The 111206-nt window shown below is 66.3% G+C and carries 107 protein-coding genes (2 of these 107 only partly in view); 40 read left to right on the forward strand and 67 right to left on the reverse strand.

Features of this window, described 5'->3' with window-relative positions; genetic code table 11:
- A protein-coding gene (locus tag HV766_RS14315; protein ID WP_175181386.1) for a GMC family oxidoreductase crosses the window boundary here: on the reverse strand, positions 1-263 show its start. The gene continues 1342 nt to the left of window position 1, outside the view; 263 of the gene's 1605 nt are visible here — the first part of the coding sequence; it begins with the start codon at positions 261-263; the stop codon falls past the left edge of the window.
- 206 nt (positions 264-469) lie between these two features.
- Between HV766_RS14315 and HV766_RS14320 the strand changes: the two genes are divergently transcribed.
- The 3 genes from HV766_RS14320 to nirD all read left to right on the forward strand — a co-directional run bounded on the left by HV766_RS14320 (position 470) and on the right by nirD (position 4575).
- Positions 470-1357 carry a LysR family transcriptional regulator gene (locus HV766_RS14320; RefSeq protein WP_054456237.1) on the forward strand — a complete coding sequence of 296 codons (888 nt, stop codon included), beginning with the start codon at positions 470-472 and terminating at the stop codon, positions 1355-1357.
- A 318-nt stretch (positions 1358-1675) separates the two neighbouring features.
- Positions 1676-4225 carry a nitrite reductase large subunit NirB gene (gene nirB / locus HV766_RS14325; RefSeq protein WP_175181387.1) on the forward strand — a complete coding sequence of 850 codons (2550 nt, stop codon included), beginning with the start codon at positions 1676-1678 and terminating at the stop codon, positions 4223-4225.
- Positions 4225-4575, forward strand: coding sequence for a nitrite reductase small subunit NirD (nirD, locus tag HV766_RS14330; protein ID WP_175162237.1), 351 nt, complete (start codon positions 4225-4227; stop codon positions 4573-4575). The genes nirB and nirD overlap by 1 nt, the downstream gene beginning before the upstream one ends.
- 17 nt (positions 4576-4592) lie before the next feature.
- On the opposite strand, the gene HV766_RS14335 is transcribed toward nirD, so the two are convergent.
- Complete coding sequence (locus tag HV766_RS14335; protein WP_175181388.1) at positions 4593-6644, reverse strand: transcriptional regulator; 2052 nt, start codon at positions 6642-6644, stop codon at positions 4593-4595.
- A gap of 125 nt (positions 6645-6769) precedes the next feature.
- On the opposite strand from HV766_RS14335, the gene HV766_RS14340 reads away from it, so the two are divergent.
- Positions 6770-7618 carry a class I SAM-dependent methyltransferase gene (locus HV766_RS14340; protein ID WP_054456233.1) on the forward strand — a complete coding sequence of 283 codons (849 nt, stop codon included), beginning with the start codon at positions 6770-6772 and terminating at the stop codon, positions 7616-7618.
- Between the two features lie 219 nt (positions 7619-7837).
- Here the strand turns inward: HV766_RS14340 and HV766_RS14345 are convergent, their stop codons facing one another.
- From HV766_RS14345 to HV766_RS14375, 7 genes are all read right to left on the reverse strand, one after another.
- Positions 7838-8698 carry a D-amino-acid transaminase gene (locus tag HV766_RS14345; protein WP_175181389.1) on the reverse strand — a complete coding sequence of 287 codons (861 nt, stop codon included), beginning with the start codon at positions 8696-8698 and terminating at the stop codon, positions 7838-7840.
- A 24-nt stretch (positions 8699-8722) separates the two neighbouring features.
- The gene (locus tag HV766_RS14350) at positions 8723-9451 is read right to left on the reverse strand and encodes an amino acid ABC transporter ATP-binding protein (RefSeq protein WP_054456231.1); all 729 of its coding nucleotides are present in this window, start codon (positions 9449-9451) and stop codon (positions 8723-8725) included.
- A gap of 27 nt (positions 9452-9478) precedes the next feature.
- Positions 9479-10162 carry an amino acid ABC transporter permease gene (locus HV766_RS14355; protein ID WP_175181390.1) on the reverse strand — a complete coding sequence of 228 codons (684 nt, stop codon included), beginning with the start codon at positions 10160-10162 and terminating at the stop codon, positions 9479-9481.
- On the reverse strand, positions 10159-10914 hold the full coding sequence (locus HV766_RS14360; RefSeq protein WP_175181391.1) for an amino acid ABC transporter permease: 756 nt from the start codon (positions 10912-10914) through the stop codon (positions 10159-10161). The genes HV766_RS14355 and HV766_RS14360 overlap by 4 nt, the downstream gene beginning before the upstream one ends.
- Before the next feature lie 82 nt (positions 10915-10996).
- Entirely contained in the window at positions 10997-11905 is a 909-nt protein-coding gene (locus tag HV766_RS14365) for a transporter substrate-binding domain-containing protein (protein WP_119451261.1), read from the reverse strand.
- A gap of 101 nt (positions 11906-12006) precedes the next feature.
- Positions 12007-12906, reverse strand: coding sequence for a LysR family transcriptional regulator (locus HV766_RS14370; RefSeq protein WP_125470654.1), 900 nt, complete (start codon positions 12904-12906; stop codon positions 12007-12009).
- Positions 12907-13020: 114 nt separating this feature from the next.
- A complete protein-coding gene (locus HV766_RS14375; RefSeq protein WP_054456227.1) occupies positions 13021-14082 on the reverse strand; it encodes a LacI family DNA-binding transcriptional regulator in 1062 nt (353 codons plus the stop codon).
- A 112-nt stretch (positions 14083-14194) separates the two neighbouring features.
- Between HV766_RS14375 and HV766_RS14380 the strand changes: the two genes are divergently transcribed.
- The 5 genes from HV766_RS14380 (at position 14195) to HV766_RS14400 (ending at position 20357) form a co-directional block, all read left to right on the forward strand.
- Entirely contained in the window at positions 14195-15214 is a 1020-nt protein-coding gene (locus tag HV766_RS14380; protein ID WP_054456226.1) for a TRAP transporter substrate-binding protein, read from the forward strand.
- A 9-nt stretch (positions 15215-15223) separates the two neighbouring features.
- Complete coding sequence (locus HV766_RS14385; protein WP_054456225.1) at positions 15224-17104, forward strand: TRAP transporter large permease; 1881 nt, start codon at positions 15224-15226, stop codon at positions 17102-17104.
- Between the two features lie 66 nt (positions 17105-17170).
- Positions 17171-17710 carry a VOC family protein gene (locus tag HV766_RS14390; protein ID WP_125470655.1) on the forward strand — a complete coding sequence of 180 codons (540 nt, stop codon included), beginning with the start codon at positions 17171-17173 and terminating at the stop codon, positions 17708-17710.
- Positions 17711-17733: 23 nt separating this feature from the next.
- On the forward strand, positions 17734-19011 hold the full coding sequence (locus HV766_RS14395) for a ribulose-bisphosphate carboxylase large subunit family protein (RefSeq protein ID WP_054456223.1): 1278 nt from the start codon (positions 17734-17736) through the stop codon (positions 19009-19011).
- Positions 19008-20357, forward strand: coding sequence for a four-carbon acid sugar kinase family protein (locus HV766_RS14400; protein ID WP_175181392.1), 1350 nt, complete (start codon positions 19008-19010; stop codon positions 20355-20357). The genes HV766_RS14395 and HV766_RS14400 overlap by 4 nt, the downstream gene beginning before the upstream one ends.
- A 32-nt stretch (positions 20358-20389) precedes the next feature.
- Here the strand turns inward: HV766_RS14400 and HV766_RS14405 are convergent, their stop codons facing one another.
- Entirely contained in the window at positions 20390-21508 is a 1119-nt protein-coding gene (locus HV766_RS14405) for a porin (protein WP_175181393.1), read from the reverse strand.
- 119 nt (positions 21509-21627) lie between these two features.
- Positions 21628-21969 carry a hypothetical protein gene (locus tag HV766_RS14410; RefSeq protein ID WP_175181256.1) on the reverse strand — a complete coding sequence of 114 codons (342 nt, stop codon included), beginning with the start codon at positions 21967-21969 and terminating at the stop codon, positions 21628-21630.
- Between HV766_RS14410 and HV766_RS14415 the strand changes: the two genes are divergently transcribed.
- Both HV766_RS14415 and HV766_RS14420 read left to right on the forward strand, forming a co-directional pair.
- The gene (locus HV766_RS14415; RefSeq protein WP_225588830.1) at positions 21940-22827 is read left to right on the forward strand and encodes a LysR family transcriptional regulator; all 888 of its coding nucleotides are present in this window, start codon (positions 21940-21942) and stop codon (positions 22825-22827) included. The two genes, HV766_RS14410 and HV766_RS14415, sit on opposite strands and share 30 nt — an antisense overlap.
- A 90-nt stretch (positions 22828-22917) precedes the next feature.
- The gene (locus HV766_RS14420) at positions 22918-23802 is read left to right on the forward strand and encodes a TonB family protein (protein ID WP_302476945.1); all 885 of its coding nucleotides are present in this window, start codon (positions 22918-22920) and stop codon (positions 23800-23802) included.
- Here the strand turns inward: HV766_RS14420 and HV766_RS14425 are convergent.
- Positions 23799-24521, reverse strand: coding sequence for a GntR family transcriptional regulator (locus HV766_RS14425; RefSeq protein WP_119451254.1), 723 nt, complete (start codon positions 24519-24521; stop codon positions 23799-23801). The genes HV766_RS14420 and HV766_RS14425 overlap by 4 nt on opposite strands.
- A 110-nt stretch (positions 24522-24631) precedes the next feature.
- On the opposite strand from HV766_RS14425, the gene HV766_RS14430 reads away from it, so the two are divergent.
- The 5 genes from HV766_RS14430 (at position 24632) to HV766_RS14450 (ending at position 30571) form a co-directional block, all read left to right on the forward strand.
- Complete coding sequence (locus HV766_RS14430) at positions 24632-25645, forward strand: Ldh family oxidoreductase (protein ID WP_225590309.1); 1014 nt, start codon at positions 24632-24634, stop codon at positions 25643-25645.
- A 31-nt stretch (positions 25646-25676) separates the two neighbouring features.
- Positions 25677-26900 carry an iron-containing alcohol dehydrogenase gene (locus tag HV766_RS14435; RefSeq protein ID WP_119451252.1) on the forward strand — a complete coding sequence of 408 codons (1224 nt, stop codon included), beginning with the start codon at positions 25677-25679 and terminating at the stop codon, positions 26898-26900.
- A gap of 34 nt (positions 26901-26934) precedes the next feature.
- Positions 26935-28383 carry an NAD-dependent succinate-semialdehyde dehydrogenase gene (locus tag HV766_RS14440; protein ID WP_054456212.1) on the forward strand — a complete coding sequence of 483 codons (1449 nt, stop codon included), beginning with the start codon at positions 26935-26937 and terminating at the stop codon, positions 28381-28383.
- 70 nt (positions 28384-28453) lie between these two features.
- Positions 28454-29542: an isocitrate/isopropylmalate dehydrogenase family protein gene (locus HV766_RS14445; RefSeq protein WP_175181396.1), complete on the forward strand. Its 1089-nt coding sequence runs from the start codon at positions 28454-28456 to the stop codon at positions 29540-29542.
- A gap of 45 nt (positions 29543-29587) precedes the next feature.
- On the forward strand, positions 29588-30571 hold the full coding sequence (locus HV766_RS14450; protein WP_119451250.1) for a Bug family tripartite tricarboxylate transporter substrate binding protein: 984 nt from the start codon (positions 29588-29590) through the stop codon (positions 30569-30571).
- Between the two features lie 19 nt (positions 30572-30590).
- Here HV766_RS14450 and HV766_RS14455 read toward each other — a convergent pair whose 3' ends face one another.
- The gene (locus HV766_RS14455; protein WP_244958666.1) at positions 30591-32966 is read right to left on the reverse strand and encodes a DNA internalization-related competence protein ComEC/Rec2; all 2376 of its coding nucleotides are present in this window, start codon (positions 32964-32966) and stop codon (positions 30591-30593) included.
- 229 nt (positions 32967-33195) lie between these two features.
- On the opposite strand from HV766_RS14455, the gene HV766_RS14460 reads away from it, so the two are divergent.
- Positions 33196-34410 carry a benzoate/H(+) symporter BenE family transporter gene (locus tag HV766_RS14460; RefSeq protein ID WP_175181397.1) on the forward strand — a complete coding sequence of 405 codons (1215 nt, stop codon included), beginning with the start codon at positions 33196-33198 and terminating at the stop codon, positions 34408-34410.
- Between the two features lie 23 nt (positions 34411-34433).
- Here HV766_RS14460 and HV766_RS14465 read toward each other — a convergent pair whose 3' ends face one another.
- The gene (locus HV766_RS14465; protein ID WP_175181398.1) at positions 34434-35294 is read right to left on the reverse strand and encodes a DUF2272 domain-containing protein; all 861 of its coding nucleotides are present in this window, start codon (positions 35292-35294) and stop codon (positions 34434-34436) included.
- A gap of 291 nt (positions 35295-35585) precedes the next feature.
- Between HV766_RS14465 and HV766_RS14470 the strand changes: the two genes are divergently transcribed.
- The 5 genes from HV766_RS14470 (at position 35586) to HV766_RS14490 (ending at position 40900) form a co-directional block, all read left to right on the forward strand.
- Entirely contained in the window at positions 35586-37109 is a 1524-nt protein-coding gene (locus HV766_RS14470; RefSeq protein WP_125470667.1) for an amidohydrolase family protein, read from the forward strand.
- Positions 37110-37226: 117 nt separating this feature from the next.
- The gene (locus HV766_RS14475; RefSeq protein ID WP_054456201.1) at positions 37227-38336 is read left to right on the forward strand and encodes an ABC transporter substrate-binding protein; all 1110 of its coding nucleotides are present in this window, start codon (positions 37227-37229) and stop codon (positions 38334-38336) included.
- A gap of 9 nt (positions 38337-38345) precedes the next feature.
- Positions 38346-39209, forward strand: a complete 864-nt coding sequence (locus HV766_RS14480) for an ABC transporter permease (protein WP_175181399.1) — start codon at positions 38346-38348, stop codon at positions 39207-39209.
- The gene (locus HV766_RS14485; protein WP_175181400.1) at positions 39206-40015 is read left to right on the forward strand and encodes an ABC transporter permease; all 810 of its coding nucleotides are present in this window, start codon (positions 39206-39208) and stop codon (positions 40013-40015) included. Before HV766_RS14480 ends, HV766_RS14485 begins: the two co-directional genes overlap by 4 nt.
- A 15-nt stretch (positions 40016-40030) precedes the next feature.
- On the forward strand, positions 40031-40900 hold the full coding sequence (locus tag HV766_RS14490) for an ABC transporter ATP-binding protein (RefSeq protein WP_125470670.1): 870 nt from the start codon (positions 40031-40033) through the stop codon (positions 40898-40900).
- A 66-nt stretch (positions 40901-40966) separates the two neighbouring features.
- On the opposite strand, the gene HV766_RS14495 is transcribed toward HV766_RS14490, so the two are convergent.
- The 9 genes from HV766_RS14495 to HV766_RS14535 all read right to left on the reverse strand — a co-directional run bounded on the left by HV766_RS14495 (position 40967) and on the right by HV766_RS14535 (position 48842).
- A complete protein-coding gene (locus HV766_RS14495; RefSeq protein ID WP_175162213.1) occupies positions 40967-41920 on the reverse strand; it encodes a Bug family tripartite tricarboxylate transporter substrate binding protein in 954 nt (317 codons plus the stop codon).
- Positions 41921-42032: 112 nt separating this feature from the next.
- Entirely contained in the window at positions 42033-42452 is a 420-nt protein-coding gene (locus HV766_RS14500; protein ID WP_054456194.1) for a nuclear transport factor 2 family protein, read from the reverse strand.
- An 8-nt stretch (positions 42453-42460) separates the two neighbouring features.
- Positions 42461-43684 (reverse strand): NAD(P)/FAD-dependent oxidoreductase, encoded by a 1224-nt coding sequence (locus HV766_RS14505; RefSeq protein WP_175181401.1) that lies wholly within the window; start codon positions 43682-43684, stop codon positions 42461-42463.
- A complete protein-coding gene (locus HV766_RS14510; protein WP_175181402.1) occupies positions 43681-44001 on the reverse strand; it encodes a non-heme iron oxygenase ferredoxin subunit in 321 nt (106 codons plus the stop codon). The genes HV766_RS14505 and HV766_RS14510 overlap by 4 nt, the downstream gene beginning before the upstream one ends.
- A 2-nt stretch (positions 44002-44003) precedes the next feature.
- On the reverse strand, positions 44004-45272 hold the full coding sequence (locus HV766_RS14515; RefSeq protein WP_175162201.1) for an aromatic ring-hydroxylating dioxygenase subunit alpha: 1269 nt from the start codon (positions 45270-45272) through the stop codon (positions 44004-44006).
- Between the two features lie 22 nt (positions 45273-45294).
- Positions 45295-45786: an aromatic-ring-hydroxylating dioxygenase subunit beta gene (locus HV766_RS14520; RefSeq protein ID WP_054456184.1), complete on the reverse strand. Its 492-nt coding sequence runs from the start codon at positions 45784-45786 to the stop codon at positions 45295-45297.
- Between the two features lie 35 nt (positions 45787-45821).
- On the reverse strand, positions 45822-46922 hold the full coding sequence (locus HV766_RS14525) for a cupin domain-containing protein (protein WP_054456182.1): 1101 nt from the start codon (positions 46920-46922) through the stop codon (positions 45822-45824).
- A 59-nt stretch (positions 46923-46981) separates the two neighbouring features.
- Positions 46982-47980: an ornithine cyclodeaminase family protein gene (locus tag HV766_RS14530; protein ID WP_054456180.1), complete on the reverse strand. Its 999-nt coding sequence runs from the start codon at positions 47978-47980 to the stop codon at positions 46982-46984.
- The gene (locus HV766_RS14535) at positions 47973-48842 is read right to left on the reverse strand and encodes a fumarylacetoacetate hydrolase family protein (protein WP_175181403.1); all 870 of its coding nucleotides are present in this window, start codon (positions 48840-48842) and stop codon (positions 47973-47975) included. The genes HV766_RS14530 and HV766_RS14535 overlap by 8 nt, the downstream gene beginning before the upstream one ends.
- 217 nt (positions 48843-49059) lie before the next feature.
- Between HV766_RS14535 and HV766_RS14540 the strand changes: the two genes are divergently transcribed.
- The 3 genes from HV766_RS14540 (at position 49060) to HV766_RS14550 (ending at position 52826) form a co-directional block, all read left to right on the forward strand.
- On the forward strand, positions 49060-49791 hold the full coding sequence (locus tag HV766_RS14540) for a GntR family transcriptional regulator (RefSeq protein ID WP_088141226.1): 732 nt from the start codon (positions 49060-49062) through the stop codon (positions 49789-49791).
- A 15-nt stretch (positions 49792-49806) separates the two neighbouring features.
- The gene (thiM, locus tag HV766_RS14545) at positions 49807-50625 is read left to right on the forward strand and encodes a hydroxyethylthiazole kinase (RefSeq protein ID WP_175181404.1); all 819 of its coding nucleotides are present in this window, start codon (positions 49807-49809) and stop codon (positions 50623-50625) included.
- A gap of 86 nt (positions 50626-50711) precedes the next feature.
- Entirely contained in the window at positions 50712-52826 is a 2115-nt protein-coding gene (locus tag HV766_RS14550; RefSeq protein WP_496349907.1) for a 5'-nucleotidase C-terminal domain-containing protein, read from the forward strand.
- Here the strand turns inward: HV766_RS14550 and HV766_RS14555 are convergent.
- Genes HV766_RS14555 through HV766_RS14575 form a run of 5 tightly spaced genes read right to left on the reverse strand, consistent with a single transcriptional unit; the run spans position 52823 to position 58600 of the window.
- Positions 52823-53587, reverse strand: a complete 765-nt coding sequence (locus HV766_RS14555) for an iron ABC transporter ATP-binding protein (RefSeq protein WP_119451240.1) — start codon at positions 53585-53587, stop codon at positions 52823-52825. The two genes, HV766_RS14550 and HV766_RS14555, sit on opposite strands and share 4 nt — an antisense overlap.
- Positions 53584-54570 (reverse strand): iron chelate uptake ABC transporter family permease subunit, encoded by a 987-nt coding sequence (locus HV766_RS14560; protein ID WP_175181406.1) that lies wholly within the window; start codon positions 54568-54570, stop codon positions 53584-53586. Before HV766_RS14560 ends, HV766_RS14555 begins: the two co-directional genes overlap by 4 nt.
- Complete coding sequence (locus HV766_RS14565) at positions 54563-55555, reverse strand: ABC transporter permease (RefSeq protein ID WP_054456168.1); 993 nt, start codon at positions 55553-55555, stop codon at positions 54563-54565. Before HV766_RS14565 ends, HV766_RS14560 begins: the two co-directional genes overlap by 8 nt.
- 33 nt (positions 55556-55588) lie before the next feature.
- Positions 55589-56539: a siderophore ABC transporter substrate-binding protein gene (locus HV766_RS14570; protein WP_082401124.1), complete on the reverse strand. Its 951-nt coding sequence runs from the start codon at positions 56537-56539 to the stop codon at positions 55589-55591.
- A gap of 42 nt (positions 56540-56581) precedes the next feature.
- Positions 56582-58600, reverse strand: coding sequence for a ligand-gated channel protein (locus HV766_RS14575; RefSeq protein WP_119451239.1), 2019 nt, complete (start codon positions 58598-58600; stop codon positions 56582-56584).
- A 212-nt stretch (positions 58601-58812) separates the two neighbouring features.
- Here HV766_RS14575 and HV766_RS14580 point away from each other — a divergent pair, with 212 nt between their 5' ends.
- The gene (locus tag HV766_RS14580; RefSeq protein WP_054456165.1) at positions 58813-59526 is read left to right on the forward strand and encodes a response regulator transcription factor; all 714 of its coding nucleotides are present in this window, start codon (positions 58813-58815) and stop codon (positions 59524-59526) included.
- Positions 59526-60917: a sensor histidine kinase gene (locus tag HV766_RS14585; protein ID WP_054456162.1), complete on the forward strand. Its 1392-nt coding sequence runs from the start codon at positions 59526-59528 to the stop codon at positions 60915-60917. The genes HV766_RS14580 and HV766_RS14585 overlap by 1 nt, the downstream gene beginning before the upstream one ends.
- Positions 60918-60929: 12 nt before the next feature.
- Here HV766_RS14585 and HV766_RS14590 read toward each other — a convergent pair whose 3' ends face one another.
- The 3 genes from HV766_RS14590 to HV766_RS14600 are packed head-to-tail and all read right to left on the reverse strand — an operon-like array spanning position 60930 to position 63703.
- Positions 60930-61748 (reverse strand): TatD family hydrolase, encoded by an 819-nt coding sequence (locus tag HV766_RS14590; protein ID WP_054456160.1) that lies wholly within the window; start codon positions 61746-61748, stop codon positions 60930-60932.
- 40 nt (positions 61749-61788) lie between these two features.
- The gene (locus HV766_RS14595; RefSeq protein WP_054456159.1) at positions 61789-62478 is read right to left on the reverse strand and encodes an ABC transporter ATP-binding protein; all 690 of its coding nucleotides are present in this window, start codon (positions 62476-62478) and stop codon (positions 61789-61791) included.
- A complete protein-coding gene (locus tag HV766_RS14600; protein WP_233564600.1) occupies positions 62471-63703 on the reverse strand; it encodes a lipoprotein-releasing ABC transporter permease subunit in 1233 nt (410 codons plus the stop codon). The genes HV766_RS14595 and HV766_RS14600 overlap by 8 nt, the downstream gene beginning before the upstream one ends.
- A 178-nt stretch (positions 63704-63881) precedes the next feature.
- On the opposite strand from HV766_RS14600, the gene HV766_RS14605 reads away from it, so the two are divergent.
- Positions 63882-64826, forward strand: a complete 945-nt coding sequence (locus HV766_RS14605; protein WP_175181407.1) for a hypothetical protein — start codon at positions 63882-63884, stop codon at positions 64824-64826.
- The gene (gene recJ / locus HV766_RS14610) at positions 64808-66508 is read left to right on the forward strand and encodes a single-stranded-DNA-specific exonuclease RecJ (RefSeq protein ID WP_119451235.1); all 1701 of its coding nucleotides are present in this window, start codon (positions 64808-64810) and stop codon (positions 66506-66508) included. The genes HV766_RS14605 and recJ overlap by 19 nt, the downstream gene beginning before the upstream one ends.
- Before the next feature lie 92 nt (positions 66509-66600).
- Here the strand turns inward: recJ and HV766_RS14615 are convergent, their stop codons facing one another.
- Complete coding sequence (locus tag HV766_RS14615) at positions 66601-67911, reverse strand: MFS transporter (RefSeq protein ID WP_125470689.1); 1311 nt, start codon at positions 67909-67911, stop codon at positions 66601-66603.
- Between the two features lie 257 nt (positions 67912-68168).
- On the opposite strand from HV766_RS14615, the gene prfB reads away from it, so the two are divergent.
- The 4 genes from prfB to HV766_RS14635 all read left to right on the forward strand — a co-directional run bounded on the left by prfB (position 68169) and on the right by HV766_RS14635 (position 71940).
- A protein-coding gene (prfB, locus tag HV766_RS14620) for a peptide chain release factor 2 (RefSeq protein WP_119451233.1) occupies positions 68169-69273 on the forward strand; the annotation gives its coding sequence in 2 pieces (ribosomal slippage) (positions 68169-68249 and positions 68251-69273; 1104 coding nt in all).
- 41 nt (positions 69274-69314) lie between these two features.
- Positions 69315-70070 (forward strand): SDR family oxidoreductase, encoded by a 756-nt coding sequence (locus tag HV766_RS14625; protein ID WP_119451232.1) that lies wholly within the window; start codon positions 69315-69317, stop codon positions 70068-70070.
- 10 nt (positions 70071-70080) lie between these two features.
- On the forward strand, positions 70081-71604 hold the full coding sequence (gene lysS / locus HV766_RS14630; protein WP_054456145.1) for a lysine--tRNA ligase: 1524 nt from the start codon (positions 70081-70083) through the stop codon (positions 71602-71604).
- A gap of 15 nt (positions 71605-71619) precedes the next feature.
- Positions 71620-71940 carry a preprotein translocase subunit TatB gene (locus HV766_RS14635; protein ID WP_054456143.1) on the forward strand — a complete coding sequence of 107 codons (321 nt, stop codon included), beginning with the start codon at positions 71620-71622 and terminating at the stop codon, positions 71938-71940.
- A 21-nt stretch (positions 71941-71961) separates the two neighbouring features.
- On the opposite strand, the gene HV766_RS14640 is transcribed toward HV766_RS14635, so the two are convergent.
- From HV766_RS14640 to HV766_RS14675, 8 genes are read right to left on the reverse strand one after another with little or no spacing between them, the layout of a single operon-like run.
- Positions 71962-72597 carry a TetR/AcrR family transcriptional regulator gene (locus HV766_RS14640; RefSeq protein ID WP_376784718.1) on the reverse strand — a complete coding sequence of 212 codons (636 nt, stop codon included), beginning with the start codon at positions 72595-72597 and terminating at the stop codon, positions 71962-71964.
- Between the two features lie 6 nt (positions 72598-72603).
- Complete coding sequence (locus HV766_RS14645) at positions 72604-73758, reverse strand: thiolase family protein (RefSeq protein WP_054456139.1); 1155 nt, start codon at positions 73756-73758, stop codon at positions 72604-72606.
- Positions 73755-75614, reverse strand: a complete 1860-nt coding sequence (locus HV766_RS14650) for an AMP-dependent synthetase/ligase (RefSeq protein ID WP_175162169.1) — start codon at positions 75612-75614, stop codon at positions 73755-73757. Before HV766_RS14650 ends, HV766_RS14645 begins: the two co-directional genes overlap by 4 nt.
- Positions 75611-76405, reverse strand: a complete 795-nt coding sequence (locus HV766_RS14655) for an ABC transporter ATP-binding protein (protein WP_054456135.1) — start codon at positions 76403-76405, stop codon at positions 75611-75613. The genes HV766_RS14650 and HV766_RS14655 overlap by 4 nt, the downstream gene beginning before the upstream one ends.
- 52 nt (positions 76406-76457) lie before the next feature.
- On the reverse strand, positions 76458-77639 hold the full coding sequence (locus HV766_RS14660; RefSeq protein ID WP_175181408.1) for an ABC transporter substrate-binding protein: 1182 nt from the start codon (positions 77637-77639) through the stop codon (positions 76458-76460).
- Between the two features lie 41 nt (positions 77640-77680).
- Complete coding sequence (locus HV766_RS14665; RefSeq protein ID WP_175181409.1) at positions 77681-78718, reverse strand: branched-chain amino acid ABC transporter permease; 1038 nt, start codon at positions 78716-78718, stop codon at positions 77681-77683.
- A gap of 3 nt (positions 78719-78721) precedes the next feature.
- Positions 78722-79600 (reverse strand): branched-chain amino acid ABC transporter permease, encoded by an 879-nt coding sequence (locus tag HV766_RS14670; protein WP_175181410.1) that lies wholly within the window; start codon positions 79598-79600, stop codon positions 78722-78724.
- Positions 79600-80424, reverse strand: a complete 825-nt coding sequence (locus HV766_RS14675) for an ABC transporter ATP-binding protein (RefSeq protein ID WP_054456127.1) — start codon at positions 80422-80424, stop codon at positions 79600-79602. The genes HV766_RS14670 and HV766_RS14675 overlap by 1 nt, the downstream gene beginning before the upstream one ends.
- Before the next feature lie 230 nt (positions 80425-80654).
- Between HV766_RS14675 and HV766_RS14680 the strand changes: the two genes are divergently transcribed.
- Positions 80655-81458: an enoyl-CoA hydratase/isomerase family protein gene (locus HV766_RS14680; protein ID WP_175181411.1), complete on the forward strand. Its 804-nt coding sequence runs from the start codon at positions 80655-80657 to the stop codon at positions 81456-81458.
- Between the two features lie 36 nt (positions 81459-81494).
- On the opposite strand, the gene HV766_RS14685 is transcribed toward HV766_RS14680, so the two are convergent.
- The 3 genes from HV766_RS14685 to HV766_RS14695 are packed head-to-tail and all read right to left on the reverse strand — an operon-like array spanning position 81495 to position 84474.
- A complete protein-coding gene (locus HV766_RS14685; protein WP_119449353.1) occupies positions 81495-82271 on the reverse strand; it encodes an enoyl-CoA hydratase/isomerase family protein in 777 nt (258 codons plus the stop codon).
- 14 nt (positions 82272-82285) lie between these two features.
- The gene (locus HV766_RS14690) at positions 82286-83497 is read right to left on the reverse strand and encodes a CaiB/BaiF CoA transferase family protein (protein WP_225590308.1); all 1212 of its coding nucleotides are present in this window, start codon (positions 83495-83497) and stop codon (positions 82286-82288) included.
- Between the two features lie 2 nt (positions 83498-83499).
- Positions 83500-84474, reverse strand: a complete 975-nt coding sequence (locus HV766_RS14695; protein WP_175181412.1) for a Bug family tripartite tricarboxylate transporter substrate binding protein — start codon at positions 84472-84474, stop codon at positions 83500-83502.
- 126 nt (positions 84475-84600) lie between these two features.
- On the opposite strand from HV766_RS14695, the gene HV766_RS14700 reads away from it, so the two are divergent.
- Positions 84601-85560 carry a LysR family transcriptional regulator gene (locus tag HV766_RS14700; protein WP_054456121.1) on the forward strand — a complete coding sequence of 320 codons (960 nt, stop codon included), beginning with the start codon at positions 84601-84603 and terminating at the stop codon, positions 85558-85560.
- Here the strand turns inward: HV766_RS14700 and HV766_RS14705 are convergent.
- The 11 genes from HV766_RS14705 to uvrB all read right to left on the reverse strand — a co-directional run bounded on the left by HV766_RS14705 (position 85553) and on the right by uvrB (position 95170).
- Positions 85553-86437, reverse strand: coding sequence for a methylglyoxal synthase (locus tag HV766_RS14705; RefSeq protein WP_054456119.1), 885 nt, complete (start codon positions 86435-86437; stop codon positions 85553-85555). The two genes, HV766_RS14700 and HV766_RS14705, sit on opposite strands and share 8 nt — an antisense overlap.
- A 138-nt stretch (positions 86438-86575) precedes the next feature.
- On the reverse strand, positions 86576-86770 hold the full coding sequence (gene iscX, locus HV766_RS14710; protein ID WP_054456117.1) for a Fe-S cluster assembly protein IscX: 195 nt from the start codon (positions 86768-86770) through the stop codon (positions 86576-86578).
- Positions 86770-87111, reverse strand: a complete 342-nt coding sequence (gene fdx / locus HV766_RS14715) for an ISC system 2Fe-2S type ferredoxin (RefSeq protein ID WP_013394592.1) — start codon at positions 87109-87111, stop codon at positions 86770-86772. Before fdx ends, iscX begins: the two co-directional genes overlap by 1 nt.
- A 9-nt stretch (positions 87112-87120) precedes the next feature.
- Complete coding sequence (gene hscA / locus HV766_RS14720) at positions 87121-88983, reverse strand: Fe-S protein assembly chaperone HscA (protein ID WP_175181413.1); 1863 nt, start codon at positions 88981-88983, stop codon at positions 87121-87123.
- Positions 88984-89055: 72 nt separating this feature from the next.
- Entirely contained in the window at positions 89056-89568 is a 513-nt protein-coding gene (hscB, locus tag HV766_RS14725; RefSeq protein ID WP_054456112.1) for a Fe-S protein assembly co-chaperone HscB, read from the reverse strand.
- 3 nt (positions 89569-89571) lie between these two features.
- A complete protein-coding gene (gene iscA, locus HV766_RS14730; RefSeq protein ID WP_042794073.1) occupies positions 89572-89895 on the reverse strand; it encodes an iron-sulfur cluster assembly protein IscA in 324 nt (107 codons plus the stop codon).
- A gap of 2 nt (positions 89896-89897) precedes the next feature.
- Positions 89898-90305 carry a Fe-S cluster assembly scaffold IscU gene (gene iscU / locus HV766_RS14735; RefSeq protein WP_054456111.1) on the reverse strand — a complete coding sequence of 136 codons (408 nt, stop codon included), beginning with the start codon at positions 90303-90305 and terminating at the stop codon, positions 89898-89900.
- A 33-nt stretch (positions 90306-90338) separates the two neighbouring features.
- Complete coding sequence (locus HV766_RS14740) at positions 90339-91550, reverse strand: IscS subfamily cysteine desulfurase (protein ID WP_054456109.1); 1212 nt, start codon at positions 91548-91550, stop codon at positions 90339-90341.
- A 21-nt stretch (positions 91551-91571) separates the two neighbouring features.
- Positions 91572-92114 (reverse strand): Fe-S cluster assembly transcriptional regulator IscR, encoded by a 543-nt coding sequence (gene iscR / locus HV766_RS14745; RefSeq protein WP_054456107.1) that lies wholly within the window; start codon positions 92112-92114, stop codon positions 91572-91574.
- A 194-nt stretch (positions 92115-92308) separates the two neighbouring features.
- Positions 92309-92800 carry a low molecular weight protein-tyrosine-phosphatase gene (locus HV766_RS14750; RefSeq protein WP_006386176.1) on the reverse strand — a complete coding sequence of 164 codons (492 nt, stop codon included), beginning with the start codon at positions 92798-92800 and terminating at the stop codon, positions 92309-92311.
- Positions 92801-93049: 249 nt separating this feature from the next.
- The gene (uvrB, locus tag HV766_RS14755; protein ID WP_225588755.1) at positions 93050-95170 is read right to left on the reverse strand and encodes an excinuclease ABC subunit UvrB; all 2121 of its coding nucleotides are present in this window, start codon (positions 95168-95170) and stop codon (positions 93050-93052) included.
- A 75-nt stretch (positions 95171-95245) separates the two neighbouring features.
- On the opposite strand from uvrB, the gene HV766_RS14760 reads away from it, so the two are divergent.
- Together HV766_RS14760 and lexA are read left to right on the forward strand one after the other, a co-directional pair.
- Positions 95246-96445: an amino acid aminotransferase gene (locus HV766_RS14760; protein ID WP_054456103.1), complete on the forward strand. Its 1200-nt coding sequence runs from the start codon at positions 95246-95248 to the stop codon at positions 96443-96445.
- A gap of 202 nt (positions 96446-96647) precedes the next feature.
- On the forward strand, positions 96648-97298 hold the full coding sequence (gene lexA / locus HV766_RS14765; protein WP_054456101.1) for a transcriptional repressor LexA: 651 nt from the start codon (positions 96648-96650) through the stop codon (positions 97296-97298).
- A gap of 123 nt (positions 97299-97421) precedes the next feature.
- Here lexA and lon read toward each other — a convergent pair whose 3' ends face one another.
- The 5 genes from lon to loiP form a co-directional block, all read right to left on the reverse strand.
- A complete protein-coding gene (gene lon / locus HV766_RS14770; protein WP_175181414.1) occupies positions 97422-99872 on the reverse strand; it encodes an endopeptidase La in 2451 nt (816 codons plus the stop codon).
- A 259-nt stretch (positions 99873-100131) separates the two neighbouring features.
- Positions 100132-101430, reverse strand: coding sequence for an ATP-dependent Clp protease ATP-binding subunit ClpX (gene clpX, locus HV766_RS14775; RefSeq protein ID WP_054456097.1), 1299 nt, complete (start codon positions 101428-101430; stop codon positions 100132-100134).
- Between the two features lie 100 nt (positions 101431-101530).
- Complete coding sequence (gene clpP / locus HV766_RS14780; protein WP_054456095.1) at positions 101531-102184, reverse strand: ATP-dependent Clp endopeptidase proteolytic subunit ClpP; 654 nt, start codon at positions 102182-102184, stop codon at positions 101531-101533.
- 4 nt (positions 102185-102188) lie between these two features.
- Positions 102189-103499: a trigger factor gene (gene tig, locus HV766_RS14785; RefSeq protein WP_054456093.1), complete on the reverse strand. Its 1311-nt coding sequence runs from the start codon at positions 103497-103499 to the stop codon at positions 102189-102191.
- Between the two features lie 169 nt (positions 103500-103668).
- The gene (gene loiP / locus HV766_RS14790) at positions 103669-104424 is read right to left on the reverse strand and encodes a metalloprotease LoiP (RefSeq protein WP_054456090.1); all 756 of its coding nucleotides are present in this window, start codon (positions 104422-104424) and stop codon (positions 103669-103671) included.
- Positions 104425-104683: 259 nt separating this feature from the next.
- Here loiP and HV766_RS14795 point away from each other — a divergent pair, with 259 nt between their 5' ends.
- On the forward strand, positions 104684-105235 hold the full coding sequence (locus HV766_RS14795; RefSeq protein ID WP_054456088.1) for a TIGR00645 family protein: 552 nt from the start codon (positions 104684-104686) through the stop codon (positions 105233-105235).
- A gap of 120 nt (positions 105236-105355) precedes the next feature.
- Here HV766_RS14795 and HV766_RS14800 read toward each other — a convergent pair whose 3' ends face one another.
- The 5 genes from HV766_RS14800 to HV766_RS14820 form a co-directional block, all read right to left on the reverse strand.
- Positions 105356-105562 carry a cold-shock protein gene (locus tag HV766_RS14800; RefSeq protein WP_006225311.1) on the reverse strand — a complete coding sequence of 69 codons (207 nt, stop codon included), beginning with the start codon at positions 105560-105562 and terminating at the stop codon, positions 105356-105358.
- Between the two features lie 330 nt (positions 105563-105892).
- On the reverse strand, positions 105893-106456 hold the full coding sequence (locus HV766_RS14805) for a DUF924 family protein (RefSeq protein WP_054456086.1): 564 nt from the start codon (positions 106454-106456) through the stop codon (positions 105893-105895).
- 228 nt (positions 106457-106684) lie between these two features.
- A complete protein-coding gene (locus HV766_RS14810) occupies positions 106685-106888 on the reverse strand; it encodes a cold-shock protein (RefSeq protein WP_006220190.1) in 204 nt (67 codons plus the stop codon).
- A gap of 375 nt (positions 106889-107263) precedes the next feature.
- Positions 107264-107584, reverse strand: coding sequence for a hypothetical protein (locus tag HV766_RS14815; protein WP_054456085.1), 321 nt, complete (start codon positions 107582-107584; stop codon positions 107264-107266).
- Between the two features lie 93 nt (positions 107585-107677).
- Positions 107678-108076 (reverse strand): hypothetical protein, encoded by a 399-nt coding sequence (locus tag HV766_RS14820; protein ID WP_054456082.1) that lies wholly within the window; start codon positions 108074-108076, stop codon positions 107678-107680.
- A 125-nt stretch (positions 108077-108201) separates the two neighbouring features.
- Between HV766_RS14820 and HV766_RS14825 the strand changes: the two genes are divergently transcribed.
- Positions 108202-108501, forward strand: a complete 300-nt coding sequence (locus tag HV766_RS14825; protein ID WP_054456477.1) for a DUF2513 domain-containing protein — start codon at positions 108202-108204, stop codon at positions 108499-108501.
- Positions 108502-108513: 12 nt separating this feature from the next.
- Here the strand turns inward: HV766_RS14825 and HV766_RS14830 are convergent, their stop codons facing one another.
- The 3 genes from HV766_RS14830 to HV766_RS14840 form a co-directional block, all read right to left on the reverse strand.
- Entirely contained in the window at positions 108514-108786 is a 273-nt protein-coding gene (locus HV766_RS14830; RefSeq protein WP_054456080.1) for a hypothetical protein, read from the reverse strand.
- A gap of 70 nt (positions 108787-108856) precedes the next feature.
- Positions 108857-109243: a RidA family protein gene (locus HV766_RS14835; protein WP_054456078.1), complete on the reverse strand. Its 387-nt coding sequence runs from the start codon at positions 109241-109243 to the stop codon at positions 108857-108859.
- Positions 109244-109267: 24 nt separating this feature from the next.
- Positions 109268-110425 carry a DSD1 family PLP-dependent enzyme gene (locus HV766_RS14840; RefSeq protein WP_054456077.1) on the reverse strand — a complete coding sequence of 386 codons (1158 nt, stop codon included), beginning with the start codon at positions 110423-110425 and terminating at the stop codon, positions 109268-109270.
- Positions 110426-110525: 100 nt separating this feature from the next.
- On the opposite strand from HV766_RS14840, the gene HV766_RS14845 reads away from it, so the two are divergent.
- Positions 110526-111206, forward strand: the 5' portion of a protein-coding gene (locus tag HV766_RS14845; RefSeq protein ID WP_054456075.1) for a LysR family transcriptional regulator. It continues 225 nt past the right edge of the window; only the first 681 of its 906 coding nucleotides appear in the window; its start codon is at positions 110526-110528; the stop codon falls past the right edge of the window.

The following is a 111206-nucleotide window of genomic DNA, read 5'->3' on the forward strand; positions in this document are numbered from 1 at the left end:
GAACTGCCGCCCAGCACGCGGCCGCGCGGGTAGATCAGGGAACGGCCGCCCAGACCGGCTTCCGCCGCGGTGCGGTACATCCAGTCCGTCCTGGGATTGCCGATGCAATGCAGGTAGCCCACGGGGATATGGATCCAGTGGTAGTTGTCGCGGCCACCGGCTTCCAGCAGCAGCACCTGCACGGCAGGGTCGCGGCTCAGGCGGTTGGCCAGCACGCAGCCGGCCGAGCCCGCGCCAACGATGATGTAGTCGTATGTCTCCATAAGCTCTTCTTATCTTCTTGCCGGGGCGGTACGCCTGCGGACTGGGTGAGCCGACCCGGCTCTGGCGACCTTGCGCGCGCCGGGCATCTACCGTGACTCTCGCGCAGCCGGGTGGAACTGTCCAATGAATTGTTGAAAAACGGTTTATAAGCAACTTAAATAATGCTCAGCCCCTTTTGCTCGCCGCCTACTCCGGGAACCGCCCCATGGACCTGAAGCACATCCGCACTTTTGCCGCCGTGGCCCGCGAGGGCAACCTGACGCGCGCGGCCGAGCATCTGCACCTGACCCAGCCCGCGCTCAGCCTGCAGTTGAAGAACTTCCAGGAATCGCTGGACCTGACCTTGTTCTCGCGCACCGCCCAAGGCTTGGCGCCCAATGCCGACGGCCGCGCGCTGCTGCCTTCGGCGCAGCGCATCCTGGACGCGCTGGACGACTTCCAGCGCGCCCTGGGCGCCCTGCGCGACACCGTCCAGGGCGATCTGCGCATTGGCACCATCCTCGATCCGGAATTCCTGCGCCTGGGCGCCACGCTGCAATACCTGGTGGAGCACTATCCCAAGATCCGCCCCACCCTGCGCCACGGCATGTCCGGATCGGTGGCGAAACAGGTACGCGCGGGCGAACTGGACGTGGGTTTTTCCCTCGGCCCGCAAGGACGTGACGCGGCGCCCGCCGGGCTTGAAGCAATGCCGCTCGCCTCCTTCGCCTATTTCGTCGTGGCTCCCAAGGGCTGGGGCGCGCAGGTGGCCGGCCGCGACTGGGCCGCGATCGCCGCCCTGCCCTGGATCTGGACGCCGCCGGATTCGGTGCACCACCGGCTGCTGTCCGACAAGTTCGACGCGCTGGGCGTCGCGCCCAACGCCGTGGCCGAAGTGGACCAGGAAGCGTCGATGCTGGACCTGGTGCGCTCGGGCGTGGGCCTGTCGCTGGCGCGCGACTCCGTCGCGCTGCGCGAATCCCAGGCCAGCGGGCTGGTGCTGGTCAAGGGCCTGGCGATCCAGGCCGAACTCGCCTTCATCACCCAGGCCTCCCGCCGCAGCGATCCCCTGGTCGCCGCTGCCTTCGCCGCCGTCCAGGCGGCGTTTGCCTAGACCGCTGCGCTGCGCCAAACGGGTGCGGCGCCGCACAGGAATATGCACCGCCTTGATGCACGCCGGCCGAGGCGGTGCGACGCGCGACGCGGCCGCAAAAGCGATCCTGAGGCCGCTTTCCCTATGAAGCGCCCGGCGCGCCCACTCGCGCCGCTGACCGCCGGCATCCCTGGCATGGACTTTGCTTGATGATTCATGCGCGGGCCGCAAGGCCGGCGAGACAACTAGAGCAGTAACGGCAATGGCGCCCCGACCGCAAGGTCCAGGGCGCCTTTGCGTTTTCTGAAACCCGAATACCCAAGCCCACGGGGACATCCCATGAAAGTAGCGGCCTCATCCGATTCTCTGCAGACCCTCGTCGTCATCGGCAACGGCATGGTGGGCCACCATTGCGTCGAACAACTCATCGCCGGCGGCGCGCTTGCGCGCTACCGCATCCACGTCTACGGCGAGGAAAGCCGCCGCGCCTACGACCGCGTGCACCTGTCCGAATACCTGAACGGACGCGACGCCGAATCGATGGCGCTGGGCGACGCGGCGCTGTATGAACAGGAAGGCGTGACCGTGCACCTGGGCACGCCGGTGCTGGAGATCGACCGCCGCCGGCGCGAGATCGTGACCGCGCGCGGCCGCGGCGCCTACGACAAACTGATACTTGCGACGGGCTCCTACCCCTTCGTGCCGCCGATCACGGGCGCGGAAGGCGCATCGCGCCTGGTGTACCGCACGCTCGACGACCTGGACCTGATCCGCGCGGCCGCGCACGGCGCGCGCCGCGGCGTGGTGGTGGGCGGCGGCCTGCTGGGGCTGGAAGCCGCCCATGCGCTGAAGTCGCTGAAGCTGGAGGCGCACGTGGTCGAATTCGCGCCGCGCCTGATGCCGGTGCAGCTGGACGAGCAAGGCGGCGCGGCGCTCAAGGCGCGCATCGAGGCGCTGGGCGTGGGCGTGCACCTGTCGCGCGCCACCCAGGACATCAAGCCCGGCACGCAGTACCGCTACCGCATGCGCTTTGCCGAAGGCGCGCCGCTGGAAACCGACCTGATCGTGTTTTCGGCCGGCATCCGGCCGCAGGTGGCGCTGGCGCGCAAGGCCGGGCTTACGCTGGCCGAGCGCGGCGGCGTGGCCATCGACGATCAGTGCCGCAGCAGCGATGAGCACATCTACGCCATCGGCGAATGCGCGGCCTGGAACGGCAGCGTGTTCGGGCTGGTGGCGCCCGGCTACCAGATGGCGCGCACGGTGGCGGCGGCGCTGTGCGGCAGCGGCCAGCAGACATTCAGCGGCGCCGACATGTCCACCAAGCTCAAGCTGCTGGGCGTGGACGTGGGCTCGATCGGCGACGCCCACGGCGCCACGCCCGGCGCGCGCAGCTACCGCTACATCGACGAAGCCGGCGCCGGCTACCGCCGCCTGGTGGTGTCCGCCGACGGCAAGCGCGTGCTGGGCGCGGTGCTGGTGGGCGACAACAGCTACTACGACACGCTGCTGCAATACGTGCAGAACGGCATCGCGCCGCCCGCGGACCCGGCCAGCCTGATCCTGCCGCAGGGCCAGGGTGCGCCGCTCCTGGGCGTGGATGCGCTGCCCGCCGCCGCCACCATCTGTTCCTGCCATAACGTGAGCAAGGGCGCGGTCTGCGCCGCGATCGACGGCGGCTGTGCCGACCTGGCCGCGGTCAAGGGCTGCACCAAGGCGGCTTCCGGCTGCGGCGGCTGCGCCAGCCTGCTCAAGCAGGTGGTCGAACACGAACTGGCCAGCCGCGGCGTGGCCGTGGACAAGAGCCTGTGCGAACACTTTCCCCACACGCGCCAGGAGCTGTACGCCATCGTGCGCGTCAACGGCATCGAATCCTTCGACGAGCTCCTGGCCAGCCACGGGCGCGGCCAGCAGGGTTGCGACATCTGCAAACCCGCGGTGGGCTCCATCCTGGCCTCGTGCTGGAACCGCCCGATCCAGGATCCCCATCTGGTGCCGCTGCAGGACACCAACGACACCTTCATGGCCAACATGCAGAAGAACGGCACCTATTCGGTGGTGCCGCGCATACCCGCGGGCGAGATCACGCCCGACGGCCTGATCGCCATCGGCGCGGTCGCCAAGAAGTACCAGCTGTACACCAAGATCACCGGCGGCCAGCGCATCGACCTGTTCGGCGCGCAACTGCACGAGCTGCCGGAAATCTGGGCGGAACTGATCGCCGCCGGGTTCGAGACCGGCCATGCCTACGGCAAGTCCACCCGCACGGTGAAGTCCTGCGTGGGCAGCACCTGGTGCCGCTATGGCGTGCAGGACAGCGTCAAGATGGCGCTGGACATCGAACACCGCTACAAGGGCCTGCGCTCGCCGCACAAGCTGAAGTTCGCGGTATCCGGCTGCACCCGCGAATGCGCCGAGGCGCAAAGCAAGGACATCGGCGTCATCGCCACCGAAAACGGCTGGAACCTCTACGTCTGCGGCAACGGCGGCATGCGCCCGCGGCACGCGGAGCTGTTCGCCACCGACCTGGACGACGCCGCCCTCATCCGCACCATAGACCGCCTCTTGATGTTCTACATCCGCACCGCCGACAAGCTGCAGCGCACCTCGGTCTGGCGCGAATCGCTGGAGGGCGGCCTGGACTACCTGAAGCAGGTGGTGCTGGAGGACAGCCTGGGCCTGTGCGCGGAGCTGGAAGCGCAGATGCAGCTGGTGGTCGACCGCTACGAATGCGAATGGGCCAACGCGCTGAACGATCCGGAAAAGCTCAAGCGCTTCCGCACCTTCGTCAACGACGCCAGCGCCGACCCCGGCATCCGGTTCGTGCGGGAACGCGGCCAGCCCCGACCCGCTCCCGCGCGCGTCATCGCCATTACCGAGGAGATTGCCTGATGGACGCCCTGATCCACAAACCCCAAGACTGGCGACCGGTTTGCCGGCGCCAGGATCTGGTGCCAAATTCCGGCGTGGTGGCGCTGGTGGATGGCGCGCAGATCGCCTTGTTCTACGTGCCGCAAGCCGCGGGCGACGGCGTTTATGCGATCGATAACCGCGACCCCAAGTCCGGCGCCAACGTCATCGGCCGCGGCCTCGTCGGCCACGTAGGCGGCGAACTCGTCGTGGCCTCGCCGCTCTACAAGCAACACTTCCGGCTCGCCGACGGCGCGTGCGTGCAGTACCCGGAGCAACGGCTGCGGACCTGGCGGGCGCGCTTGAACGGCGATGCGGTGGAGATCGCCTGAAACGCAACGCCGCCGGCTCAGCCCAGCCCGATGCGCCGGGCGCCCGTCCTGAACAGCGCCTCGGCATCTCCGGCCAGGCGGAAGGCCGCCAGGAAGTCGTCCACGCAGTATGAGGGATGCGTCTTGCGGATCGCGGCCAGCAGGCCGGCGGTCTCATCGTCCTTGCCGGCTATCGCCAGGCAGCAGGCCGCGATCGCCAGGATGTGCACATGGGCGTTGGGGCGGGCCGCCGCCTTCAGCGCCCAGCCGGCGGCTTCCTCGAACCGGCCCAGGCGTACCAACGCCAATGCGCGCACGGCCAGCATGCCGAACAGCAGCGGGTCGTACGGGCTCAGGTCGCGAGAATGGTCGGACGAGCCTATCGCGGCCTCGGCGTCGCCCGACTGGCAATGGACGAAGCCCAGGGTGTAGTGCGCCAGAGCGAAATTCGGGCTCAAATCCACGGCGCGCGTCAACTCGGCCAGCGATTGATCCTGGCTGCCGCGCAGCCATAGCGCCCGGCCCATGGCCCAATGCGCCGCCGGGTCGCGGTCATCGGCGATCAGGCCCTGGCCGGCGGCTTCGAACGCCATGTCGATGGCCGGCGCCTGCTCGCCCCAACGCTGGAACGCGTCCTGCCAATGGGTGAATGACAAGCCCGCGTAGGCCCGCGAGAACGTCGGATCCAGCCTCAAGGCCATCTCGAAAAAGTGCCGCGCCTGCTCGTTGTCGGCGCGGTTGAAGCGGTACATATGCCACAGGCCGCGGTGATGGGCCTGCCAGGCGTCCAGGGAGTTTGGCGGCTTCAGAATGGCCCGGTTGCGCTCGGCGGCCTCGATTTCGATGTCGATGGCGGCCACGATCCGGTTGCCGATTTCGTCCAGGGCCAACAGGGCATCGTCCAGCTGCCGGTCGTAGACGTCCGCCCACACGATGCGCGCGGTCCGGGCTTCTATGAGTTCAACGGCTACGGCGATGCGGTCTTGCCGACGCTGCAGCCACCCGCTCACGACATAGTCCACATTGAGCGTGCGGCCGGCCTCGTCGGGTCCCACGTTGCGCTGGTCCAGCGCGAACACCGTGCCTTGCGCTATGACGAACAGGCTGCGCAGCTTGGCCAGCCGGGTGATGATGTCATAGGCCAGGCCATCGGCCAGCCCGCCGCGCACGCCGGCCTGCGCCGAGCGGTCCACGAAGGGCATCACCGCGATCGACGCGCGGCCCGCGCGCTCCGCGGACGCCGCCTCTGACGCCGCTCCTGGCGCCGCCTCGAGCCGCGGTGTCTCGCTTGCCCGCCCCCTCAGATTCCGCCACGTATCGCGCAAGGGCCGCCAGTCCAGCCCGTCCGCCTCGAAGGCGCGGACCGCCGCGGCCAGATGCTCCTCGCCTTCGCGCCATTGACCGCGCTGCGCCAGCAAGCCCAGCAGCAGCTCATGCGCACGCCGGTCGAAGGGAGCGAGCTGCAGCCACTTGTCCAGGCAGGCGAAGGTATCGCCCGACCCTGCCGGAAGGCTGGCCGCCAGATGTTCCAGGACCGCGGCATGGCAGGCCCTCAAACGCCGGCGCTGCGCGGTCAGCCAGTTGTTGAAAAAGGGGTTGCGGTCGATCTCCAGCCCCTCGAGGAAATCGCCCGAAAACAGCGCGGCCAGCGCTTGCAGCCGCCCGCAGTCCAGCTGGGCGATGCCCTGCTGCATCGCGCTGCCGATTTCGATGGCGTCGACGTGGCAGTCGACGAGGTCCAGCCTCACCGTGTCCTGCACGGTCTCCACCCTGCGCCGGCCGGGCTCGTCCAGCAGAGTCCTGGCCTTGCTGAGACACCAGCGCAGCTCGCCGCGCGGATCGTTGGGAACGTCCCACAGCAGTTCGCACAGATGCGCGCGTTGCACGGGATGCGGGGCCAACGCCAGATAGGCAATGAGCGCGCGCAGCTTGCGCGACGGCGGCAGCGCCAGGGCCGTGCCCGCCCGGCTGATCGCCATGGGTCCGAGCAGGCGCAACCGGACCTCGCCGCCGGGGACGGAACCGGACGGCTGCGCGGGGCCGGCCGAACCCTCGGCCGATTCCACGCCGGCTACCACGCCCGCCTCCATGGCCCGCTCTTAACTTGGATTCCGGGAAGCACGGCACACGCAAACCCGCGCGGCGCCGGTTGCGGTTCCCCGGCAGGCCCGCATCGCGCACTGCCGCATACACAGAGCCTTAACGGAGACAGACCATGTCCATTTCCTCCCTCGCCACCAGCCCCGTGCGCGATTCCGCGCAGCCCGACCTGGCCGCCTTGAAGACACGCCAGCAGGGCACCTGGGCTTCCGGGGACTATGCCGTAGTCGGCACCACGCTGCAGATCGTAGGAGAACAGCTGTGCGAATCGCTGGACGTCCGCGCCGGACAGAAGGTGCTTGATGTCGCCGCCGGCAACGGCAATGCCTCGCTGGCCGCCGCCCGCCGCTGGTGCGATGTCGTTTCGACCGACTATGTGCCCGCGCTGCTGGGACGCGGCCGCGAACGCGCCGCCGCCGAGCACTTGAAGATCGAATTCCAGGAAGCCGACGCCGAGGCCCTGCCGTTCCCGGATGGCGGATTCGACGCGGTCGTCTCGACCTTCGGGGTGATGTTCACCCCCGACCAGGACCAGGCGGCCGCCGAAATGGTCCGCGTCTGCCGCGCTGGCGGCAAGATCGGCCTGGCCAACTGGACGCCTGACGGTTTCATCGGCCAGGTCTTCAAGACCATCGGCAAGCATCTGCCGCCGCCCGCCGGGGTCAAGTCGCCGGCGCTGTGGGGCACCCGGGCCCGCATCGACGAAATGTTCGGTCCGCACGCCTCGTCGATCCAGGCCGAGCCCCGCCACTTCGTGTTCCGCTACCGCTCCCCCGAACACTGGCTGCAGGTCTTCAAGACCTACTACGGCCCCCTGCTCAAGGCGTTCGGCGCATTGGATCCGGCGGCGCAAGCCACGCTGACCAGCGACCTCATGGTGCAGATAGACCGGTATAACCGCTCTGGCGATGGCACGATGGTCGTACCCAGCGAATACCTGGAGATCGTGGTGACGCGCCGGTGACCGGACCTTGATGCCTGGCTTGGGCCGGTCCGGGCCATCCACGCGGACAGCGGACGGGAAGCGATCCATGGCGCAACGCCTTCACGGCCCCCCGCGGAATGGCCCGGGCGGCCGATGTAGAGCAACCATACGATGAGGTAGGCAATGGCGTGCCGGCCATTGCCGGACGGGGTGCGAGCCCTTATGCGGAATCATACGCCCGCCATGGCTCGCGCGCCGCTATAGCGCCGAGGCCAGCGCGTACTCCATATACAGCTGCCGCAGCTCGCGGCACACGGGTCCGGGCCGGCCCGTGCCGATGGGCTGGCCGTCCAGATCGATGACCGGCAGCACGAAGTGCAATGCCGACGTCAACACCAGCTCCGTCGCCCGCCGGCATTCGTCCAGCGTGAACTTGCGTTCTTCCACCGCCACCCCGCGCTTGGCGGCCAACGCCAGCACCGCGGCGCGCGTGCAGCCCGGCAGTATCTCGCGCGACAAGGGCCGCACCACGATCCGTCCTTGCGCATCCACCAGCAGCGCGCTCGACGACGAGCCTTCCGTCACCACGCCGTCGGCATCGACCATCAACGCCTCGAACGCGCCCGCGGCCTGCGCGGCCTGCTTGGCCAGCACCTGGGCGATCAGCGACACGCTCTTGATGTCGCGCCGCTGCCAGCGCATGTCCGGCACGCTTGCCACCCGCACGCCAGATTCCGCCAGCGGATTCACGCGCAAGGACTTCTCGCTGACGTACATCATCACGGTGGGCTCGACGTCGGCGGGAAAAGCGAAGTCGCGCTTGCTGTCCGCGCCGCGCGTCACCTGCACATAGACGGACCCTTCGCGCAAGCCGTTGCGCAGCACCAGTTCGCGGCAACGCGCCAGCAGCGTGTCGCGCGGCAGCGGATTGCGGATGCCGACCTCGGCCAGGCTGCGCGCCAGGCGGGCGGCGTGCCGCTCGAACTCCAGCAGCAGGCCGTCGATCACCGCGATCACCTCATAGACGCCGTCGCCAAAAAGAAAGCCCCGGTCCAGCGCCGGGATGACGGCCTGCTCGGCCGGAACAAGACTGCCGTTGATATGGAAAATGGAGGACATGGAAGTTCTTGTGGGTAAGGGAAATCAGTGGCTGATGATGCGGGACAGGAAGGCGCGCGAGCGCGCCGACGCGGCGTTGCCGAAGAACGCCTCGGCGCTGGCGTCGTCGACGATCTCTCCGGACTCCATGAACACGACGCGGTCGGCGACGCGGCGCGCGAATCCCATTTCGTGCGTGACGACCATCATGGTCATGCCGTCGCGCGCCAACCCCGTCATTACGTCCAGCACTTCGCCGATCATTTCCGGATCCAGCGCCGAAGTCGGCTCGTCGAACAGCATCACCACCGGGTCCATGGCCAGCGCCCGCGCAATCGCGACCCGCTGCTGCTGGCCGCCCGAAAGCTGTCCCGGATGCTTGCCGCCATGCGCCGCCACGCCGACGCGCTCCAATAGCGCGGCCGCCTTCTCCAAAGCCTGCGCGCGGCTGCGGCCCAGCACGCTGACTTGCCCCAGGCAGACGTTCTCCAGCACCGTCAGATGCGGGAACAGCTCGAAATGCTGGAACACCATGCCGACGCGGGCGCGCAGCTTGGGCAGGTCCGTGCCGGGCGCGCCCACGTCGGTGCCGTCGACCACGATGCGGCCCGCATCGAAGGGTTCCAGCCGGTTCACGCATTTGATCAGCGTGGACTTGCCCGACCCGGACGGCCCGCAGACCACCACGACCTCGCCGCGCCGCACGCGCAGCGAACATTGCTTGAGCACCGGCAGATCGCCGTAGCGCTTGCCGACCTGTTCGATCTCGATCATGTATGTAGACTCCTCATGGAAACAGCTTCAGGCCCCGATCCGGGCGCGCAGCGCCCGCACGCCGCGCGAAGCGGTGAACGAGATCACGAAAAACACCAGCGCCACCAGCATGTACATCTCCACCAGGCGGTTGTCGCGCTGCGCGATCTTGGTCGCGGCCCCAAGGAAATCCGTGAGCGACAGGACATAGACCAGCGCCGTTTCCTGGAAGATGACGATTACCTGCGTCAGCAGCACCGGCAGCATGTTGCGGAACGCCTGCGGCAGGATCACCTTGCGCAGCACCTGTCCGTGGGTAAGGCCCAGGGCGCTGCCCGCCGCATACTGGCCGTGCCCCACGCTGCCCACGCCTGCCCGGATGATCTCGGAGAAATACGCGGCCTCGAACAGGATGAAGGTAATGAAGGCCGACCCCATGGCGCCCAGCGCGATGGGCCGCTCAGCCCCCGTAGCCGCCTGCAATGCGTAAGGCAGGATGAAATAGATCAGGAAGATCACCAGCACCAGCGGCAGCGAGCGGAACAGGTTCACATACACCGTGGCGGGCCAGGCCAGCAGACGGCCGCCGTACAGCCGCGCAATCGCCAGCAAGGTGCCCAGCAGCAGGCCGCCCAAGGTCGACGTGAAGGTCAGCAGCAGGGTAAAGCGCAGGCCCGACAGGATCAGGTACGGCAGCGCATCGACGATGGCTTGCAGGTCGAAATCCGTCATGCCCTGCCCCCTTTCGCCGCACGCCCGCCGACTGCGCGCCCCGGAATGCGCAACTTGTATTCGAGCGCCCGCATCACCACGATCACAATCAGGTTGAGCGCCAGATACGCCATGGTCGCGGTCAGGAACGCCTCGAACACCTGGAACGAAAACTCCTGCATCGCGTGAGCCTGGGCGGTCAGTTCCGCCAGCCCGATGGTCAGCGCCACCGAAGTGTTCTTGATGGTGTTCAGGCAATCCGAAGTCATGGTGGGCAGGACCGTGCGCAGCGCATTCGGCAACAGCACGTGCCAGTACAGCTGGGGCAAGGTCAGTCCCAGCGCCAGGCCCGCGTTGCGCTGCCCTTTTGGCAGGGCCTCGATCCCGGCGCGCAGCTGTTCGCCGATGCGCGCCGACATGTACATGCCGATGGACAGCGCCGCCGTGTAGAAGGACGCGTCGGGCAACTGCTTGATCCAGTCTCCGGCCGCGGCAGGCAGCAGCTCCGGCAAGACGAAGTACCACAGGAACATCTGCACGATCAGCGGGATGTTCCGGAACACTTCCACATAGACGGCCCCCGCCGCGCGCACCCCGCGGTAAGGCAGCGTGCGCGCCACGCCAACCGCCAGGCCCAGCGCCAGCGCGATCAGCCACGCCAGCGCCGCGGTCTTGACCGTCACGCTCAACCCGTCCAGCAGGGTTTGCAGATAGGTTTGCCCGCCATCGGGCGACGGGGCCAGCAGCACGCCCCAATTCCATTGATATGCCATGCTTTTCTCGATGATCAGGCCGCGCGCGGTCCCGGCCCCCGGGGCGGGGCCGCGCATCGGCGTATTGCGGCAGGTTCCGGGCCTAGCGGTAGGCGGCGGGATCGCCCGAATCGGTGGGCGTGGCGACCACGCGCTTGAGCGCCTCGCTCATCGCCACGTTCAGGTTGATACCCTTGGGCGGCAGCGGGCTGCGGTACCAGCGGTCATACAGCGCCTGGAACTCGCCGCTGGCATAGAGCGTCTTGATGGTGTCGTCCACCAGCGCCTTGAACTGCGGATCGTCGCGGCGCAGCATGATGGCGTAGGGTTCGATCGACAGAGACTCGTCGGACACCTCGTAGCGGTCCGGCTGCTTGGCGTTGGCGATCAGGCCGTAGAGCAGGATGTCGTCCATGACGAAAGCGGCGGCGCGGCCGGTCTCGACCATCAGAAAGCCTTCCGCGTGTTCCTTCACGGGCACGATCCTCATGCCCAGCCCGCGCTTTTCGTTCAGCTCGTTGATCTGGCGGATGTTCGCGGTCCCGGAGGTCGAGGCCACGACCTTGCCCTTCAGATCGTCGACGCTGCGCAACTTGGAAGACTTCTGGCTGAGGAACCGGTTGCCGGTGACGAAGGTCGTGACCGAGAACGCCACCTGCTGCTGGCGGTCCAGGGTGTTGGAAGTCGAGGCGCATTCCAGGTCTATGGTGCCGTTGCCCATCAGCGGAATGCGCGTGGCGGAGGTGACGGGCAGATACTTCACCTGGATGTCGCTGCGCTTCAGACGGGCCTGCACCGCGCTGACGATGCGATTGCAGATGTCGATCGAGTAGCCGACAGGCTTCTGGTTGCCGTCGTAGTAGGAAAACGGAATCGAGGTCTCGCGATGGCCGATGGTGATCGCGCCGGTGTCCGCGACCTTCTTCAGCGTGCCGTCCAGCTGCTGGGCCGCGACGGGGCCTGCCATTGCAACCGTCAATGCCGCGATCAATGCCTTGATGGAAAGTGCCATGCTTTTCTCCTTGGGATTCATGTACTTGTGGGGTGCTGCGCAGGACTCGCCGCCGAGCGCGCCCGTCTCCCTGCCGTGGCGGGAGCTTCGGGCGCGGCCAGTCAACGTTGGGTATAGAGGTTGAACACGCGCTCCACCGGCTCTTGGGCTGGTCCCTGGCGGCGCGCATACATGCAGATCTGCATCGGGACGGCGCAGCGCCGGTCCTTGATCGCCACGATCTCTCCCGCGTCCACCGACACCCGGGCGCTGGACTCGGGCAGCCACGCCAAACCCACGCCGGCGCTGACCAGCGTGCGGGCGCCGTCCACGAAATCGGTTTCGCAGACGCGCTGCAGGACGGGGCGTTGCAAGAGGTCGCCGCAAGACAGGTCGACCAGCCGCCGGAAATAGGCGCCCTGGGCGTGCGACACATAGGGGTAACGCGCGGCAGAATCGGCGTCGTACAGCGCGGTCTCGTCCACCGGCATCGTGGCGGGGCGGAACAGGCGCAGGAAGTCGGGCTCCATGCCGGTCCTCATATAGGCTTGCGGATCCAGCTGTATGTCTTCCGCGGCGTGGCGAAAGCACACCAGCAGGTCCACCACGCCGGCCGCCAGCCACTCCACCGAATCATGCACATTGCCCACATGCAGGCGCAGCGACTCGACCCCGCTCTCTTCCTTCCAACGGACGCACCAGCCCGGGAAGTGCGAGGTTGCCAGGCAATGGGGCATGGCCACCCTGAGGACCGCGCCGTCATGGCCGGTGACGCCGGCCTCGCCGCGCGCATCCACCACCTTGCGCACGATTTCGGCGGCGTTGGAACGGAACTGTTCGCCCGCCGCCGTCAGACGCAAGGGAAAGCAGCCGCGGTCTATCAGCGCGGCGCCCGCCCAGGTTTCCAGGGACTGGATGCGGCGGCTGAACGCCGACTGCGATACATGCCGCAGCTCAGCCGCCGTGGTGAACTGTCCGCATTCCGCCAAGGTCAGGAAATCCTGGAACCAACGTAGATCCATTGCAACCGCCGCGCCGTCAGAGTGAATGCGAGGCAGTATAGGGACCGCGCCCGGCGGGCTTATGCATAGTTTGCATAACGCCCCCGCAGTCAGGGTTACTCCCGACTTTTCCGTCTAGGGCAGGTTTTCCCGGAAGATCACCTGGCTGCGCGCCAGCTCCACCCCGTTCATCGGACTGCGCTTGTCGCGCAGGTTGCAGAATATGCGCACGCAGCTCATCAGCGCCTCCATCGGGCTTTGCGTGATGACGGCGTCCATGGTGCCGTCGATCAGCAGCGCGCGGGTGTCGGGCGTGAGGCCGTGGCCGATGAAGACCACCCGGTGTTGCTGCCCGGCTTCCTTCAGCGCGCGCGCCACGCCGTCGGACGCGCCGCCGATGTTGTAGATGCCGGCCAGCTGCGGATACTGCTCCAGCAGCTGGCGGGTCTGTTCGTAATTGCGCTGCGCGTCGTCGTAGCCTTCGCGCAGGTCCACCACCTGCATGGCCTGGAACTGTTCGGCGTACAGCTGCAGGAAGCCGCCTTCCCGCTCTTCGTGGGCGCGGTAGTGGCGCGACCCGGCGATCAGCGCCACGTGCGCCGCGCGCGACCCGATGAAGCGTGCGATCAGGTAGCCCGCGGTGCGCCCGGCCGCGCGGTTGTCCAGGCCCACATAGGCCACGCGGGCGCTGTTGGCCAGATCGGAGATCAGCGTCACCGCAGGCACGCCCTGCTGCGCCAGCAGGTTGACGGCCTCACGCACCGCCGGGTGTTCCAGCGCCATGAAGGCGATGCCGTCGGCGCGCTTGCCGTGCTTGGCCAGGGCCTGCGCCAGCGCGTCCGGATTGAAGCTCTCCACGTACTCGACCTGGCACCTGGCGTTGAGCGGCCCGAAGTGCTCCTGCGCATAGCTGACGGTATCGCCCAGCATGCGCAGGTAGCGGTTGCTGCCGCGCGGCAGCAGGAACACCAGCCGCAAGGGTTCCGGCGCCGCGGCCGCACGGACCTCCTGTTCCGGCAGATAGTCCAGTTCGATGGCCGCCTTGAAGACTTTCTGGGCGGTACTGGCGCGCACGCCGGGCCTGCGGTTCAGGACCCGGTCGGCCGTGGCGGTGGACACTCCTGCGCGCTCCGCCACATCGGCCAGACGCGCGAGCTTGCGTTCGGGAGGCATGCGATTCACATCAAAATCCATCATTAATCAGGTTTGACGATATTGGCAACGATTCACTATTGTCCACTCTGCCGCATGGTACTGGCGCTGTTGTGGCACATCAAAAAACATCATAACCAAGATTATGGAGACAACCATGAAGCTGCTGACACGCCGTAGCGCCCTGCGCCGCCTTTGCGCGGTTCCCGCCGTCGCCCTGACCTCGGGCTTCCCGCTGATCGCCCGCGCCGCCGACTACACGCTCAAGTACGGCAACAACCTGCCGGTCACGCACCCGCTGAACATCCGCGCCCAGGAAGCCGCCGAACGCATCCTCAAGGAAAGCAACGGCCGCGTGGACATCAAGATCTTCCCGAACAACCAGTTGGGCGGGGACACCGACATGCTGGCCCAGGTGCGCTCGGGCGGCATCGACTTCTTCACCCCTTCCGCACTGGTCATCGCGACCCTGGTGCCGGTGGCGGCGATCAATGCCGTGGGCTTCGCCTTCAAGGACTACAACCAGGTCTGGAGCGCCATGGACGGCGCGCTGGGCGCCCACGTGCGCGCCGCCATCGCACAGCGCCGCCTCTACGCCTTCGAAAAGATGTGGGACAACGGCTTTCGCCAGACCACCAGCAGCAAGGCGCCGGTCAAGTCCGCCGCCGACATGGAAGGGCTGAAGATCCGCGTGCCGGTCAGCTCGCTGCCGATCTCCATGTTCAAGGGCCTGGGCGCCGCCCCCGCCAGCCTGCAGTTCAGCGAGGTCTATTCCTCGCTGCAGACCAAGGTGGTGGACGCGCAGGAGAACCCCTTGCCCATCATCCAGGTGGCCAAGCTGTACGAAGTGCAGAAATACTGCTCGCTCACCAACCACATCTGGGACGGCTACTGGTTCATCGCCAACGGCCGCATGTGGGAAGGCCTGCCGCAGGACCTGAAGACGGTGGTGGCGCGCGGCATCAACGAGGCCGGCCTCGCCCAGCGCGAAGACATCAAAAAGCTCAACGCCTCGGTGCAGTCGGACCTGGAGGGCAAGGGCCTGCTGTTCAACCAGCCGTCGGCCGACAGCTTCCGCGAGCAATTGCGCGCGGCCGGCTTCTACAAGGAATGGCAGGGCCGCTTCGGCAACGAAGCCTGGACCCTGCTGGAGCAGGCCGTCGGCAAGCTGGCCTGAGGACGCGCCATGTCCTCCCTGTCCGCTCCCCACGCCGCGCCGCAGGCGCTGCCGGCCCATCCGCTGCGCCGCGCCGCCGGCGCCCTAGACGCGCTGCTGGGCAGCGTGGTCGAACACGTGGCCGCGGCCATCGTGCTGATCGAGATCGCCGTGTTGTTCGCGGGCGTCGTCGCGCGCTACGCCTTCCACAGTCCGCTGGTCTGGTCCGACGAGCTGGCGTCCATCCTGTTCCTGTGGCTGTCGATGCTGGGCGCGGTGGTCGCCCTGCGGCGCGGCGAACACATGCGGATGACGGCGCTGGTCAACAACGTCAGCCCCGCGCGCCGCGCCCAGCTGGAAACGCTGGCGCTGGCCGCATCGCTGGCCTTCCTGGCGCTGATCCTGGCACCCGCCGTGGAGTACGCGCATGAAGAACACTTCATCATCACGCCCGCGCTGGAGCTGAGCAACGCCTGGCGCGCCGCCGCGATTCCGGTGGGCATGGGACTGATGGCGGTGGTGGCGCTGCTGCGCCTGCTGCGCACCCAGACCGCGCCGCAAATGCTGGCGGCGCTGGCGGGAGCCGCGGCAGTGGTCGCGCTGTTCTGGGTGGCGCAGCCCCTCTTCGCCACGCTGGGCAAGCTGAACCTGCTGATCTTCTTCGTGGGCATCGTCGCCGCCACGGTGTTCTCGGGCGTGCCCATTGCCTTTTCGTTCGCGCTGGCCACGTTCTCCTACCTGGCCCTGACCACCAACACGCCCATGGTGGTGATGGTGGGCCGGCTGGACGAGGGCATGTCGCACCTGATGTTGCTGGCGGTGCCGCTTTTCATCTTCCTGGGATCGCTGATCGAGATGACCGGCATGGCGCGCGCCATGATCCAGTTCCTGGCCAGCCTGCTGGGCCACGTGCGCGGCGGGCTGTCCTACGTGCTGATCGGCGCCATGTACCTGGTGTCCGGCATCTCGGGATCCAAGATCGCCGACATGGCAGCCATCGCGCCCGTGCTGTTCCCGGAAATGCAGAAGCGCGGCGCCAAACCCGGCGACCTGGTGGCGCTGCTGTCGGCCACCGGCGCGCAGACCGAGACCATTCCGCCGTCCATCGTGCTCATCACCATCGGCTCGGTGACCGGCGTGTCCATCGCCGCGCTCTTCACGGGCGGGCTGCTGCCGGCCGTGGTGCTGGGCCTGGCCTTGTGCTCGGTGGTGTGGTGGCGCTACCGCAAGGAAGACCTGAGCCTGGCGCAGCGCTTCAGCGCCCGCGAGATCGGACGCTTCTTCGTCATCGCCCTGCCCGCCGTGGCCCTGCCCTTCGTGATCCGCGCCGCGGTCGTCGAAGGCGTGGCCACCGCCACCGAGGTCTCGACCATCGGCATCGTGTATTCGGCAGTGGTCGGCCTGCTGATCTACCGGCGCTTCGACTGGGCCCGCTTGAAGCCCATGCTGATCGAGACCGCCTCGTTGTCGGGCGCCATCATGCTGATCGTGGGCTGCGCCACCGCCATGGCCTGGGCGCTGACGCAGTCCGGCTTCTCCGGCGACCTGGCCAAGCTGATGGCCGGCATGCCCGGCGGCAGCTACGGCTTCCTGGCCGTCTCCATCGTAGCCTTCATCATCCTGGGCAGCGTGCTGGAAGGCATACCCGCTATCGTGCTGTTCGGCCCGCTGCTGTTCCCGATCGCGGCGCAGGCCGGCGTGCACGAAGTGCACTACGCCATGGTCGTGATCTTCGCCATGGGCATAGGCCTGTTCGCGCCGCCCTTCGGCGTGGGCTACTACGGCGCCTGCGCCATCAGCCGCGTCGATCCCAACGAAGGCATAGGCCCGATCTGGGGCTACGTCGCCGCGCTGCTGGTGGGCCTGGTGATCGTCGCTGCCTTCCCCTGGTTCTCCATCGGTTTCCTGTGAGGTCCGCGGCCCGCAGCGGGCCGCATCCTCCCGACATCCTCAAACCTCTCCCGCAAAGAATCCATCATGAGTCGTTTCCTGGGCGAAATCCGCCAACTCGGTTATGTGGTCCACGACATCGAAGCCGCCATGGACTACTGGAGCAGCACGCTGGGCGTGGGGCCCTGGTACTACAACCCGCGCGTGCCCATCGTGAACTACCAGTACGACGGCGAGCGCCACGAACCGCACAACTCGGTGGCGCTGGCGAATTCCGGCTTCGTGCAAGTCGAGCTGATCCAGACGCGCAACGACGTGCCCTCCATGTACCGCGACTTCCTGCAGGCCGGCCGCACCGGGCTGCAGCACGTGGCCTATTGGACCGAAAGCTACGACGCCGACCTGGAACGCCTGCTGGCGCAAGGCTTCAAGCCCAAGATGAGCGGCGAAGTGGGCGAGAAAGGCCGCTTCATCTACTTCGACACCGAGTACCACCCCGGCACCGTGATCGAGCTGTCCGAAGTGGCCGGTCCCAAGGGCCGCCTGTTCGACCTGATCCGCGACAGCGCCCGGGATTGGGACGGCAGGGACCCCGTGCGCCCCTTCCCCGATCTGAACCGGATCTGATCCCCTTACCTGCCACCTCCGCCATGAATTCCCAATCGTTTACCGCCACCTACCTGATCGAAACCCCGCTGGACCCCGGCAAGGTCGCGGAGATCATGGCTGGCGAGCAATCCTGCGGCACCTTCACGCGGGTGCAGGGCGAAACCGACGAACTGCGCGCCCGCGCCCGGGCGCGAATCGAGTCCATCGAACCCCTGGAGTCCGCATCCGCGCCCAGCCTGCCCAACGCCTGGCTGGCGCGGCAGCCGGGCGGCATGCCTGGCCGCTACCAGCGCGCCCGCGTGCGCATCGCCTTTCCCGTCGCCAACGTCGGCGCCAACCTGCCGACGCTGGCGGCCACGGTAGGCGGCAACCTGTACGACCTGGGCGAAGTCACGGGCCTGCGCCTGGAAAGCATGGAACTGCCGGCCAACTACCGCGCCCAGTTCGACATGCCGCGCGCGGGCATTGCCGGCACGCGGCAACTGACCGGCGTGGCGCATGGCCCGCTGGTAGGCACCATCATCAAGCCCAACGTCGGCCTGTCGCCCGAGCAGACCGCGCATCTGGCGGCGCAGCTGTGCAATGCAGGCGTGGACTTCATCAAGGACGACGAGGTCTGCGCCAACCCTGCCCACGCGCCGCTGGCGCAACGCGTCGCCGCCGTCATGGCGGTGGTGCGCGCGCACCGCGAGCGCACCGGACGGCAGGTCATGGTGGCGTTCAACATCAGCGACGAGACCGACGCCATGCGCCGCCACGCCGACCTGATCGAACGCGAAGGCGGCTCCTGCGTCATGGCCAGCCTGAACCATTGCGGCTACTCGGCCATCCAGACCTTGCGCCGCAGCACCCCGCTGGCGTTGCACGGCCACCGCAATGGTTACGGCGCGCTGTCGCGCCACCCCATGCTGGGCGTGGGCTTCCAGGCTTACCAGACGCTATGGCGGCTGGCCGGTGTGGACCATATGCACGTGCACGGCCTGCAAGGCAAGTTCGCCCAGGAAGACGCCGAAGTCGTCGAGTCCGCGCGCGACTGCCTGGCCTCGCTGACTCCCGGGATTGATGACCCCGTCATGCCGGCGTTTTCGTCCGGCCAATGGGCTGGCACCGTGCCCGCCACCTGGGCCGCCGTGCGCAGCGACGATCTGCTGTTCATGTCCGGCGGCGGCATCCTCGCCCACCCGGACGGACCCGCCGCAGGCGTGCTCAGCATCCGCCAGGCCTGGCAGGCCATGCGCGACGGCGAGCGCCTGGAAGACTACGCGCGCAACGCCCCGGAACTGCGGCGCGCCATCGAGTTCTTCGGCAGCCGCGCATGAGTTCAGCGGCGCAAGACGCAACGCGGCCGCGGCTGGGCTGGTACGGCGACGACTTCACCGGCGCCACGGATACGCTGGCCGAAACCGCGCGCGCCGGCCTGCGCAGCCTGCTGTTCCTGGGCGTGCCGACGCCGGACCAGCTGCGCCGCGCCGGACCGCTGGACGCCATTGGCATCGCCGGCGCGGCGCGCGGCATGGCGCCAGCCGAAATGCAGGCCGAACTGCAGGCCGTGGGCCGCTACATGGCGGGTGCGGGCGTGCGCGTGCTGCATTACAAATGCTGCTCCACCTTCGACAGCGCGCCGCACGTGGGCAGCATCGGCGCCGCCGTGCGCGAACTGCACCGCCACATGCCCAACCCGCTGGTGCCTATCGTGGGCGGGCAGCCCAGCATCGGCCGCTATTGCAGCTTCGCCCAGCTGTTCGCGCGCGCGGGGTCCGCGCCCGAGATCCATCGCATCGACCGCCATCCGGTCATGAGCGCGCATCCCGTCACTCCCATGCACGAAGCCGACCTGCGCCTGCACCTGGCGGCGCAAGGCTTGGCGGACATCCGCTCCTTGCCGCACACGGCCTACCCGCGGCTGCGGCGGGCGGCGGATGCGCCGCTGCTGGACGACTGGATCGACCAAGTCATCGAAAGCACCGACGGACCGCTGCTGCTGGACCTGGTCGACGAAGAACAGCTGGCCATCATCGGCCGGCTCATCTGGCGCGCGGCGTCCTGCCTGCCGTTACTGGCGGTCGGCCCCAGCAGCGTGCAGCAGGCGCTGGCCCGTGCCACGCCAGCCGGCGGCGGCAGCGCCGCAGCCGCGCCGCTGCAACCGGCCTCGGGCCCCGTGCTGGCGGTCGCCGGCAGCCTGTCTCCGGTCACGGCCAGGCAGATCGCCGCGTGCCGGCAATACCAGCTCCAACCGCTGCAGGCGCAACGGCTCTTGCAAGACCCTACCTACGCCGCCCAGCAAGCCCAGTTGGCCGCCGCCACGCTGGCCCAGGGGCGTAATGTGCTGGCGCACACCGACCGGCCCGCCCAGCCCCTTGCACCCCATCAGACCGCCGCGACCGCCCGCGCCACCGGTCAACTGGTGGCGGATATCGTGCGCGCCAGCGCGCAAGCCGGCGCGCGCCTGTCACGCATCGGCATCGCCGGCGGCGACACCTCCAGCCAGGCGACGTTGGCCCTGGGCGTCTGGGGCCTGGCGTTCCGCTGCGTGCTGGCGCCCGGCGTGACGGTCAGCCTGACGCGCAGCGATGACCCTGTGACCGACGGCATTGAACTGATGCTCAAGGGCGGACAGATGGGCGGCGATCTGCTGTTCGATGAGTTGGCGTCGGGAGCGGCCTGAGCCGGCATGACGCGCCACGGCGCGCCATGCCCTCAGAACTTGTGCCGGATGCCCAGCGCCAGGGCGGCCTGGCTATCCTTGCCCGGGGGCAGCGTGGCAAGCGGCGCAAAGTTCAGCGCGGAGTTACGCGCATAGGCGCCGACCGCATACAGGTCTGTGCGCTTGGACAGCCCGCTGTAAAGCAGCTGCAAGACATGCTGTTTGGGATTCGGCGGATTTCCTCCCCCTGCATCGGCCTTCACGTCGTCGTAGTAAAACGCGGCAGTGACCTGCAGGACCCGCGAAAGGCGGTACCCGACTCCGATCCACCACATGTCGTCGCGCTGGTTCAAGCTGCCTCGGGCCGTCTTGTCCTGCGCCCAGCGGTAGCCCGCCGTCAGGTGCCAAGGATCCGGCGCGTAGGAAGCGCTCAAGGCCAGCTTGCGCAGCCGGTTCGACGCGGTTGTCGGCTTTGCGCCGCCGGCCTCGTCGTAGACTGCCGCCAGGCCAAACAGGCCGGACAGGTAGCTCGCTCCCCCGCCCCAGGCCGACCGCTGATAACGCGTGCCCGCCGCATCATCGAGCTGATAATGCGCCTGCGCCGACAGCGCCCCCGTCCCGACGCGATACTTGACCAAGTTGTCGTGACGCACACCACCCAAGAGAGCCCCCGAAGGCTCGTAGGCCGGCGCGTAGGCCTGAGGCACCATCGGGAACAACAGGCTGAACATGCTGGTGTATTGCCTTCCCAAAGTCACCATGCCGTAGGGGCTGTTCAGACCCAGGAAGGCCTGGCGGTTGAACGGCCGTCCCTCCTCGGCCATGGTTCCCGTATGCGTATTCAAGCCGCCTTCAAGCGTGAAAACAGCCTGCATCCCGCCACCCAGGTCCTCCACTCCCTGCATACCCCAACGGGAACCCGACAACCCGCCGGAGCCCATCCGCATCGAGGATCCGCCGGACGAAGAGGATCGCCCCGCCGACGCGCCGCGCTTCTTGTTATCGATGTTGTTGCTCTTGTACTCGATATACGTGTCCGCTATTCCGTAAAACTTGAGACTGGACTGCGCGAACACCGCAGGCGAGTGCGCGGCATAGACAGCCAATGCCGCGCACATCGCCGGGACCCTGAATTGCTTGCCACACTTCCTGTATTGCTTTCCATACTTCATGAACCACCCCCTTTGAAAATCGTTATGTTTGCCGTGGTCGGCAATAGGCAAGCCCCAGGACACTGCAACTCTCGGCGCCACGCGAACCGGTGTTCGAACGGCCTCGGACTACAGGTTGGTCAGCTTTGCCAGATAGTTTTCTTCGGTGCCATGCAGATCCTGATCCTGCGTCGCCAATGCCAGGATTCCCCGCTTATGCCTACTACTCCCGCGTCGATATCGGACTGATTCCCGCGTATTGGAGGAAGGCATTCCTGCTCATCCTTCCCGCCCCTCGCGACTGCACCAAAGCGTCTGTTCTTTTCTGTTCCACGCCTGTCTCCGTCGCTATAATCAGCCGCGATATTGACACCGCCAAACCCCGCAATTAAAGGGTCGCGCCGGAAATAAACGGTTTCGTTGCGGGAAAGAATATGAATCGCCTGGTCGCAATGAATGTCTTCTGCAAGGTCGTCGAACATGGAAGCTTTACGATCGCTGCAACGCGCTTGAACATGTCCACCGCCTCGGTGAGCAAGAACGTTTCTGCGCTGGAAGACCACATAGGCACGCCGCTGCTTGCGCGCACCACTCGCCGCATCGTGCTCACCGATGCGGGCAAGACCTACTACGAAAAATGCACCCGCATCCTCGAAGATGTGGAAGAAGCCGAACGCACCGCGGGGCAGGTACAGACCACGCCACGGGGCATCCTGAAGGTGCGCGCGCCGATCGCCTTCGGCGCAGCGGATCTGGGCCGCCTGATCACGGAATTCACCGCGATTTTTCCCGAGGTCACCGTTGAAATGACACTCAACGACAAGTATCTCGACCCGGCGGACGAAGACATCGACGTCGCGCTGTATATCGGCGCAACCCCCAAGCATTTCGCGGCGGGCGCCCAGACCATCGCCACCCTGCCCAGGGCGCTGGTCGCCGCGCCGACCTATCTAAAACGCCAGGGCACCCCAAAGGACATCCTGGATCTCGCCAGCCATCAGTGCCTGATCTATAAGCGCGGCGCCAACCACAACGAATGGCGCTTTACGCGAGACGACCTTAAGCAAACCGTGCATGTCAGCGGCCCCCTGCGCAGCAACAACAGCCTGACCCTGCGCGACGCAACGCTGAACGGCGCCGGTATCGGACTGCTGCCCGCTTATCTGGTCGCGCAGGACCTGGCCGACGGCCGTCTCATGTCCCTGCTGCCGGATTGGCAGCCCGCGGAGCGAAACCTGTATGCCGTGTACCCGCAGCCGCGGCGCTCATCGCCCAAGGTGCGCGAGTTCATCAATCTGTTGGCCAGCAGCCTGGACCTGGGTGCTGCTTGCTCACGCTAGCAGCGGGTTATGCTGCCGACGCGCCCGCCTTTGCGGGTTCCTACGATCAGGAGACTTGCCCACATGAACTGGCCGATACGCGCTTGCACCATGGCAGCGATCGCCCTCTGCGCGTCCGCGGCTGTTTCCGCCGCCGCCCCTGCGAATCAGGCCGAATGGACCACTGGCGCAATGCGCAAACTGCAAAGCCATCTGGAAATGCCCAGGGAAGCGTACGAACTTGACGGTCCCCTAAGCCTGCGCCTGCGCCTCACTGTCCTGCGGGACGGCAAGATCGACGCGGTGGACCTCGCCAGTTCCTCGGGGTATGTCGCCATCGACAAGGCCGCGGTCCGCATGGTCCGGCGCGCCAGCCCGCTGCCCGCCTTCACCAGCGACATGCAGGCCGACAGGGAAATCCTGATGCTGCCGGTGCGGTTCCAGATGATCGAGGAGCCCGCCAGCGACGCCGAGCGCCGCTACGCCGACCGGACGCGCGGATTCGGCGTCACCGTGCCCGCTGCCTATCGGATCGTGAAGAGCGGCAAATCCGACGAATTCGATGTGCTGGTCGAGATCGTCCGCGCCAACGGCGCGCCGCAAGCCGCGGGCGCGGCCGGCTACCTGTGCGGCGTCGGCTTCAGCACGCCGCGCAAATCGCTGAAGACGCATCCCGGCGCCGAAGCGCCGCTCTCTGCCGCCGAGCGCATGGCTGCGGCCGAAGCGATCCTGGCCGCGCAGGGCGAATCGCCCGAGCAGCGCAGCGGCTTCGAGTTGCAGGGCGCCAAGGGCATCGACTATGTCGCGCCCGCGGGCGCAGGACCGGATGGCACGCGCCTGCTGGAATACAACGCCTTGCTGGATACCGCGACGCTGCGCGTCGCGATGCGCTGCACCGCGACTGCCGAGGACATGCCGGCAGGCCTGCCCGCGTTCCGCAAGATACGGGACGGCATCAGCCTGGGCGGGCATACGGCTGCACCGGCCGCGCGCTAATCCAACATTTCGAAGTACGGCGCCATGCGCTCGCGCGACCTGAGAATGTGGTCGCGCATGGCATCCTGAGCGCCATCGGCATCACGCTCGCTCAGCGCCCGCACGATGCGTGCATGCTCGGTCACGGCTTCTTCCGTGACCCTCGAGTGGAAGCGCAGCCGGAACAGATGGGTATGCGCGTACAGCCGGGCCAGCGCTTCGGCAAGCAGTTCATTGCCGCTCTGCTCCGCGATCCAGGAGTGGAACTGCGCGTCCAGCACGGCGAATTTTCCATAGGCCACGCGCGCATCATCGGCGCTCGGGGCGCTCATTGCCGCAGACAGCGCCGCCAGTTCCTGCAGTGACGCGTCCGTCATGCGTTGCGCCGCCAGCCCGGCACCGAATGGCTCCAGCTGCAAGCGCAGTTCGTACATCTGCTCGAAACGCCTGCGCGTAGGCATGGGCGCCGCGCTGTATCCCACGTGATGCGTCTTGACGACCAGCCCTTCGGTTTCAAGCCGGATCAGCGCGGCGCGTATCGGCGTTTGCGATACGCCTAGCTCACGCACCAGCGCATCGACCGCGATGCGCATGCCGGGCGCGATCTTCAGGGAAATGAGCTGCGACAGCAGCGTTTCATAGACCTCGTCGCCCAACGACCGCACGCGCTCGCCCAGGCGCTGGCCGGCCGCGGGCATGGTCGAGGGTACGGCTGCGGAACCGCGAGAGAGTGTCGTCATGGTTGTTTCACCCGATTTGCCAACTATGTGTTGACGTCCAATTTGTTACGAGGTTAGCATAAATCAGATCGTATTTCAGATCCGATCGGATTTAACAACTTAACGACACTATGACGACAACGATAAAAATGGGGGAGGCAAGGCAGGTTTGCATCCGCGCGCTGGAACTGGCCGGAGCCCCGACCGACCACGCTGCGACGCAGACCGACCTGCTGCTTGAAGCCGAATTGCGCGGGCGCGCGTCCCACGGCCTGCTACGCCTGCCGCGCATCATCGAACGCATCCACAACGGCGTGGCCGACCCGAAAACCCGCGGCACGGCCGTCTGGCGCTCCCCAGCTTTCCTGGACATGGATGGCGAACGCGGCCTGGGGCCGGTGATCGCGCTGGCGGCCCTGGAGCAGATCCGCGAACGCGCCCGCGAGACCGGAATCGCCATCGCCGCCGTCAGCAACAACAACCATATCGGCATGCTGGCGCTCTACGCGGAAAGCGCGGCGCGCGAAGGCCAGATCCTTTTGGCCCTGTCGACCAGCGAAGCCCTGGTCCATCCCTGGGGCGGCCGTCAAGCCCTGATCGGCACCAACCCGATCGCTATCGGCGTACCCACCGCGGACGAACCGTTCGTGCTGGACATGGCCACCAGCCAGGTCGCCATGGGCAAGATCCACGACTACGCCAACCATGGCCGGCCACTCGAGCCGGGCTGGGCGCTCGACGGCGCCGGCAACCCCACCACGGATGCCGAAGCTGCCAAAGCGGGCGCACTGGCCCCCTTCGGTGAAGCCAAGGGTTACGCGCTGGGCCTGGCGTTCGAAGTGCTGGTCGCCAGCCTGACGGCGTCCGCGCTGGGCAACGCCGTCAAGGGCACGCTGGATTCCCGCGAGATATGCAACAAGGGCGACGTCTTCATCGCGATCGAGGCCGGGTCGGGCGGGATTGCCAGCCGCGTCACGAGCTACCTGGATGACATCCGCGCCTGCCCTGCCCTGCTGCCCGGGCGGCCCGTCGCGGTGCCAGGCGATCGGGCGCGCACCGAACGCCGCCTGCGGCTGGATGCAGGCATCGAACTGGCCGACGAGGTCTGGCGCCGCATCCTCGACCTGGCGCAATGCGCCGCCTGAATTTCCCCAGACACCCTTTCAAGGATCCACAATGAATGAATTGTTTGGAATCATGCGCGCACCGCGCGCTGTGCTGTTCGGCAACGGCCAGCGCCTTGCGCTGGGCCGCGTCGCAGCCGCCCTGGGCCAGCGCGCGCTGATCTGCACCGACGAGCGCTTCGCCGCCACGGCGGAAATGTCCGAACTGCTGGCCACGCTGGAAAGCGCCGGCGTGCGCGTCCAGGTGTACGACCGCACTCAGCCGGACCTGCCCGTCGAGGGCGTCTACGAATGCGTGGCAGCGCACGGCGCGTTCCAGCCAGAGGTAATCGTCGGACTGGGTGGCGGCAGCTGCCTGGACATGGCAAAGCTCGTCAGCCTGCTGCTGACGCATGGCGGGAAGGCCTCCGATTACTACGGTGAATACAAGGTTCCCGGCCCGGTGCTACCCGTGATCGCGCTGCCCACCACATCGGGCACGGGCTCCGAGGTCACGCCAGTCGCCGTGCTGGCCGATAGCGCCCGCGATCTGAAAGTGGGCGTCTCCAGTCCGCACCTGATTCCCCACACCGCCATCTGCGATCCTGAACTGACGCTGACCTGCCCCAAGGGACTGACCGCCATCGCCGGCGCCGACGCCTTGACCCATGCCATCGAGGCCCTGACCGCGGTCCGTCGCAGTCCGGATGCCGACATCGCGCAGACCCGCGTATTCGTTGGCAAGAACGCCTTCAGCGACCAGCAGGCGCTGATTGCCATCCGCGCGCTCGCGTCCTATCTGCCCCGCGCCGTCGACGACGGCTCCGACCTTCATGCCAGGGGTCAGGTCATGGCCGCGGCGCTTGCCGCTGGCCTGGCCTTCGGCGTGGCGGGCACCGCGGCGGCCCACGCCATCCAGTACCCGATCGGCGCGCTGACGCACACGGCGCACGGCGCAGGCGTGGCGACCCTGATGCCCTATGTCATGGATTTCAACGCAACGGCCTGCAGCGCGGACTATGCGGCCATCTCTATGGCGATGGGGGACACGGAAACCGATCCCGCGCGCCTCGCCGCCCGCGCGCCGCGCCATGTCTACGACCTGTTCTCGCGCATCGGCATCCCTGCAACGCTGGCTGGACTGGGCGTGCGCGCCGACCAGCTCGAATGGATCGCCGCGCAGTCCATGCTGGCCGCGCGCCTGGTCACGAACAATCCGCGACCGCTGGACCAGGACGGCATCGCCGCCATCGTGGCCGCCGCCTACGCGGGACGCGGCTCGTTTCGCGCATCTTGATAACCCGCCTTCCACCCACATCCGGAGCTGACGCATGACCATCGAGGCCAACAAGCTGTCTACAGACCTTTACATCGACGGCGCCTGGCGCGCCTCCACCTCGGGCCGTCGCATCGACGTGTACGACCCGTCGACCGAGCAGGTAATCGCCAGCGTGGCGGACGCCACGCTCGAAGACGCCGCCGCGGCCGTGGACGCAGCGGCGCGCGCTGCCGCAGGCTGGGCAGCTACACCCGCGCGCCAGCGCGGCGAAATCCTGCGCAAGTGCTATGAACTGATGGTCCGCGACGCCGACCATCTGGCACATCTGATTTCCCAGGAGAACGGCAAGGCGTTGACGGACGCGCGCGGCGAGGTCGCCTACGCCGCCGAGTTCTTCCGATGGTTTTCCGAGGAGGCGGTGCGCATCAATGGCGACATCAGCGTATCGCCCGGCGGCGCCAGCCGCATCATCGTGCAGTACCAGCCCATAGGCATCGCCCTGCTGGTCACCCCGTGGAACTTCCCCGCGGCCATGGCAACCCGCAAGATCGCGCCCGCGCTGGCCGCCGGCTGCACCTGCATCCTCAAACCCGCGACCGAGACCCCCTTGACCGCTTACGCCGTCATGCGCCTGCTGGAAGAAGCCGGCGTGCCTGCGGGCGTGGTCAACGTACTGACGACCTCCTCGGCTGGCAAGTTCGCCAACGCGGTGCTGGATGATCCGCGCGTGCGCAAGCTCTCCTTCACCGGTTCAACGGAAGTGGGCCGCGTGCTGCTGCGCAAGGCGGCGGATTCCGTCATCAGCTGCTCGATGGAGCTGGGCGGCAATGCGCCGTTCCTGGTCTTCGACGACGCGGACATCGATGCCGCCGTCGAAGGCGCCATGATCGCCAAGATGCGCAACGGCGGCGAAGCCTGCACGGCGGCCAATCGCTTCTACGTGCAGCGCGGCGCAGTCGAGGAATTCAGCGCCCGCTTCGCCGCGCGCATGGCCGCGCTGAAGACCGGCGACGGCGTCGATCCCGGCACCCAATGCGGCCCCTTGGTCAATGCGGGCGCGGTGGACAAGGTGGCATCGCTGGTGGCCGACGCCGTCGCCAAGGGTGCGCGGATCAAGGCCGGCGGCAAGCGGCTGGACCGCGCCGGGCACTTCTACGAGCCCACCGTGCTGGTGGATGTGCCCGCCGACGCCGACCTGCTTGCCGAGGAAATCTTCGGTCCCGTGGCGCCCATCGTGGCGTTCGATACCGAGGACGAAGCCGTGGCCTTGGCCAACGCCACGGAGTATGGGCTGGTCGCATACGTCTATACCCGCGACCTGGCGCGCGGACTGCGCGTATCCGAACGCATCGAAAGCGGCATGATCGCCCTGAACCGCGGCCTGGTATCCGATCCCGCGGCGCCTTTCGGCGGCGTCAAGCAAAGCGGCCTGGGCCGCGAAGGCGCGCACCATGGGCTGCTTGAGTTCATGGAAGCCAAGTACATATCCACCAATTGGTAAGCCCTGACGGCCGCGTCCCGGGCGCGGCCGTCCCTCTGATTGCAAAACCCTCACGAGGAGACAGCCACACATGGCTAAGTATGAAATTGCGACCATCGACGGCGATGGCATCGGTCCGGAGGTCTGCCAATCGGCGCTCACCGTACTGAAGGAAGCCTGCGGCGCCGACCTGCTCTCATTCAGCAGCTACGACGGCGGCGCCGACCACTACGTCAGGTCGGGCCAGGTTTTGCCCGACGACACCTACGCAGCCTGCAAGGCGGCTGACGCCATCCTGCACGGCGCGGCCGGCATGCCGGGCGTGACCTACCCCGACGGCACCGAAGTCGGAAACGACCTGCATCTGCGCCTGCGTTTCCGGCTGGACCTGTACGCCAACGTGCGCCCGATCCGCTTGTACCAGGGCGTCGATTCGCCGCTCAAGAATTTCAAGCCGGGACAGATCGACTACGTCATCGTGCGCGAAAACACCGAAGGCCTGTACGCCAGCCGCGGCGGCGGAATCGTGCTGCGCGATGAAGTGGCGACCGACACCATCGTCGTCACCCGCAAGGGCATCGAACGCGTCGCCCGCTTTTCCTTTGAGCTGGCGCGCCAGCGCAACGGCGCGCCGCGTGACGGCAAGCGCCGCGTCACGGTGTGCGACAAGGCCAACATCCTGCGCACCTACGCCTTCTTCCGCGCGGTCTGCGATGACGTGGCCGCCAGCTATCCCGACGTCGAAATCGATTACGCCTATGCCGACGCCATCACAGTGCACATGCTCAAGCGGCCGGATTTCTATGACGTGATCGTGGCGGAAAACATGTTTGGCGACATCATTTCCGACCTGGGCGCCGCCACGATAGGCGGCATGGGCCTGTCGGCGTCTGCAGAACTGGGCGACACCCACGGGCTCTTCCAGGGCGCGCACGGATCCGCGCCCGACATAGCCGGCCAGAACGCCGCCAGTCCGCTGGCCACCATTCTGTCGGGCGCGCTCATGCTGCGCTGGCTGGGCGACAAGCATGCCGATGCCGCGCTCTCCGATTCCGCGCAACGCATCGAGCGCGCGGTCGAACAGGTGCTCGCCAAAGGCGACCACGTGCCACGCGACCTGGGCGGCACGGCAAGCTGCACCGACATGACCCAGGCCGTCTGCCGCGCGTTGTCGCGCTGACGGCAAGGCCCCCCACCTAGAAAAGAAAATACGAGGAGACACCCCATGCTACGCATCACCCCCTTCCTGTGCGCCGCCCTGACCGCGGCAGCCTTTGCCGCTCCGGCCGCCGCCCAGGACTATCCCAGCCGCGCCATCACGGTCATCGTGCCCTTCGCGCCCGGCGGCACCAGCGACACGCTGGGCCGCCTGGTGGCCACTTCGCTGTCCAAGCAATTGGGCCAGACGGTGGTCGTCGAAAACTCAGGCGGGGCCGGCGGCCTCATCGGCATGCAGAAGCTGCAGAAGAGCGCACCGGACGGCTACACCCTGGCCTTCAACAACATGTCGCTGGCGATCCTGCCGCATCTGCATCCCAAGGCCAACTACGATCCGCAAAAAGAATTGGCTCCCATCGGCATCGTCGCGACCGTGCCCATGGTGCTGTCGGTCAGCAACAAGAGCGGCATCCAGGATCTGCCCGCCATGCTCAAGCGCATCCGCGACGTGAACGCCGTCAAGCTCAACCTGGGCTCAAGCGGGCCGGGCAGCACGGCGCACCTGGCCGAGGCCATGTTTCTGCACTTCGCCGACGCACGCGGCGAACTCATTCCCTATCGCGGCACAGGTCCCGCGCTGACCGACCTGATGAGCGGCATGATCGACGGGGTCATCGACCAGACCGTGACCATGCTGCCCCTGCATCAGGACAAGCGCGTCAAAGCCATTGCCGTGACCGGAACCGCGCGCCTGGCGCAAAGTCCGGACATCCCCACCTTTGCCGAGGGCGGACTGCCTGAGTTCGATCTGGCCATCTGGAATGGCCTGGTGGCGCCGGCTGGCACGCCGCAGCCTGTGGTCGAAAAACTGGCCGCCGCCCTGTCGCAGGCAATAGACACCCCAGAGTTCAAGACTCGTCTGGAACAATTGGCGGCGCAAGCGCCTGCCGCACAGGAACGCGGCCCCATCGCATTCTCCGATCTGCTCAAGCGCGACTCGCAACGCGTATCGTCGCTGGTCAAGAGCGCGAACCTGCTCGGCGCCAATTGAACGCCGCGGGCGGCCTCAGTCAGCGCCCATGCCAATACCGCCGCCCGCGTTCACGCTCAGCCCACACATGCAGACCCCCAGCGCCTGAAGTCGCCATCACCGCGCCATCGCGGTCGCTGCGCCAAAACGCCGCGCCCGCGCGCGTCCACCGCAGTTCCACCGCGCGGGCCGGATGGCGAAAACGGTTCAAATGGCCCACCTGTGCGATCGCATGGCCGGCTGCGGACGCGTCCACCAAGTCCCTGCCCGAGGACGATGCCGAACCGTGATGCGGCGCCATCACCACGTCGACTCGGGGCAATACCCGGGCCAGCGCATTTTCCTGAGCCACGCCCACATCGCCCGTCAGCAGCAGCGCATGCGATGTCCCCTGCACCAGCAGCACGCAGCTATCGGCATTGCGGCCCTGCCCGTTCCTGCCGCCGGCATCCGCGGGGTTCAGGAAGGTGAATGTCACGCCGTCCACCTCCCAGCTCATGCCGCGCCGGCAACGCCCCACATCGGCGGGCAACGGCGGCGCGGCGCTGCCGGCCTGCGGCCACATCCGGATATCGCGGCGCAGGAACGCAGCGAGATCGAACGATGCGTAGCTGCGCCCTGCCGGAACCGCCGCCAGCACCGCGCGCAATCCGCCCACGTGGTCCAGGTCGGCATGCGACAGGACCAACACGTCCAACCGCCGGATACCCCGCGCCAGCAGGAACGGCGCGACGACGCGTTCGCCCGCGTCGCTGCCGCCGTAATGGCGCGGCCCCGCGTCAAACAGCAAGGCCTGGCTGGCCGTCTCTACCAGGATGGCGCTACCCTGCCCCACATCCATCGCGCTCATGCGCCAATATCCTTGCTCGGGCCGGTCGGGCCGCCAAAACAGCAACGGCAGCATGCAGAGCCATCCCAGATGCCTGCCCGGCCATCCGCGCACCTGCAGCGCCCAGACCATGCCCGCCAAGGCCATCAGCAGCCAGGGCCACGACGCCGCCGCAACCGGCACGCTGGCCCAGGACGCGTTGCCCACCCAGGACACCGGCGCCATGATCAGGTCGAACGCCTGCAGGCCCCATAGCCCGGCCAACTCGGCCAGCCCCTGCGCGCCCGGCAAGACCGACAAGGCGGCACACGCCAAAGCCAGCGGCGTCACGACGAAGGTCACGACGGGAATCGCCACCGCATTGGCAAACGGCGATCCCAACGACACCTGATGCACCAGGTAGGCCAGCAAGGGCGTCAGGCCCACGGTCACCATCAGCTGCAGGCGCACCGCTTGCGCCAGCCTGGCCGAGCAGCGCGGGCGCCAGCCGGCTTCGCGGTCGACCGGCGCATCTGCGATGCGCAACAGCACCGCCACCGCGCCGAACGACAGCCAGAATCCCGGCGACACCGGCGCCCATGGATCCAACGCCACGACCCCCGCAGCCGCGCATGCCAGCACCCGGCCGCCCGACAGCGGCAGACGCGACACCGCGGCCGCCAGCACCACCGACAGCATGAAGAACGTGCGGCGCGCCGGCACGCCCCAGCCCGCCAGCAGGCAATACAGCAGTGCGACCAGCGCGGCCGCCGCCCCGCCCGCCACGCGCGCGGGCACGTGCTCGGCCAGCCCCGCGCCGCGCCAGCGCCCTCGCCGCCAGAACGCTGCCACCAACAGCCCGGCGATGCCCGCTATCGAGGTCACATGCATGCCGCTGATCGACACCAGATGCGTGATGCCGCTGCGGTTGAACAGCAGCCAGTCCTCGCGCGCGACGCCGGCCTGATCGCCGATGGCCAGGGCGACCATCACTGGCGCATAGCGATGTTCCCCCAAGGCCGCGCGCAAACCCTCCCGCACGCTGTGGCGCGCCCGCTCTATCGCGATGCCCGGCGTCGCCCAGGGCCTGTCCGCCAGCAGCCTGGGCTGTCCGCGCACCGTAGCCACCGCCCGTATCCCTTGCGCGAACAGGCGCCCTTCCACATCCGGCCCCGCTGGATTCAACAAGCCGTGCGGACGCCGCAACACCAGCGCCATGCGCCAGACCTGGCCGGGCTTGATTTCGGGAATCAGCGCCTGCGGGCCGGGCGGCGCCTGCCACGAGACCTGAATGCGCGAGGGAATGCCGGGTGGCGCAGGCTCATCCAGTTCGGCCAGAAAGCGTTGGCCGCGCTCGTCGCCATCCGGCAGGCTGGCCACGCGCAGCGCCAGGCGCGACACGGCGTCCTGATGCTCATCCGACAGCGCATCGTCCAACCTGGCTTGGGCTTGCAGACTGGCGTTCAGCGAACCCGCACACACGCCCAGCATCAAGGCGGCAAGCTGGCGCGCCGGACCAGGCCGCGAGCGCAGGCAGGCAACCAGCCCAAGCAGGCAAGCCCCTGCCAGCCACCATGCGGCGCCTGCGCCGGGCAGCCGCGGGGACACCTGGACCAGTCCCGCGCCAGCCACGAACGCGACGCAGAAAATTCGGCCAGTGATAGCGATCTCCCAAAACCGGGGAGCGTAGGCGCATGCATTGCCGCACGGGCATGGGAGTGACCGGATTTGCCCACCTCGGCTGGGCGCAATCGCAGCCAGGGTGCCGCCGCACGCGATATTTCCTGTATTGTTTCGGTGCTCGGCAAAATGCTTCACTCATTAATGAGATAAGTCCATGGCCCCTTCAGAAGCGATCCCAGCCGCCTCGTCCTCGTTCCCGGCGACTGAGCTGACCAACGCTTTCGTCGCTTTCCTGTTTTCCGCGTCCGCGCCGGTAGCGATCATCCTGAGCGCGGGCGTGAAAGGGGGACTCAGCCAGGCCACCCTCGCCTCCTGGATCTTTGCGGCCTTCGTGCTCAACGGCATCCTTACCATCGTGATGTCCGCCATTTACCGGCAGCCGCTCGCCTTCCTGTGGACCATCCCGGGCGCGGTGCTGGTCGCCAGCGCCCTGCAACACCTGCCCTTTGCCGAGGTCGTCGGTGCCTATTTGCTGACCGCCGCGCTGATGCTGGTACTGGGGCTGACCGGCTGGGTCGGCGCCATCATGGACCGCATCCCCATGCCCATCGTCATGGGGATGGTCGCGGGCGTTTTTCTGAGCTTCGCGCTGGACTGGATCCGATCATTCGCCTCCGATCCGTGGCTGGCTGGCGCCATGACCGCGACCTTCTTCGCGGTCTCGTTGTTCCCCGCGGTGCAAAAGCGGCTCTCGCCCATCATCGGCGCGCTCATCGCCGGCGTATGCACGCTGGCGTTCACGGGCAGGACGCCCGCGCTGGAACATGTGACGTTCGCGACCTCGCTGGCAAGCCCGCAGTTCTACGCCCCGGTATTCTCTTGGGGCGCCGCGTTCGAACTGGTGTTGCCGCTGGCCGTGACCGTGATCGCGGTGCAGAACGCGCAAGGCATTGCCGTGCTGCGCAACTCGCTGCACCGCCCGCCGGTCAACGCCATCACCAATGCCTGTGGCGTGTTCTCGGCGCTGACCGCCTGCCTGGGCTGCGTCTCCACCTGTCTGGCCGGGCCGTCGAATGCCATCATCGCCTCCGGCGCCAACGCGTCGCGGCACTGGCTGGCCGCGGTCTTTCTCGGGGTGATGGTGATCGTGTTCGGGCTGTTCTCCCCGCTGGTCACGCAGGCGCTGCTGGCCACGCCCGCGGCCTTCGTCGCCACGCTGGCGGGACTGGCGCTCTTGCGCATCCTGCAAGGCGCATTCCACACCGCGTTCCGCCAGCACTTCACGCTGGGCGCCCTGGTTGCCTTCCTGGTGACGCTGGGCGGCCTTCCGCTGTTGGGCATCGGCGCGCCCTTCTGGGGCGTGGTGTTCGGCGTGGCGACCAGCTTCATCCTGGAGCGCGGGGACTTTGCGAAGCAGTCGGCGGCTTGAGATCGCCTGCGCAACAGCGCCCCTCAATCAATTCGGTTCTTCATCAGGACGATGGCTTCTCCGACCAGTTTTCCCTTGAAGAAACGTTGGTTCTTCGCGATGTTGCCATCGGCCGTCAGCTGATACCCGGTGACGAAGACCGATCCGCTGACGTTGCCGCCTATGGCCAACGCAACCTCGGTGCCTACCGCCACGATGATGTCGGAATGGCTGGGAGCTTCCGGATTTTTTGAGGCTGCGAGATATTGATCGAACGTGTAGGGCTTGTCCCGCCAACTGCCGATGATGTCGCCGACCTGCGGCTTTTCTTCCGTTATGCGTACGCCCCAAAACGGCGCGGACCGGTCCTCGCTCGCCCGCTTCTTGATGGCATCCCACATATAGGCCGCGTGACCGACGGACCGCTTGAATGCCTGGAATTCAGGGACGGTCTTCGCCGCATTGCTCACCATGAGGGAAATGGCGGCGGCCGACCAGGGATAGCCGGTGTCCTTTCCGGTCAGATTCCTTTTCAGCGCCTTCCACATCTCGTGGATGTAAGTGCTATAGGGTTCGACGGTCTCCTTTCCCCGCCCTTTGTCGAATCGTAGCCACTGTTCCACTGCCGCTGCCACGAGCGCCTCGCGAGCCGGAGTATCGAGTGGCCGCAGCGTTGGCTGCTTGGCAGTGGGGGCCCACTTGAATTTCGAATCCGCCAGGCCATCGACCGAATAGCCTTCGACGGTCAGGCCGCCCATTTTCGTCCGAACATGGTGCCACCCCGCGGGTGCGCCTCCCAGATCGTCCACCTCCTGGCCCAGGGTCAGGCTACCGATAGGCGTGTTGTTTTCGGTACTGGGAATGGACCGCAGGTTGACGGCTTCGACACTGACGAAACGCTTCATGAGACGCTCCCCGATCTGCTCGGACATTGGCTGCGTGACCCGACAGTACGCGATAACGTTCCGACAAGCCCTCCTCCGGTCGCATGAGAGGCGCAGCCGCAGATACCATCCGCACAAAATATGGGGATGCCGGAATTCCGAGAGTCTCCCCAAATGCCATAAGCACATCACTTAGTTGGAAATTGCGAATCGGTCGTTTGGCCGGGCGGTCATCTCCCGTACTGTGACCTGTCCGCGCCGGCCTTGCCGAATCCGCAAGGCGCCGCGTCCGTTTCACTCTCGGAGACCCGCATGAACGACCGGCTGCACCGTACCCAGGCTTCCCGCTCCGCCGCAATCAAGGCGAAGCTGGACTATCCCGTGATCGATACCGACGTACACGTCAACGACTACGCGCCCGTGCTGGAGGACTACATCCAGCACTATGGCGGCTCCAAGCTGGTGGACGTGCTGCGCAAGACGCAGGGCTCGCGCTTTGCCACCAAGTCCCAGGGCAAGGACTGGTACCAGCAGACCCCGGAAGAACGGCAGCGCAACCGCACGCTGCGCTCGCCCTGGTGGGCGCGCGTCACGCGCAATACCCTGGACCTGGCGACCGTCACGCTGCCCGAGCTGCTGTACGAGCGCCTGGAGGAACAGGGTTCGGACTACTCCATCCTGTTTCCCAACGACGTGCTGGCGCCGCTGGGCGCTGGCGACGATTACCGTCAGCCGCTGCATCGCGCCATCAACCACTTCCATGCTGACCAGTACCGCAAGTACAGCGACCGCCTGACGCCCGTGGCGGGCATTCCGCTGAATACGCCGCAGGAAGCCATCGAGGAACTCGAATTCGCGGTCAAGACGCTGGGATTGAAGGTGGCCAATATCCCCGGCGGCGTGCGGCGGCCGATCAAGGCCATCGCCGACAAGTATCCGCCCGCTGAATTCCCGGAGATCGCGCGCCATGCGTCCTACGTGGATTTCTTCGGCCTGGACAGCGAGTACGACTACGATCCGTTCTGGGCCAAGGCGGTGGAGCTGGGCGTGCCGCTGGCCACCCACTACGGCAGCCAGGGCTGGACCGGGCGCCACTCCATCAGCAACTACATGTTCAACCATATCGGCCACTTCGCCGACGGTTCCCAGGCCTTCGCCAAGGCGCTCTTCTTCGGCGGCGTGACGCGGCGCTTTCCGAACCTGCGCGTGGCCTTGCTGGAAGGCGGCGCGGACTGGGGCGCGCACGTGTACGCGCACCTGGTGGACCGCTGGGAAAAGCGCAATCGCAACGCCGTGCAGCAGTACAACCCGGCCAACGCGGACGTGGAGCTGCTGGCCGACCTGTTCGAACGCTATGGCGCCAGCCTGCTCAACGGACGCGAGCTCAACAAGGACACCTTGCTGCGCGACAGCCTGGGTATCTCGGCGCTGCACCACAGCCGCGAACCGCAAGGCGACGAACTCGACGACTTTGCCGCGGCCGGCATCGAGAGCGTCGAGGATATCCGCAAACGCTGGGTCGACAGCTTCTACTTCGGATCGGAGGCCGACGACCGGACCATAGGCGCGGCCTTCAACGACCGCGCCAATCCCCTGAACACCAAGCTCAACGCGATCTGGTCGTCCGACGTCGGCCATTGGGATGTGCCGGACCTGACCGAGCCGCTGGCCGAAAGCTGGGACCTGGTGGAAGACGGCGTGATCTCCGCGGCCGATTTCAAGGCCCTGGTGTTCGACAACCCCTACCGCTTCTACACCCAGGCGAACCCCGAGTTCTTCAAGGGCACGCGCATCGAGCAGAAGCTGCAGGCGCACGCAGAAAAGCGCGCGGCCTGACCTTATCGCATACCTGCAATCCCGCCCGCCCGCACATGCCGGCGGGCGCCTGGCCCTGTCCGCGGCCGGCGCTTGCCCGCCCGGACCTGTCTTTCATCATCGATATACGGAACAACCATGCGCACCCTGCCATCCCCCCTCAGCCTGATCTCACGCCTGATGCTGGGCGCTGCCTTGTGCGCTGTCAGCCTCGCCTCCCTGGCCGCGCCCGACGTGGTCCGCATCGGCGTGGCGACCGCCGGCGGCGGCGACCCCATCACCTGGGGCGGCTCGCCAGGCGGCGTGGCGCGCGCCAACAACTGGCTGGAAGAGGCCTTCAAAGGCACCGGCACCGAAGTGCAATGGTTGTTCTTCAAGGGCGCGGGCCCCGCGGTCAACGAAGCGCTCTCGAACAAGCAGATCGATTTCGCCTACCAGGGCGACCTGCCGTCGGTGGTAGGCCGCTCCAACGGGCTGAAGACCCGCATCCTGCTGGGCAGCGGCGTGCGCAACAACCTGTACGTCTCCACGCCCAAGGACTCCGCGCTGCAATCGCTGGAAGACCTGAAGGACCGCAAGGTCTCGATCTTCCGCGGCACCAACGGCCATCTGGTCGCCATCAACGTGCTGGCCTCGCGCCAGCTGACCGAACGCGACATCAAGGGTGTGAACCTCGACACCGGCAGCGCGCAAGCGGCGCTGGTCTCCAACGGCGTGGATGCGGCGTTCGGCGGCTATGAGTACTTCAAGCTGCGCGACCAAGGGCTGGCGCGCATCATCTACTCAACCAAGGGTCAGGACCCCTCGTTCACGCGCCAGGCATCCCTGCTGGTGCGCGAGGATTTCGAAAAGGAGAACCCCGAAGCCGTGCAACGCGTGGTCGACGTGTTCGTGCGTGCGGCGCAATGGTCTTCGGACGAGCAGAACCGGGACGCGCTCTTCAAGATCTGGGCGCGCAGCGGCACGCCTTACGCGTCCTGGCAGGCGGAGTTCGACGGCGAGGTGCTGGCCGTGCGCAATTCGCCGCTGCTGGACGAGTTCCTCGCCGCGCGCTACCAGGCCGTGGCGGACGACGCGCTGAAACTGAAGCTGATCCGCCGTCCCGTGAGCGTAGATGGCTGGTTCGAACCCCGCTACCTCAATGCCGCGCTGCAAAAGGCAAATCTTGCCGCCCGCTGGACCGCGTTCAATGCCCAAGGCCAGCCTGCCGCCGGCGAGCGCCAGGCCAGCGCCGCCGCCGCGCGATAAGGAGCCGCCATGTCCGGGAACACACTGAGCGCCCCGCTTGCGTCCGCGCACCGCGGCGCTCGCCTGGCGCCTGCCGCGCTGCTGCGCAGCGCCGGCAGCCGCTTGCTGCCCTGGCTGCTGCCGCTGGCGCTGCTCGCGCTTTGGCAGGTGGGCGCGTCGCAGGGTTGGATCTCGCCGCAGGTGCTGCCCTCGCCCCACTTCGTCTGGCTGACCTTGCAGGACCTCTACAGCAGCGGCGACCTCTGGCTGAATGTGCAGGCCAGCATGCAGCGCGTGCTGGTTGGCTTCGCAGCCGGCAGCTTGCTGGGCCTGGCGCTGGGCGCCGCGATGGGATTGTGGCGTCCGCTGGAAGCCTACATCCTGCCCACCTTCAACGCGCTGGTGCAGATCCCGGTCCTGGCGTGGCTGCCCTTCGTGCTGCTGCTGGTGGGCATAGGCGAGCCATTGAAGTACATCCTGATCGCCAAGGCCGCGCTGGTGCCGGTAACGCTGAACACCTTGCAGGGATTCCGGCAAACGCCCGCCAGCCTGCTGGAAGTGGCCCGCGTCTACGGCTACACGCGCCGCCAGCAGGTGCTGGAAGTCGTGCTGCCCCACGCCCTGCCCACGCTCTTCACCGGCCTGCGGCTGGGCTTCACCAAGGCCTGGCTTTCGCTGGTGGTGGTGGAGCTGGTCGCGTCCAGCGAAGGTCTGGGCTACCTGATTGTCTACGGCCGGCAGCTGTTCCAGCTGGACCTGGTGATGGCGGCGGTGATCGTGGTGGGCGCCATCGGCTACGCCATCGACAAGCTGCTGGACCTGGCCGAAGCCCGCGCGGGCGGCGGCCAGGCTGCCACCCGCCTGGGCGCGGCATCCACGGGAGCCCGGGCATGAGCGCGGCGTCCATCTCCTCGCTTCCCGTGGTCCGACGCGGAGGCGCCTGGTTGCGCGCGCGCTGGCGCGGCCTGGTGCTGCCCGCCGCCGCCATCCTGGCCTGGTGGGCGCTGGCGCGGCTGGACTGGGTATCCACGCCGCTGCTGGTGTCGCCGGGCAAGGTGCTGGAGACGGCGGCCAGCCAGATCTCCTCAGGCCGTCTATGGCGCGCGCTGAGCGCCAGCCTGGCTCGGGAATTCACCGGATTCGCGATAGGCACCGCGCTCGGCCTGATACTGGGTGCGCTGCTGGGCCTGCTGCCCTTGTTCAACCGCATTGTGGGTCCCAGCTTCAACACTTTCAAGCAGATCTCGCTGTTTGCCTGGATCCCGCTGATCTCGGTCTGGTTCGGCCTGGGCGACGTCGCCAAAGTGACGTTCCTGTCGCTTGCCGCCCTGGTGCCCGTGGTCGTCAATACCTGCGACGGCATACGCAGCACCCCCACGGCGCTGCTGGAAGTGGCCCGCGTGTTCGGCTATTCGCGCTGGCAGACGCTGCTGCATGTGGTCCTGCCAGCGGCCGCGCCTTCGATCTTCACCGGGGTATACCTGGCGCTGATCTACTCCTGGCTGGCGACGATAGGCGCGGAGTATCTGCTGGTGGCCGGCCACGGCATCGGCAACACCTTGATCGAAGGCAGCGAACACTTCCAGATGGACCTGGTGATCTTCGGCATGTTCGTGATCGGCCTGGTGGGCTGGTCCATGAACGCCTTGGCCCGCGCGCTGGAGCGCAGGCTGGCGCGGCACCGCTACGGCGCCGCCTGATGGAGTAGGAAAGGAATGACGAGCATCTTCGGCAAGGAATTGAACATTCGCGGCGTGGGCAAGCGCTATGCCGGCCCGGGCGACGGCGCAGAAGCGCTGCAGGTCCTGCAGGACATCAACCTCGACGTGCCCGCCGGGCATTTCGTCAGCATCGTGGGCGCCAGCGGCTGCGGCAAGTCCACGCTGCTGCGCCTGATCCTGGGGCTGGACGGCGAGTACTCCGGCCAGATCCTGCTGGACGGCGCCCCGGTGCGCGGCGCAGGCCTGGACCGCGGCATCGTATTCCAGGACCATCGCCTGTTTCCGTGGCTGAACGTGGAACGCAACATCGCGGCGGCGCTGCGCAACGCGCCGCTTTCGAAGGCAGAAAAGCGCGAGCTGGTGGCCGAGCACATCGCGCTGGTCGGCTTGCAGGGTTTCGAGAAGTCCTACCCGCATCAGATCTCGGGCGGCATGGCGCAGCGCGTGGCGATCGCGCGCGGCCTGGTCAACCGTCCGCGCGTGCTGCTGCTGGATGAGCCGCTGGGCGCCCTGGACGCGTTGACGCGGTCCCGGCTGCAGAACGAGTTGCAGCGCATCTGGCAGCAGGAGCAGATCACCATGGTGCTGGTCACCCACGATGTGGAGGAAGCCGTGTTCCTGGGTGACCGCGTGGTGGTGATGCAGCCGCGCCCGGGGCGCATCCGCCGCATCGTCGACGTCGATCTGCCGCATCCGCGCAACCGCAGCGATCCGCGCTTCATCCGCCTGCGCGACGACGTGCTGAGCGATTTTCTCGATCCGGACGGGCGCGTGACCCGCCATGAAGAACAGCCGCCGCCTGGCGGCCTGGCGGCGACAGTGGGAGCATTGCCCGCGTTGGGACGCTTGCGCATGGCCTGGTAGCTGCTTGCGCACAAAAGCAAGCCGGCGGCACGCGCCGCCGGCTTGGTTGGTTCAGGCGTCAGCCGCTCAATCGATCGACGCGCCCGCCACCTTCACGACCTTCCCCAGCCGCGCATACTCTTCCGCGCCGAACTCCGCCAGCGCCTGGCGCGACGTGGGCGCAGGAATCGCGCCCCGAGACTCCAGCATCTTGCGGACTTCCGGCTGTTGCAGCGCGCGGTTGACCGCGGCGTTGAGCTTGTCCAGCACGGCGGCCGGCGTGCCCTTGGGCGCGTACAGGCCGTCCCAGGCAAAGAACTCATAGCCCTTCAGGCCCGCTTCGCTGATCGTGGGAATGTCCGGATTGGAGGCCACGCGGTCCGGCGTCGTCACGCCCAGCGCCCGCAGCTTGCCCGCCGCGATCTGGCCCGACACGTTGGGCATCACGTCGATCATGAACGAGATACGCCCGCCCAGCAGATCGGTCATGGCCGCGCCGCCGCCCTTGTAGGGAATGTGCATGACCTTGGTGCCGGCCATCTGGTTCAACAATTCACAGGCCAGGTGCGAGGACGTGCCATTGCCGGCGGAACCGCAGGTCAGTTCGCCCGGATTAGCCTTGGCGTAGGCCAGCAGCTGCGGCAGGGTCTTGAAGCGCTCGTCCGTGGCATTGACCACCAGCGCCGCCGCAATGACGGTAAAACGCGAAATCGGCTCGAAGTCCGACGGCGCATAGCCCGGCGACTTGTACAGCCAGTGATTGGTGGCCTGGGTGCCGTTGGTGCCGTATGACAGCGTATAGCCGTCGGGCTTGGCGCGCGCCGCGATCGAGGTGCCGATATTGCCGCCCGCGCCGGGGCGGTTCTCGACGATGATGGACTGCCCGAGTTCGCGCGACAGCGGCTCCGCGACCAGGCGCGCCAGCGTGTCGCCGCCGCCGCCGGCCGCGAACGGCACCACCAGCGTGATCGGATGGTTCGGCCAGTCGGCCTGCTGCGCCTGGGCGCCGGACACGACGGCGGCACAGGCGGTCGCCAGCATGCAATGCAAGATTCTTGAGGGTTTCACGGTTTGTCTCCTGAGGTATTTACGGTACGCGTCCGCTGCTTTTTGAATGGTCCGGACGCGTGGGTTGGTATCGATTCGAGGCCCGTCATTCGGGCGGAAGATGACGGCGGCTGCTCTTGTCGGCCAGCCGCCAGCCGGCGTCCGTCTCCACCAGCACGTCCTGGCATTCGCGGATGGCCACCAGGCGCGGCGCGCCACCCTGTTCATGGGGCACGCTTTCGTAGGCGGTCAGGAAGTAGCCGACGGTGGCGCGCGCGCCGGCCAGCTCGACCAGCCGCAGATTGGTGATGACATGGCAGGTGCTGCGCTCGGGCGCGCGGGCATTCAGGGCTTGCAGGACTTCCTGGCGGCCGGCAAGCCGGCGGCCCTGCCGTTGCCAGACGCCGTCCTCGGCCATCAGCGCGGCCGCGGCCTCGTGACGCCGCGTGTCCAGGGCGTGGAAGAACTCCAGCACCACGGATTCGCAGGCCGTCTTGGCCAGCATGGGCAAAATCGGGTTTTCCATTGCAATCCTCATCCGATCTGGGCGCTGGCCAGCGGCACGTCGGGCCGCTCGAGCAACGCCGGGTCCAGGGCCGCGCGCTGCGCGATCCATTTGCGCAGCTGGCGGAAATCGCGCGCCGCATCCACCGATACGCCAGCCACGGCGCGGCCGCTGGCGTCCAGCGCCACCGACAGCAAGGCGCGCTCCCCTGCCTGCGGCCGCAGCACTTCGCTGCGGGCCAGGCCCGGGAATCCGACGATCTGCACCATGGCGTCGTATTGCTCCGACCAGACGGCGCCGGTCGGCGCATAAGGTTCGCCCAGGCCCAAGGCCGACAGCGCGGCTGCCGTGCCCTGGTCCTGCGCGTTCTGCCACGATTCCATGCGCGCATGGCCGTCCTCGGCCGTCAGCACCGCGACGTCCCCTGCCGCATAGACGTCCGGGGCAGAGGTCCTGCAATACTCGTCGACCAGCACGCCGCGTTCGCAGGCCAGGCCGGCATCACGCGCCAGTTCGTCATTGGCTCGCAGGCCCACGCCCAGCACGATGGCGTCCGCATCCAGACGCGTGCCGTCGGCAAGTTCCGCCACGGGGCGGCCGTCCGCCTGCGCCAGCACCGCGCGCAGGCCGGTGTTCAAGCGCAAGTCCACGCCATGGGCGGCATGCAGCGCGGCCAGGTGCGCCGACACCGCAGGCTGCACGCTGCGGGCGCACAACCGCGCCCCCTGCTCCAGCACGGTTACGGCGCTGCCGGACTGGCGCGCGGTCGCCGCCACTTCCAGCCCGATCCAGCCGCCCCCGACCACGACCAGGCGGCTGCCCGGGCCGAGGCTGGCGCGCAGGCGCAGCGCGTCGTCGCGGGTGCGCAGCACGTGCACGCCGGGACCGTTTACGCCGCGCAGCGCGGGGACTACCGGCCTGCCGCCCATGCACAGGATCAGCTTGTCGTAGGCGATGCTGCCGCCGTCCGAGGTATCCACCTGCCTGTCGGCCACGCGCAGCCGCGTCGCCGCCACGCCCGGCTGGAACTCGATGCGCAGCGCCGCCAGCCGCTCGGCCGAAAACAGCTCGGTGCTTTCGGGCACGGCCTGGCCGCCCAGCACCGCCTTGCTCAAGGGCGGGCGTTCGTATGGCGCGTGGGGCTCATCGCCCAGCAGCACGATGCGGCCTTCGTAGCCGCGTTCGCGCAAGGTCGTCGCGGCCCAGCCGCCGGCCTGACCCGCGCCGACCACCACGATGGCGCCGGAGTTCATGCGGCTTCCGCCTTCAGGTAGACCGTGCCCGACTCCACCCGCACCTCGTAGCGGCGCAGGTCCGTCGTGACCGGCGGGCATTGCGGCTTGCCGGTGCGGATGTCGAAGACGCCCTGGTGCAGCGGACATTCGATGGTGCCGTCTTCCAGGTAGCCGTCGGCCAGGCTGGCGTTGCCGTGCGGACAGCGGTCCTGCGTGGCGCAGATATCGCCCTGCAGGTTGTAGAGGCAGACGCCCTCGCCTTCATGCACCACGCGCAGGGTGCCGGTGTCGGAGGAAATGTCCGACACCATCGCCACGGGTTTCCAGGTATCCATGCTCACAGCCCCATCGCCTTGCGGTAGTAATCGTAGAAGGAGCGGATCAGCACCTCGGTCACCATGTAGTCGGCGGGCTCGGTATCGCGGCCGCCCATCTCGATGATGCCGCGCTCTTCCGGATAGCCGGTGACACCGATCTGCACCTGGTTCAGCATTTCGCTGTCGTCCATCGACACGAAGCCGGCCGGACCCAGCAGGTTGGCGTGCTTCAGGCGCAGGCGGGTCATCTCCTCGTCGTCGTCTTCGTAGCCGTAATAGGTGAACACCAGTTCGTGCTCGGTCGGGCTGCGCGGAATGACGTGGCGGGTCTTGAGCGAGTTGGCCTGGATGCCGAACTGCGCGGCCGGGAACACCCACGCGCCGCCGACGCGGCCGCGGTTGAACTCGGCGCGCGGCGTCACGGTTTCGAGGTCTAGCAATTCGAGGTCGTCGCGGAAACGGCTCATTTCCGTGGTGGCCTCGGTCTTCTTCTTGCCCTCGTTGTGCGACACCATCACGCTGTGCGCGCCGCCGCCGGTGGGGATGCATTCGGACTTGGAGTCCGCGCGCCACAGGCCGAAGGTGATGTAGAAGGTGTGCAGCAGCGTGGCGTGGTACGGATCCTTCAGGTTCTCCAGGTACATCTTCCAATTGCTGGGGATCAGCTGGCGGCTGTAGCCCAGCAGCTTGAGCGGCTTGCCCGGCAGCATGTGGTCGATTTCCGCCAGCACTTCCGGACCGCAATAGTCCTCGAAGCTGGGCGCGTCCTCGGCGAAGGTGGCCCAGATCGAGCCGCCGCGATTCACGCTGCGCAGCTTGCGGATACCGTTCTGCTTGGGATCGAAGTCGCGCGGCATGCCGCCCTTGCCCATGGCGCCCCGGCGAAACGGCACGCCCTGCAGATTGCCGTTCAGGTCATAGTTCCACTGGTGGTACGGGCAGGTGAAGTCCTCGACCTTGCCGGTGTTCTGCCAGCAGATCTGCGCGCCGCGGTGCGCGCAGCGGTTTTCCAACACGTTGATCTCGCCTTCCGCGTTGCGGACCATGACCACGGGGCGGTCGCCGATCCAGTTGCGCTTGTAGCAGCCGACCTCGGGCACTTCGCATTCCAGGCCCACGTAGTTCCAGGTCTTGCCTCCGAAGAAAACGTCCATCTCCTTCTTGAAGATGGCGGGATCGGTGTAGACCCAGTTGGGGATGCGCGTATAGCCTTCCTTGGGCCAGCGGCGCTCGATATGGATGGGAGCCGCCGCCGGAGCCTCTGGCGCGGTGGTGTGGGTACAGGTCATGATGGGTATCCTCGGGGCGGATTCAGATGGGAACGATGAGCGAGGTGCGCACACGGTAGTTGTCGTACACGCAATCGCGGCGGCTGAAGGCCAGGCCCTCGGGCGTTACGCGCACCACGTCCAGATAGCGGCCCACCATGTTCAAGGTGGGCTCGCGGTCGGACAGCGACTCCATCACGGCGAAGTTGGCCTGCGCCACGATGTGGTCGCCCTGCACTTCCAGCACGCGCACGCCGCTGATGAAGTGACGCAGCGAACGCGGCTCGAACATGGTGGTTTCGCGCAAGGCCGTAACGCGGTCACGCACCATGTTCTTGTTCATGCAATAGATCAGGCCCAGGGGCAGGCCGGCGTCATGGTTCTCCCGCGACAGCACCCGGTAATGGCAGTCTTCGGTGAAAAATGCAGGCCAGTCCTCCAGCCGGTCTTCGTCCAGGCAGTAGGCGTAATCGTCATAGAAGTCCCGCAGGCGCGCGCGCAGCGACGGGGTATCGGAAAGCTCGGTCATGGTCATTGCGGATCCAGGTATCGGTTCTAGGAAATCGCGTCCTATCGGGCCGCGGCCAGCTGCGCGCGGTTGCTCTCGAAGCCGCTCTGGCTGCCCAGCGCCAGGATGGGTTCCTGCATGCGCTCCTGCCAGATAAGCGACTCCATGGCGATCTGCAGCGGATGGTCCTGCACCGTCAGCGCGGAGGTGGTTTCCGTGCCCGAGTGATGCGAGTGCATGGCCCAGCCCGGCGCCGACAGGATCAGGTCGCCCGCCTTCCAGTCCAGCCGCGTGCCGTTGACCTTGCTGTAGCCGTTGCCGCGCAGGTAGTAGTTGATGGCCGACGAGCTGTGGCGGTGCGGCACATGGTGGTTGTCCGGCGGCGACGAGGAAATCGTCGCGAAGAAGCTGTGCGTGGTGCCGATGCGGCGTTCGGTCGCCGGGTTGTACAGCACGAACAGGCGACGGCCGTTGTAGCCGCGCGCCATGTCCTCGACGCTGGGCAATTGGCGCGACACCGCGGCCCAGGGCCAATGCAGCGCCTTGGATTCCAGCACGTCGATGTCGATCAGCCATTCATAGCCCAGCAGCCAGGCGCCTTCGGGCGTGATCTGCTCGCGCAGCGCCAGGTCGCGCGACCGGGCCGCGTCGGGCGCGCGCGGCGGCACCGGCTTGGTGTTGGCGTCGGCCGGCGGCACGCTGCCCTCGAACTCCTCGACGTAGTGGATCTCCAGCTTTTCCAAGAGCGGCGCGTTGGAATACGACAGGCGCACCCAGGGCGTCTTGCCCTCGTTGCGATAGGAATGCACCTGCATGGCGGGGGTGTTCCAGACGTCCCAATGCCCGACGCGGATGTCACGCCCGGCCACCGTGGCCACGCCCTCGCCGCTGATACAGATCTCCAGCATGTTGGAGTTCTTGCGCAGGTTGAAGGTGCTTTCGCCCGGATTGACCACGTTGATGGTGACGTCCGTTCCCGGGGCCAGGCCCAGGCCCGGCGCCGTGGCTTCCGGGTGCACGATGAGGGAGGCGCGGCGGCCGTTGTCCGGCCGGGGCGCGTCGGTCAGGCGCGCAATCTCGAGATCGATATCCTCTTTGGGGATGACGATGGACGGCCATTTGTTTTGTTCCCGCGGACTGGCGCCGCTGACGTCTACGAACATGTATGTCTCCTCTTGCCGCCGGCGCCCTGCGCCGGCTGTACGGTTATGCGAATTCGGTATCAGGGCTGCGCCAGCAGCAGGTTCTCGCGGGTCTGGGGCGGCAGCGCCACGCCCAGGCCGTGGTCGCGGGCGTGCTCGTACACGACGCGCGCCATCGCCAGGTCGGACAGGCCCATGCCCATGCCCTTGAAGATCGTCAGCCGCGCGCCTTGCGGGCGGCCCTCGCCGGCGGCGAGCAAGTCGCTCAGCACCGCCACGCCCTGCCACGGCGCGCCGTCCGCGCCAAAGCGTTCGCGCAGTTCACGCGAACCCCGGCGGGCGTTCTCCAGGTCGTCCACCACCACGCGGTCCGCGCGTTCGAACACGTCCTGCGCGAATTCGGCCTTGGCCGGCAGGATCGCGCCGACGGCGTTCAGGTGCCTGCAGTCGGCCAGCATGGCCGCATCCACGAAAGGCTCGACGGCGCGCGTGATCAAGGTGACGATCTCCGCGCCGGCCAGCGCCTGTTCCAGGCTGGCCGCTTCCTCGACTTCGAATCGATACTTGCCTTGCACGCTGGCGACAAAGGCGCGGCGCTTCTCGGGCGTGGGGCTGTAGACGCGCACGCGGCGCAGGTCGCGCACGGCGGCCAGCGCGGCCAATTGGGTGACGGCCTGCGGACCAGTGCCAATCAGCGCGGCACAGGCGGCGTCGGCCGGCGCCAGCGCGCGCGTGGCGACTCCGCTGATCGCCGCGGTGCGCAGCATGCCCAGCGCGCGCGCCTCGATTACGGCGCGCAGGAATCCCGACTCGGCGTCGAACAGGCTGAACAGCGAGCCTCCGCCGCTCTTGGTATGGACCCAGGTCTTGAAACCCGCGTAGCCGCCGGCGCCGGTCTGCACCGAACCCAATGCATGCATCGAGCTGCCGTCGCCCCAGGTCGCCAGCGCCTTGGGCAGGTTGCGCGCCTGTTCGCGCCCTTGCGCGACCAGCATGGCATGCAGGGCTTCGATCGCCTTGGGAATATCCAGGACCGAGACCACGTCCCGTTCCGTCAGGTACCGCAGCGCATCAGACATGCGCGTCTCCTTGTTCGTCGGCGGCGGGCTCGTCCGCCACCGTGTTGACCAGCGTCCCGATGCCGGGAATCTCGACTTCCAGCGTGTCGCCGGCGCTCATGAAGCGTGGCGGCTTGCGGCTGGAGCCCACGCCTTCGGGCGTGCCGGTAGCGATCACGTCGCCCGGCGACAGACGGGTGAAGCTGCTGATGTAGGCGATCAGCTCGGGGATGGGGAAGATCAGGTCGGACACCTGGCCGTGCTGCATGACCTCGCCATTGAGGCGGGAAATGACTTCCAGGCCGGCCGGGTCGCCGATCTCGTCGGCGGTGACCAGGCAGGGACCCAGCGCGCCGCTGCGCTCGAAATTCTTGCCCGGCGTCACCTGCGCGTTGTGCTTCTGGAAATCGCGCACGGAGTTCTCGGCCATGCAGGTGTAGCCAGCCACATGAGCAAGGGCGTCCTTGGCGGCGATATGGCGGCCGCCTTTGCCGATCACCACGGCCAGTTCGGCCTCGTAATCGAAACGATCGGAGGCGCGCGGCTTCCATACCGCCTCGCCGTGGCCGACGAAGCTGTCCGCAAAGCGCGCGAACAGCGAGGGGTGCGCCGGCAGTTCACGTCCGGCCTCGGCCACATGGCGGCCGTAGTTCAGGCCCACGCAGAGAATCTTGCGCGGCGCCACGACCGGCGGCAGCAGGCGCAGCCCGGCCAAGGGCATACAGGGCTGGCCGGCCGTCTCCGCGGCGCGCGCAATCTGTTCCACCCCTGCCTCCAGCGCCGCGACCATGTCGGGCCAGACCTGGGTCAACGCCACGACTTCGGCGCCGCGCACCACGCCCCAGGCGCTACGGCCTGCCTGAACGAAGCTGACGAGCTTCATGTTGTCTCCTGTGCTTGCGGCGGCTTATGGCATGCATTGACGGATTTCTTTGCATGCATTTGTCGCCTTAACCGCACTTGAATCGCTGTTTTTCCGAATTATTGCATGCAATTTTGATAAATCGCAAGGTCATAAAGGTTTTTTTCTTGACTATTGCATGCAATTTTGACGGTACACTGAAAGCCCTCACAGACCGGAACCAGCCCCCCTCCTCTCTATGGCCGCACAAATCGATAAAGTCATTTCCGAACTCCGGGACATGGTGCTTTCGGGCGTCCTGCAACCCGGAGAACGCGTGGTCGAGTTGCAGTTTTCAGCGCGCCTGGGCGTCTCGCGCACCCCGTTGCGCATTGCCCTGACCGAGCTGGAAAAAGAGGGCCTGCTGGAACGGCTGCCTTCGCGCGGTTTCCGGGTACGGGCGTTTACGGTGGATGAAATCGGCGACGCGGTGGACGTGCGCGGCGTGCTCGAGGGCATGGCCGCCCGCCTGCTGGCCGAGCGCGGCGCCTCGCAGGACGTGCTGGACCGCCTGTCGCAAGCGGTGGAAGAAGGACGCGCGCTGCTGGCGCCCGCCCGCCGCGATCCCAATACCACGGTGGATGCGCGCGCCTGGGGCCAAATCAATCGGCGCTTTCACGAGATCCTGTGCGAAGCCGCGGGCAACCGCGCGCTCCTGTCGGCGCTGGAACACAACAACAAGACGCCCCTGGCCGGCCCGGCCGCGCTGACCCTGCCGTCCACGCCGTCGTTGCTTGAAACGCCCTTCGTGCTGCGCGCGCAGGCGGACCACGAAGACCTGCTGCGCGCCATCACGCGCCGCGAGGCCGTGCGCGCCGAAAACCTGATGCGCGAACACGCCTACCGCAGCCGCGAAAACAAGCGCGTGCTGCTGGAATCGCTGCGCGGCGCCCTGCCCGCGCAGCCTGGACTGTCGGACGTCAGCGCATAAACAGGACCCTACGGCATGCAATCCATTCGTGACCTTTCCACCCAGGCGCTGATCTCGCGCGACCTGCTCGCCGCCCTGCGCCGCGACGCGCCGCTGGTGCAGTGCCTGACTAATTTCGTTTCCATGAACACCGCGGCCAACGTGCTGCTGGCCATGGGCGCCTCGCCCGCCATGGTGCACGCGCAAGAAGAAGCGCCCGAGTTCGCGCGCGTCTGCGGCGCGGTCGTGATCAACATCGGCACCCTGTCCTCGCCCTGGCTGGACAGCATGCTGCTGACCGCCGCCTCGGCCAACGAAGCCGGCATACCTTGGGTGCTGGATCCGGTGGCGCACCACGCCACCGCATTCCGCCGCGACGCTGTGCAGCGCCTGCTGGACTTGCGGCCCGCTATCATTCGCGGCAATGCCTCGGAGATCATCGCGCTGGCCGGCGGCCAAAGCGCCAGCAAGGGCGTGGACTCGCGCGACGCGGTCTCGCAGGCGGAGCAGTCCGCGCATGCCATCGCCGCCCGCCGCGGAACCGTTGTGGCAGTGACGGGCGAGACCGACTACGTCACGGACGGCACGCGCGCCGTCCGCATCGTGGGCGGCTCGCCCTTGATGCCGCGCGTCACAGCCACCGGCTGCGCGCTGACGGCGGTCGTAGGCGCCTGCGCCGCAGTATCCAGGAATGACCCGTTTTCCGCGGCAGTCGCCGCCCTGTCGTGCTTCGCCATCGCGGGGCGGCGCGCCGGCGCACAGGCGGAAGGACCCGGATCTTTCGCGTGGCGCTTCCTGGATGCGCTGGCGGCTTTGGATGCGGACGACCTCAGCGGCGAATCGCCGCTGCGCTAGGCGGGACACCGCGGCATCCGCTCATGTCACGGGCGGGTCACACACTGTCCCCAGAATTTCTTTCCTTCAAACCCGGAGGAAAGACGGTGAAGCCGAATCTAGGAAAGATCCTTGCGATGTCCGCCAGCGCCGCGCTGCTGGCGGGCCTGGCCGCCTGTGGCGGCGATGATGACGACGATGACGCGCCGCAGACGCCGCCGCAGGCGAGCGTGCCCCAGGGTTCCACGCTGGACGTGGCCATCCTCGGCACCACCGACCTGCATGCCAACGTGCTGGGCTACGACTACTACAAGCTGGCCGAGGACAAAAGCTACGGCGTGGACCGCACGGCCACGCTGATCGCCAATGCGCGCAAAGAGAACGCCAACACCCTGCTGTTCGACAACGGCGACACCATCCAGGGCACGGCCCTGTCCGATTACCAGGCGCTGGTGGCGCCGGTGCAATGCAGCGACATGCTGGCGATTTACAAGCAGATGAAGCTGCTGGCCTATGACGCGGCCACGCTGGGCAACCACGAGTTCAACTACGGCCTGCCCTTCCTGTCGCAAGTCACGAATACGGACTTCGGGCTGGCCGGCATCGGCAAGGGCACGGCGCAGACCAATTCCGCCGGCGCCAAGGACTGCGCGGCGCCGGGCTTTCCCTTCGTCTCCGCCAACGTGGTGTCCGCCGCCAGCAAACAGCCCATCTTCAAGCCCTGGGTCCTGCTGAACAAGACCTTCAAGGCCACCGACCCCAACGGCAAGCAGATCGAGGTCGCGCTGAAAGTCGGCGTGATCGGCTTTGCGCCCCCGCCCATCCTGCAATGGGACAAGGCCAATCTGGAAGGCCACGTGGAAGTCGCCGGCTGGAAGGAATCGGCGCAGCGCTACGTGCCGGAAATGCGCGCGGCCGGCGCGGACCTGGTGGTGGCATTGGCGCATGGCGGCATCGACATGCTCACCGAGTACAGCCCGGCCATGGAGAACGGCGCCGGCTACCTGAGCCAGGTGGCCGGTATCGATGCGCTGATCACCGGCCACCAGCACCTGCTGTTCCCCGACACCAATGCCAAGTCGCAATTCGCGGGCCAGCCCGGCATAAATCTGGAGAAAGGCCTGATCAACGGCGTGCCGGCGGTGCAGGCCGGCCAATGGGGCAACAACCTCGGCCAGATCACGCTCAAGCTTGCCTATGACAAAGGCTGGCAGGTACGGAAGGACGCCACGCGCGTGCAGCGCATCTCCACGCGCCTGACCGCGCAGAACGGCGCCACGCCCGCGACCTATGTCGAATCCGACGCCGCCGCGCAGCAGCTGGTGCAGGCCGAACACGCCGCCACCATTGCCTATGTCAAGACCCCCATCGGCCAGAGCCGCTTCGACATGGCGACCTATTACGCGCTGGCAGGCGACGTGTCGGCGCTGCAGATCGTGAACATGGCGCAGATCGATTATCTGGCGGACTACATCGCCAAGAACAAGCCGTCGTATGCCGCCCTGCCCATCCTGTCGGCGGCTGCGCCCTTCAAGGGCGGACGCAACGGTCCGGGCGACTTCACCTACGTAAAGCAGGGCAACATCGCCATCAATAACGCCGCCGATCTCTACCTGTACCCGAACACCTTGCAAGTGGTGCGGGTCAGCGGCGACATCGTGCGCCAGTGGCTGGAGAAGACTGCCGAGCAGTTCAGGCAGATCGACCCGGGTCAGGTCGCGCCGCAGGACCTGATCGACACGGGCTTCCCGACCTTCAACTTCGACGTGCTGTATGCCGCGGGCAATGCCCTGCGGTATGAAATCGACGTCACCCGCCCCAAGGGCTCGCGCATCACGAAGTTGACGTACCAGGGCGCGCCGCTAGACCCCGCCGCGCAGTTCCTGGTGGTCACGAACAACTACCGCGCCAGCGGCGGCGGCGACTTCCCCGGCCTGGCCGGCGGCAAGGGAGACATCGTGCTGCAAGCCCCGGACGCCAGCCGCGACGTGCTGATCAGCTACATCAGGAAGCACCCGGACCTGGATCTGGCGACCTACGGCCTGGACCGCAGCTGGCGCTTTGCGCGGGTGGGCGCCCTGGCCGGTCCGGTGGTGTTTTCGTCGGTGCCGGGCACCCTGGCCATGGCCGCGGCGCATGGCGTGGACAACGTCACGGTGCACGACGCCACGCCCGACTCCGTGACCCAGTTGTCGCGCTACGCGGTGGACCTCAGCCGCTAAGGCTGGCGGTAGTAGACGCAGATGCGCCGGCCGCCGATCTCGTGCACCTCGATCGGCAGCTCGTAAAGTTCGCTCAGGACTTCCGGCCGGACCAGTTCGGCCGGAGTCCCCTGATGCGCGATGCGCCCTGCCCGCATCGCCACGATGCGGTCCGCGTATGTGGACGCGAAGTTGATGTCGTGCAGCACCAGCACCACCGTCTTGCCCAGCTCGTCCGCCGCGCGCCGCAAGGTGCCCATCATGGCGACGGCGTGCTTCATGTCCAGGCTGTTCAGGGGTTCGTCCAGCAGGACGTAGCGCGTGTCCTGGCACAGCACCATCGCCACGAAGGCGCGCTGGCGCTGCCCGCCCGACATCTCGTCCAGGTAGCGGTCGGCCAGCGGCTCCAGGTTCAGGTAGGCGATGGCGCGGTCGATGTGGGCCTTGTCGTCCAGCGTCAGGCGGCCGCCCGTGTGCGGATAGCGGCCGAACGCGACCAGGTCCCTCGCCGTCAGCCGCAACGGCAAGTGATTATCCTGCCGCAGGATGGCGAGGCGGCGGGCCAGTTCGCGGCTGTCGGCCCGGGTCACGTCCAGCCCCTCGACCAGCACGCGGCCCGCCGACATCGGCAGCAGCCGGCTGACCATGGACAGCAGCGTGGACTTGCCCGCGCCATTGGGACCGATGATGGCCGTCACGCCCCCCGCGGGCAGCGACAGGCTGACGTCGTCGACCACCACGCTGTCGCCGTACTGCTTGCTGACTTGCTGGATCTCTATCATCGGCGCCCCCTGCGCAGGATCAGGACGAGGAACATCAGCCCGCCCAGGAATTCGATCACCACGCTGACGGTGGTATTCAGGCCCAGCACGCGTTCAAGCAGCGTCTGGCCGCCCACCAGGAAGATCACGCTCAGCAGCACGGCCGCTGGAACCGTGTGGCGGTGCCGGTCGGACCCCATGGCCTGATAGGCCAGGTTGCTGACCAGCAGGCCGAAGAATGTCACCGGCCCCACCAGCGCGGTGGACACCGACACCAGCACCGCGATGGCGGCCAGCGTCAGCATCAGCGTGCGGCGATAGTCCACGCCCAGGTTCACCGCAATGTCGCGGCCCAGCGCCAGCACGTCGTAGCGACGCCGCATGCGCCACACCAGCAGCGACGCCGCGCACACCGCGGCCAGCGCGATCGGCAACAGGCCCACACGCACGGTATTGAAGCTGGCGAACATGCGGTCCTGCAACACCAGGAATTCATTGGGGTCGATCAGCCGCACCACGAAGTTGGACAGGCTGCGAAACAACAGGCCGAAGATGATGCCCACCAGCATCATCAGGTGCAGGCTGCGCACCGCGTCCGAAAACAGCCAGCGGAACAGCAGGCAGGCGAACGCCGTCATGGCGCCGACCTCCAGCAGGAAGGCGGCCACCGGATGGCTGGCGGCCGTGGCCGCCTGGCCGAAGCCGAACACCACCACGGCCTGTATCAGCAGGTACAGGGCGTCAAAGCCCATGATGGCCGGCGTCAGGATGCGGTTGTGGGTGATCGTCTGGAACAGCACCGACGACACCGCCACGGCATAGGCCACCAGCAGCATCGCCGCCAGCTTGGCGCCGCGGAACGGAATCACGAAGGACCACTGGCCATTGGCGCCCAGCGTCATGAAGGCGATGGCGCAGATCAGCGCAAGAGCGCCCAGCAGCCACAGACGCCAGGTTTGCGGCGCACGGACCGGCGCCGGCGCGGAGATGGCGAGTTCAGCCAAGCCGGTTCCTCCGCGTGCGCAACAGCCACAGGAACAGGATGCTGCCCAGCACGCCGACCACCGTGCCGATGGGAATCTCGTAGGGATGGATCACCAGCCTGCCGATGACGTCGCAGGCCAGCACGAACACGCCGCCCAGCACCGCCACCCAGGGAATGGAGCGACGCATGTTGTCGCCCAGCACCAGGCTGACGGCGTTGGGCACGATCAGGCCCAGAAAGGGTATGCCGCCCGCCGTCACCACCACCACGGCCGAAATCGCCGACACGATCAGCAGTCCGGCCAGCGTCAGCCGCGCATGGTTCAAGCCCAGGTTGGCGGCGAACTCGCGGCCCATGCCGGCCACGGTGTAGCGATCGGCCGCCGCGTAAGCCGCGCAGGCCAGGCCGAAGCCTATCCATAGCAGTTCATAACGTCCCCGCAGCACGCCGGAAAAATCGCCCGTGGTCCAGGCGTGCAGCGACTGCAGCAGGTCGTAGCGGTAGGCGACGAAGGTGGTGGCGGCGTGGATCACCCCGCCCAGGATCAGGCCGATCAGCGGCACGATGAAGGGCGTGCGCAGCGGTACGCGCTTGAGCAGCGCCAGGAACAGCAGGGTGCCCGCCAGCGCAAAGCCCGTGGCCGTCAGCATCTTGCCGATCACGGGCGTATCCGGCGCCAGCAGCGTGACCACGAGTATGCCCAGTGTGGCGGACTCCACGGTGCCGGCCGTGGTGGGTTCGACGTAGCGGTTGCGCACCAGCATCTGCATGATGAGCCCCGCCACCGCCAGCGACATGCCGGCCAGCAGCAAGGCCAGCGTGCGGGGAATGCGGCTGACCATCAGCAGGCGCCAGGCGCGCTCGGCCTCGTCGCCATTGCCCCACAGCGCGGACAGGCTGAGCTGCCCCGCGCCCAGGCTGACGCTGGCCGCGCACAGGGCCAGCAGCAAGCCCACTGCCGCCGCCAGCCCGCCCCAACCGCCTATCGACTGCCGCCAACTCACCCGCGATTACTCCCGCCGCTCACGCATCAGGCTTTACTTGCCCGCGGCCAGCGCGGCCGCGATCTCGTCCACGTTCTGCTGCATGGCGGTCAGGCCCGCGCTGCCCAGCAGGTACCAGTTGTAGCCGTTCAGGTAAACCACGCGCTTGTTCTTCCAGGCCTTAGTCGGACGCACCAGCTCGTTGTCCAGCATGCGCTGGGCCGACACGCCTTCACGGCCGATGGCGGCGTCGCGGTCGATCACGAACAGCCAGTCGGGGTCGGTCTGGGCGATGAACTCGAACGAGATCGCCTGGCCGTGGTTCGACACGCTCAGCCCCGTCGTCGCCGGCTTGATGCCGAAGGCGTCGTGGATCACGCCGAAGCGCGAACCCGGACCGTAGGCGCTCATCTTGCCGCCAGTGGTCAGCACGATCAGCGCGGTGCCGGCGTTGGCCGCCTTGCCGTTCAGGTCCGCGATCGAAGCGCGCAGGGCGTCGAGCTTGGTCTTGGCGACATCCTGCTTGCCGTAGATGGCGGCCAGCGTTTCGGTGTTGCGCGTCACGCTGCCGACCAGGTCCTTCGCGTTGACCGTCAGGTCCACGGTGGGCGCCAGCTTGGCGAGCTCGTCGTACTTGGGCGCGGAGCGGCCCGCGACGAAGATGAGTTGCGGCGCGGCGGCGTGGATCACCTCGTAGTTGGGCTCGAACATCGATCCCACCTTCAGGTAGCGCTGATCGGCATACTGGCTGAGCTGCGGCGGCCACTTGGCCACCGTCGGCACGCCCGCCACGTTTACGTCCAGCGCATGCAGGGTGTCCAGCACGGCCAGGTCCATCACCACTGTCTTCGCCGGGTTGGCCGGCACGGCGGTTTCGCCGCGCGCGTGCTTCACCGGCACCGTCGCCTGCGCGGCGCATACCGCCGTGGCGGCGCCCAGGACCAGCGCGGCCCCGGCCTGCATCGCCCAACGCCGGACGCGGCCTGCCTGCATTTGCTTCTTCATGCGTACCTCTTCATGTTGCGGGCGCCAGGCGCCCTTTCAAACTCAGAACTTGACGCCCACGCCCAGCCAGTAGCGGCGGCCGTCCTCGACGTAACCGTAGTCGTCGTACGTGACCTGCTTGTCGAACAGGTTGTAGATGCCGGCGTACACCGCCACCGTCTTGTTCACCTGGTACGAACCGCCCAGGTCCACGAACGTGTAGGAAGGCGCGACCACCGACGAGGACGAGGGGCCGGTGATGGGCTGGCTTTCCTTGCCGCGGTAGTTCAGGCGCGCCCATGCCTGCAGCGCATCCGAGGCCTGCCAGTTCACCGTGGTGGTGAACAGGTGCTTGGGCAGTTGGTTCAGCGGCTGGCCCTTGTACTGGCCCGACTTCTGCTCCGACTTGGTGAAGGTGTAGCTGCTGGTCAGGGACCAGTCGCGCGACAGCGGCAGCTTCAGGTTGGCTTCCACGCCGCGCGAATTGGCCTTGTCCACGTTCATGTAGGTGGTCGGGTCCGAACCGAACTGGTTCGGGCCGTCCGTGCACTGGGTCGCCGGGCAAGCCACGCGGGTGATCTTGTCCTTGAAGTCGTTGTTGAAGATCGTCAGGCCGGCGTTGAAGCCTTCGCCGTCGTCATACAGGATGCCGATTTCCTCGGTCACCGACTTCTCGGGCGTCAGGTCCGGGTTGCCGTACATATTGCCGCCGCGGCTGACCTGGCCCCAGCCCGCCACCGTCTGGCGCAGGTCGGGCGCGCGGAAACCGGTGGACACGCCGCCCTTCAGGGTCCAGCGGTCGGCCATGTGCCAGACGCCGTACAGGCGCGGGCTGAAGTGCGTGCCGAAGTTCTCGTCTTCGTCCATGCGCAGGCCGGTGGTGACGGCGAAGGTCTCGGTCAGGCGCCATTCGTCTTCGGCGAACAAGGCCCACTGGTAGCGGTCCACCTTGCTGGGGCCGTTGGCCAGCTGGTTGCCGGTCTGGTCGTTCAGGCGCTGGCTCAGGTAGCTGCCGCCCAGGGTCAGCATGTGCGAACCCAGGGGCAAGGTCCAGCTCGTCTGGATGTCCAGGTTCTTGATCTTCATCTGGCGCGAGCGGTTGTCGAACTCTTCCTGCTGCACATAGCTGTCCGACACGCCCCAGCCCCAGCGTCCGGTATGCGACAGCGCCCACTTGTTGCTGCGGTAGTCGGTATCGGACGAGGCCGGGCAACCATTGCGCCCGCAAGCCTGGCCGGGCGGCAGCGGCTCGACCGTCTTGCCCAGCGTTTCGTGCAGCTTCTGGCGCATGGTGGTCGCTTCCAGCACGATGTCGTGGTCGCGGTTGGGCGTCAGCGCCAGCTTGGCCGTGACGCTTTCCGAGTTGCGTTTGCGGAAGCCGTCGACGATGTCGTCTTCGTCGCGCTGCGTGGCCTGGCCGTAGATCTGCAGGCCCAGCAGGTCCGTCTTGATCGGGCCGGACAGGTAGAAGTTGCCCTGGTAGATGTCGCCCGACTTGTTGCTTTCCTGGATGGTGGTGTCCAGGCGGATCTCGCCGCCCCACTCAGAAGGCACCTTGCGCGTGATGATGTTGATCACCCCGCCCATGGCGTCCGAGCCGTACAGCGAGGACATGGGGCCGCGCACCACCTCGATGCGCTCGATGGCGGAAAGCGGCGGGGTCCAGCCGCCTTCGACGCCCGTGGAGTCCGAGTTGGTGCGGGTCTCGCGCGAGTTCTGGCGCTTGCCGTCGATCAGTATCAGCGTGTACTTGGGGCCCATGCCACGCAGGCTGATGTCCTGGCGATCGCCGCCGCCGGTGACGATCACGCCTGGCACGTCCACCAGCGCGTCGTTGATGTCGCGGTAGAACTTCTTGTCCAGGTCCTCGCGGGTGATCACGCTGATCGATGCCGGCGCATCCTGGATCTGCTGTTCATAACCCGAGGCCGTCACCACCACGGTATCCAGCGTCTTTGCGGTGTCGGCGCTCTGCGCCCACGCGGGCTGCGCCACGCCGAAACCCGCCGCGCACAGGGCTGCCGCCAACTGCGTGCGCGAACCCGGACCGCGCCGGCCGGCGACCAATTCTTTGCTGCTCATGATTCCAGTTTCTCCCGTCCCAGGCCCGCGCCCCACCCCGCGTGCGGCGTCCGTCCTGCCCCGTATTTATTAATGAAAACCATTCTCATATTAGAATTGGACCTGCCGGGAGCCAGCAACACGCTTTCCGCAACTTTTATCTTCTTTGAACTTCTTGACACTCCGGCCCGCGGCCATAAGCCAAACTGCCGGATGCAGAACCGACGACACGCATGCCTTTTTCCCACGCACCGGCGACTCGCCGCATCCTGCTGATTGACGACGATGTCGAGCTTGCGCAGATGCTGCGCGAGTACCTGGAACCCGGTCACTGCCAGCTCACCCTGGCGCATAGCGGCACGCAGGGCCTGGCCCTGTTGGCTCAGGACGACTACGACCTGGTGCTGCTGGACCTGATGCTGCCCGACGGCAACGGGCTGGATCTGCTGAAGCAATACCGCCAGCGCTCGCGCCGGCCGGTCATCATGTTCACCGCCCACGGCGGCGAGACGGACCGCGTGCTGGGCCTGGAGTTCGGCGCCGACGATTACCTGGCCAAGCCCTTCAGTCCGCGCGAACTCAAGGCCCGCATCACGGCCGTGCTGCGCCGTTTCGAGGAAGTGCCGGACACGGCCCGCCCCGCCCTGGCGCTGGGCGCAGTGTCGCTGGACGCCGCCACCGGCGTGCTGCGGATGGGCGACAGTGAAATCCCGCTGACTGGCGCCGAACAGCGCATCCTGGAAATCCTCATGCGCACGCCCGGCCAGGTGGTCGCGCGCGACCAGATCGGCCTGTACGCGCTGGGCCGCAAGCCGGACCGCTACGACCGCAGCATCGACACCCACATCAGCTCGCTGCGCAAGAAGCTGCGCAGCGACGGCGGCGCCGAGACCTTGGCGATCCGCAACCTGCGCGGCCTGGGTTACGTGCTGGCGGGCGCTGACTGATGGCCTGGCTGCCCACCCGCTCGCTATTCGGACGCGCCTTCCTGACCTTCTGGGGTGCGATGGCCGTCATCCTGGTCTGCGGCATGGTGCTGACGGCCGCGGTCGCCTGGTACCGCTTCAATTCCCTGGATGGCCTGAATCCCGGCAATCTCACGCGCGATGCTGCGCAGATCGCCCGCAGCGAGGGCGTGGATGGCCTGGAACGCTGGGTCGAAGCCATGGACCGGCGCTACTCGGCGCTGAAGATCTACGTCATGGACGCCCAGGACAAGGACATCCTGGGCCGGCGGCTGCCCGCCCGCATGGAAGACTGGCTGAGCGATTTCCGCGCCGGGCCGGACCGTTCGCCGAAAGCCGACTACCTTCCCGCCGACCCCACCGGCGAGCGCGTTTCCTGGTGGGAACCGCAAAAGCTGGTCTTGCCCGATGGTTCGCAACTGCTGCTGCTGTTCCTGCCGTTCGATTCATCGCATTGGGAAGTGCTGGCCCTGTCGCCCGTGGCGCTGGCCCTGGTGCTGTTCGCGCTGGCGGTGACCGCACCGTTCTGCTGGGCCCTGAGCCGCCACGTGACGGCGCCCTTGGCGCAGTTGCGCCAGACCACGCATGCCCTGTCCGCGGGGCGGCTGGATGCGCACACGCCCGCCAAGCTGGCCCGCCGCAAGGACGAACTGGGCCAGCTTGCGCGCGACTTCGACGCCATGGCCGACCGGCTGAAGGCGCTGGTCGACACGCGCGAACAGCTGCTGCACAACATCGCACACGAACTGCGTTCGCCGCTTGCACGGCTGCGGCTGGCGGCGGAGCTCGCGCGGCGCAAGGACGAGCGCCAGGATCTGCAGCTGGACCGCATCGAACTCGAATGCGAACGCCTGGACGCGCTGGTCGGCAACACCTTGCGGCTTGCGCGCCTGGGCGCCCTGCCCGTGCCTACTGACACCCTGGACCTGGCCGAACTCGTGTCCGACGTCGTCGAGGACGCACGCTTTGAGGCTGGCGGCCGGCAGATCCGCATAGAGTGGAGCCAACATGCGCCCGTGCCCCTGGTCGGCGACCGCTGCAGCCTGGCCAGCGCCATCGAGAACGTACTGCGCAACGCCCTGCGCTTTGCGCCCGCGCACAGCGCGATCCGCGTGCGCCTGCTGTCGAACGCGCACGAAGCCTGCCTGGAGATCGAGGATCATGGGCCCGGCGTGGCCGCCGAAGAGCTGCAATCGCTGTTCGAGCCCTTCTATCGCACCGCCTCGGGCGCGCGCAAGCCGGGCAGCGGCGCCGGACTGGGCCTGTCGATTGCCCAGGCCGCCGTGGCCGCGCACAAGGGCAGGATGTCGGCCCGCAATATTTCGCCACAGGGGCTGAGCGTGCGGCTGGAACTGCCGCGCCTGAACGGCTGAAGCCAGGGTCGATCAGTCGGCGTCGGCCAGGATCGCGGCCGGCAGCCGCGGCAATACCCGCATGGCGTTGGCGGTGGTGGCATGGGCCACCTGCGCCGGCGTGATGCCACGCAATTCCGCCAACGTGGCCGCGATGCGGACCAGTTCGGCAGGCGCATTGCGCCGATGCGGCGGATGCAGCCAGGCCGGAGGGATGTCCGGCGCATCGGTTTCCAGCACCAGGTGCGCCAGGTCCACGTCTACCGCATGGCGGCGTATCTGCAAGGCGCGCTCATAGGTCATGGCGCCGCCCAGGCCCAGCGCGAATCCCTGGTCTATGAATGCCTGCGCCTGCTGCGCGCTGCCGTTGAAGGCGTGCGCAATGCCGCCGATGCGCGGATGGCGGCGCAGGTACTTCAAGAGGATGTCCTGCGACTTGCGCACGTGCAGCAGCACCGGCAGGCCGAACTCGGCAGCCAGCGCCAGTTGCGCGGCGTAGAAGCGCTCCTGGCGCTCGCGCGGTTCGCCGGAGGCTATTTCGGGAACGAAGAAATCCAGGCCGATCTCGCCGATGGCGACGAAGCGAGGATCGCCCAGCGCATCCTTGACGGCAGCGCGCAGCGCTTCCAGATCGGCGTCGCTGGCGCGCTGGACGTATAGCGGATGGATGCCCAGCGCATAGGCGCCGCCGGCCGTCTTGCCGGCCAGCTCGCGCACCGCGGAAAAATTGGCGCGTTCGACCGCTGGAATCACAATGGACTGCACGCCTGCCTGGCAGGCGCCGTCGGCGACTTGCTCGCGGTCGGCGTCGAACTCGGCGGCATCCAGGTGGCAATGGGTATCGATCAGCATGGGCGCGACCTCCTTGCCCGGATTATCCCCCCGGCGCGCCTTAACCCGAAACCAGGCGGCCGTTTTCCATGAGCAGCTGGCGGTCGGCGCGGGCGGCCAGTTCCGGGTCGTGCGTGACGATGGCGAACGCCGTGCCGGACTCCTGGTTCACCCGCGTCAGCAGTTCGAACATATTGTGCGCCGTGTGGCGGTCCAGGTTGCCGGTGGGCTCGTCGGCCAGCACGCAGACGGGCCGCGTGACCAGGGCGCGCGCCAGCGCCACGCGCTGCCGTTCGCCGCCGGACAGCTGGCCCGGGAAGTGACCTTCGCGCGCGGCCAGGCCCACCATGCCCAGGACCTCGTGCGCGGCTTGCCGCGCCTTGTCGCGGTTCTCGCGGCGCACGATCAGCGGCATCGCCACGTTATCCAGCGCCGAGAACTCCGGCAGCAGGTGGTGGAACTGGTAGACGAAACCCAGGCTGCGGTTGCGCACGGCGCTCTTGCGGGCCTCGGACAGCCCGACGGCAAGCTGGCCGTCCACCGACACCGAGCCGCTGGTGGGCACGTCCAGCAGGCCCAGGATATGCAGCAGCGTGCTCTTGCCGGAGCCGGAGGCGCCGACGATGGCGACCATTTCGCCGCGCGCCACGGTCAGGCTGACGTTGCTCAGCACTTCGATGCGCGCAGGGCCTTCGTCGTAGACCTTGACGATGTTGTCGGCCTGCAGCGCGGGAGTCAGCATGTCAGTCATGGCGCAGCACCTGTGCGGGTTGCAGGCGCGAGGCGCGCCAGCTGGGGTACAGGGTCGCCAGCAGCGACAGCACCAGGGAGGTCACGCCGATGGTGACGATGTCGCCCATCTGCGGATCCGACGGCAAGGCGCTGATGAAATAGATTTCACGCGGCAGGAAATGCACGCCCAGCAGCCCTTCGATGAACGGCACGATCACGTCCACGTTATAGGCAATGAGGATGCCGCCCGCGACCCCCAGCAGCGTGCCGATCACGCCGATCAGCGCCCCTTGCACCAGGAAGATGCGGGCGATTTCTCGCGGTCCCGCGCCCAGCGTGCGCAGGATGGCGATGTCGGACTGCTTGTCCTTCACGGCCATGACCAGGGACGACAGCAGGTTGAACGCGGCCACGGCCACGATCAGCGCCAGGATCAGGAACATCATGCGCTTTTCGGTCTTCACGGCCGCGAACCAGGTACGGTTGTTGCGCGACCAGTCGCTGGCCATCATGTAGGGCGGCAGCACCTTCTGCAATTCGGCCGCCACTTCCGGCGCGCGCTGCATGTCGGCGATGCGCAGGCGCACGCCGGCGGTGCCGCTGTCGCGGAACACGCGGGCGGCGTCCTCGTCGTCGACGAAGGCCAGCGAAGAATCGTATTCATAGTGGCCGGACGAGAACACGCCCACCACGGTGAACTGGCGCATGCGCGGCGTGAAGCCCGCCGGGCTGATCGAGCCTTGCGGCGCCATCATCAGGAGCGTGTCGCCCAGCTTCACGCCCATGCCGTCGGCCAGTTCATTGCCCAGCACCACGCCGAAGCTGCCGGGCTTCAGGTCGGCGAGCTTGCCCGACACCATCTGGCGCGGCAGGTCCGACACATTGCCTTCGGTCTGCGGATCGATGCCGCGCACCTGCACGCCGCGCAAGGCCTGCCCGCGCACCAGCATGCCCTGCGCCGCCACGAACGGAGCGCCGGCCTTGACGGCGGGATTCTTCTCGGCGGCGGAAGCGAATTCCTGCCATCTCTCCAGCACCCGCTCCGGCGCCGCGCCGGGGATGTAGAGTTCGATGTGCGGCAGCACCGACAGCATGCGGTCGCGCACTTCCTTCTGGAAGCCGTTCATCACGGATAGCACCACGATCAGGGCGGCAACGCCCAGCGCAATGCCCGCCATGGAACTGGCGGCGATGAAGGAGATGAAGCGATCGCGGCGGCCGCGTCGCTGGCGGATTCGGGCCAACCCGGCATAGCGGGCGCCTATCCATAGTTCGTAGGGTATTTTCAGCACGAGCGCATTATGGCATTAACCGCCTGTATTCCGCCCCGCGGATGTGCGGTTCCGAGACCAGGCGTTTCAAGCTATGGCAGTGGCGGACGCCGCTTAGTTCCCGCGGCCCGCGCGGACTACAATCGCGCCCATGCTGATCGTCATTCCGGGCGCCCTGCCCGCCCTTCCCGTCGCCGCCGAACTGGCCAAGCTCTTGCCCGAACGCGCGCCCACGCTGCACGGCTGGCTCCAGGCCGGCGCCGCCCGGCCCCAGGCCCATGACGTGCGCGCCCAAGGCTGTACGCCCTACGAAGCCTGGCAGTTGGCCCGCGCCGGCTACGTCCCCGAAGCGGGCCTGCCGCCCGGCGCCGGACTGGGTCCGCTGCTGGCCGGCGCCCAAACCGGCGGCGATGGCCCCGTCTGGCTGGCCGAACTGGTCCACCTGGCGCTGGGCACGGACCAGGCCGCCTTGCTGGACCCCGGCCTGATGGAACTGCGCGCCGAGGAAACGGCTGCTCTGCTGGACACCGCCCGCCCCCTGTTCGAAGGCACGGGCTTCGAGGTCCAAGCGCTCTCGCCCGAACGCTGGCGCCTGCGCCTGCCGGAGGGCCTGCGGCCGCAGACCGCCAGCCCGCTGGCCGTGGCCGGACAGCGCCTGAACGACTGGTGGCGCCAGGACGCGGAAGCGCGCCCTTGGCGCCGGCTGCTCAATGAAATACAGATGGCCTGGCACGAACACCCGGTCAACGACGCCCGCGCGGCGCGCGGCCTGCCTCCGGTCAATGCGCTGTGGCTGTATGGCGGCGGCAAACCTTGGACGCAGTCCCAGCCGGCCCCGGCGCAGGTTTACAGCAACCTGGACGCCCCCCAGCGGGCCGGCGACTGGGCCGCCTGGCTGGACGCCCTGGCCGCGCTGGACGCACAGCATCTGCGCCCGCTGGCCGGCAAGCAAGGCCTGCCGGCCGCGCCCGCCGAACTGCTGCTGCTGGGCGACGACCGCAAGGTCGCCCTCACCCTGAAACCGCGCGGGGGCCTGCTCGGCTTGCTGCCCGCGCCCAAGAAAAACTGGAGCGCCTGGTGGTCTCACCCCGCTTAACCGTCCGCACGCCCGACCTGCAAGCCTGCCGCATCCTGGAAGCCTCGGGCATCCACCCGCTGCTGGCCCGTCTGTGGGCCGCCCGCGGCGTCACCCATCCCGATCAGACCCAGCTCGCCTGGAAGTCGCTGCTGCCGCCCAACGGCCTGACGCATTCGGACCACGCCGCCGGCGTGCTGGCCGACGCCATCCAGACAGGCAAGAAGCTGCTGATCGTGGCCGACTACGATTGCGACGGCGCCACCGCCTGCGCGGTCGGACTGCGCGCGCTGTCCGCCATGGGCGCCGACGTGGACTTCCTGGTGCCCAACCGCTTCGAAACCGGGTACGGCCTGTCGCCGGCCGTGGTCGAGCTGGCGGTCCGGCACCGCGCCGGCAAGCCCGACATCATCATCACCGTGGACAACGGCATCGCCAGCGTGGACGGCGTGGCCGCGGCCAATGAGGCCGGCATCGGCGTGGTGATCACCGACCACCACTTGCCGGGCGACACGCTGCCGGCGGCCCTGGCCATCGTCAACCCGAACCAGCCGGGCTGCGGCTTTCCGTCCAAGAACCTGGCGGGCGTGGGCGTCATTTTCTACATGATGCTGGCGCTGCGCGCCGAACTGCGCCGCCGCGGCGTCTACGCGGCCGATGGCGGCCCGCGCCTGGACGCGCTGTCCGACCTGGTGGCCCTGGGCACCGTGGCCGACGTGGTCAAGCTGGACGCGAACAACCGCCTGCTGGTCACCCAAGGGCTGCAACGCATGCGCGCAGGCCGCCTGCAACCCGGGCTGCGCGCGCTGTTCGCCGTGGCCGGACGCGAGCCGCGCGCAGCCAATGGCTTCGACCTGGGCTTTGCGCTCGGCCCGCGCATCAATGCGGCCGGCCGCCTGGCCGACATGAGCCTGGGCATCGCCTGCCTGACCACGGACGACGAGGCGCAGGCGCTGGAAATGGCCCGCGAGCTCGACAACATCAACCGCGAGCGCCGCACCATCGAAGCCGAAATGCGCGAACAGGCGCTGGCCGCCATGGAAGAGCCGAACGCTGCCGCCGGCGCTACGGTCTGCGTGTTCGATCCGGGCTGGCACCAAGGCGTGGTAGGCCTGGTGGCCTCGCGCCTGAAGGAAAAATTCTGGCGCCCCACGCTGGCCTTCGCGCCCGCCGGCGACGATGAAATCCGCGGCTCCGGCCGCTCCATTCCCGACGTGCACCTGCGCGACGCGCTGGACCTGGTGTCCAAGCGCCATCCCAACCTGATCCGCAAGTTCGGCGGCCACGCCATGGCGGCCGGCCTGACGCTGGGCCGCAACGACTTCGCGGCCTTCGCCCCCGCGTTCGACGCCGCCGTGCGCGAGCTGACGGGCCGCGACACCTTCGAGCCGGTGATCGAGACCGACGGCTCGCTGGACACCGGCTACGCCAACGCCGACGTGGCCGGCATGCTGCAGCAGCAGGTCTGGGGCGCCGGCTTCGCCGCGCCGCTGTTCCTGGACGAGTTCGTGGTGCGCAACCAGCGCCTGGTTGGGGAAAAGCACCTGAAACTATCGCTGGAGCGCGGCCACCAGCGCTTCGACGCGATCTGGTTCGGCCACGACCAGTCGCTGCCCGAACACATCCAGGCGGCATACCGGCTGGAGCAGAACGTGTGGAACGGGATGGTGTCGGTGCAGTTGGTGATCGAGCACGCGGGCTAACAAGGCCCGCCATGTAAGCGGGCCCGCCGCGACCCGCGTAGGGTTGCGCGCGGCGGGCGCCTGAACTCTCGTCTCAGGCCGCGCGCTCCCTCCTACTTGTTCACCAGCTTCGCCGGCTGCGCCAGGGCCACCAGCGCCCCCACCACCAGGCAGCCCGACAGCATGTAGAGGCCGGTATTGGTGGTGCCGGTCATGTCCTTCAGCCAACCCACCAGGTACGGGCTGACGAAACCCGCCAGATTACCCACCGAATTGATGAGCGCGATGCCAGCCGCGGCCGCCGTGCCGCCGAGCAAGGCGGTGGGCAGGCTCCAGAACAGCGGCAGCACCGTGCAGATGCCGATGTTCGCCACCGTCAGCGCAGCGATCGCCAGCACGGTATTGCCGCTCCAGACCGCCGACAACAGCAGGCCCAGCGCGCCAAACAGCGCGGGCAGCGCGACGTGCCAGCGGCGTTCGCGGTGGCGGTCCGAGTTGCGCGAAATCAGGATCATGCCGATCACGGCGAACAGGTTGGGAACCGCCGTCAGCAGACCGATGGCCAGCGGGCTCTGCACCCCTGTGCCCTTGATCAGGGTCGGCATCCAGAAGCCCACGCCGTAAAGCCCCATCACGAACGAGAAGTAGATCAGCGACATCGCCCAGACGCGCGGCTTGGCCAGCGCGGCGCGGATCGGCGGGTCTTCCTTCTGCTGTTCCTCGGCCGCGATATTGCGGATCAGCACCGCCTTTTCCGTGGCGGTCAGCCATTTGGCCTTATTGATGCGGTCATCCAGATAAATCAGCACCAGCACGCCGATCAGCACCGACGGTATGCCCTCCAGCAGGAACAGCCATTGCCAGCCCGACAGGCCATGGTCGCCATGGAACGTGCTCATGATCCAGCCGGAGATCGGCCCGCCGATCAGCCCGGACATGGGCACCGCGGTCATGAAGAAGGTCGTGATGCGGCCGCGCCGCGCCGCGGGGTACCAGTAGGTCAGGTACAGGATGATGCCCGGAAAGAATCCGGCCTCGGCCGCGCCCAGCAGGAAGCGCAGGATGTAGAACATGTGCACGCTGGTCACGAACATCATGCAGGCGGAGATGATCCCCCAGGTGATCATGATGCGCGCGATCCAGATCCGCGCCCCCACCTTGTGCAGGATGATGTTGCTGGGAATTTCGAAAATGAAGTAGCCGATGAAGAAGATGCCCGCGCCCAGCCCGTACACGGTCTCGCTGAACTGAAGCTCCTGCAGCATCTGCAGCTTGGCAAAACCCACGTTCACGCGGTCCAGGTAGGCCACGACGTAGCAAACCACCAGCAGCGGCACCAGCCGCCAGCCTACCTTGCGGTAGATCCGGTCTTCCTCAGACGCCGGGATCGCCGGCGAAACCCCGGGGGCCATCGCATTTTCCATCTATGTCTCCATTCCTCTGTCGGGATAGGCCGGCTGCGCCGGCGCCTTTACGGCCCGGTCATCCCGATCAGGAACGGCTGGACCGCTTATACGCAGCCTAGAACCCCTGACTTGACAAAAAACTGAACAACTTGGGGTCCACGCCGGGAAACCGCCTGCTCGCGATCCGTCCCCCTTCCCGCCAACGCGGCCGCGCACTTGGCCCAAGCACGGTAAAATGTTTGGTTTCGCACAAAAGTCATCAGGACAGGATCATCATGGAAGCCGAACGTCAGAACCAGCTCGCAGCCCGCCTCGCCGATTACGCGGAGCGCGAACAGGCTCTACGGAGGTATCTTTGACTACGATGCCAAAGCTGAACGCCTGCAAGTCGTAAACGCCGAGCTCGAAGATCCGGCGGTCTGGAACGACCCCAAGCACGCCCAGGACCTGGGCCGTGAAAAGAAAGCCCTCGAAGACGTGGTGGAAACGCTCACGGCGCTGGGCACAGGCCTGTCCGACTCGAACGAACTGTTCGAAATGGCCGCCTCCGACGACGACGACGCCACCCTCGAATCCATCGAGCAGGACGCCGACGCCTTCCAGGAAAAGCTGGAAGCGCTGGAATTCCGCCGCATGTTCTCCAATCCGGCCGATCCGCTGAATTGCTTCCTGGACATCCAGGCCGGCGCCGGCGGCACGGAAGCGCAGGACTGGGCCTCCATGCTGCTGCGCCAGTACCTGAAGTACGCCGAGCGCAAGGGCTTCAAGGCCGAAGTGCTGGAAGAATCCGAAGGCGACGTGGCGGGCCTGAAGTCCGCCACCATCAAGATCGAAGGCGAGTACGCCTTCGGCTACCTGCGCACCGAAACCGGCGTGCACCGCCTGGTGCGCAAGAGCCCGTTCGACTCCTCGGGCGGCCGCCACACCTCGTTCGCCAGCGTCTTCGTCTACCCGGAAGTCGACGAATCCTTCGAAGTCGAAGTGAACCCCGCCGACCTGCGCGTGGACACCTACCGCGCGTCCGGCGCGGGCGGCCAGCACATCAACAAGACCGACTCGGCGGTGCGTCTGACCCACATGCCCACCGGCATCGTGGTGCAGTGCCAGAACGACCGTTCGCAGCACCGCAACCGCGCCGAAGCCATGCAGATGCTGAAGTCCAAGCTCTACGAACTCGAGATGCGCAACCGCATGGCCGAGCAGCAGAAGCTGGAAGACTCCAAGACCGACGTGGGCTGGGGCCATCAGATCCGTTCCTATGTGCTGGACCAGAGCCGCATCAAGGACCTGCGCACCAACGTTGAAATTTCCAACACGCAGAAAGTGCTGGACGGCGACCTGGATCCCTTCATCCAGGCCAGCCTGAAGCAAGGCATCTAAGTTTCGCGATACTCCCCCTCAACGCATCCAGAGGTTCACGAATGTCCGACACCATTGCAATTCTCACCGGCGCATCGCGCGGCATCGGCGCCGCCATGGCGCGCGGCCTGGCCAAACCGGGCACCCGCCTGATCACCCTGGCGCGCCGGGAAGATCCCGAGCTGGCCGCCTATGCGCGTTCGCAGGATGCGCAGCTGGAACAGCTGTCCGTGGACCTCTCGGACCTGAACGCCGTTGAAGCGGCGGCGCAGCGCATCTGCGCGTCGCTGCCGCGCGATGCCAGCCGCTATCTGCTGATCAACAACGCCGGCACGGTGCACCCCATTGCCGGCACCGACGCGCTGGTCGACGGCGCGGCCATCACCGCCGCCTTCAACCTGAACGTCAGCGCCGTCATGCTGCTCACCGCACGCTTCCTGGCCGCGGTCGAAGACCTCAAGGCCGACCGCCGCGTGCTCAACATCTCCTCCGGCGCGGGCCGCAACCCGAACGCCGGCTGGGGCGTCTACTGCGCCACCAAGGCCGCGCTCGACATGTACTCGCGCGTGGTCAAGGCCGAGCAAGGCGCCGACGGCGCGCGCATCGTCGCGCTGGCCCCCGGCATCGTCGACACCGACATGCAGGTCGCCATCCGTTCCAGCGATCCGGAAAGCTTCCCGGCGCTGGCCAAGTTCCAGGAGTTCCACGCGACCGGCAAGCTGTCCTCGCCCGCCAACGTGGCCTCCCGCATCCTCGCCTACCTGGATCGCGAAGATTTCGGCACGACCGAGATCGACGACATCCGCAATTACGACTGATTCCCCGACCATGACCGACCACTCGACCACTCCGGCGCCCGCCCAGGATGAAAACCGCTTGATCGCCGAACGGCGCGCCAAGCTGGCCAAACTGCGTGAAGCCGGGGTCGCGTACCCCAACGATTTCGTTCCCGACGCCCGCGCCGCCGCCTTGCACGACAAGTACGACGGCCAAGAGCAGGAAGCCCTGGCCGCCAACCCCGTCACCGTCAAGGTCGCGGGCCGCATGATGCTCAAGCGCGTCATGGGCAAGGCCAGCTTCGCCACGCTGCAGGACAGCACCGGCCGCATCCAGATCTACCTGGACCGCGGCACCCTGGGCGAAGACAGCTACGCCGCGTTCAAGCAATGGGACATCGGCGACATCATCGCGATCGAAGGGTCGGTCTTCAAGACCAACAAGGGCGAACTGTCGGTGCACGCCGCCAGCGCGCGCCTGCTGTCCAAGTCGCTGCGCCCGCTGCCGGACAAGTTCCACGGCGTGGCCGACCAGGAACTGCGCTACCGCCAGCGCTACGTCGACCTCATCATGACGGACGCCACGCGCCGCACGTTCGAGGCGCGCAGCAAGGCCGTGGGCAGCATCCGCCAGTTCATGCTGAACGCGGGCTTTCTTGAAGTGGAAACCCCGATGCTGCACCCGATCCCGGGCGGCGCGGCGGCCAAGCCCTTCGTCACGCACCACAATGCGCTGGACATGGAAATGTACCTGCGCATCGCGCCCGAGCTCTACCTCAAGCGCCTGATCGTGGGCGGCTTCGAACGCGTGTTCGAAGTCAACCGCAACTTCCGCAACGAGGGCGTGAGCCCGCGCCACAACCCTGAATTCACCATGATGGAGTTCTATGCGGCCTTCGCGGAATACCGCTGGCTCATGGACTTCACCGAAGAGCTGATCCGCCAGGCCGCCATCTCGGCCACCGGCAGCGCCGTGCTGACCTACCAGGAACGCGAACTGGACCTGTCCAAGCCGTTCGACCGCCTGACCATCTGCGAAGCCATCCTCAAGTACGCGCCGGGCTACACCCAGGCGCAACTGGACGATCCAGCCTTCGTGCGCGCGGAACTCAAGAAGCTGGGCGCCGACGCCGACGGCCCGGTGCTGTCGCGCGCCGGCCTGGGCGCGCTGCAGCTGGCGCTGTTCGAAGAGACCGCCGAAGCCAAGCTCTGGAACCCCACCTACATCATCGACTACCCGGTGGAAGTCTCGCCGCTGGCGCGCGCCTCCGATACCCGCGAGGGCATCACCGAGCGCTTCGAGCTCTTCATGACCGGCCGCGAAATCGCCAACGGCTTCTCGGAGCTGAACGATCCCGAAGACCAGGCCGAGCGTTTCCGCTCGCAGGTCGAAGCCAAGGACGCGGGCGACGAGGAAGCCATGTTCTACGACGCGGACTACATCCGCGCCCTGGAATACGGCATGCCTCCGACGGGCGGCTGCGGTATCGGCATCGACCGCCTGGTCATGCTGCTGACCGACAGCCCCAGCATCCGCGACGTCATCCTCTTCCCGCACCTGCGCCGTGAAGACTAAACGGGCGCTGGCATCATGATCTTCAAGATCCTGATGCTGCTGCTGGTCGTGGCGGGGCTGGTCTACTGGATCAAACAGCCCCGCAGCGGCTCGCCCTATTCCCCCTATCCGGCGGCGCGGCCGCGTCGGCCGGCGTTCATCGCGCTGTGTATCGCCGCGGCGCTGTCGGTGGCGGCTTCGCTCATGACCTTCCTGTTGTGGGCGGGCGGCGTGGCCGGCGGCGTAACCGGCGGCGGCTATCACGGGCAGGTGGATTTCCTGCTGCCCGTGGCGGGCACGCTGCTGGCGCTGGCCGTCGTCTGCGCCGTAGGCGCGTTCCTCAAGCGCCGGGGCTGAACGCCCGCCCCTGCCGCGCGCCTATTCGGGCCACTTGCCGGCGCCCGCCGGCAACGACGGCAGCGAGGCCTGCAACATCGCATCGATGAATTCGGCGGGCGGCAAGCGGCCGTCCGGCTTGTACCACTGCACCGTCAGGTTCATGGCGCCCAGCACGCAGCGCTTGATGACGCGCGCATCGCCTTGCAGCAGCCCCGCCGCGACCGCTGCCGCCACCGCGTCCTGCCACATCTCCTCATAGTGGTCGCTCAGCGATTTCACGGCCGCGCGGCTGGACGCGGACAGGCTGCGCCATTCATAGACCAGCGCGTTCATCGCGTCGCCGCCCGCGCCGTGCAGCATGCTCCACATATGCACGCGGAACAGCGCCGCCAGCCGGTCAGCCGGCGCCCGGTAGCGCGCCAGCGCCCGTTCGCCGTCGTCTATCACTTCCTGGATGCCGTTGTTCATCACCGCCACCAGGATCTCCTCCTTGCTGCGGAAATGATGGAACAGGCTGCCGGACTGCAGACCCACCGCCCGCGCCAGCTCGCGCACGGTGGTGCGTTCATAGCCGTGCTTGCAGAACAGCTGTCCGGCCGTCAGGATCACCTCGCGCCGGCGTTCGGACTCCGAACCCTCGTCCCGCCCTTGCGCGGCCTCCCGCAGTTTCTCCATGTCCGGTCACAGCCTCTGGATGATGGTCGCCGTGGCCATGCCGTGGCCGATGCACATCAGCTGCATGCCCAACTCGCCTTCGGTGGCTTCCAAACCCGTCAGCATCTTGGCCATCAGGCCGGCTCCCGTCGCCCCCAGTGGATGCCCATGCGCGATCGCCCCGCCCCAGGGATTGACGCGCGACAGATTGGCGCCCAGTTCACGCTGCCAGGCCAGCACCACGCTGGCGAAGGCTTCGTTGATCTCGATCCAGTCGATGTCTTCCAGGCTCAGGCCGGCGCGCGCCAGCGCCTGCCGCGCCGCCGGGATCACGCCCGTCAATTGCAGCACCGGATCCGATCCCACCACCACCCGCGCCAGGAAGCGCGCGCGGGGTCGCAAGCCATCGGCCAGCGCCGCATCTCGGTCGGCCAGCAGCACCGCGGACGCCCCGTCCGCCAACTGGCTGGCGTTGGCGGCCGTGACGCCACCCTGGCCTGGCGGCCGCAAGGCAGGCGCCATGGCGGCCATGCGGGCGGGGTCGGTTTTCTCGCGTATGCCTTCGTCACGCCCGGCATCGGCCCGCGGCCCCGGCAGCAGCTCGGCGTGGCGGCCGGCCTGCGCGGCGCTCCAGGCGCGCGCGTGGCTTTCCCTTGCCCATTCGTCCATCTCTGCCTGGGACAGCTGCCAACGTTCTGCGATCCGCTCCGCGCTCTCGATCTGGTGGATCAATGGATAGCGCTCCAGCAGGGCCGGGTTCAAGCCTTCGAAGCCGCGGAACTCGCCCTGGCCCAGCGTCACGTCCAGGAACATCGGCACCCGGCTCATGCTCTCCACGCCGCCTGCGACCACGTAGCGCATGTCGCCCGCGGCGATGGCTTGCGCGCCGAAATGCACCGCCTGCTGGCTGGATCCGCACATGCGATTCAGGGCCACGCCCGGCACGCTCTCAGGCAGGCCAGCAAGCATGGCGGCCAGCCTGCCGATGTTGGCGCCCTGCTCGCCCGCCTGGCTGACGCAGCCCGCGATCAGGTCCTCGACCTGGGCCCCCGGCAGTCCGGCTCGCGCCAGCAGGCCGGACACCGTCTCGGCCAGCAGCGTATCCGGCCTGGTATCCGCCCACCATCCGCCGCGCCGCCCGAAAGGGGTGCGCACGGCCTCCACGATCACGGCTTCGTTCATGCCGTCGTCTCCTCAACGTAGAGCGCTTCGATCTCATCCGCGTAGCTGCGGTAGATGCTGGCGCGCCTGACCTTCATGGTCGCGGTCACTTCGCCATCGTCGTGATCCAGCTCCTTGGTCAGCAGATGGAAGCGCTTGATCTGCGCCACCGGCGCCAGGCCGGCGTTGGCGCGCGCGACTTCCTGCTGCACCAGTTCGCGCACCTGCGCGCATTCGGCCAGCGAGCGGAAATGCGTGAAGGCGATGCGGCGCGACTCGGCCCATTTGCCCACCGTGTCGAACTCCAGCTGGATCAGCGCGGACACGTACTTCCTGCCGTCCGCGATCACGATGCATTCCTTGACGTAAGGGCTGCCCTTGACCGCGTTCTCGATCTCGGAGGGCGTCAGGTTCTTGCCGCCCGCCGTGATCATGATGTCCTTCAGGCGGTCCACGATGCGCACGCGCCCCGCGTCTTCGGCCACCACATCGCCCGTATACAGCCAGCCGTCGCGCACGGTGCTGGCGGTGGCTTCCGGATTCTTGTAATAGCCCTGGAACACCATATCGCCGCGCACCAGCAGCTCGCCGGCCTCGCCCATGCGCCATTCCACGCCCAGGATGGGTTCGCCCACGGTGCCCACCTTTACGCGGTCCGGATGCTGGCCGAAGATCATGCCGGCGGACTCCGTCAGCCCATAGACCTCGATCAGCGGCACGCCCAGCGTGCGGAAGTAGCGCACAACGTCCGGCGAGATCGGCGCCGCGCCGGTCATGGCCACGCGCACCCGCCGCAGCCCGATGAAGTTCTGCAGGGCGCGCAGCACCAGCCAGTACCAGAGCCAGCGCGTCCAGCGCTCGCGCAACGTGTACTGCGCGGGGGACTTTTCCAGGAACGGCGTGCAGGCGGCCAACGCGCGTCCGTAAAGCCATTGCTGCAAACGCCCGGCCTCCTGCATCTTGATCGAAATGGCGGCGTGCAGTTTTTCCCAGATGCGCGGCACGCCCAGGAAGATCGTCGGCGCGACTTCGCGCAAATCTTCCTGCACCGTGCGTATCGATTCGCCAAAGTTCACCTGCGCGCCCAGATAGATGGGCACGAAGGTGGACAGCATCTGCTCGGCCACGTGACATAGCGGCAGGTAGGACAGGTGCACGCTGCCGCCGTCCATCGCCAGGCGGTCGGCAATGCCCGGCGCCACGCCGCGCATGTTGCCGTAGCTCAGCATCGCGCCCTTGGGCTTGCCGGTGGAACCGGACGTGTAGATCATGAGGCCGGTATCGTCCAGCCGCTGGCCGTCCAGCGCCGCGTTCAACGCGGCGAGTTCCGCCGCCTCGCGCCGCGCGCCCTCGGCCTCGATCTCGGCGTAGGTCACGATGCGCTCGCGCTCGGCCGGCGCATAGGAGCGCAGGCCCTTGGTCTCCATCATGACGATGCGGCGCAAAAGGGGCAGCCGGTCCGCCACCTGCAGCACCTTGTCGGTCTGCTCCTGGTCCTCGCACACCACCAGTTCCACGTCCGCGTGTTCCAGCACGTAGCCCATCTCCTCGGCCGGGCTGGTGGAGTACACGCCCACCGCCACCGCGCCGACCGCGCCCGCGCCCATCTGCGTCAGCAGCCATTCGACGCGGTTCTCGGACACGATGGCGACCCGCCCGCCCGCGCTCAGCCCGAGGGCGCGCAGGCCCAGTCCCACGCGGCAGGCCCGGCTCCAGTATTCCGCCCAGGTCATGGGCTTCCAGATGCCGAAATCCTTTTGCCGGATGGCGATGGCCGCGGGTTGGCGCCGGGCCTGTTCGCGCAGCATCTGCGGCAGCGTCAAGGCCGGCCACGCCTGCGCCGATGCGCCGGAGGTATCCATATGCTTGTCCATCATGACAGCCAGCGCTTGCGGCGCTTGTAGTGCTTGATGTCGCGAAAGCCACGGGCCTCGCCCGTGCCGCCCACGCCCAGATAGAACTCCCGCACGTCGGGATCCGCCGCCAGCTTTTCGGCGCTGCCGTCGATCACCACCTTGCCGGTCTCCATGATGTAGCCATAATGCGCCACCGCCAAGGCCACCGAGGCGTTCTGCTCCACCAGCAGCATCGACACCCCTTGTTCGTGGTTGATGCGCGCGATGATGGAGAAGATGTTCTCGACCAGCATCGGCGACAGGCCCAGCGAAGGTTCGTCCAGCAGCATCAGCCTGGGCTGCGCGATCAGCGCGCGGCCGATGGCCAGCATCTGCTGCTCGCCGCCCGACAGATAGCCTGCCAGGCCGCGGCGCCGCTCGAACAGGCGCGGAAAGTAGCCGTAGACCAAGTCGAAGTCGACCTTCGCCCCCGGCCTGCCCGTCAAGGCATAGGTCGCGGCCACCAGGTTTTCCTCGACCGTCAGGTCCTCGAACACCCGGCGTCCCTCCATCACATGCGCCAACCCCGCGCGCACCAGGTTCTGCGGCCTGGCGCCCGCGGTGTCGCCGCCGTTGAAGACGATCTGCCCGCGCACCAGCGCACCGTCCTCCAGATCCAGCAGGCCGGACACGGCCTTCAGGGTGGTGGACTTGCCGGCGCCATTGCTGCCCAGGAGAGCCACGATGCTGCCGGCGGGCACCGACAGGGACAAGCCGCGCAGCACCTGCACCGCCTTGTTGTAGACGACTTCGATATTGTTGATATCGAGCACTGCCGCTGCGGGCGCTGCGGCATGCGCGTCATGTCCAGGGTTCACAGCCGCCTCACTTCAGCACGATCCAGTCGGATGCCGGCACCATCTGCTTCTGCTTCACATCGGCGCGATAGATCCGGCCCACCGGGATGGAGTTGCCCTTGATCGAGATCGGCACGCCGATCAGGCCGCCCGTGTCGAAGTCCTTGATGCCGTCCAGCGCCGCCTTCATGTTGGCGCTGGTCAGTTCCTTGCCGGCGTCCAGCGTGCGCTTGGCGACCTCGGTGAACAGCATGGCGGCCAGGAAGCCCTGCATGTAGCCGGTGCTCTGGTACTGCGGGCGCATTTCGCGGATCTTCTTCAGCATCGGCGCGTCGGTCGCCGTGTCGTAGTAGTAGCGGTACGGCATCACGCCCATGAAGCCTTCGGCATCCTCTCCCATCTGCATCACGGTGGAGTTGTCCATGGTCCAGAACGTGCCCATGTAGCGCGTCTTCAGGCCCATGCGCTTGCCCTGCCCCACGAATTCGGGAATCGGCGCCAGCACGTAGCCGTGGAAGATGGTGTAGTCCGGATCGGCGCGGCGCAGCTTGATGACCTCGGTCGACACGTCCACGCTGCCCGGCGGCGTCATGATCTCGGTCGCGACCTTCAGGCCCAGCTTTTCCGCCACCGCGCGCGAGCTGGCGATGGGATCGCGGCCGAACTCCGTGTCCGAATACACGAAAGCCACCTTGGCGCCCGGCTGTTCCTTGGCGATATAGCGCAGCAGTATGCCGAACATTTCCGTGTAGTCAGGTCCCAGCATGAACTGGGCCGGGTACTTGGCCGGATCGTTGAGTTCGGTGGCAAAGGACGCGCCTGTCATCAGGATGTCGCCCGTGCGGTTCAGCTCGGCGTTGATGGTCTTGGAGAAGCCTGTCGAGTCGCCGTAGTAGAAGTTCACCTTGTTCTGGCTGGTGATCTTCTTGAAGGCCGCCACCGACGCGTCCACCTTGTAGGCGGTGTCTTCCGGCACGTAGCGCAGCTTGCGGCCCTTTACCCCGCCCTGGTCGTTGACGATCTTCACGTAGTCGGTGATGCCGGCGTGGATGCCCTGCCCGGCGAAGGCGAACACCCCGCTCAGCGGGATGGAGCCGCCCAGCACCAGGTCCTCGGCCGCCTGCGCGGCGGGCGCCGCCGACAGGGCCGCCGCCAGGCCCAGCGGGGCCAACAACCTCGATAAACCGCTGCCGATCCGGATGCGCTTCATGGTTAGTCTCCTGAGGGTCTTATGGATGGCCGCCGCCATGGCTAGGTACGGAAAGGCCAGAGGTGGAAGTAGCGGCGCACGCGCCGCCAGATTTCCGCGAGCCCGTGCGGCTCGAAGATCAGAAAGCCCACGATCAGCAGGCCGAAAACAATGGTGCGCACCGGCGAAATCAGGCGCAGCGCGTCGCCGCCCACCGGCAGCCAGCCCACGATCAGCTTGAGCAGTTCCGGCACCATGGTCATGAAGATGGCGCCCAGGATGGACCCTAGGATCGTGCCCATGCCGCCCACGATGATGGCCGCCAGGAAGAAGATCGACATGATCAGCGGGAAGCTCTCGGGCGTGACCACCCGGAAGAAATAGGCCCACATGCCGCCCGCCACGCCGGCATAGAACGAAGACAGGCCGAACGACAGCAGCTTGTAGCGCAGCAGGCGTATGCCCAGCACCTCGGCCGAAATGTCGCGGTCGCGTATGGCGATGAAGGCGCGCCCGATGCGCGTGCGGAACAGGTTGGCCGCCCCCAGCACCATCAGCGCCGTCACCGGCACGATCAGCCAGTAGATCTTGAACGAGGTATCCAGGTCCACGCCCAGCACCCGCGCCGGCGGCACCTGCAGGCCGGTCGTGCCACCCGTGAACTGCCAGTTGGCGAAGATGAAATGCGCGATGAACGACGCGGCGATCGTGGCGATGGCCAGGTACAGGCCCTTCACTCGCAAGGACGGAATGCCGACCAGCAGGCCGCCCGCCATCGCCACCAGCCCTCCGGCGACCAGATTGAGCAGCACCGGCGTGCCCAGCCGCTGCTCCAGCACCGCGACCGTGTACGCCCCCAGTCCCATGAAGGCGGCCTGCCCCAGGCTGACCAGGCCGGTATAGCCCGTGAGGATATTCAGTCCCGTGGCGCTGGCGACGTTGATCGCCACCAGGCAGGCCAGGTACAGCCAGTAGGCATCCGCCACGAAGGGAAACATGACCAGGGACGCAGCCAGCAATACCAGCCACGCCTTCTGCGTACGGGTGTCGAACAGCGCTTCGTCCGCAAGATAAGTCTGCTTGGCAGTCGCGATGCGCATCGGTCAGAGCCTCTCGATTTCACGGGTGCCGAACAGGCCATAGGGCCTGACCATCAGCACCACCACCAGCACGATGAAAGTGGCCAGCAATTTGTATTCGCCGCCCATGTAGGCGCCGGCCCAGGCTTCCAGCAGGCCGATGAACACGCCGCCCACCAGGGCGCCCGCCACGCTGTCCAGCCCGCCCACGATGACCACCACCAGCACCGACAGGCCGAACACGCCCATCGACGAGGAGATGCCGCCGATCGCGCCCACGATCACGCCCGACACCGCGGCCAGCGCGCCCGCCGCCACCCAGGCCAGCGAAAACACGCGCGGCACGTTGATGCCCATGGCGTAAGCCGCGCCCTGGTCCGAAGCCGTGGCCCGCAGCGCCACCCCGCCGCGCCAGTAGCGGAACACCACCAGCACCAGCAGCGCCAGCACTACCGCCACCCAGAAGCCGTAGAACACCTTGGGCGCGACGAAGGCCTCGCCTATCATCACCGGCGAGCGCGGCATGAATTCCGGCAGGCGGCGCTGGTCCGCCGTCCAGATCAGTTCGACCACGCCCACCAGGATCGACGCCAGCCCCACCGTGATCATGAATACCGAGATCGGCGCTTCGCCCAGCATGGGACGGATGGTCAGCCGCTCGACCAGCGCCCCCAGCGCGCCCGACACCATCACCGCGCCCACGATGGCCAGCCAGATAGGCCATTCCATGCCGGTGGCAAAGGCATAGAACACGTAGGCGCCCAGCATCAGGAATTCGCCGATGGCGATGTTCACCACCCGGGTCGCCTTGTAGACGATGACGAAGGCCAGCGCCGCCAGCGCATAAAGCCCACCGCTGCCCAGCCCGGCCAGCGTGACTTCCAGGAAGAACAGCATGTCCATCAGGCCGCCTCCCGCAGGCGCCGTCGCAGATCGCCGACGTCGCCCGCGCCCAGATAAGCCTGGATGACCTGCGGGTCTGCCTGCACCTGCGCCGGCGTGCCATCGGCAATGACTTGGCCGAAGTTCAGCACCACCACGTGGTCCGACAGGTCCATCACCATGCCCATGTCATGCTCGACCATCAGCACCGTCACGCCCCATTCTGAGCGCGCGTCCAGAATGAAGCGCGCCATGTCGTCCGTCTCTTCGCGGTTCATGCCCGCCACCGGTTCGTCCAGCATCAGCACCTTGGGATTCATGGCCAGCGCCCGCGCCAGCTCCACCCGCTTTTGCAGGCCGTAGGACAGCGCGGCCACCGGCGCGTGGCGGATGTGGTCGATCTCCAGAAAGTCGATGATGCGTTCTTCGATGTCGGCGCGCAGCGCCATCTCTTCGCGGCGCGCCCGCCCGAAATACAGCAAGGCATCCAACACATTGGTCCGCAGGTGGGCGTGGCGGCCCAGCTTGATGTTGTCCAGCACCGTCATGCCGCGGAACAGCGCAATGTTCTGGAAGCTGCGCGCCAGGCCCAGCCGGGCGCGTTCGGGCGCCGCCACGCGCGTGATGTCGCGACCCTGGAAGCGGATCTGCCCGGATGCGGGGCGGTAGAAGCCGGAAATGGTGTTGAACAGCGAGGTCTTGCCCGCGCCATTGGGGCCGATGACCGTGGTGATGGAGCCGGACTCCACGCGAAAGCCCACACCGGTAAGCGCCTTGACCCCGCCGAACGCCAGCGTGACCCCATCCACCTCCAGCAAGGGAGGGCTGTCGGACTGATCCACCATTTGTCTCCTCGCCTTTACATGCGAAGTTTTTATCGACGTTGGTCTGGCGAACCCGCGAGGCAGGAGATGCAACGAACCTGTCTTTACCTACGCCAGTACAGCGCCGGAAAATCGTTCTATGCGTTACGCTAAGCGTGCTTAAAAGAAAACCAAGCAAGCGCTCGGTTCAGACCATAGCATCGCGGTTTTTGGATCGACAGTTGGTACTTACCCGATAACGGAGACTCGCCATGACCCAAGAACACCCCGCCTTCCAGACGCTGTTTCTGGAAACCGACGGCGCGATCGCGACCGTGACGCTGAACCGCCCCGACGCGCTGAACGCCATCGACGTGGCGATGGCGCAGGACTTGCAACGGGCCGCGCAATGGCTGGAAGCGCGCGATGAAATCCGCGTCGTGCTGCTGCGCGCGACGGGCAAGACTTTCTGCGCGGGCGGCGACATCAGTATGTTCACGGGCGAACCCGCGTTGGTGCGCGCCACGCTGCTGGACCTGTTCACGCCATTGAACGACTTCATTGCGCGCATCGCCCGCATGGACAAGATCTGGATTGCCCAGGTCCACGGCATTGCCGCGGGTGCGGGCCTGTCGCTGGTCTTGGCCTGCGACCTGGCCATCGCCGACGCCGACGCCCGCTTCATGACGGCCTACCTCAAGCTTGGAGCGACTCCCGACGCCGGCATGACCCACGGTCTCACGCGGGTGCTGGGCGCCCGTCGCGCGCTGGACTTGCTATTGCGCCATGACCCGTTCCCCGCCAGCGACGCGCTGGCCTGGGGCATCGTCACCCGCACCGCCCCAACCGGAGAACTCGCGCAAGCCGCGCAAACCTACGCGCAAGAGATTGCCCGCCACGCACCGCACGGCATCGCGGGGGCCAAGGACCTGCTGCGCTCGGCCGAACACGCCACGCTGGAAACCCAACTGGCCGAGGAAACCGCGCGCTTTCTGGACAGCGCCTCGCGCACGGACTTCGCGGAAGGCGTACGGGCATTCCGCGAGAAGCGGACGCCGCAGTTCAAGGGCGAATAGGCCCGGAGGTACGTCTGGCGGCGGCTCCACCCCGCCTCACCGCAGCCCGCTCCAGTCGGGCGCGCGCTTTTGCACGAAGGCGCTCAGGCCCTCGCGCGCCTCGGACGTAGCGGCTGAGTTGCAGAACACCTCTACCGCCGTTGCAACCCTGCGCCGGTACTCGTTGTCATTGCTGTAGACGAAAGCGCGCCGCCCCAAGGCCAGGACTTGCGGCGGCTTGTCCGCCAGCGAGCGCGCCAGCAGGCGGGCCTGCTCCAGCAATTCCGCCGTGGGCGCAACGCGCGCCACCAGCCCCAGCCCGTGCGCCTCCTGCGCATCGAAGATGCGCCCGGTGAACAGCAGGTCGAACGCCCGGTGCTTGCCCACGACGCCCGGCAAATGCACGTAATGTATCGCCGGCAAGACGCCGACATCGATTTCCGGATAGCCGAAAGTGGCGGTGTCCGCGGCCACCACCAGGTCGCTGGAAATGGCCACCGTCATGCCGCCGCCGCGCACTGCGCCCGACACCACCGAGATTGAAGGCTTCGTCAGGTTGAACTGCGTGTCGTAGAGCTTGATATACAGCTTGGACAACAGCGCGTGGATCCGCGCCGGCGAGCTGTCCAGCAACTTCTTCATGTCCAGCCCGGCGCAGAAGCGCCCAGGCAAATCGCTGGCCAACAGCACGGCGCGCACCGCGGGATCGGCATTGGCCCGTTCCAGCGCGGCGATCAGCGCGTCCAGCATGTCCTCGTCCAGAGCATTGACGGGCGCATGGCACATATGGATTTCCGCAATACGATCGCGGACTTCATAGCGCAGGAATGTCATCTGTCTTCTCGCATTCAGGAATGGGTTTGCACGCTGCCCGACGCCAGCAGCGCTTCGATTTCAGCTTGCGCGTAGCCCAGCTCGGCCAGGACTTCGCGAGTGTGCTCACCCAGCACCGGCGCCGGCAGCGCAGCCTGGCGAGGCTGGCGGCCGAACCGTATCGGCAGGCCGACGTTGCGGACCTCGCCCAGCACCTTGTGCTCACTCTTGACGATCAGTTCGCGCGCAGCGACCTGCGGATGCGCCAGCGCCTCGTCCAGCGTGTGGATGGCGGAACAAGCGATGCCCGCGGGCTTGAGCGCATCCAGCCATTGCGCCACGCTGCGCGTCTGCATGCGCGCCTGGACCAGCGCGACCGTCTCGGCGAAATGGCGGACCCGGTCGGCGTTGGTCGCGAATTGGGGCGCATCGACATGGTCCTGCAGTCCCGCGACCGCGCAGAAACGCTGCCATTGCGCATCGTTCCCCACGCCCAGCATGATGTCGCCATCGGCCGCGCGAAATGCCTGATAAGGACACATGGCCGGATGGCCCGTGCCCATGCGGCGCGGAATCTGGCCGGTGCGCCAGTAGTTCTGCGCCATGTACGACATCAGGCCGAGCGAGGTGTCCAATAGGGAAACGTCCAGATACTGGCCCTTGCCGGTCTGGCTGCGCTCCAGCAGCGCGGCCAGAATCCCGCTCAGCGCGAACGAGCCCGTGCCCAGGTCCACAGGCGAGAAGCTGGCGCGCGCGAAATTTCCGTCCGGCTCGCCCATGGTGCTGATCATGCCGCTGAAGGCCTGCAGCATGACGTCGTAGCCCGGCTCCTCGCCCATCGGGCCCTCGCGACCATAGCCCGATATCTCGCAGTACACCAAACGGGGATTGAGCCCGCTGAGCGTCTCGTAATCCACGCCCAGGCGCGCGGCGGTCTTGCCGCCAAAACCCTGCAACACCACATCCGACTGTTGCGCGAGGCGGTGCACCACGGCGCGCCCTGCCGGCGTCTTGAGATCCACAGCCAGGCTGCGCTTGTTGTGGTTCACCGCCAGGAAAGTCGCGGATTGGCCGGCATCCTGCGGCAGCCAGGCGCGCGTATCGTCGCCCTTGCCCACGGGTTCGACCTTGATCACCCGCGCGCCCAACTCGCCCAGATACTGGCCGCATAGCGGCCCGGCCAGCACCTTGCTCAGGTCCAGGACGGTGATGTTCTTCAACGGCGTCATGCGTGCTTCAGTCGACATGATTACTGCTCGCCCTTCAGGCCGATGGTTTGCGCGGCCTGGGTCCATTGCGCGGTTTCACGCTTGAAGAACGCATCCAGTTCGGCGGGGGCGACCTGGAAAGCCTCTGCGCCGCGCTCCTGCATCGCCTTGCGGTAGGCATCGCTCGCGACCACCCGGGCCACGGCCTCGCGCAGCTTCCGCACCACGTCCGGCGGAGTGCCCGCGGGAGTCTGCAGGGAGAACCAGAACTTGAGATCCAGGCTGGGATAGCCCGCTTCCTTCAGCGTGGGCACGTCCGGCAGCAAGGGCGAACGCTCGGCGGCGGTAATCGCCAGGGCCCTCAGCCTGCCGCCGTGCACCTGGCCGAGGCTGGTCGACATGCTGTCGAACAGGAAATCGACCTGTCCGCCGATAACGTCGGTCACGGCGTTCGCGCTGCCCTTGTAAGCCACGCCCACGGCCTGAAAGCCCGCAAGCTGCTGCAACGACGCGCCATAGACATGCGGCGAACTGCCCGGACCGAAGGTGGCATAGCTGAGCCCGTTCTTCATGTCGCGGCCGCGCTGGACCAGCTCGGCCAGGGTCTTGACCGGCGTGCGCTCGGGATTGACCACCAGCAGATTGGGCATGGCGCCCGTCGTGCCGACCGGCACATAGTCCTGCAGCGGCGCCATCTTCGCGCTCGGGTACATCAGCGGATTGATGGCCTGCATGGCCACCGTGTTGTGCATCAGCGTGTAGCCATCCGCGGGACCGTTCAGCACGCTTTGGTAGCCGACATTGCCGCTGGCGCCCGGTTTGTTCTGCACGATGACCTGCTGTCCCAATTCGCGCGCCAGAGGCTCGGCCACCAGACGCGCGATGAAATCAGTCGGACCGCCGGCCGAAAACGGCACGACCAACGTAATGGGCTTGGCAGGCCAGGTATCGGCCCACGCCGGGCCGGACAGCGCCGCCGCAGTCGCACAAGCGGCAAGAATTCTTTGGAACGCCATGATGTCTCCGTTGTGTTCTTAGAGGGATGGCGTCCATTATGCGAAGCGTCTTGATATATTAGAAATACCGTTTAAATATGCAGGCCATAATAAATTTGTGATGGCCTGCCTGCACGAGGTTTACGCATGTCGATGTCAATCCGCGCGATGCAATGCTTTGTCGCCGTGGTCTCCACCGGATCGATCAGCCGCGCCGCGGCCGCGCTGCACGTCGCGCAGCCCGCGCTAAGCCTGCTGATACGCAATCTGGAAGAGGATCTGGGCGTGGTGCTGTTGCATCGCAGCGCTCGCGGGGTCACGCCAACGGCCGCGGGATCGCGCATGCTGGCGCACGCACGCGAGATTCTCGGCCGCATCGACGCGGCGCGCGCCGACGTGCGCGAAGACATCAGCGCACCGCGCGGGACCGTCTCGCTGGCCATGTCCATGTCCATGGCCAAGCTGCTCACTGTGCCGCTCCTGCGCTTTTCCCTGGAACACTGGCCCGGCGTCTACCTGAAGATCATCGAATCCAGCACCGGGTACATCCCGGGCTTCGTCAGTTCCGGCCATGCCGACCTGGGACTGACGTTCAGCGACGACGCCTCGGTCGACCTGCGCTTCCAGCACCTGATAGATGAAGAACTGGTCGTGGTTTCGCCGCCGCCGGCCAAGTCGCGCAAAAAGCCGGCCCCAGCCGCGCTACATGCGCTGCCGGCCATGGATCTGCACGCGCTCGCCGAATTGCCGCTGGTATTGCCCGGCAGCCAGCACAGCCTGCGCCGCCTGCTGGACCACTATCAGCAACAGGAGCGCGCCGAATTCCGCGTCATTGCCGAGGCCAACGCCATTCCGCAACTGATCGAACTGGCGCAGGCTGGCATCGCGCACACCATCCTGTCTTACGCGGCGGTGCACCAGGAAGCCGCGCGCGGCGAGGTCCTCCTGCATCGCATCGTCAAGCCGCGCCTGGCGCGGCCTGTGTTCCTGTGCAGGTCCGATGTCCTGCCATTGTCCATGGCCGCGTCCGCCGTTGCCGACCGGGTCAGCCGCATCATTACGGACTCCCGGCCTGGCGACCCGCCCACCCGGGCCAGGCTTAGATGACGCGCTTTTCCACCGCCTGCGCCCAGCGCCGCGCCACTACCGGCGAAGTCGCGCAGGTCGCGGACTCGGTCACCACCCGCACCGCGCGTTCCAGCAGCTGGATGTCGGCCTCGTGCTGGCGCGCCACATGCGGATCCTCGAAGAAGATCACACGCTGGCATTGGTGTTCCAGCACCAGCTCCGCGATCTGGGCGTCGCCGCCCAGCGGCCCGCTCAGGTAGCGGTGCACCCAGGGCGTATCCTTGGGCCAGCCGCGCGACCAGGCCAGCTCGTTCAAGCGGCCGCCGGTGGTGCCCGTGGCGACGCGCCGCGCAAACTGCGACAGCACGTCGAAATGCTCGCTGGCGAATGCCACCATCTCGTCCTTGAGCGCATCGTGGGCAATCAGCGCCACCGTCTGGCCAGTGAAGTTGAAATGGCGCGAAGCCGAGACGTCCGGCGCCAAGCCGGCGTGGACGCGTTCGACTTCCATCCATTCGATGGCGCCGGCAAGCGTCGAGATGAACGGGCGGCCGTGCGTGATGCACTGGCGCTTGAGCGCCAGCGCCTCCGGGAAAATCGACGACGGGTCGACGGGATCGATCAGATAGATCGCGCCGTCGAACGGCGCCTGCCCGTCACGCCCTTCCGTCACCCGGGCCACCAGCTTCATCAGGCCGCCCTCGCGGCCGTACGGATAGCGGATCAACCCGCCGTAGCCCTGCAGCATGCCCTCGCGCACGATCGCGTCGTGCGTGCGGCCGACGGTGTGCAACTGCACGCCCAGCTCGCGTATCGTGCCCGAACAGGCGCGCAGCCAGGTAAACAGCGCGGCATCGGGAGTTTCGTGGTGCAGCCGGTTGGCGGCCAGGCCAAAGCGCAATTGGGCAGCGGGCATCGGTGGACTCAGGCAAGTAGGGACAACAAGAAGATCCTTGATGATACCGTGGCGGGCATGGCCGCGGCAGCTTTGGCCCCGATCCGCCGCGCTCAAAAACAAAAACGCTCCCCGCAGGGAGCGTTTCTGGTTTGGCGATCAGTCCGCCTCGTCGATCCAGGCCATCTGGATGGCCTCCAGGATCTTCTCGCCGCAATGCGCGGGGTCGTCGTTGAAGCCCGGCAAGGCCAGGACCCATTCGCGCAGCTGCACGAAGCGCAGCGTCTTGGGGTCCGCGTCAGGATGCGCGTCGAGCAGAGCCTCGGCGATCTGGTAGGTGTCGGTCCACTTCATCAATGGCCCTCTTTGGCGTGGTTGATGGTGTATTTGGGGATCTCGACCGTCAGGTCGGCGTCCGTCACCAGCGCCTGGCAGGACAGGCGCGAGGTCGGGGTCAAGCCCCAGGCCTTATCCAGCAGATCCTCTTCGTCATCGGTCGCGTCTTCCAGCGAAGAATAGCCCTGCTTGACCACCACGTGACAGGTCGTGCAGGCGCACGACAGTTCGCATGCGTGTTCGATGTCGATGTGGTTATCCAGCAGCACGCGGCAGATCGACACGCCCTTGGGCGCGTCTTCGATCACGGCGCCTTCCGGGCAGTAGTCGGGATGAGGCAATACAGTCAGTTTCGGCATAGCGTGTTATCAGGCAATCTCATCAAGTTTGCGGCCCGCCAGCGCGGCGCGGATGCTGCGATCCATGCGGCGCGCAGCGAAATCATCGGTCGCGGCCGACAGGGCCTGGACCGCGTCCTTCACTGTGTCCACGTCCTGCGCATCCTGGGCGGCGATGGCAGCCTGCAGGCATTCGTCCACGCGCTTGCGTTCTTCGGCGTCCAGCAGATCGCCATCGACGGCCAGCGCGGCCTGCACCGACTCGACCAACTGGCGCGCGTCCACCTGTTGCTCGCGCAACATGCGGGCGCGTGCATCGGTGTCGGCTTGCGCCACGCTGTCTGCCAGCATCTGCGCGATCTCGTCGTCGGTCAGGCCATAGGACGGCTTGACCGACACCATGGCCTCGACGCCCTTGCTCTGCTCGCGCGCGGTCACGCTCAGCAGGCCGTCGGCGTCCACCTGGAAGGTCACGCGGATGCGTGCTGCGCCGGCCACCATGGGCGGAATGCCGCGCAGCTCAAAGCGCGCCAGCGAGCGCGAATCGGAGACCAGGTCGCGTTCGCCTTGCACCACGTGGATGCTCATGGCCGTCTGGCCATCCTTGAAGGTCGTGAATTCCTGGGCGCGCGCCACGGGAATCGTGCTGTTGCGCGGGATGATGCGCTCCACCAGGCCGCCCATGGTTTCCAGCCCCAGCGACAGCGGGATCACATCCAGCAACAGCCAGTCTTCGCCGGGAGCGCGGTTGCCCGCCAGCAGATTGGCCTGCAAGGCGGCGCCCAGCGCCACCACCTGGTCCGGATCGAGGTCGGTCAGCGGTTGCGTGCCGAACAGCTTGCCCACGGCAGCGCGCACGACCGGCATGCGCGTGGCGCCGCCGACCATCACCACGCCGCGCACATCGGCTGGCGTCAGCGAGGCGTCGCGCAAGGCGCGGCGCGCGCAGTCCAGCGTGCGCACGATCAGGGGCTGCGCCAGTTCTTCAAATGCCGCCCGCGTCAGGTTCGTGTCCACGGTCCGGCCATCGGACAATTCCAGCTTCAGGCTGGCCGCATCGGCGTCCGACAAGGCTTCGCGCGCAGCGCGCGCCGCCATCAGCAGGCGGCGGCGGTCCGCCGGCGAAAACTCGCCAGCAGCGAGTCCGGCCACCACGTGATCGACGATCAAGGCATCGAAGTCGTCGCCGCCCAAGGCGGTATCGCCGCCCGTGGCGATGACTTCGAACACGCCCTGGGTCAGGCGCAAGATGGAAACGTCGAACGTTCCGCCGCCCAGGTCGTACACCGCATACACGCCTTCGGCGGCATTATCCAGGCCGTAGGCAATGGCCGCCGCCGTGGGTTCGTTCAGCAGGCGCAGCACGTTCAGGCCGGCCAGACGCGCGGCGTCTCGCGTCGCCTGGCGCTGGGCGTCATCGAAGTAAGCAGGCACCGTGATGACCGCGCCGACCAGGTCATCGCCCAGCACGTCCTCGGCGCGCTGGCGCAGGACGGCCAGGATCTGCGCCGACACTTCAACCGGGCTCAGGTCGCCCTGGACGGTGCGGATGCGCACCATGCCAGGCGCGTCCACGAATTCGTACGGTGCGCGGCTGGCGCGCGCCTCTTCCAGCGAACGGCCCATGAAACGCTTGACCGACACAACGGTATTCAGAGGATCTTCGGCCTGCTGCGCGAGCGGTTCCCGCCCCGTGGTGACCTTGCCGCCGGCGAAATAGCGCACGGCGGAAGGCAGCAAGGCGTGGCCTTGCTCGTCCCTCAGCACTTCGGCGACGCTGCTGCGCACGGCCGCGACCAGGGAATTGGTGGTGCCCAGGTCGATCCCGACCGCCAGCTTGCGCTGGTGAGGCGCGGGCGATTCGCCAGGCTCTGATATCTGCAATAAGGCCATGATTCTGTTTTTTTGGTCAGTAGGCGGCGCTGTGCCGGCGCCCGTCTCGCGGACGCCCCGGCGCGGCCTGGGCTATGCGGCGGGCTGGGCGTGCGCCAGTTCTTCCGCCAACTTCTCCACGAACATCCACTCCCGCACCTTGAGCCCCGCCGCGGCGTAGTCGCGGTCCTGGTCCAGCAGACGGGCCAGCGTGGCGCGCATGGCAGCGCGCGCCTGCTGCAATTCCGCCTGCAAGGCCGCCAGGGCGTCGGCGTCGTCGCGCGCGTCGTCCAGCATCTCGCGCCACGTCATCTGCTGCATCAGGAACTCGGGGTCCATGGCCGTGTTGCTCTCGGTCTGCAGATCCACGCCGGCCTGCTCGCAAAGGTAGCGCGCCCGCAGCAAGGGATCGCGCAACAGGCGGTAGGCCTCGTTGGCGCGAGCCGCCCACTGCATGGCCACGCGGCGTTCCGCGGGGCTGGCAGTGGCGTAGCGGTCGGGATGCACCTGCGCCGCGACGGTGCGCCACGCGGACTCAAGCGCCTGGGCGTCCAGATCGAAACGCGCCGGCAAGCCGAACAGGCCGAAGTGATCGTCTCCAGCCAAGACTTACACCGTGAACGACTCGCCGCAGCCGCAGGTCGCCTTTTCGTTGGGGTTGCGGAACTTGAAGCCTTCGTTCAGGCCTTCGCGGGCGTAGTCGAGTTCGGTGCCGTCCAGGTAGGCCAGGCTTTTCGGGTCAATGAAGACCTTCACGCCGAAGCTTTCGAACACCACGTCTTCCGCTGCCGCGTCGTCCACGTATTCGAGCTTGTAGGCCATGCCGGAGCAGCCCGTCGTCCTAACGCCGAGCCGCAAGCCGATACCCTTTCCGCGCTTCTGCAAGTAGCGGCCGATATGGGTGGCAGCCTGTTGGGTCAGGGTAACGGACATGTTCAGCCCGCCACAGCAGCTTCAGCCGGGGCCGAATGCTTTTCTTTGTAGTTCTGCACCGCGGCCTTGATCGCGTCTTCGGCCAGGATGGAACAGTGCACCTTCACGGGCGGCAGGGCCAGTTCTTCGGCGATCTGCGTGTTGCGGATGTTCATCGCCTCGTCCAGCGTCTTGCCCTTGACCCATTCGGTCACGAGCGAGCTGGAAGCGATGGCCGAACCGCAGCCGTAGGTCTTGAAGCGCGCGTCTTCGATCACGCCGGCTTCGTTCACCTTGATCTGCAGCTTCATCACGTCGCCACAGGCGGGTGCGCCGACCATGCCGGTGCCGACCGACTCGTCCGACTTGTCGAACGAACCGACGTTGCGCGGGTTTTCGTAGTGATCCAGGACTTTGGTGCTGTAAGACATGTTAATTCTCCACGAATTTCAAGGCGCGGGCGCTTAGTGCGCAGCCCACTGCACGGTGTTCAGGTCGATGCCTTCCTTGGCCATTTCCCACAGCGGCGACATATCGCGCAGCTTGCCAACGCGGCTCTTGAGCAACTCGATGGCGTAGTCCACTTCCTTCTCGGTCGTGAAACGGCCCAGCGTGAAGCGGATCGAGCTGTGCGCCAGTTCGTCGTTGCGGCCTAGGGCGCGCAACACGTAGGACGGTTCCAGGCTGGCCGAGGTGCAGGCCGAGCCGCTGGAGACGGCAAGTTCCTTGATCGCCATGATCAGGGACTCGCCTTCGACATAATTGAAGCTGACATTCAGGTTGTGCGGAACGCGTTGGTCCATGTCGCCGTTGAGGTAGACCTCTTCGATCTGCGACAGGCCCGCCCACAGGCGGTCGCGCAGCATGCGGATGCGCTCGTTCTCGGTGCCCATTTCTTCGCGGGCCAGGCGGAAAGCTTCGCCCATGCCGACGATCTGGTGCGTGGCCAGCGTGCCCGAGCGGAAACCGCGCTCATGGCCGCCGCCGTGCATCTGCGCTTCGATGCGGATGCGCGGCTTGCGGCGCACGTACAGCGCGCCGATGCCCTTGGGGCCATAAGTCTTGTGAGCCGAGAACGACATCAGGTCGACCTTGAGCTTTTGCAGGTCGATTTCCACCTTGCCGGTTGCCTGGGCGGCGTCCACGTGGAAGATGATGCCCTTTTCGCGGCAGATCTCGCCCAGCGTTGCCACGTCCTGGATCACGCCGATTTCGTTGTTCACCATCATCACGGACACCAGCACGGTATCGGGGCGCAGCGCGGCCTTGAAGGTGTCCAGGTCGATCAGGCCGTTGTCCTTGACGTCCAGGTAGGTCACTTCGAAGCCCTGGCGCTCGAGTTCGCGACAGGTGTCCAGCACGGCTTTGTGCTCGGTCTTGACGGTGACGATGTGCTTGCCGCGTTCCTGGTAGAAGTTGGCAGCGCCCTTGATCGCCAGGTTGTTGGATTCGGTGGCGCCGGAGGTCCAGACGATTTCGCGCGGATCGGCGTTCACCAGCTTGGCGACTTCTTCGCGGGCGCGTTCAACGGCTTCCTCGGATTCCCAGCCAAACGCATGGCTGCGGGATGCCGGGTTGCCGAAGTTGTCGTACAGCCAGGGCACCATCTTGTCCACGACGCGGGGGTCGACGGGCGTCGTGGCGGAATAATCCAGATAGATCGGGCGGGTGGTCATTTCTACAACTCCTGATACTGCTTATACGGTGGCGTTGGCGGCGACGGTCGCGGCCGGGGCGTTGGCGGCGTTGTTGGCGCCCCCCACCCGGTTCACGCGCACCGCGCAAGCCTGCGCTTGATTGTTGGCTTCCTGCAATTGGCGCACGCGCTGCTGATCGACGAGATCCTGCAGGGACACCGAATCCAGGTAATCCACCATCTTGCGATTCAACGTAGCCCAGAGTTCGTGCGTCATGCACTTGCCCGGCTTGCCGTCGTTGCCGCTCGTACAGTCCCGCTTGCCGCCGCAGCTGGTGGCGTCCAGGGGTTCATCGACGGCGAAGATGATGTCGGCAACGGTAACGTTGCGGGCGAGGCGCGCGAGCGAGTAGCCGCCCCCGGGGCCGCGCACGCTGTCCACGAGTTCGTGGCGACGCAGTTTCCCGAACAGCTGTTCCAGATAGGACAGCGAAATGTTCTGACGCTGGCTGATGGCCGCAAGAGTGACCGGACCGCTATGCTGCCGCATAGCCAGATCGATCATGGCAGTCACGGCGAAACGCCCCTTGGTAGTTAGCCGCATGGTAGGTTCCCAGTGATTCGGCAATGGCCGCAGGCGAATCCAGCGGTCAATACCCGAGTAATTGCCTCAAGTATAGCCTATTCCCGACTAATTTGGTATGGCTCCCGGCTAGAAAAAACCGCGCATTCGCGCGGTCTTTTACTGCCAAGCACCTCCGAGAACCGCCCGGCGGGCAGCCCTGCGGCAAAAGCGGATCAAGCCGCCTGGTACTGGGTAGCGCGCTTGCGCACCAGCTCGAGGACGCCCTGACAGGCGTCTTCCAGGTAGTCCAGGACCTTGCCGAAGCCATCGGCGCCGCCATAGTACGGATCGGGCACGGTGGCCTCTTCGAACTCATTGGCAAAGCGCATCAGCAGCATCAGCTTGTGCTGGTAGGCCTTGGGGCACTGCTGCTGCATGGCGGACAGATTGTCCCAGTCCATGGCGAGGATCAGGTCGAAATCGCGGAAATCTTCCGCGGTGACCTGACGCGCTTCGCAGTGCGTGATCTCGTAGCCGCGCTTGCGCGCTGCGGCCTGCGCCCGGGCATCAGGCGCCTCGCCGATGTGAAACGCGTGCGTGCCCGCGGAGTCGATGCGAACCACATCGCCCAAACCCGCGTCGTTCACCAAATGGCGAAACACGCCCTCTGCGCTCGGCGAGCGACAGATATTGCCCATGCAAACGAAAAGTACCTTGGTCATCATGGAAGTAAGTGTGCGGGAAAACCCGAGATAAGGCAAGCTTTTTTTGCGTCTGCGGGATTCTGATCGGGCGAATATGACCCCAATATTTATTCAATGAAATCAATTACTTAGGAAGAAATCCGGATCCAGCCTGTGAACACTGAATCCGGATATTCGGACGAATCGTGGCAGCCTGATTGCAACGCAGCAGATTTCCGGCATATTCAGCTACCTGTCAGCATATAGAAACATTCAGACATGATTTCGCCGCTACACCGCCCCATCCAGCAGCACGCGCTGCTTCAGCGCGGTCAGCGCATCGCGCGCCGCGGCAGCCTGTTCGAACTCCAGGTTTCGGGCATGATCCATCATCAGCTTTTCCAGGCGCTTGATCTCGCGAGCCAGGGCCTTTTCGTCCTTCAGGAACTCGGCCGGAACCGCGGCCTCGAGCGCATCGTGCTGGGTTGGAGCGACAACGCCATCGATCAGTTCCCGCACGGCCTTTTGCACGCCCCGGGCGGTAATGCCATGGTCGGCATTGAATTTCAGCTGCTTGGCACGCCGCCTCTCGGTTTCCTCCATGGCGCGTTGCATTGAATCGGTGATGCGGTCCGCATAGAGGATGGCGTGGCCATTGAGGTTGCGCGCCGCGCGCCCGATGGTCTGGATCAGGCTGCGCTCCGAACGCAGGAAGCCTTCCTTGTCGGCGTCCAGGATCGCCACCAGCGACACTTCGGGAATATCCAGCCCTTCGCGCAGCAGGTTGATCCCCACCAACACGTCAAAGGTGCCCAGACGCAGGTCGCGGATGATTTCGACACGTTCGACAGTGTCGATATCCGAATGCAGGTAGCGCACGCGCACGCCATGCTCGCTGAGGAAGTCGGTGAGATCCTCCGCCATGCGCTTGGTCAGGGTGGTGACCAGCACGCGCTCCGCTTGCGCCACGCGCGCCTTGATCTGCCCGAGCAGATCGTCGACCTGGGTACGGGCGGGCAAGACCTGGACCAGCGGGTCCACCAGGCCCGTAGGCCGGACCACCTGCTCCACCACATTGTCGGTGTGCTCTTTCTCGTAGGCGGCCGGCGTGGCCGACACGAACACGCACTGGCGCATCCGGGCCTCGAATTCCTCGAGCTTCAGCGGCCGGTTGTCCAGCGCCGACGGCAGGCGGAAACCGTACTGCACCAGCGTTTCCTTGCGCGCCCGGTCGCCCCGGTACATGCCTCCCAACTGGCCGATGGTGACGTGGCTTTCGTCGATGAACATGAGCGCATCGGACGGCAGGTAGTCGATGAGGGTGGGCGGCGGTTCGCCCGGCGCCGCGCCCGACAGGTGGCGGGAATAGTTTTCGATGCCTTTGCAGAAGCCCAGCTCCTGCAGCATTTCCAGGTCGAAACGGGTGCGCTGCTCCAGCCGCTGGGCTTCGACCAGATGACCGTCGTCGACGAAGCGCTTGACCCGTTCGCGCAGCTCTTCCTTGATGGTCTCGATGGCGCGCAGCACGGTGTCGCGCGGCGTGACGTAGTGCGAACCGGGGTAGACAGTGAAACGCGGCAGCTTCTGGCGGATGCGGCCGGTCAGCGGATCGAACAGCTCCAGGCTTTCGATCTCGTCGTCGAACAGCGTCAGGCGCAGCGCCAGTTCCGGGCTTTCCGCCGGAAAGATGTCGATGGTCTCGCCACGCACCCGGAAGACGCCGCGGGTGAACTCGGCGTCATTGCGGGTGTACTGCATGGCGACCAGGCGGGCCAGGATCTCGCGGCGCGAGATCTGGTCGCCGGCGCGCAGGATCAGCACCATGGCGTGGTAGTCGCCGGGGTTGCCGATACCGTAGATGCAGGACACGGTGCCCACGATGATGGTGTCGCGGCGTTCCAGCAGGCTCTTGGTCGCCGACAACCGCATCTGTTCGATGTGCTCATTGATGGACGAATCCTTTTCAATGAACAGGTCGCGCGTGGGGACGTACGCCTCGGGCTGGTAGTAGTCGTAGTACGAAACGAAGTACTCGACGGCGTTCTTCGGGAAGAACTCCCGCATTTCGGCGTACAGCTGGGCGGCCAGGGTCTTATTGGGGGCCAGTACCAGCGCCGGGCGCCCCATGCGGGCGATGACGTTGGCCATGGTGTAGGTCTTGCCGGAGCCCGTCACGCCCAACAGCGTCTGGAACATCAGGCCGTCTTCGACCCCTTGGGTCAACCCCTCGATGGCGGTGGGCTGATCGCCCGCCGGCGGATAGGGTTGGTACAGATGGAACGGGCTGCCCGGGAAATCGATGAATCCAGGGCCTGGCGCGGACGGATCCGCCACGGCCGATGCCGCCGCGGGATCGGCCGCCAGGTTCGCTGCGGCCCCCGCCGTAATCGGGTCTATTGCGCTCTTAGGCATGCTAGACTCTTCCAGGGTAAACCCCTCATTATCCACAGCAGCCTGTACTGCGTCCACCCACCTCATCAGACTCCCATGAGCACCCTTTTCGATTCCGTCGAACTCGCCCCGCGCGACCCCATTCTTGGCCTGAACGAACAATACAACGCTGATACGCGTCCCGGTAAAGTCAATCTGGGCGTGGGCGTGTACTACGACGATCAGGGTCGCATCCCCCTGCTGGGCGCGGTCCGCAAGGCCGAAGCCGCCCGCATCGAAGCCGCCGCCGCCCGCGGCTACCTGCCGATCGAAGGCATCGCCGGTTACAACAACGGCGCGCAAGCCCTGCTGCTGGGCAAGGATTCCGCGCTGGCCGCGGCCGGCCGCGTGCTGACCACTCAGGCCCTGGGCGGCACCGGCGCGCTGAAGATCGGCGCTGACTTCCTGCGCCAGCTGCTGCCGACCTCCAAGGTCCTGATCAGCGACCCCAGCTGGGAAAACCACCGCGCCCTGTTCGAGCGCGCCGGCTTCGAAGTCGGTACCTATTCGTACTACGACGCCGCCACCCGCGGCCTGAACTTCGATGCCATGCTGGCCGACCTGAAGGCCGCGCCGGCCAAGACCGTCGTCGTGCTGCATGCCTGCTGCCACAACCCGACCGGCGTGGACCCCACCGCCGACCAGTGGAAGCAGATCGCGGCCGTCGTGAAGGAAAACAATCTGGTCCCGTTCCTGGACATCGCCTACCAGGGCTTCGGCGACGGCCTGACCGAAGACGCTTCGGTCGTGCGCATGTTTGCCGATCTGGACCTGACCATGTTCATCAGCTCCTCGTTCTCGAAGTCGTTCTCGCTGTACGGCGAGCGCGTCGGCGCGCTGACGGTCGTCGCCGGCAGCAAGGACGAAGCCACCCGCGTGCTGAGCCAGCTCAAGCGCGTGATCCGCACCAACTACTCCAACCCGCCCACCCATGGCGGCACGGTGGTGTCGACGGTACTGAACACGCCTGAACTCTTCGCGATGTGGGAAGAGGAACTCGCCGGCATGCGCGACCGCATCCGCCTGATGCGCAAGCAACTGGTCGACAAGATCAAGGAACACGGCGGCAAGCAGGACTTCAGTTTCGTGCTGCAGCAGCGCGGCATGTTCTCGTACTCGGGCCTGACCGCGGCGCAAGTGGATCGCCTGCGCGAAGAGCATGGCGTGTATGCCGTCTCCAGCGGCCGCATCTGCGTGGCCGCGCTGAACAGCGGCAACATCGACAAGGTCGCCAAGGGCATCGCGGCCGTGCTGTAAGCCATTTGCAGCGCACAGGCCCACGCGGGCCTGCCGTCAGGAACGGGACCTTCGGGTCCCGTTTTTCTTTTGGTCCGGACCGGCTTTTTCTTTTGGTCCGGACCGGCTTCTTCTTTTGGTCCGGACCGGCTTGCTTTTTTGCGCTGCGTCCCCCAGAATGGCGCTGTATATATGTACAGTCCGCTAGCACCGGATCATCGCCATGGCCAGCAAACTCACTGATCGCCAACAACAAATCCTGGATCTCATCAGGCAGACCGTCACTCGCACCGGCTTCCCGCCGACGCGTGCCGAAATTGCCCTGGCCCTGGGTTTCCGTTCCCCCAACGCGGCGGAAGATCACCTCAAGGCGCTTGCCCGCAAGGGCGCCATCGAACTGACGGCCGGCGCGTCCCGCGGCATCCGCCTGAAAGACACCTCCCCTGCTCCCACGCAAAGCTCGCTGCCCATGCCGGGCCTGGCGCAGTTGCTGCTGCCGCTGGTCGGCCGCGTGGCCGCGGGCAGCCCCATCCTGGCTGCCGAGCACGTCGAACGCGAGGTCGGCGTCGATCCCAACCTGTTCGCCCAGACGCCCGACTACCTGCTCAAGGTGCGCGGCATGAGCATGCGTGACGCCGGCATCCTGGAAGGCGACCTGCTCGCCGTAAAGAAAGCCTCGGAAGCCCGCAACGGCCAGATCGTGGTGGCCCGCCTGGGCGACGACGTCACGGTCAAGCGCTTGCAGCGCCAAAACGGCCACATCGAACTACTGCCCGAAAACCCCGACTTCGAACCCATCGTGGTCGAAGCCGGCCAGGATTTCGCGTTGGAAGGCATCGCGGTGGGCCTGATCCGCACGCACGCGCTGCACTAGCCCCCACTACTCCCGCGTTTGCGCGCGGCATGAAAAAAACCCCGCCAAGAAATTGACGGGGTTTTTTGTTGGAAGCTATCCAGAAGGGGCGCCGCTTACCGGCGGCGTCCCTCCCGGTGTCCATCAGTGCTTGAGCACCGGGTCGGTCGAACCAGGTTCGGCAGGCTTGGCCACCAGGGGTTCCTTGACCGCTTCTTCCTCGGCCAGGGGCTCCGGCAGACGCTCCAGCGCCAGTTCCAGCACCTTGTCGATCCAGCGCACCGGCACGATCTCAAGGTGGTTCTTGACGTTGTCCGGGATCTCCGCCAAATCCTTGACGTTTTCTTCCGGGATCAAGACCGTCTTGATACCGCCACGGTGAGCCGCCAACAGCTTTTCCTTCAGGCCGCCGATGGGCAGGACTTCGCCGCGCAGCGTGATCTCGCCGGTCATGGCGACATCGGCGCGCACCGGAATGCGCGACAAGGCCGACACCATGGCCGTGGTGATCGCGATACCCGCGGACGGACCGTCCTTGGGCGTGGCGCCTTCCGGCACGTGCACGTGCATGTCGTGCTTTTCGAAGACGCTGTCGGCAAAGCCCAGACGGCGGGCGCGGGAACGCACCACGGTGCGGGCCGCCTCGACCGACTCCTTCATCACGTCGCCCAGCGAACCGGTGCGTTGGATGACGCCCTTGCCCGGCATGTCCGCGACTTCGATCGTCAGCAGGTCGCCGCCAACTTCCGTCCAGGCCAGACCCGTCACCTGACCGATCTGGTTTTCCTTTTCGGCCATGCCGAAGGCGTAACGGCGCACGCCCAGGAAATCGCTCAGGTTGTCGCCCGTGACGTTGACCGGCTTGACGTCGGCGGTCTTGCCTTCGGCCTTGGCGCGGTCGCTCTGGGTCAGCAACTGCTTGATGACCTTGCGGCAGATCTTGCCCACTTCGCGTTCGAGCGCACGCACACCGGCTTCGCGGGTGTAGTAGCGCACGATGTCGCGCAGCGCGCTGTCGTCGACCGTGAGTTCGCTATCCTTCACGCCGTTGTTCTTCATCAGCTTGGGCAGCAGATGGTCGCGGGCGATGTGGATCTTCTCTTCCTCGGTGTAACCCGACAGGCGGATCACTTCCATGCGGTCCAGCAGCGCCGGCGGAATGTTCAGCGTGTTGCTGGTAGCCACGAACATGACGTCGGACAGGTCGAAGTCGACTTCGATGTAGTGGTCCTGGAACGTGTGGTTCTGTTCCGGGTCCAGCACCTCGAGCAGCGCCGACGAGGGATCGCCGCGGAAATCCATGCCCAGCTTGTCGATTTCATCGAGCAGGAACAAGGGATTGCGCACGCCGACCTTCGACATGTTCTGGACGATCTTGCCCGGCATGGAGCCGATGTACGTACGACGGTGGCCACGGATCTCGGCTTCGTCGCGCACGCCGCCCAGCGCCATGCGCACGAACTTGCGGTTCGTCGCCTTGGCGATGGATTGGCCGAGCGACGTCTTGCCCACGCCCGGAGGGCCGACCAGGCACAGGATCGGCGCCTTCACCTTGTCCACGCGCTGTTGCACGGCAAGGTATTCCAGGATCCGTTCCTTGACCTTTTCCAGACCGTAGTGGTCATTGTCCAGCACCGTTTCGGCGTTGCTGATGGAATTGTTGATCTTGCTCTTCTTCCTCCAGGGGAGGTTGATGAGCGTATCGATGTAGTTGCGCACCACGGTGGCTTCGGCCGACATGGGCGACATGAGCTTGAGCTTTTTGAGCTCGGCATCGGCCTTCTTGCGCGCCTCTTTGGGCATATGGGCAGCGATGATCTTCTTTTCGAGCTCTTCGATGTCCGCGCCCTCTTCGCCTTCGCCCAACTCCTTCTGAATGGCCTTGACCTGCTCATTCAGGTAGTAGTCGCGCTGGCTCTTTTCCATCTGCTTCTTCACGCGGCCGCGAATCCGCTTTTCGACCTGGAGGATGTCGATTTCGGTTTCGAGTTGCGTGAGCAGACCTTCGAGGCGCTCGGAGGTGCCAACGATCTCGAGCATCTTCTGCTTCTGCTCGAGCTTCAAGGGAAGATGCGCGGCGATCGTGTCGGCCAGGCGTCCGGCATCATCGATGCCAGCCAGCGAGGTCAGGATCTCCGGGGGGATCTTCTTGTTCAGTTTTACGTACTGCTCGAACTGCGCGACGATGGCCCGGCGCAGGGCTTCGGTCTCGGAGCCTTGCATGGCGTCCGGTTCGATCGGCGACACCTGGCAGGTGAAATGCGAATCGGCATCTTCGATGCTGTTGATGCGGGCGCGCTGGGTGCCTTCGACCAGCACCTTGACGGTGCCGTCGGGCAGCTTGAGCATCTGCAGGATGCCGGCTACGCAGCCGATCTCGTAGACGTCTTCGGGGGTGGGATCATCCTTGCCGGCGGATTTCTGGGCCACCAGCATGATGCTCTTGCCCGCTTCCATCGCAACCTCGAGCGCGCGGATAGAGCGCGGACGGCCGACGAACAGCGGGATGACCATGTGCGGAAACACCACGACATCGCGCAGTGGAAGCAGGGGCAGGTCGATCGGGTCGGAAGGCAGGGTCTGGCTGGCAGACATAGGAGGTTCCTCGGTATGACTCGGCGTATCGGGGACGGGAGGCCTGGGTATACCCGGACAATCCACGTCGGTTACGTCTGTTATGGGAACAATAGCCGAAAATTCAAGATCTCGGCGCCTGGATCCCCCAAAGGCTGAAAAAAACCGCGGGGCGGCACCCTCAGTATGCAAGCGTCGCGCCTGCAGGAAAAGCGTGTTTGCACCCGGGAATGCGCCTTAGGCAAAAAAACCCGTTACAGGAACGGGCTTTTTTGAAATATCAGGCTGCGGCGTCGCGGACTTCTCCGCGCTCTGGCTTGTCTGAAGCCGCGTCCTCGTCGGCGTAGATGAGCAATGGCTTGCCCTCGCCTTCGATCGCGTTCTCGTCCAGCACCACGCGCTTGACGTTGCCCTGGGAAGGCAGGTCATACATGGTGTCGAGCAGGGCCTGCTCGATGATGGAACGCAGACCGCGCGCGCCCGTCTTGCGGCGCAGCGCCTTGCGGGCGATCGCCTTCAGGGCGGCGGGACGCACGTCGAGCTCGGCGCCTTCCATGGCGAACAGCTTCTGGAACTGCTTGAGCAAGGCGTTCTTGGGCTCGGTCAGGATTTGCACCAGGGCCGCTTCGTCCAGCTCGTCCAGGGTGGCGACCACCGGCAGACGGCCAACCAGTTCGGGGATCAGGCCGAACTTGATCAGGTCTTCGGGTTCGACTTCGGAGAACAGTTCGCCCACGCCGCGCTCCGACTTGGCGCGCACCGAGGCCGAAAAGCCGATGCCCGATTTCTCGGTGCGGTCGCGGATGACCTTTTCCAGTCCGTCGAAGGCGCCGCCCACGATGAACAGGATGTTGGTCGTGTCGACCTGGACGAAGTCCTGGTTCGGGTGCTTGCGGCCGCCCTGCGGGGGCACCGAGGCGACCGTGCCTTCGATCAGTTTCAGCAAGGCCTGCTGCACGCCCTCGCCCGATACGTCGCGGGTGATGGACGGGTTGTCGGACTTGCGGGAAATCTTGTCGATTTCGTCGATGTAGATGATGGCGCGCTGCGCCTTTTCCACTTCGTAGTTGCAGTTCTGCAGCAACTTCTGAATGATGTTCTCGACGTCTTCGCCCACGTAACCGGCCTCGGTCAGCGTGGTGGCGTCGGCCATGACGAAGGGCACGTTCAGCATGCGCGCCAGCGTCTGGGCCAGGAGCGTCTTGCCCGACCCGGTGGGGCCGATCAGCATGATGTTGCTCTTGGAGAGCTCGACTTCGTCGCCCTTGATCTCGCCGTGGCGGATGCGCTTGTAATGGTTGTAGACGGCCACGGCCAGCATGCGCTTGGGCGAGTTCTGCCCAATGACGTACTGGTCGAGGAAGGTCTTGATTTCAGCCGGAGTGGGCAGTTCGGAACGAATCGCCGCGCGCGCGGTGGCTTGCGCCTCCTCGCGGATGATGTCGTTGCAAAGATCTATGCATTCATCGCAGATGAATACCGACGGACCCGCGATCAGCTTGCGGACTTCATGCTGGCTTTTATTGCAAAACGAGCAATGCAGCACTTTTGCGTCTGCCGATCCCTTTTTTTCAGGCATATATGTTCGTATCTCAGGTAAAGATGCGCCAGGCCGGCTAAAGGCCTAGCGCATGCGCTTACTCAAACGTGGTGGCAGCGGGTTCGGGTCAACCGGGAAGTCAGCCTTCCGAGCGGGAGGTCATAACCTTGTCCACCAGTCCATACGATACCGCATCTTCGGCCGACATGAAGTTGTCACGCTCCGTGTCTATGCCGATGCGTTCCATGGTCTGGCCGGTATTGTCGGCCAGGATGCGGTTCAGGCGTTCACGCAGGTCCAGGATCTCGCGAGCCTGGATCTGGATGTCCGAAGCCTGCCCCTGGGCGCCGCCCGAGGGCTGGTGGATCATGATGCGCGAGTTGGGCAGCGTGAAGCGCTTGCCCTTCTTGCCTGCCGCCAGCAGGAACGCGCCCATGCTGGCCGCCAGGCCGGTGCAAAGGGTGGACACGTCCGGCTTGACGAATTGCATGGTGTCAAAGATGGCCATTCCCGCATACACCGACCCGCCGGGCGAGTTGATGTACAGGGAAATGTCCTTGTCAGGATTCTCCGATTCCAGGAACAGCAACTGCGCCACGACCAGGTTGGCCGTTGCGTCATTGACCGGACCCACCAGGAAAATGAGCCGCTCGCGGAGCAGACGCGAATAGATGTCGTAGGCGCGTTCGCCGCGCCCCGACTGCTCGATCACCATGGGAATGTAGCCCAGGCCGGTGGGGGTCACCGAAGACCCGCCATTCATTGCCGCATAGAAATCGGTGAATCTCTGCATAGTGTTACGCCATCCCCATCAACTGATCGAAAGGCACCTTCTCTTCGGTGACCTTGGCCTTTTCAAGCACGTGCGCGACGACATTGTCTTCCAGCACGATAGCCTCGATTTCAGCACGACGCTGGCGGTCGGCCAGGTAATAGCTGACAACCTGTGCGGGTTGTTCGTAGTTCTCGGCGAACTCTTCGATACGCGCACGGACTTGTTCGGGCTTGGCTTGCAGCTGGGCTTGCTTGACCAGTTCCGACACCAGCAGGCCCAGGCGCACGCGGCGCTCGGACTCGGTGGCGAAGGCTTCGGCCGGGATCGGCACGGATTCGGCGTTGGGGATGCCGCGCTGCTTCAGCTCTTCGCGGGCGGCGGCGACACGGCCTTGCACGTCGTTGTCGACCAGGGCCTTCGGCACGTCGAACTTGCCGGCTTCGACCAGGGCGTCCATGACGCTGGACTTGGTGCGGCCAGCCGAACGGACCTTGACTTCGCGCTCGATGTTGCTGCGGATGTCGGCCTTCAGCTTTTCGATGTCGCCTTCGGCCTGGCCGAGGGACTTGGCGAATTCGCCGTTCAGTTCGGGCAGCACGCCTTCAGCCACTTCCTTGACGGTGATGGTGAATTCGGCGGTCTTGCCGGCAACTTCCTTGCCCTGGTAGTCATCGGGGAACTTGAGCGGGAAGACCTTGCTTTCGCCAGCCTTCAGGCCGCGGGCGGCTTCTTCGAATTCGGGCAGCATGCGGCCTTGGCCGAGCACGAACGGGAAGGCTTCGGCCTTGCCGCCTTCGAACGGCACGCCGTCGATGGTGCCGGCGAAGTCCAGCGTGACGCGGTCGCCGTCTTGCGAGGCGCGGCCTTCACGGGCTTCGAACGTGGCGCGCTGCTTGCGCAGGACGTCCAGGGTCTGCTGCACTTCGGCGTCGGTGACGGCCGTTTCGTAGCGGGTGACGGCCAGGGCCGACAGATCCGGCACGGCGACTTCGGGGTAGACCTCGAACGTGGCGGTGAACGCCAGCGTGTCGTCGGCAACGCCTTCAGTCTTGGGCTCGAGGTTCGGGGCGCCGGCGACGCGCAGCTTGGCGCCATCGACAGCTTGTTCAAAGGCACGGCCAACTTGGCTATTGATCACGTCGTAGCGGATGCCGGGGCCATGGCTGCGCTCGAGCATGGCGAGCGGAGCTTTGCCCGGACGGAAGCCGGGGACCTTGGCGGTCCGGGCCACGCGCTTCAATTGCGCCTGGACTTCCTTTTCGACGTCGGCCACCGAGACGGCCAGATCAACACGGCGCTCCAGGCCGGAGAGGGTTTCAACCACAGGCTGCATTAAAAGACCTATTTTCCGAGAGATAAAGAGATGACGGGCGGATAAACGGGGCATTTTACCGGAAACTTCCGGTCCCCTGACGCAAAGGGGCGCGAGCACCCGGATAAGTCCGGATACTCGCGCCCCGTTTTCCACCCGGGACGGGAGAATATACGTCAGCCAGAAAGCCTTATTTGGCCTTGGCGATGCGCTCTTCGATGTGCTGCGCGCGCTTGGCCGAGGACGGATGCGAGCTCATCATGTCGCTCTTGCCGCCGTCCAGCTCAGCCAGCTTCTGGAACGCGGTCACCAGGCCGCGGGTGTTCAGGCCCTTGGCCTGCAGCTGGTCGAACGAGTAATCGTCGGCGGCGCTTTCCTGCGACTGCGAGAACTGCGCGTTGATGAACTTCTCGGTCAGGTCGCCCAGTTGCGACGAGCTGAGCGCGGCCACGGTGGCGCCGCCTGCCGCATTGGCGGCATCGCGCGCGGCGGAAACGGTGTAGGCAGTCTGCATCGCCTTCTTGCTGTGGCCCAGCGCGACGTGGCCGATTTCGTGGCCCACCACGCCCATCACCTCATCGTCGGTCATCATGTCCATCAGGCCGCTGTAGACGCGGATGCAGCCGTTGGCCATGGCCCAGGCGTTGACGTCCTTGGTGATGTAGACCTTGTAGCTGGCCTTCTGGCCGTTGACCGTGCCGCCCAGTTGCTTGGCGATCTTCTGCAGACGGGCGTCGTACTTGCTGCCGGGAGCGGCGATCTTTTCCTGGGAATCGCTCTGCGCGCAAGCCTTGTCCGACAGGGTCTTGATCTCGGCATCGCTCAGCGTGGCAGCTTGAACGACCTTGCTGCCGGCGCCGACCAGGCCGCCGATGTCCAAAGCCTGGGAGGCGGAGAAAGGGGCGAGCGCAACGCCCAGGGCGGCGACGGTGTAGCGGATCTTCATGGGAACAAACTCCTCTTTACTGGCTCTATGCGAACGAGGCCGCAATTCTATATACGACCAATGCGCACCAAGCGTTTCGCCACACAGTTTCGCAAATGCCAGTTTTCCTTACATAAAACCCGAACAGGATTTGCGCAATCGTGCTAGCGGGTATTCCCTTGGATCAGGGCCTCTCAAAGAAACTGATATCTGCGGCAACGCGGCGTTGATAGAATTGCGCCCGCCATTTTTTCGCATACACCATAGGGCTCGCACCCAAATGATCTCCAACACCCCTCCCCGCCTGGGCCTGCTGCCCAGCCTGATCTTCAGCTCGCGCTGGCTGCAACTGCCCCTGTACCTGGGATTGATCGTCGCGCAAGGCGTCTACGTCATGCTGTTCCTGAAAGAGCTCTGGCACCTGGTGACGCACGCCAGCAGCTTCGGCGAAATGGAGATCATGCTGATCGTGCTGGGCCTGATCGACGTGGTGATGATCTCGAACCTGCTGGTCATGGTGATCGTGGGCGGCTACGAAACCTTCGTGTCCCGCCTGCGCCTGCAAGGCCACCCGGACCAGCCGGAATGGCTCAGCCACGTGAACGCCAGCGTGCTCAAGGTCAAGCTGGCCATGGCCATCATCGGCATCTCCTCGATCCACCTGCTGCGCACCTTCATCGAGGCCGGCACGCTGGGCACGCCCAACGCGCGCTTCTCCGAGGCCGGCGTGATGTGGCAGACCATCATCCACGCCCTCTTCATCCTGTCGGCGCTGGGAATTGCGCTGGTGGACAAGCTGGCCACGCCACCGGCGAACCACGCGAAGCACTGACGCCGGCAAGCGCCCCAGAGGCGCGCCCGCCCGGCAACAAAAAAAGCCCCCGCACATTGCGTGCGGGGGCTTTTTTCTGGGCGGAGCGCCGGGCCGGCCCGGGGCGCTGCCCTGCGAAGGTCAGGCCGCTACCTTGATGTTCTTTGCGCTGGGACCCTTGGGGCCGGTACCGACCTCAAAGGTGACGCGCTGGTTTTCCTGCAGCGACTTGTAGCCTTCGCTGCGGATTTCCGAGTAGTGAGCGAAAAGATCCTTGCTGCCATCATCGGGCATGATGAAACCATAACCCTTTTCGGCGTTGAACCACTTAACGATGCCGGTTGCCATGGAGTGTCCTTGAACCTAGAAAAAGCGATTGCTCGCGGGGCGCCAGATCATCAAGGATGGGAGAGGAAGCAACCGCAGTACCACTGACGGCGACAAGTGAAACGCAGACCGCGTCGCTTGAAAATCTCGCTGAACCCAGTGTATTGGCGAACCCCGAAAAACGTCAAACATCCGCAAATTCAGGAGCACCGCCAAAGCAGCGGAGAAGCAAGGCCGGCGCGGGTTTGACACCGCCAGGCAGCCCGGAAATTTTCAACTTGGCACGCGTAGACACATGCGGATACCTGCTGCCGGAAAGGCGCCTGGACCCACGTGCCGCGCGCGGTGCGCCTACCCCGCAAACCCGCCGGAATCGAGAAACTCCTGCTCCGCCTGCGTAGTTTGCCGGCCCAACGCGGCATTGCGATGGGGAAAGCGCCCGAAGCGCTTGATGATGTCGCGATGCAGGACCGCCCAGCGCAGCGAGTCGGCGTCCAATGGTTCCATCAAGGCCACGGCGCGGTTTTGCGCGGCGAGGTTCTCCGCGTGCTCGAAGGGCAGGTAGAAAAACTGACGCAGTTGCGGGTCCACCCCCAGATCATGGCCGGCCGCGATGGCCCGGTCGGCGAAGTACTGGGCCAAAGGGTCCGTGGCGAACATGTGCGCCGTCCCCCGGTAGGCGTTGCGCGGAAACTGGTCCAACAGGACCATCAGGGCCAAGGCGCCGGTGGCATCGTCCAGCCACGCATCCAACTGGCGCGCGGCCGCAGCCATGTGGGCGGCCTCGAAACGGGCGCGGAAGGCTGCGTCGAAGTCCGCGCTCTTGTTGAACCACTGTTGCGGGCCGGCATCGCGCCAGAACGCCACCACCTCGTGGGGCTGCGGAACGATTTGCGTGGCGGGGGTAGAAGTCATGAGCGCGCATATCCTGAAGTCGAAAGCAAGGCCGACAATAACAGAGACGCGCACCATATTAGGATCCATACACCGAATGAATGAATCGGGTGTGACTTGGAAACCTGAATAACGCACTCTAGGGATTACCCTGAGATTACGAGCGCAGCGATACTTTCCATGTTTAGGAACGCTGCGGCAGAAAACAAAAAAGCCCCACGAGGGGGCTTCTATCGAAAACTCAGACCCTTACAGGACCTGGATCTTCGTAGCTTGCGGGCCCTTGGGGCCGTTGGCCGTCACAAAGCTGACGCGCTGGTTCTCTTCCAGAGACTTGAAGCCCGAGCCCTGAATTTCGGAGAAGTGAGCGAACAGATCCTTACCACCCGCTTCCGGAGTGATGAAGCCATAGCCCTTTTCCGAGTTGAACCACTTAACGACGCCGGTTTCCATACTGTATTTCCTAGAGATAATGGGCAAATGCCCGGAGGTCACGAATCAATCAAGGAGGGGACAGTAGAACAATAACGCTGAGCCGGAAAAGGCACGGCACTGAACGAAAATCGCAACGCTTGTGATCGTGTGCCGACACTATCGTTAGGTTCCCCTCACAAGTCAACATAATCCTAAAAAATGCGTGCCAATAATGCAACAAAGAGAAACTGCACGCGGATTCCACACATTTTCATAGGCAATAAGAAGTCCTGCATAGGTGTTTACACCCACGCATCATAAAAAAACAATCTAGGCTTATATAAATGCCGCCTGCCCGCGTACGAGGATTTCTTCATACGCCGTTCGGGCTAGCACTTTGGTTTGCCGCCAGGCTTACTCGTCGATAGGTAAACCCAGCAGATCGAGCGCCGCGCCGAAAGCATCGGGACCCGAGCAAAGGAAAACCGCCACGTCGCCGGGATTCATATTCTCCAGGACTTGGTCGATCTGTTCTTGCGCATTATCAACATTGTCGACACTAGAGGCGTGTATGTCAGCCCCTGCTTCGACTTTTTCACGCGGCACGATGTCTGCGATCGCATTGAGATCCGCCACGCCTTCCAGGACGTAGACGCTGATGCTCTCGCCATCCAGCGTGGTGTGCAGCTCGACGCCGCCCGCTACGTCGGCAACCTGCCGACTTACTATTTCCATGATCACTCTTCCTTGACTTGCGGGCGCTGCCCGCCTGGGCACGCACCTTGCAGGTGCACTCGCACGCCCAGGCGCGACTATAACAGCCTTGGGCTAATGCTTCTTGACAGTAGGACCAAGCGACTGCCGCGCGGCGCCGGAGGTGGCGGCAACGGAACGGGTCCGCACCCCGGCATCGGCCAGAACCCGGACCAGCGGCTTCTGCGCCGCCAGGAAGCGGTCCTTCTCCTCGCCGGCAAGCTTGCAGACGAACATCTGGGCCAGGAGCTGCGTACGGCGGGCCTTGCGGTTGCCGGCCTCCTGGGCCAGCCAGTCGCCGACCCACGCCGCCGCCGCATCCGCATCGCCCTGCAGCTTGATATGGCCAAGCAGATCGAACACGGTCACGCCTTCGATGCGGCCGTCCTCGCTGCGCGTGAGAAAGAGCTTGGCGGCCTGGCCCGTGTAGCCGGGGATCAGCGCGAGGCAATCGCGCTCTGCGGGTTTCTTCATGGAATCTGCATGTATCGGTTATCGAGAACCCTGGACTGTAACCCGGCTGCGGCCCCTGTCGCGTCGCGGCAATGGATCTCTGCTATCGTCGGCCTGTCTTTTACCCCCAATGAATGGTGGACAACATGCAACGTGATTTCGACCTGGTCGTCACTATCCTGGGCGCCCTGCGCGACGCCCCCGGCCCCAACCTGAGCACGCACGACATCAAGAACGTGGCCCTGGCGCCGCATCCCGAAGAGCAAGGCCTGCAACTGATTGCGCATCACCTCGACCTGCTGGAAGACGCGGGCCTGGTCAAGCAGATCAGCGAGACGGCGGCCACTGCGGGCGCGACGCGCTGGCGCATCACCTGGAAGGGCTACGACGCCCTGGAACAGGATGAAGAAGACGAAGACGACGAAGATTTCGACGCCGAAGAATAAGGCGCGAAGCGCTCAGCGGCGCAAGAGTATGCGCCGCGTGAGCAGCGATGCGGCGGCGCCGATCACCAGGCTGAACATGAAGGCGGCGATCGACAGCATCGCCGACAGTTCGCTGAAGCCGCCGTGGCGGGACAGCAGGAACACCGCCACGCCCACCGCCGCGGCCAGCGCGACAACCCCCAGCAGCACCCGCTTGACGGAGCCCAGGCGCCCGCATAGCGAGCCGCCTGCCAGCGCCGCCGCCACCATAGCGGCCATGGACCAGAACAGGTATTCGTACTGCATGCGGACGGTCTCCCCCGAAGGTATTGAGGCGCAGGCATTATAGGCGTCCGCCTGCGCGGTCCGCCGCGGGCTAGGCGACGGCGACCACGCTGATCTCCACCTGGGCGCCGTAGTGCAGCTCGCGGGTGGGCACAATGGCCCGCGCGGGCCGGTGAGCGCCGAAGCACTCCTCGTAGACTTGGTTGACCTCGTCCCAAAGCGCCACGTCCGGGATGTACACGGTCACGCTGGCGACCGCGGCAAGCGACGCGCCGGCCGCTTCGAGTATGGCGCGAACACTGCGCAGCGCTTCCCGGGTCTGGGCCGCGGCGCCATCGGCCAGCGCTGGTCGCGCGCCCGGCGCAGCGGGCGGCAGGAAGCCCAATTGCCCCGAAACGAATATGAAACCGTTGGCGCGGACCGCCTGCGAATAATGGCCCGCGGGCGGCGTGGCCCGATTCGTATGGATGAGATCCATGCATGCCTCCTCGTGAAAGGCGGCTTACCAGCCGCGAAAGCGTTCCCAATGCGCCACCACCCCGGACGAATCCGGACGCACGACCTCGTAGGCATCATGCTGGGCGCAGGTCGCGCAGGCGTGATTGGGCACGATGCGCAGCTTCGCCCCCAGCGGCAGCTCGGGCAAGGCGGCGCCGCTGCCAGGACGCACCTTGATGATGCCCTGCTCCTGGTTGGTCTCGGCCAGCAGCAAGTCGGGATAGACCGTGCCGCTGGCGTCGCACACCAGGCCGTACAGTTGGTCCACCCGCTGCTTGGCCGTGCCCCGGTCGCGCGACATGGCCATCCATCCGGCATCCACCAGGATCCAGCCCTTGTCCGGCTGATGGCCGATCACGGTCGTCAACACCGTGGCGGCGATGTCGTCGACCGTACACACGCCCAGCCCGGCCATCACCAGATCGAAGAATACGTATACGCCCGCGCGCACTTCGGTCACGCCATCGAGCTTGCGGGCGAAATGCGCGGTGGGGGTGGATCCCACGCTGACCACGGGACATGGCAGGCCAGCCTGGCGGATCGCCTCGGCGCAACTCACGGCCGCCACGCGCTCCTGCTCGGCCATGTCGGCAATGGCGTCGACGCTATCGCAGCCGTACGACTCGCCGGCGTGCGTCATGACGCCGCGCAGGCACGCGCCGTCCTCATGCAGGACGCGCGCAATCGCCAGCAACTGTGCCGTATTACCCGGCTGCACCCCGGCGCGATGGCCGTCGCAGTCGATCTCGATCAGTGCCGGGATGGCGTCGCCAGCATCCCTCCCCCGCTGGGCGACGGCGCGCGCCGCTTCGAGGCTGTCCACCACCACGGTGAGATCCACGCCGCGGCGGCGCAGCGCCAGCACGCGGTCCAGCTTTGCTGGCGACACGCCCACGGCGTACAGCAGGTCGGTGACGCCGGCAGCCGCGAACTGTTCGGCCTCCTGCAGCGTGGACACGGCGGCCGGCCCCTGGGGTGTAGACATGAGCCGGCGCGCGACATCTATCGATTTGGGCGTCTTCAGGTGCGGACGCAGTTGCACCCCGTGCCCGGCCATCAGCGCATTCAGACGATCGATGTTGCGCATCATGCGCGTCTCGTCGAGCAGCAGGCACGGGGTATCCAGGGTCTCGAGGGAGGAAGGCGTGGCGTTCTGGTTCATGGCGTTCTCGGCATGGCGTATCGGGGAATGGCTGAAGTATGGCGCGACGGCGGTTCCGCGTGTTTAATCTAGACTTAATCATCCATTAATCCATGCCTGCATGATTACGACTGAAGACCTGCGTTTCTTCCTTAGCCTGGCCGCCACCCGCTCGCTGGCCGAAGCGGCGCGCGCGCTGGATGTCACGCCTCCCGCAGTCACCCAAAGACTGCATACGCTGGAAAAACGGCTGGGGGTCAGGCTGGTCAACCGTTCGGGACGCGGCACCGCGCTGACCGACGAAGGCAGGCTGCTGGCGCTGCGGGCGGAACAGATCTGCGGCGAACTGGGCGACCTGGCCGACGAACTGGCAGGCCGCAGGGGCGTGGTGGCAGGCCATCTGCGCGTGGTCGCGCCGCTAGGATTCGGGCAGCGCTACATCGCTGGGTTGGTCGCCGAGTTCCGCAGCCAAAGCGCGGACGTGACCGCCAGCCTGACGCTATCCGACGGGCCGCCGCGGCTGGCTTCCGATGACTGGGATGTGATGGTTCACATCGGCGAGCTGCGCGATTCGACATTGGTCGCGTACCCGCTGGCGCCCAATCGCCGGATCCTGTGCGCGGCGCCCTCCTACCTGGCGCGCCACGGCGCTCCTGCCAAGCCCGAGGACCTGCGCGGGCACGACTGCATCGCGCTGCGCGAGAACGATGAAGACGTGACCTTGTGGCGCTTCAAGCATGGACGCGGCCCGGCCGTGGGGGTGCGCGTGGCGCCGGTGCTGTCCAGCAATGCCGGGGAAACC

This window comes from Achromobacter aegrifaciens, from assembly GCF_902859735.1.
Classification (GTDB): domain Bacteria; phylum Pseudomonadota; class Gammaproteobacteria; order Burkholderiales; family Burkholderiaceae_B; genus Achromobacter; species Achromobacter aegrifaciens.

What these genes read in the sequence shown, in the direction of transcription:
- HV766_RS14320 (WP_054456237.1), top strand. Translation starts at nt 470, where the DNA reads ATGGACCTGAAGCACATCCGCACTTTTGCCGCCGTGGCCCGCGAGGGC.
- nirB (WP_175181387.1), top strand. Translation starts at nt 1,676, where the DNA reads ATGAAAGTAGCGGCCTCATCCGATTCTCTGCAGACCCTCGTCGTCATC.
- nirD (WP_175162237.1), top strand. Translation starts at nt 4,225, where the DNA reads ATGGACGCCCTGATCCACAAACCCCAAGACTGGCGACCGGTTTGCCGG.
- HV766_RS14335 (WP_175181388.1), bottom strand. Translation starts at nt 6,644, where the DNA reads ATGGAGGCGGGCGTGGTAGCCGGCGTGGAATCGGCCGAGGGTTCGGCC.
- HV766_RS14340 (WP_054456233.1), top strand. Translation starts at nt 6,770, where the DNA reads ATGTCCATTTCCTCCCTCGCCACCAGCCCCGTGCGCGATTCCGCGCAG.
- HV766_RS14345 (WP_175181389.1), bottom strand. Translation starts at nt 8,698, where the DNA reads ATGTCCTCCATTTTCCATATCAACGGCAGTCTTGTTCCGGCCGAGCAG.
- HV766_RS14350 (WP_054456231.1), bottom strand. Translation starts at nt 9,451, where the DNA reads ATGATCGAGATCGAACAGGTCGGCAAGCGCTACGGCGATCTGCCGGTG.
- HV766_RS14355 (WP_175181390.1), bottom strand. Translation starts at nt 10,162, where the DNA reads ATGACGGATTTCGACCTGCAAGCCATCGTCGATGCGCTGCCGTACCTG.
- HV766_RS14360 (WP_175181391.1), bottom strand. Translation starts at nt 10,914, where the DNA reads ATGGCATATCAATGGAATTGGGGCGTGCTGCTGGCCCCGTCGCCCGAT.
- HV766_RS14365 (WP_119451261.1), bottom strand. Translation starts at nt 11,905, where the DNA reads ATGGCACTTTCCATCAAGGCATTGATCGCGGCATTGACGGTTGCAATG.
- HV766_RS14370 (WP_125470654.1), bottom strand. Translation starts at nt 12,906, where the DNA reads ATGGATCTACGTTGGTTCCAGGATTTCCTGACCTTGGCGGAATGCGGA.
- HV766_RS14375 (WP_054456227.1), bottom strand. Translation starts at nt 14,082, where the DNA reads ATGATGGATTTTGATGTGAATCGCATGCCTCCCGAACGCAAGCTCGCG.
- HV766_RS14380 (WP_054456226.1), top strand. Translation starts at nt 14,195, where the DNA reads ATGAAGCTGCTGACACGCCGTAGCGCCCTGCGCCGCCTTTGCGCGGTT.
- HV766_RS14385 (WP_054456225.1), top strand. Translation starts at nt 15,224, where the DNA reads ATGTCCTCCCTGTCCGCTCCCCACGCCGCGCCGCAGGCGCTGCCGGCC.
- HV766_RS14390 (WP_125470655.1), top strand. Translation starts at nt 17,171, where the DNA reads ATGAGTCGTTTCCTGGGCGAAATCCGCCAACTCGGTTATGTGGTCCAC.
- HV766_RS14395 (WP_054456223.1), top strand. Translation starts at nt 17,734, where the DNA reads ATGAATTCCCAATCGTTTACCGCCACCTACCTGATCGAAACCCCGCTG.
- HV766_RS14400 (WP_175181392.1), top strand. Translation starts at nt 19,008, where the DNA reads ATGAGTTCAGCGGCGCAAGACGCAACGCGGCCGCGGCTGGGCTGGTAC.
- HV766_RS14405 (WP_175181393.1), bottom strand. Translation starts at nt 21,508, where the DNA reads ATGAAGTATGGAAAGCAATACAGGAAGTGTGGCAAGCAATTCAGGGTC.
- HV766_RS14415 (WP_225588830.1), top strand. Translation starts at nt 21,940, where the DNA reads ATGAATGTCTTCTGCAAGGTCGTCGAACATGGAAGCTTTACGATCGCT.
- HV766_RS14410 (WP_175181256.1), bottom strand. Translation starts at nt 21,969, where the DNA reads ATGTTCGACGACCTTGCAGAAGACATTCATTGCGACCAGGCGATTCAT.
- HV766_RS14420 (WP_302476945.1), top strand. Translation starts at nt 22,918, where the DNA reads ATGGCAGCGATCGCCCTCTGCGCGTCCGCGGCTGTTTCCGCCGCCGCC.
- HV766_RS14425 (WP_119451254.1), bottom strand. Translation starts at nt 24,521, where the DNA reads ATGACGACACTCTCTCGCGGTTCCGCAGCCGTACCCTCGACCATGCCC.
- HV766_RS14430 (WP_225590309.1), top strand. Translation starts at nt 24,632, where the DNA reads ATGACGACAACGATAAAAATGGGGGAGGCAAGGCAGGTTTGCATCCGC.
- HV766_RS14435 (WP_119451252.1), top strand. Translation starts at nt 25,677, where the DNA reads ATGAATGAATTGTTTGGAATCATGCGCGCACCGCGCGCTGTGCTGTTC.
- HV766_RS14440 (WP_054456212.1), top strand. Translation starts at nt 26,935, where the DNA reads ATGACCATCGAGGCCAACAAGCTGTCTACAGACCTTTACATCGACGGC.
- HV766_RS14445 (WP_175181396.1), top strand. Translation starts at nt 28,454, where the DNA reads ATGGCTAAGTATGAAATTGCGACCATCGACGGCGATGGCATCGGTCCG.
- HV766_RS14450 (WP_119451250.1), top strand. Translation starts at nt 29,588, where the DNA reads ATGCTACGCATCACCCCCTTCCTGTGCGCCGCCCTGACCGCGGCAGCC.
- HV766_RS14460 (WP_175181397.1), top strand. Translation starts at nt 33,196, where the DNA reads ATGGCCCCTTCAGAAGCGATCCCAGCCGCCTCGTCCTCGTTCCCGGCG.
- HV766_RS14465 (WP_175181398.1), bottom strand. Translation starts at nt 35,294, where the DNA reads ATGAAGCGTTTCGTCAGTGTCGAAGCCGTCAACCTGCGGTCCATTCCC.
- HV766_RS14470 (WP_125470667.1), top strand. Translation starts at nt 35,586, where the DNA reads ATGAACGACCGGCTGCACCGTACCCAGGCTTCCCGCTCCGCCGCAATC.
- HV766_RS14475 (WP_054456201.1), top strand. Translation starts at nt 37,227, where the DNA reads ATGCGCACCCTGCCATCCCCCCTCAGCCTGATCTCACGCCTGATGCTG.
- HV766_RS14480 (WP_175181399.1), top strand. Translation starts at nt 38,346, where the DNA reads ATGTCCGGGAACACACTGAGCGCCCCGCTTGCGTCCGCGCACCGCGGC.
- HV766_RS14485 (WP_175181400.1), top strand. Translation starts at nt 39,206, where the DNA reads ATGAGCGCGGCGTCCATCTCCTCGCTTCCCGTGGTCCGACGCGGAGGC.
- HV766_RS14490 (WP_125470670.1), top strand. Translation starts at nt 40,031, where the DNA reads ATGACGAGCATCTTCGGCAAGGAATTGAACATTCGCGGCGTGGGCAAG.
- HV766_RS14495 (WP_175162213.1), bottom strand. Translation starts at nt 41,920, where the DNA reads ATGCTGGCGACCGCCTGTGCCGCCGTCGTGTCCGGCGCCCAGGCGCAG.
- HV766_RS14500 (WP_054456194.1), bottom strand. Translation starts at nt 42,452, where the DNA reads ATGGAAAACCCGATTTTGCCCATGCTGGCCAAGACGGCCTGCGAATCC.
- HV766_RS14505 (WP_175181401.1), bottom strand. Translation starts at nt 43,684, where the DNA reads ATGAACTCCGGCGCCATCGTGGTGGTCGGCGCGGGTCAGGCCGGCGGC.
- HV766_RS14510 (WP_175181402.1), bottom strand. Translation starts at nt 44,001, where the DNA reads ATGGATACCTGGAAACCCGTGGCGATGGTGTCGGACATTTCCTCCGAC.
- HV766_RS14515 (WP_175162201.1), bottom strand. Translation starts at nt 45,272, where the DNA reads ATGACCTGTACCCACACCACCGCGCCAGAGGCTCCGGCGGCGGCTCCC.
- HV766_RS14520 (WP_054456184.1), bottom strand. Translation starts at nt 45,786, where the DNA reads ATGACCATGACCGAGCTTTCCGATACCCCGTCGCTGCGCGCGCGCCTG.
- HV766_RS14525 (WP_054456182.1), bottom strand. Translation starts at nt 46,922, where the DNA reads ATGTTCGTAGACGTCAGCGGCGCCAGTCCGCGGGAACAAAACAAATGG.
- HV766_RS14530 (WP_054456180.1), bottom strand. Translation starts at nt 47,980, where the DNA reads ATGTCTGATGCGCTGCGGTACCTGACGGAACGGGACGTGGTCTCGGTC.
- HV766_RS14535 (WP_175181403.1), bottom strand. Translation starts at nt 48,842, where the DNA reads ATGAAGCTCGTCAGCTTCGTTCAGGCAGGCCGTAGCGCCTGGGGCGTG.
- HV766_RS14540 (WP_088141226.1), top strand. Translation starts at nt 49,060, where the DNA reads ATGGCCGCACAAATCGATAAAGTCATTTCCGAACTCCGGGACATGGTG.
- thiM (WP_175181404.1), top strand. Translation starts at nt 49,807, where the DNA reads ATGCAATCCATTCGTGACCTTTCCACCCAGGCGCTGATCTCGCGCGAC.
- HV766_RS14555 (WP_119451240.1), bottom strand. Translation starts at nt 53,587, where the DNA reads ATGATAGAGATCCAGCAAGTCAGCAAGCAGTACGGCGACAGCGTGGTG.
- HV766_RS14570 (WP_082401124.1), bottom strand. Translation starts at nt 56,539, where the DNA reads ATGAAGAAGCAAATGCAGGCAGGCCGCGTCCGGCGTTGGGCGATGCAG.
- HV766_RS14575 (WP_119451239.1), bottom strand. Translation starts at nt 58,600, where the DNA reads ATGAGCAGCAAAGAATTGGTCGCCGGCCGGCGCGGTCCGGGTTCGCGC.
- HV766_RS14580 (WP_054456165.1), top strand. Translation starts at nt 58,813, where the DNA reads ATGCCTTTTTCCCACGCACCGGCGACTCGCCGCATCCTGCTGATTGAC.
- HV766_RS14585 (WP_054456162.1), top strand. Translation starts at nt 59,526, where the DNA reads ATGGCCTGGCTGCCCACCCGCTCGCTATTCGGACGCGCCTTCCTGACC.
- HV766_RS14590 (WP_054456160.1), bottom strand. Translation starts at nt 61,748, where the DNA reads ATGCTGATCGATACCCATTGCCACCTGGATGCCGCCGAGTTCGACGCC.
- HV766_RS14595 (WP_054456159.1), bottom strand. Translation starts at nt 62,478, where the DNA reads ATGACTGACATGCTGACTCCCGCGCTGCAGGCCGACAACATCGTCAAG.
- HV766_RS14605 (WP_175181407.1), top strand. Translation starts at nt 63,882, where the DNA reads ATGCTGATCGTCATTCCGGGCGCCCTGCCCGCCCTTCCCGTCGCCGCC.
- HV766_RS14615 (WP_125470689.1), bottom strand. Translation starts at nt 67,911, where the DNA reads ATGGAAAATGCGATGGCCCCCGGGGTTTCGCCGGCGATCCCGGCGTCT.
- HV766_RS14625 (WP_119451232.1), top strand. Translation starts at nt 69,315, where the DNA reads ATGTCCGACACCATTGCAATTCTCACCGGCGCATCGCGCGGCATCGGC.
- lysS (WP_054456145.1), top strand. Translation starts at nt 70,081, where the DNA reads ATGACCGACCACTCGACCACTCCGGCGCCCGCCCAGGATGAAAACCGC.
- HV766_RS14635 (WP_054456143.1), top strand. Translation starts at nt 71,620, where the DNA reads ATGATCTTCAAGATCCTGATGCTGCTGCTGGTCGTGGCGGGGCTGGTC.
- HV766_RS14640 (WP_376784718.1), bottom strand. Translation starts at nt 72,597, where the DNA reads ATGGAGAAACTGCGGGAGGCCGCGCAAGGGCGGGACGAGGGTTCGGAG.
- HV766_RS14645 (WP_054456139.1), bottom strand. Translation starts at nt 73,758, where the DNA reads ATGAACGAAGCCGTGATCGTGGAGGCCGTGCGCACCCCTTTCGGGCGG.
- HV766_RS14650 (WP_175162169.1), bottom strand. Translation starts at nt 75,614, where the DNA reads ATGATGGACAAGCATATGGATACCTCCGGCGCATCGGCGCAGGCGTGG.
- HV766_RS14660 (WP_175181408.1), bottom strand. Translation starts at nt 77,639, where the DNA reads ATGAAGCGCATCCGGATCGGCAGCGGTTTATCGAGGTTGTTGGCCCCG.
- HV766_RS14665 (WP_175181409.1), bottom strand. Translation starts at nt 78,718, where the DNA reads ATGCGCATCGCGACTGCCAAGCAGACTTATCTTGCGGACGAAGCGCTG.
- HV766_RS14670 (WP_175181410.1), bottom strand. Translation starts at nt 79,600, where the DNA reads ATGGACATGCTGTTCTTCCTGGAAGTCACGCTGGCCGGGCTGGGCAGC.
- HV766_RS14675 (WP_054456127.1), bottom strand. Translation starts at nt 80,424, where the DNA reads ATGGTGGATCAGTCCGACAGCCCTCCCTTGCTGGAGGTGGATGGGGTC.
- HV766_RS14680 (WP_175181411.1), top strand. Translation starts at nt 80,655, where the DNA reads ATGACCCAAGAACACCCCGCCTTCCAGACGCTGTTTCTGGAAACCGAC.
- HV766_RS14685 (WP_119449353.1), bottom strand. Translation starts at nt 82,271, where the DNA reads ATGACATTCCTGCGCTATGAAGTCCGCGATCGTATTGCGGAAATCCAT.
- HV766_RS14690 (WP_225590308.1), bottom strand. Translation starts at nt 83,497, where the DNA reads ATGTCGACTGAAGCACGCATGACGCCGTTGAAGAACATCACCGTCCTG.
- HV766_RS14695 (WP_175181412.1), bottom strand. Translation starts at nt 84,474, where the DNA reads ATGGCGTTCCAAAGAATTCTTGCCGCTTGTGCGACTGCGGCGGCGCTG.
- HV766_RS14700 (WP_054456121.1), top strand. Translation starts at nt 84,601, where the DNA reads ATGTCGATGTCAATCCGCGCGATGCAATGCTTTGTCGCCGTGGTCTCC.
- HV766_RS14705 (WP_054456119.1), bottom strand. Translation starts at nt 86,437, where the DNA reads ATGCCCGCTGCCCAATTGCGCTTTGGCCTGGCCGCCAACCGGCTGCAC.
- iscX (WP_054456117.1), bottom strand. Translation starts at nt 86,770, where the DNA reads ATGAAGTGGACCGACACCTACCAGATCGCCGAGGCTCTGCTCGACGCG.
- fdx (WP_013394592.1), bottom strand. Translation starts at nt 87,111, where the DNA reads ATGCCGAAACTGACTGTATTGCCTCATCCCGACTACTGCCCGGAAGGC.
- hscA (WP_175181413.1), bottom strand. Translation starts at nt 88,983, where the DNA reads ATGGCCTTATTGCAGATATCAGAGCCTGGCGAATCGCCCGCGCCTCAC.
- iscA (WP_042794073.1), bottom strand. Translation starts at nt 89,895, where the DNA reads ATGTCCGTTACCCTGACCCAACAGGCTGCCACCCATATCGGCCGCTAC.
- iscU (WP_054456111.1), bottom strand. Translation starts at nt 90,305, where the DNA reads ATGTCTTACAGCACCAAAGTCCTGGATCACTACGAAAACCCGCGCAAC.
- HV766_RS14740 (WP_054456109.1), bottom strand. Translation starts at nt 91,550, where the DNA reads ATGACCACCCGCCCGATCTATCTGGATTATTCCGCCACGACGCCCGTC.
- iscR (WP_054456107.1), bottom strand. Translation starts at nt 92,114, where the DNA reads ATGCGGCTAACTACCAAGGGGCGTTTCGCCGTGACTGCCATGATCGAT.
- HV766_RS14750 (WP_006386176.1), bottom strand. Translation starts at nt 92,800, where the DNA reads ATGATGACCAAGGTACTTTTCGTTTGCATGGGCAATATCTGTCGCTCG.
- uvrB (WP_225588755.1), bottom strand. Translation starts at nt 95,170, where the DNA reads ATGCCTAAGAGCGCAATAGACCCGATTACGGCGGGGGCCGCAGCGAAC.
- HV766_RS14760 (WP_054456103.1), top strand. Translation starts at nt 95,246, where the DNA reads ATGAGCACCCTTTTCGATTCCGTCGAACTCGCCCCGCGCGACCCCATT.
- lexA (WP_054456101.1), top strand. Translation starts at nt 96,648, where the DNA reads ATGGCCAGCAAACTCACTGATCGCCAACAACAAATCCTGGATCTCATC.
- lon (WP_175181414.1), bottom strand. Translation starts at nt 99,872, where the DNA reads ATGTCTGCCAGCCAGACCCTGCCTTCCGACCCGATCGACCTGCCCCTG.
- clpX (WP_054456097.1), bottom strand. Translation starts at nt 101,430, where the DNA reads ATGCCTGAAAAAAAGGGATCGGCAGACGCAAAAGTGCTGCATTGCTCG.
- clpP (WP_054456095.1), bottom strand. Translation starts at nt 102,184, where the DNA reads ATGCAGAGATTCACCGATTTCTATGCGGCAATGAATGGCGGGTCTTCG.
- tig (WP_054456093.1), bottom strand. Translation starts at nt 103,499, where the DNA reads ATGCAGCCTGTGGTTGAAACCCTCTCCGGCCTGGAGCGCCGTGTTGAT.
- loiP (WP_054456090.1), bottom strand. Translation starts at nt 104,424, where the DNA reads ATGAAGATCCGCTACACCGTCGCCGCCCTGGGCGTTGCGCTCGCCCCT.
- HV766_RS14795 (WP_054456088.1), top strand. Translation starts at nt 104,684, where the DNA reads ATGATCTCCAACACCCCTCCCCGCCTGGGCCTGCTGCCCAGCCTGATC.
- HV766_RS14800 (WP_006225311.1), bottom strand. Translation starts at nt 105,562, where the DNA reads ATGGCAACCGGCATCGTTAAGTGGTTCAACGCCGAAAAGGGTTATGGT.
- HV766_RS14805 (WP_054456086.1), bottom strand. Translation starts at nt 106,456, where the DNA reads ATGACTTCTACCCCCGCCACGCAAATCGTTCCGCAGCCCCACGAGGTG.
- HV766_RS14810 (WP_006220190.1), bottom strand. Translation starts at nt 106,888, where the DNA reads ATGGAAACCGGCGTCGTTAAGTGGTTCAACTCGGAAAAGGGCTATGGC.
- HV766_RS14815 (WP_054456085.1), bottom strand. Translation starts at nt 107,584, where the DNA reads ATGGAAATAGTAAGTCGGCAGGTTGCCGACGTAGCGGGCGGCGTCGAG.
- HV766_RS14820 (WP_054456082.1), bottom strand. Translation starts at nt 108,076, where the DNA reads ATGAAGAAACCCGCAGAGCGCGATTGCCTCGCGCTGATCCCCGGCTAC.
- HV766_RS14825 (WP_054456477.1), top strand. Translation starts at nt 108,202, where the DNA reads ATGCAACGTGATTTCGACCTGGTCGTCACTATCCTGGGCGCCCTGCGC.
- HV766_RS14830 (WP_054456080.1), bottom strand. Translation starts at nt 108,786, where the DNA reads ATGCAGTACGAATACCTGTTCTGGTCCATGGCCGCTATGGTGGCGGCG.
- HV766_RS14835 (WP_054456078.1), bottom strand. Translation starts at nt 109,243, where the DNA reads ATGGATCTCATCCATACGAATCGGGCCACGCCGCCCGCGGGCCATTAT.
- HV766_RS14840 (WP_054456077.1), bottom strand. Translation starts at nt 110,425, where the DNA reads ATGAACCAGAACGCCACGCCTTCCTCCCTCGAGACCCTGGATACCCCG.